The organism is Pandoraea capi, assembly GCF_902459735.1.
GTDB classification, from domain to species: Bacteria; Pseudomonadota; Gammaproteobacteria; order Burkholderiales; family Burkholderiaceae; genus Pandoraea; species Pandoraea capi.
Genome location: NZ_CABPRV010000014.1, coordinates 1 through 115,343, shown reverse-complemented (window position 1 = coordinate 115,343; position 115,343 = coordinate 1). Strand labels below are relative to the sequence as shown.

The window sequence follows — 115,343 nt, the reverse complement described above, 5'->3', positions numbered from 1 at the left end:
ATCGGTGGCGATGATATGCAGCACTTCTCCGCTCTGCATTTCGGCCAGCGCCTTCTTCGCACGCAGAATCGGCAGCGGACAATTCAGGCCGCTCGCGTCAACTTCTTTCTGAAATTCCATGCTCATGTCCCTCTCTTCGGTCTCGTTCGAATCATTTGCCGGGTTCGCCGTGCAAACCGCGATTCTACCGTAGTCGTCGTGCGAGTCCGCACGCGCGTTGCGAATCCCACCTATCGAGCATCACTCTGCGATCGACAGGCGCGCGGAATCGACGTATTCGATGGGCAAATTGCGTCGACGCAGCCATTCGGCCACCGCGTGCCCGGTGCCGGCTCGCCACGGACGCACCTGATGCGGCGCCACCAGCCGAAATTCTGCGAGTTCCTCCGAGAGGCGAATATCGCCGTCGCACACAGCGTGATAGGCGATGATCAGCTCGTTCTTGCGCATGAACTCGTAGACGCCGAGCAGCGAAATCACATCGGCTTCCAGGTTCGTTTCTTCCTTGATCTCACGGCGAATACCGTCTTCCGGCGTTTCGTCACGCTCGAGAAAACCGGTAATGAGTGCGAACATACCCTCGGTCCATGCCGCGTTGCGCGCCAGCAGGATTTGTCCGCGATATTCGACGAGTCCCGCCACCACCGGCAGCGGATTATCCCAGTGGACGAAACCGCATGCGTTGTCAGGGCAGGCGCGGCGAATACGCCCGGCCACGTCACGTGAATCAAGGGCTGAGGCACAGCGGGGACAAAAGATGAGTTCGTTCATGATCGTTCTTCAGCGAATTCGAATATCTTAAATGAACTCATGACGCGCTGCACATTCGGTGAATTCCGAGACGTCTTCGGACCAAGCCCACAAATGTCGTGGCGTATAATCGGCGAACGTCTTTCAATTTTCGTCCACGGCCCGTGTCCGATATTCCGCCGAACGCCTCCTCTTCCGACGCTACTCCGGATTCCCCGTCTTCGCCATCTTCGCCGTCTTCGTCAGCCCCCGCGCCTGCGGCCTCGCTGTCGACCCGACTGACCCAACGCGGTGTGCGACGCTCCCGCCGGCTCTGGCACAACTACGGCGTATTCTGGCTCGGCGCGGTCCTCGTCGGACTCGTCTCCGTGGCGTACGCCAAACTGGTGGATTTCGGCTTCGAGCTCTTCCAGCGCATGCTCGCGCATGGCTTCTGGCTACCGCTGATCGTCACACCGCTTGGCGCAGCGCTGGCAATCTGGCTCACGCAAACGTTCTTCAGGGGCTCTGAGGGCAGCGGAATTCCGCAGGTAATTGCCACGCTTCAGGACTCGCGACTGTCGAAGTCGCTGCTGACGCTGCGCATCATGTTCGGCAAGATGGCGGTCTCGTTTCTCGGCATCCTTTGCGGCTTCACCATCGGACGCGAAGGTCCGACGGTACAGATCGGCGCCTCGCTCATGTACGCCATGCGTCGCGGCTATCGACGCAGCAGCGTTCACATCGAACGCCAACTGACGCTCGCCGGGGCGGCCGCCGGTCTGGCAGCGGCGTTCAATACACCGCTCGCGGGTGTCGTTTTTGCCATCGAGGAGCTGAGCCGCAGTTTCGTTGCACGCAACAGCGGCACGCTCATCACGGCAATCATCTTCTCCGGCGTCGTGGCGCTCGGCCTGCAAGGCAACTATCTGTACTTCGGCCAGATCAAGGCGATCAGCGACTTTCAGTGGACGCTGATCCCCGTGCTCATCGTGGCGAGTCTGCTCACCGGCGTAGCTGGAGGTGTATTCGGCTGGTTGATGCTCAACGTACCTCGCTGGATGCCCAGGGCACTGGTCGACATGCGCCGCGCGCACCCGGTGCGCTTCGCATTGGTTTGCGGCCTTGCCATTGCGGTAATCGGCGTCGCCTCGGGCGGCACGACATTCGGCAGCGGTTATGCCGAAGCCCGTGGTCTGCTGGAATCGCACACCGCGCTCTCGCCGTTATACGCCGTGCTGAAATTCGCCGCGCTGTGTGTGTCGTACCTGTCGGGGATTCCGGGCGGCATTTTCGCGCCGTCGCTGGCGATCGGTGCAGGCCTGGGCAACGTCATGGCGCACATGACGTCGGTGGTGCCGCTACCAGCCATGGCTGCGCTGTGCATGGTCGGCTATCTGGCCGCCGTCACGCAATCGCCGATTACGTCGTTCGTGATCGTCATGGAGATGATCGATGGCCATCAGATGGTGATTCCGCTCATGGCCGTTGCGCTACTGTCGACACAAGTCTCGCGGACCATTGCCCCGTCGTTCTACCACACGCTGGCGCACCGCTTTCTGACGCCGACCGTACCGGCGCCGCGACAGGCCTGAGCGGGCATCACCGCCGGCGTGCCATCCGATGTCGGCAGCCGGAAGTGAGAGTGACGCTTTACCCCTTCGTGCTCAATGCGCGAATATCCGCGGCCAGACGCTCGACCGTGTCGACACGCGTATCCCATGCGCACATGAAGCGGCAGCCGCCGGCGCCGATGAACGTGTAAAAGCGCCAGCCCTTGGCCCGCAGCGCCTCGATCACATGCGCCGGGAGTTCGGCGAACACGCCGTTAGCCTGCGTCTCAAACATGATCGACACGCCGGGGATATTGCGAATACGGCTCGCGAGCAACTGTGCCATATCGTTCGCGTGGCGCGCATGGCGCAGCCACGTATCGTTCTCCAGCATGCCGAGCCACGGCGCGGAAATGAAGCGCATCTTCGACGCCAACTGGCCCGCCTGCTTCACACGGTAAGCAAAATCCTCGGCCAGCGCCCGGTTGAAGAAGACGACGGCCTCGCCTACCGGCAGGCCGTTCTTCGTGCCGCCAAAGCACAGCACGTCGACCCCGGCGCGCCAGGTAACGTCGCCAGGATGACAGCCCAGGGTCGCCACCGCGTTGGCAAAACGCGCGCCGTCCATGTGCACGCGCAGATTGCGACGCTTCGCCACCGCCGCAATCGCCTTGATCTCATCGACGCTGTAGACCGTACCGACTTCGGTTGCCTGCGTGAGCGTGACGACCTTCGGTTTCGGAAAGTGGATGTCCGAACGGCGATTGATGACGGACTCGACGGCGTCCGGCGTAAGCTTGCCATTGTTCTCCCGCCCGCGTGCGGTCAGCAGCTTCGCGCCGTTGGAGAAGAATTCCGGACCACCGCATTCGTCTGTTTCGACGTGCGCCAGTTCGTGGCAAATGACGGAGTGATACGACTGCGACAACGACGCCAGTGCGAGCGAATTTGCCGCCGTGCCATTGAAAACGAAGAAGACCTCGCAGTCCGTGTCGAACAGTTGACGAATGCCGTCGCACACGCGCTGCGTCCAGGTATCGTCGCCGTAAGAGACCTCGTGACCGCTGGCGTTCGCTTCGACCAGATATCGCATGGCCTCCGGGCATATCCCGGCGTAATTGTCCGAGGCGAAGTGCTGAGGCGTTTGCGACGCGCCGTCATTGGGTGCGGTGACGGCTGCGGCGTTGATGTTCGGTACGGACGGGGACGGGGCTTGCGACATGACGACCTCTTCAAAACGACGGGGGACTCCACACGAGCCCCCGCCTCAGACTTTCCGGCAACCCGTGCCGGCCTAACCGAATTCAGCGGACGGTAGACGACCGCCCCGCTCAGCGCGGATCCGACCAGAGCGTGCCGCCCGTAGACCAGTTCTCCGGCTTGACGTCGGTAATGATGATGTCGACGGACTCCGGCGTGCAACCGATCGTCTCGACCGCCGCTTGCGTGACAGCTTTGACGAATGCGCGTTTTTGCTCGACGGTACGCCCCTCGAACATCTCGACGTGAAACGTTGGCATTGCGATCTATCTCCTTATATCGTTCTTGGAATCGGGCTTCGGCCACGCCGCGCTCTGCGCGTCCTGCACTCCCTGCGCGCCCTCCCTTCGATGTGAGTCGCAGCGGTGCCGCACGTTTCGGATATCCGCCCCGGCAGCGGATGCGTCAATCGCGAAACGAGGCATCTATTCTATCGAGTTTGCGCAGCAGTGCGGGCCACTCCAGCACGCCCTCGATCGCACCACCGTCTTCCAGTTGAATCGCCGTCTTGTCCTGTACCGCAGGGCTGGGCAGGTTCGGCGCAGCGCCGCCGGCGAGCGCCTGTAACTGGATCTCGCACGCCTTGATGAGCGTTGCCATCAGCACGAACGCTTCGGCCACGGTGCGACCGAGCGTCAGGGTGCCATGATTGCGCAGCAACATGGCCGGGTGCGGACCCAGCGAGGTCGTGAGCCGCTCGCCCTCGGACGGCGAGAACGCCAGCCCTTCGTAATCGTGATAGCCGATGCGCTCGTGAAAACGCAGCGCATGTTGCGAGATCGGCAGCAGACCATGCGGCTGGATCGACACGGCAATGCCCGCCGTATTGTGCAGATGCATGACGCACACCGCATCCGGGCGGGCGGCGTGCACTGCCCCGTGCAGCGCGAACCCAGTCACGTTGACCGGGTGCTCGCTCTCGCCCACGATCTCGCCGTTCATGGTGATCTTCACGAGATTCGACGCACTCACCTCATCGAAAGCGAGCCCAAACGGGTTGATGAGAAAGTGTCCGGGTTCGCCAGGCACCATCGCCGAAATGTGGGTGTAAATCAGGTCGTCCCAGCTGTTCAGTGCAACGAGGCGATAGCAGGCGGCGAGATCGACGCGCATCCGGCGTTCCTCGTCGCTCATCACGGTGGCGGCCTTTCGGCCGGCCTTCAGGGTAAAAGACATACGCAATTCTCTGGAAAGGTCCATGAGCCGATATCACGAACACGGCTTGCGAGCGATGTCAGGGCGATGGGTCCGGCCCGCTCACCTGCGCGTCTCGCGCGTTGCCGGTTCGACGCAGATCCCGACGCAGCTCGCCCGCGCCGGCTCGATTCAGGGCGCACGTTCGAGCGACCGACGCCAGTCCCACACGAAGCCGACCGCGCCGAGCACCAGCACGCCGCTGGCGCACAGCAGCGCCGTTGTGAAACCGCCTGTCGCGGCCACGAGCGGCGCGGCGACCAGCGGACCGACGATCTGCCCGATACCGTAGGATGCCGTCACGAGTCCGATCAGGCCATTGGCATTGTCCCCACGCAAACGACGGCACTCGCGAACCGCATACACGGTAATCGCCGTGAACGGCAGTCCCACGAGCACGCTGCCAACGGCGAAGCCCGCGACATTCGGAAACACGATGCCGATACCGACACCCAGCCCCTGCATGACGTAACACACCGCCAGCAACAGACGGTTATCCCATGTGAGCGGCGCGCGTGCTCCGATGATGGCACCCGGAATCACCATGAGCCCGAGCAGCGGAAAGAACAGATCGGGCCACGGCGAGCCCGGCAACGCCTGACGCGCGATCACCGGCAGAAAGGTCGCGGTGATGATGTAACCGAACCCGGCGAAGCTGTACAGGATCGTGACGGAAATCACGCTCTCGCCACTGCCGTGGTTGATGGCGGGCGCAGGCGCTGATTTTCCGGCGTCGGCCGACTTGGCCGCATCCGACATGTTCGGCGCATCGGCAACGAACGTCCGCCAGATGAGCGCGAGCAACAGCAGCGCGAGAGCACCACAGAGCAACCAGCCGCCGCGCGCAGGCCACCCAAGCGCTTCGTTCAGGCTTGCGAGCAGGCCCGTCACCACGATGCCGGCACCCGGGCCCGCGAACATCACGCCGCCCAGACTCGGCATGCGCAATTCCGCCAGCTTGCGAAAACCCCAGCCCGCCGAGAACACCATTGCCCATGCGCTCATCACGCCCGCCAGCGTACGCACGACCGCCCATACGGCAAACGATTCGAGCAGTCCCATCGCCAGCGTCAGCGCGACGGTCGCGGCCAGCGCGAAACGGATGATGAGCGTCGGCGTGAAATGCAACCACATACACGAAAGGGCACCGACGAAATACCCGGCATAGTTAAGCGACGCGAGCCAGCTACCGTGCTGAATGTCGGTGAGGTGCTCGTGCAGCATGAGCGGCAACATCGGCGTGAAGGCGAAGCGGCCAATGCCCATGGCCACCGACAACGCAAGCATGCACGACAAGGCAATGCGCCACGCCGCCCGCTCTGGTGTGGGTTGGGGCAACGTCGAGGAAACCGGATCGGAACTGGCGAGTGTGGCTGACATGGCGATGGCTGGCCCGCAGGCGAATGAGAACAAACGAGAGCGAACGTCTGCCGCGCGAATGCTTCGTTGGATGTTTTCTGCATTTCTTCGTACGCGCGCAACGTATTGAATACTTTACATGCAAACCATTGCCGGATGCGATGGTTCCCCTGCGCACCGCAGGGCATTGCCACGCGCTGCACGCAACATTGATGTCCGGCACGCGCACATCATTTCCGGAAACGAAACTGTACTGCCCGCCTGTCAGGCCACCTGACGCCGACGCGGCCATCGTAGCGCGTCAACATCTCGCTGCAGACCGGAAGCGAGACACGACTTGCGGGCACAAAACGCAAAACGCGCACCGAAGTGCGCGTTTTGCTTGTTCCTGCCCGATCGGTCCGGTGGGGCGACCTAACGTTTCACGGCCGCCTCATCGAATCACGATCGAGGCACGATCGAATCACCAACGAACGATCACAGCTTGCCGGCCACCCAGCCCTGCACGCCGGCGAGCGCCTGCGGCAGTTGCGACGGGTCGGTACCGCCCGCCTGCGCCATGTCCGGACGACCACCGCCCTTGCCGCCGACTTGCTGGGCAACGAAGTTAACCAGTTCGCCTGCCTTGACCTTGGACGTCGCATCGGCCGTCACACCCGCGATCAGCGTGACCTTGCCGCCTTCGACCGCCGCCAGCACGATCGCCGCGCTCTTGAGCTTGTCCTTGAGCTTGTCCATCGTCTCGCGGAGCGTCTTGGCGTCGGCGCCTTCGAGTTGCGCGGCCAGCACCTTCAGACCGCTCACGTCGACGGCTTTCTCGACCAGTTCGTCGCCCTGGCTCGATGCCAGCTTCGACTTGAGCGCCGCCAGTTCCTTCTCCAGCGACTTCACCTGCTCCTGCACCTGCGCGATACGCGGGCTCAGTTCGGCCGGTTGCGTCTTGAGTGCCGCGGCAGCTTCGTTGACCTGATCGTCGAGCTTCTGGACGAAGCGCACCGAGTTGTCGCCGGTGATCGCTTCCACGCGACGGATACCGGCGGCCACGCCACCTTCCATCACGATCTTGAACAGACCGATGTCGCCCGTGCGCGTGACGTGCGTACCGCCGCACAGTTCGCGCGACGAACCGATGTCGAGCACGCGGACTTCATCGCCGTACTTCTCACCGAACAGGGCCATGGCACCGCCCTTCACGGCATCGTCGAACGACATCAGCGCAGCTTGGGTCGGCGCGTTGGCCAGCACTTCGGCGTTCACGATATCTTCCACGCGACGAATCTCGTCGGCGCTCATCGCGGCGTTGTGTGCGAAGTCGAAACGCGTCTTGTCGGCGTCGACCAGCGAGCCCTTCTGCTGCACGTGAGCACCGAGCACTTCGCGCAAGGCCTTGTGCATCAGGTGAGTGGCCGAGTGGTTACGCACGGTACGTGCGCGACGCACGGCATCGACCTGCGCCGTCACCGCCTCGCCCACCTTCAGTTCGCCCGATTCCAGCGTGCCGTAGTGACCGAAGACGTCAGCCTGAATCTTCTGCGTGTCCGACACACAGAAACGTGCGCCGCCCGCAACGATCAGCCCCTGATCGCCCACCTGACCGCCCGACTCGGCGTAGAACGGCGTGGTGCCGAGCACCACGATGCCCTGCTGGCCGGCGGACAGCTTGCCCACGCTCGTGCCATCGACGTAGAGCGCCGTGACCTTCGCGCCTTCGAGCGCCAGCTTGTCGTAGCCTTCGAAGCGCGTCTTGTCGCCAGTGTATTCGAGGGCGGTCGCCATCTTGAACTTACCGGCTGCACGGGCCTGCTCGCGCTGACGCGCCATCGCGGCGTCAAAGCCGGCTTCGTCGACCGTGATGCTGCGCTCGCGGCAAACATCTGCCGTCAGATCGAGCGGGAAGCCATACGTATCGTGCAGCTTGAACGCGAGTTCGCCGTCGAGCGTGGTCACGCCGCGCTTGGCCAGATCGGCCAGTGCGCCTTCGAGAATTTCCATGCCGTTCTCGATGGTTTCGCCGAAGCGCTCTTCTTCCTGCTTGAGCACGTCCGTCACGCGCTGCTGCGCCTGCGCCAGTTCCGGATAGGCCACGCCCATCTCGGCCACCAGATCCGGTACGAGCTTGTAGAAGAACGGCTTCTTGCAGCCGAGCTTGTAACCGTGACGGATCGCGCGGCGGATGATACGGCGCAGCACGTAACCGCGGCCTTCATTGCCCGGGATCACGCCGTCGACGATCAGGAACGAGCACGCACGGATGTGATCGGCAATCACCTTGAGCGAGTTCGCGGCGAGATCGGTCACACCCGTCTCACGGCCGGCGGCCTTGATCAGGTGCTGGAACAGGTCGATCTCGTAGTTGCTGTGAACGTGTTGCAGCACGGCCGCAATACGCTCCAGTCCCATGCCGGTATCAACGCACGGCTTGGGCAGCGGCGTCATATTGCCCTGCTCGTCGCGGTTGAACTGCATGAACACGAGGTTCCAGATTTCGATGTAGCGGTCGCCGTCTTCTTCAGGCGATCCCGGCGGTCCACCCCACACGTCAGCGCCGTGGTCGAAGAAGATTTCCGAGCACGGGCCGCAGGGGCCGGTGTCGGCCATCTGCCAGAAGTTGTCCGAGGCGTAGCGCGCCCCCTTGTTGTCGCCGATACGGATGATGCGCTCGGTCGGCACGCCGACTTCCTTCGCCCAGATGTCGTAGGCCTCGTCGTCTTCCTGATAGACGGTGACCCAGAGCTTGTCCTTCGGCAGCTTGTAGACGGTCGTCAGCAGTTCCCACGCGTACTGAATGGCTTCGCGCTTGAAGTAGTCGCCGAACGAGAAATTGCCCAGCATTTCGAAGAACGTGTGGTGACGGGCCGTGTAGCCGACGTTCTCGAGGTCGTTGTGCTTGCCGCCGGCGCGCACGCTGCGCTGTGCCGTGGTCGCGCGCGTGTACGGGCGCGATTCCAGTCCAAGGAAGACGTCCTTGAACTGCACCATGCCGGAGTTCGTGAACAGCAGCGTGGGGTCATTGGACGGCACGAGGCTCGACGAGCGCACGATGGTGTGCCCCTTCGACTCGAAGAAGTTTAGGAATTTTTCCCGAATGTCTGCGACTTTCATAGGGTGCGTGGGAGCGTGGGGACCGGGCGAGCTAAGCCTGGCGGGGTATTTTGCAAACTTTTGATTATACGGGAAATCGATCTTTCCACGGCGTTGTGCCGCCAACCGCAGTGCGAAACGGTGCTGGTCATGCGCAAACCGACGGACGTAGACTCTCGCCCACAAGTTCCGCAATGCAAAACGATGTTCCGAATTTTGGCGCGAACCGTCCGTCAAACGACAAGAATCAAGGAGAGAGCGAACGATGGGTGCGCTGAGTCATATCCGGGTACTGGACCTCTCAAGGGTGCTGGCCGGACCGTGGGCGACGCAGAATCTGGCCGATCTGGGCGCAGACGTCATCAAGGTCGAGCGCCCCGGCGCCGGCGACGATACCCGTCGCTGGGGCCCGCCCTACCAACGCGACGCCGAAGGCCGCGACACGACAGAGGCCGCGTACTACCTCGCGGCCAACCGCAACAAGCGCTCCCTTACGCTGGACATTTCCCGCCCCGAAGGTCAGGCCATCGTGCGTTCGCTCGCGGCGCAAAGCGACGTCGTCGTCGAGAACTACAAGGTCGGTCAACTGGCGAAGTACGGTCTCGATTACGCCTCGCTCAAGGCCGTCAAACCCGATCTCGTCTACTGCTCCGTCACTGGCTTCGGCCAGACCGGCCCGCACGCGTCGCGCGCCGGTTACGACTTCATCGTGCAGGGCATTGGCGGCTTCATGAGCATTACCGGCGAGCGCGACGGGCTGCCCGGTGGCGGCCCGCAGAAGGCCGGGGTCGCTATCGCCGACCTCATGACCGGCATGTATGCCACCATCGCCATCATGGCCGCCCTCACCCATCGCGACCGCACGGGCGTGGGCCAGTACATCGACATGGCGCTGCTCGATACGCAGGTCGCGATGCTCGCGAACATGAACACCAACTATCTCGCCAGCGAGAAGGCGCCGGTGCGCTGGAGCAATGCGCATCCGAACATCGTTCCGTATCAGACGTTTCAGACGGGCGATGACGGCTGGATCATCGTCGCCGTGGGCAACGACGGGCAGTTCCGCAAATTTGTGGAAGCGGGCGGCGAGCCAGCGCTGGCCGACGACGAACGCTTCGCTACCAACCCGTCGCGCGTGCGCCATCGCGAGGTGCTCGTGCCGATCCTTGCGCAAATGGTGCGCAAGTTCGGCAAGGACGAATGGATCGACAGGCTGGAAGTCGCAAGCGTGCCGTGCGGGCCGATCAACACGCTGCCGGAAGTCTTCGCACACCCGCAAGTGCTCGCGCGCGAGATGGCGATCGAGTTGCCGCATCCGTCCGGGGGTGTCGCGCGTCTGGTGGCCAGTCCCATGAAGATGAGCGAGACGCCGCCGGTGGCCCACCGCGCGCCGCCGACGCTCGGTCAGCACAGCGACGACATTCTGCGCGAGCGCCTGGGGCTGGACGACACGCAGATCGCCGGGCTGCGCGAGAGCGGCATCGTCTGACACGCAACGCTCACTCAATGATGGATGGCAGAAGCACTGAAGCGCGCGCCGCATTCGGGTGGATGCGCGTAGGTACGGGCCTTCGCCCGAACCGTTTTTGCTATACTCTTGCCCTCGCGTCGAACTTGGGTGCGCCAACGCGTTCCTACCTGCGCAATCGATGCCACTGTCGCCCGACTTGCCGTAGCAAAACAGTAGCAATGGCGATGTGAAATAGCAGGTTATAAGGTGTTCCGAAGTGATACGTTAGGGGTATCACAATCGCCCGGAAAGCCTCATAAACAAAGCGGCACCTCTGATTGCAGAGGGTGTCGCGCCACTGGATAGCATCCAGTCTCTCCCTGTAGTTCAATGGATAGAACAAGTGCCTCCTAAGCGCTAGATGCAGGTTCGATTCCTGCCGGGGGGACCAAAAGACGGTATCGCAGAGACGTCACCTCACTGCATCCCCAAACGAAAACGCCCCGCACAGCGATCGCTGCCGGGGCTTTTTGTTTGCTGTTCGTTTCCGTTCGACACGACGCTCGCCTGTCGCCTCATCTCAGCGCCGCCATACGTCCAACCGGCAACCACGTTCCAGTGCCCTGCTTCAAAGTCCATTCGCGAGCGATTAGAAAATCGATTAATGGTTTCTACCTAATCCACACCTAATCCCAATGAAAGCACCCACCTAATCCATTCGTAATCCCCACTAAATTTGATAGGGTCTACGCAATTTACGCCCGTGCTAGCATGCGGCGCGGAATGTTCTTACGGAGCATTTCAGCATAGGAGTCCTACCCTAAATGACTTTCACTCCTGCTTTTTTGGACTCCTGGCATTCGGCGGCGTCACCGACTTGGCCGAAACCCAGGCTTCATGCGGGTGCGGCAGCGCCGCCCTTTCCAGAACAACATTCTAAAGAACTAGGAAAATGGCACACCATCTCGTAAAAATATCCGGTCTGCTGCTTGCGGCCGGCATCATGGCGGGTTGCTCGACCATGAACCAGGGGAGCAGCAGCGCCAAGACGGCAGCCACCGGTTCGGCCGGCGGCGCAAACTCCGAAAACGCCAACTCCACGCTCGAGAAGTGCGATCGCCCGCTGGGTACGATCGCCGTCATCGAAGACACGTCCGCCCCGTGGTACGGTGTGCTGACCGGCCAGTACAAGCTCGGCTCGACCGTGCCGGTGCTCAAGCTCCTCGTCCAGCAATCGAACTGCTTCGTCGTGGTCGATCGCGGTCGCGGCATGAACACCATCATGGGCGAACGCTCGCTCCAGGAATCCGGCGAACTGCGCGGCAAGTCGAACTTCGGCAAGGGCAAGATGGTCGCCGCCGACTACGCGATCAGCCCGTCGATCACGTTCACGAATAACAACGCCGGCGGTGCCGGCGCCAGCCTCGCCGGCCTCCTGCCGGGCGGCATCGGTTCGGCCATCGGCGCACTCGCCGGCAGCATGAACTCGAAGGAAGCCAGCACCCTGCTGACCGTCATCGACAACCGCTCCAGCGTGCAGATCGCCGCCGCAGAAGGCAGCGCCTCGGCCATGGACTTCGGCGCGCTCGGTCGCATCGTCGGCAGCTCGGCCGGCGGCTCGCTCGGCGGTTACTCGAACACCGCCGAAGGCAAGGTCATCGTGGCGGCGTTCACCGACTCGTACAACAACGTCGTGCGCGCCGTGAAGAACTACAAGCAGCAAACCGTCGCCGGCGGCCTCGGCACGGGCGGCCAGTTGACCGTTCAGGACGACGACGCTCCGGCCCCCGCCAAGAAGGTCGTCCGCAAGAAGAAGAAGTAAATCGACGTTACCCGCACTTTCCCCCTCAAACCCGGCTTTTTTGCCGATGTTTGAGGGGCGAATCCGATCTCGGCAGATCGCCCCCCCCCCCCGTCAGACAGCATCGCCTCGCCAGACCTCCCGGGATGACCACCCGACGGCCGGCCTGATCCCCTCGCCCGATCTGCTTCAAATATCAAATATTTTGCCGTCCGGCAAACGAATCGACCCCGTGGGCAAAGACCCCGGCACAGCCGCACCCCGCGACGCCCCTATCATTCACTTCGTGCCTTCCCCCAGCATTCTCCGGCCGTAACGTTGCCGCGCGCCTGTCGTCCGGTGCCGCGATCCCCGACATTTTCTGTTCCCTTCTCGATGCCAGGATTCGTATGACGAAGCCTTCGCAGCGCGCAGTCCCGACAATCGATGCCAGCGACGCCCCTGCCGCCAAGGACATCGCCCATGCCTGGGCCCAGATCGGCGCCGCACTCAGCCCTCACCCTGATTGCCCCCTACCGAATTGGACCGGTGGCGGCGACACGCTGCATCAACATCTGCTCGTCATCGGCACCGGGCACGATACCGAGATGGTCAGCCAACTGCGCCATCTGGAAACCGCCGCCGCCCGGTTCGGCAAGATCGGCTTCGTGGGGCCGCCCGATGCGCGCCGGCTCGTCGAATGGTCGATGGGGGATCGGGTTGTCGTACTCTCGCGCATGCCGCGCGACGTGTCGGACTGGGATCTTCGCTGCCCGCTTGCCACGCTCGCCAGAACGCTCGGGCCACAAGCCGCCCATGCCCACGCGGGACGCCCGTTTCTGCGCGTGGCAAGTACCGCAGCCCGCCATTGGCGTGACCGGCTCGCCGCAGCGGCGCAGCATGGTTTCTGTGTGGGTTTTGCCGGACTGGAAGCCTTCGCGGACAACACATGGATGGATTCGATGGGAAACGCCTCGCGACTGATGTCGCTAGCCCCATTGCTGCGCGTGCCCGGCGTATCGTGGATACCGCTGGGGCAGCCCGAAGATGAAGCGTTTGTTGCAATTCCGTCTGAATCCGTCGACTGGATCGACTGGCGCGCCGATTGCGACGACCTCGCCGACGCGGCGTCGCTCATCGACAATCTCGATCTGGTGATCTCGCTGAATGCGGTGCACGCCCATCTGGCCGAAGGCCTAGGCGTCCCCGTCTGGCGTCTGGGTGCTGCCCGGTCGGCTGCGTCGCATCATGATGATCGGCACGGCACCCACTTCGGCAACGACGATCGCTTCTCACCTGACGACCTCCGCCACTACCAATTGCCACCCGCCGCCGACGACTGGCCCGGGGCGGTAGACGCCGCCGCCACAGCACTGCTCGCCATGGCAACGGAGTTTGAAGGCTGGACACGCTGATCGCCCCGTCAACATCTGCACAGCGCCGGCGTTGAAAGGGCGCACGCGTGCCTCTCAGCGGAAGCGGGTCCTAGCAGGGCTTGCAGCCGCACCGGACACGTCCGCGATCGCCGCGCCAACACAGACAGCGCGGCGCGGCGTTGGCAGACTCACGCCGCCCAGCGATCGCCCACTTGCGCCGTTTTGACCCAGGTCATGAACGCCGAGGCCTCGGGCGTATCCGCCGGTGCCGACCAGCTCGCGTAATCCGCCTCGACGAACGGACGATACGGGCCGTGCTTGACCTCGAAGATCACCGCGCCCGGATCGAGCGACAGCACGGTGTGGTGAGTGCCAAGCGGCGTTTCGACCACGCTCGTGTCTTCTCCCAACACCAGGCGCCCCACAACGACACCCGCCGCATCGAACGTCAATACGACGAATCGTCCGCGCAACGCCGTGAGCAACTCCCACGTGTGGTGATGCAGATGCGGGCGAATATAGGTCTCAGGTTCCATGGCAATCGCCAGACGCTGAATCGAATCGTCCAGCGATTCGTGCAGGTTCTGGTTCATACGGGCACGGGGCGATTGCGCAGCTTGCCCGGTCAACGCGTCGAGCGCGGCAAAGGTCAACGTTTTCATGGGGTTATTGTGATGTGAGGGGGGATGCGTCAGACAGACGGCAGGCCACGAGTGTAGCAAATCGCCCCGCGCCGTCTGCCCATAAAAAAACCCGCCAGCTGGCGGGTTTTTCGACTTCGCACTGCATTGCGCCAATACGGCGCAACCGGTGCTTAGTACATCTTCTTCTTCAGGGTCTGGCTGCGCAGACGCTTACGCAGACGGGCCACGGCAGCCGCCTTCTTGCGCTTGCGTTCAGCCGTCGGCTTTTCGTAAGCAGCGCGTGCCTTGACTTCCTTGATCAGGCCCGTGCCGTCGATGGCGCGACGGAAACGACGCAGTGCGACTTCAACGGGTTCACCGTCTTTGATAACGATCTTGGTCATGCAATATCTCGAATAGTAATCCGGCCCCATAAGAGCCGTAAATTTGATTTACCGCGCAAAGACACCATTCCCCGCCCTGCCGGAGACATCCCCCAGGCCAGGCGCGACGAACGGACTTGCTACGGACTGCACTACACCACATCCGGCGGGACCGCGACTCACCTCCTCTGCGATCTCCCGATTGGCTTTCGACCCCCAGCTCGCTATCTGCGAACCCGGTATCGCGCCTTCCAGACTGGCTGAACGGTTGATTGATGGCGAAGCGGCGCGCTCATCGTTCGTCAGTGAGCCCCGCTTCCCGCAATGCCCATATTTTGGACAAGGTCGTGATTATACACAGAAAGGACGTCAAATGCACACGATTTGCTACCCCTTCATGGGAAACGGGCCCTGCCAGCACATGACAGAGCCCGTTCCGGGCAAAGAGGACGTCAGGCGCCCTCCCCGCCAATCAAGCCGAAATCGCGAGATTCCGCCTGAAAAGCCGCTTAGAACTTGTGACGCACGCCAGCGATCACGGCGATCTGCGATTGCGCGCCGGTGCCCGTCGGGCCACCAACGTTGTCGATCGCGGCAACGACTGCGTCACCCGTAGCACGCTGGTACACGCCGTTCAGGTACGTTTCGGTGCGCTTGCTGAATGCGTAGGTCGTGCCGGCGTTGATCTGGAACCAGCGCGGCTTCGTGCCCTTCGAGATGCCCGACAGTGCCGTTGCACCGCCCACGCTGCCATCGCTGTAGATGAACGCCAGGCCGCCCACCAGATTCGGAGCGATCTGGTACTTGCCGTTCAATTCGAACGTGTTCACGCGGATCGACGACTGGTTGACGTACTTCACCTTGGCATAGCTGTACACGAAACCGATCGTGGCCGCCTGGATCTGGTACGAGACACCTGCCGCAGCGATGTCGTGCTTGTCCACGGCGCTCGTGTAGAAGATGTCCGTAGCGCTGGAGTAGTCGTTCGACACGGCACCGGAACCGTTAGCCGTACCCGGGCTCGACAGGTGCATGTAGCCGAGGGCTGCGGTCAGCGGACCATTCGCGTACGAAGCGCCGAGGCTGAAGGCGTTGTTGTGCGAGAAGCCCGTGCCGTTGCCGGTGTTCGGCTCGTTGCTGAAGCCGTACAAGGCGCCGAACGAGAAGCCGCTGTAGTTCGCGCTCGTGTACTTGACCGAGTTGTTCACGCGGAACGAGTTGTACAGGTTGTCGATGTCGCCGATGTGCGCGCCGTATTGCGTCGCCCACTGCTTGGCGGACGTGAGCGGGCTCACGAAGTCCACCACGGAGTCGTACTGACGACCGATCGTGACGGTACCGGCTTGTGCGCTTTGCAGACCCACGTATGCCTGACGACCGAACATGCGGCTGTTTTGCAGCATCGTGCCGTTCATCAGGTTAAAGCCGTTTTCCAACACGAAGACAGCCTTCAGACCGCCACCCAGGTCTTCCGAGCCCTTCAGGCCCCAACGGTTGCCCTGACCAATGCCGCTCACGGCCTGGAAGTTGTGTGCACCCTTGGCGTTCAGACCGCTGGCGACGTTATTGACGTAGGCAACGCCGGCATCGATCACGCCGTACAGCGTCACGTTGGTCGTCGAGCTTTGCGCCATTGCCGGCGCAGCAACGGCGAAGCTGGCTGCCGCCAGCGCCGTGAATTGGAAGCGCTTCATCTTTATCCTCTTTGATAGTGGTCTTATATTTGTGGCCTGCCACGCAGGCGTCTCCTGCCGATACCGGCCGCCTCGTTCCGTGTGACGACGATGCTGCAACCGCATATGCAATGGAGTACTCACCAAATGACGAGCGGTGCTTTCCCTATTCAGGAATAGCACCGCCGGTCACTTGCAAGCGGGTGCATTCTGACACGTTAGCGTCACACGTCGCACGTCAGTGGTGCATTTGCAACACATGAAATATCCGGCATATGCGACGCGCGGCATCGATGATTCGGTGCCCTTGATAATGTCCATCACCGGCTCGCAATATGCGGTGCGACTTCGCATCGATGACCGCGCGCCTGTCTCCATGGCAAATATCAACGACGCAATGAAAAACGGCGCATCGCCGGATGGCGTGCGCCGTTTCAGGTATCGCAAATGTCGGAACCGTGATCTTCGATCGGTATTACGTGACGGTCAATTCTTGAGCGGCGAGACACTCACGCCGACGTTGCGCGCTGACGTGAGGTCGCGGCGACACGTGTCACGGGCTTGCGTGCGCGCGCCGGTGACTTGACCGGCGCGGCGCCGTTGACGGCTTTCGCCGGCACGACAGGTTTCGGTGCCTTCACTGCCTTTGTCGGCATGGCGACCTGGTTGTCCTTCTCGCCCTTCCCAGCCTTGGCCACCTTCACGACCTTGGCAGGCTTTGCCGCTTTTTCCGCCTTCGGCGCTTTGGCTGCATCAACCGACTTGACGGTCTTGACGGCCTTGCCCTCCGACTTCTCCGCCTTCACACCTTTCACCGCTTTCGCGCCCTTCGCAGGCTTCTCGTTCTTCACACCGACAGCCCCCGCCGTCGGCTTCGCGGCGGTCTTCGGCGCGGCCTTCGCAGCAGCCAGTTCGAGATCGATGGTGTGCTTCAGACCCGCGATCACCGGCGCGGCGAGATCGTCCGCATAATGATCGAACCAGCGCTTGGCTTGCAGCAGCTTCTTTCCACCGAGACGTCGCTTGTGGTCGTCGTCGCTGGCGATCACCTTGGCGGAGAGCCGCGCACGCCCCTTCGAAAGGCGTTCCAGAACGGTAATGATGGTGAACCCGCGATGCGACGTCTTCTGCTCGGCAGACATACTGGCCTCCTGATGTACCTGCCCCCTGGCAGGCCCGGATTAGGTCGAAGCCACGATCGGAATCCTCGTGGATGCGATCGATCCTACCACGCCGCAATGAACGTGCCAGCACGTGTGCGACGTCCAGCAGACTCAGTGTGTTGCCGACGCCACGTCAGGTGGTTTGGGCGGCTCAGGCGCCTGCGCGAAATACTGAACACTGGCCGGAATCGCAAACCGGATGTCCTGCGCCAGAAACGCGCGCATGAGTGCGAGGTTGATGTCCTGCTGCAAATCCATATAGAGGTTGTAATCCGGACTGAGCACGAAGTAGACGACCTCGAAGTCGAGCGAACTCGCGCCGAACTGCTTGAAGTGCGCGCGATCGAAGCGCGTTTTGCCCGACGCCTGCACGACCTCCTTCACCAGCGCAGGCACCATCGCGAGCTTGTCGGGCACCGTGTGATAACTCACGCTGAACGTGAACACGATACGTCGCTCGGACATGCGCTTGTAGTTGTGCAGCGTGTTCTTGAGCAATTCGGTATTGCCGCAGACGATTTCCTCGCCGCTCAGGCTACGAATGCGCGTGGTCTTGAGACCGATGCGCTCGATCGTCCCCGCCACGTCGCCGAAGACGATGAAATCGCCCACTTCAAAAGGCTTGTCCAGTCCGATCGCCAGCGACGCGAACAAGTCGCTGAGAACGTTCTGCACAGCGAGCGCTACGGCCACGCCGCCGATGCCGAGGCTGGCAACGAATGCCGTGATGTTCACACCGAAGTTCGCCAGCATCGCAAGCAGCAGTACGGCCCAGGCAAGCACACGCACCGTCCACGCCGTCATCGTGACGATCACCGGGTTATCCGGCACGGTGGCGCGATGCTGCAAGCGACGTGTCGACCACGCGCCGACCGCACGATTCACCCACAACGCGAGTTGCAGGCATAAGAGTACGGTCCAGCCATGCACGATGGCAGTGTCCCACTTGTCGCCGAGGTCGAGCATCTTCAGGCCGATGAGCAACGCTGCGACGAAGATCACGAAATGGCGCGTCGCCCCGAGTACCTCGGCGAACACGCTGGCGGCCGGCGATTGCAGGCGCCTCGACAGCGCGCCGAATCGTCCCAGCGCGAACCGCAACACGCCAGTCAGAATGCCGTAGCTCAACAACATGGTGACAGCCGCGAACAACCAGTCGGCCGGTGAAATGCCTTCGAATGCCTTAAGCGATGTGAGCGTACCGATTTGCAAGCGTGTCCTCCTTGCATAGGTGTGCGTATGGCGTGCATATGGCGCGCGCGTGCCCTCGTGCGCGCAGGTAAGCGGCGCGGGCGTACGTGGACGAGCGTCGATGAAAAGGTCGAAGCGATCGACAGAGCAAGGTACGTGCCGGGCGGAAGATCGGGCGACCGGACGACCGGGGCTCAGGTCGTTCTGATACGAGGCAGACACGTTGGTTCCGGGAAATAACCAACGCGTGGGAACGCGCACGCCGGGGGGGCAAAACGCTAGCCGACGTGCGCCTGGAGTGGCACAGACCGCTCAAAAGATTTTCAATCGATGAAAAGCATGTGAGTGCCCGTGCAAGACCGTCGACGCGATCAGTTCAGCCGTTGCCAGATCGAGATCGGCACATCGCCATTGGGACGCGGCACCACGCGATAGCTCAACTCATTGCCCTTGAGCTCGAAGTTGCGCTTCTGTTGCTCGCCCTCCCAATTCGGAAAAGAAGCGTTCTGAATGTGAAACGTCAGCGTGCCCTTCGCCTGATCGACGCTGATGGTGCCGATGTGCGTACTCGATCCCATCACGGCCGCCTTGTATTCCTCGGGCGTTCCCGTGGCTTTGTCTCCAGAGGCGAACCGAGGGCGCTCCGCCTTGAAAATCTGCAACGAGTAATGGCCCTGCGCATCGATCAGCAGAAATCCCTTGGGCGCGGCGCCGTAATCCCGACCGCGCGAACCGTCAGGATGCTGAACGTCGGCCGCGACCAGCGTCCACGTTCCCACGAACGAAGGATCGATGGCAGCGGCGTCTGCGCGCGGCGCGGCCGCCATCAACGTGCACGCCGATATCACGGCGACGAACATGCTGCGCTTGAAAATCGTCTGGCTACTCATACCGAAAATTTCTCCATGAACGCGTTCCATGACAGGTCGAAATGGCACGCAAAGAATGGCCTGATCGGTAGAGGCGGAGGTACGTGACGAGCGCCACCGAATCCATGACCCGCACCCATGATAGCCAGACGAACTGTGCAATGAATGCGATAATTCGGCATCGATCATTCGGAAAAACTGAACGATGCCGTTACCTAATCTCGATATGGACGCGCTCCGCACGTTTGTCGCAACCCAGCAGCTCGGCAGCCTGAATCGCGCCGCCGAGCGGATCGGCCGCTCGCAATCTGCGGTCAGTCAGCAGATGCGCAAGCTGGAGGAACAGGTCGGCCATCCGCTATTTCGCCGACAGGGGCGCGGGCTCGCGCTGACGGACGCTGGCGACATGATCCTTTCCTACGCGCACCGCATTCTCGATCTCAACGACGAAGCTGTGCTGGCCGTGCGCGGCGCGTCCATCGAGGGCGTCGTCCGCTTCGGCCTGCCGGGCGATTTTGCCGAAACGTGGCTCCCGGCAGCGCTCGGACGGTTCAAGAAAACGCATCCGGTGGTGCGCGTGGAAGTTGCCGTCGAGCGAAACGGCGTACTGCTCGAGCGACTGGATCGCGGCGAACTCGATCTCGTGCTCGTCATGGGCAACGAACACCGCCCCGATGCCGAACCGCTGGCGACACTGCCGATGACGTGGATCGGCCCCGCTGACACCGACACGCTCGTCCGCCCCGGCCACGCGTTGGACCTGGCCCTGTACAACCCGCCCTGTTTCTTCCGACGCGCCGGCATCGAAGCGCTCGATAACGCCAACATTTCGTGGCGACTGGCCTACACGACGGCCAGTCTGCAAAGCCTGTGGTCAGGCGTTGCCGCAGGTCTGGGCATCACCTTGCGAACCGGAGCGGGCATTCCCTCGTCGCTCAGACGGCTCGGTGCGCAGGAAGGCCTTCCCCCGCTACCGTCCGTGAAGCTGTGCCTGCACGGACGGCATCAGGACACCTCGCCCGCGCTGGCGCAACTCAAGCGGGTTGTGACGGAGTGTGCAAGCGAGCACCTGCTGTCGTGAATCCGGCGAGGCGCCCTGCCCATCAACCGGCACACGGTGTGGTGGCACATCAGTGTGTGATGGCCCCGGGGCAAAGCGATGCAAATGAGTGCGCCTTTCGGTCGGGGGCTGTTAATGGCTACCAAAAAAGTCCATTATTTCGAAATTGACTGAACCATTGACTGAACCAAATAGGAAGTGCATCGATGCGCCGAGCCGAACAGATAGAACTGGCACTGGCGCCGCGGGAAGATGGCGTCCCGTTGCAGCGATGGCTGTACGACGAACTACGCGCCGCAATCCTGACCGGCCGATTATTGCCAGGGGCACGCCTGCCGTCGTCGCGCGATCTTGCATCGCGTCTTGCTTTATCGCGTGGAACGGTGCTGGGGGTGTTTTCGCAACTTGCCGCAGAAGGCTATCTTGCGGGCACCGTCGGACGCGGCAGCTTCGTCGCGCCCGAACTGCCAGACCGGCGCATCAACAGCAATACACGGCCGTCGAGTCCCCGGAGCAACACGCGGGCACACGTCGACGGCCATCAAAACGGTGATGTCGAGGACACGTCGGCGCACACCATCCCGCTATCGTCCCGGGGCCGCCTGCTCTCGCGAAGCGCCTTTCAGATCACCGGTCGCGCGGATGCCGCTCGAGCCTTTCGCGCCAGCCAGCCCGATCTCGATGCATTTCCGTTCGCGCTATGGGCACGGCTCGCGGCCAAGCGTTCGCGGCGCACTCGACGCGATCTGCTCTGCGACGGCGAAGCACAGGGATATCGACCGCTACGAGAATCGATTGCCGGCTACGTGGGGATATCGCGGGGCATCGCATGCACGGCAGATAACGTGGTGGTGCTGGGTAGCGTGCAGCAGGCGATCGACCTGAGCGCGCGCCTGTTGCTCGATCCGGGCGACGCTGCGTGGATCGAGGACCCCGGCTATCCCGGTGCCCGCCTCGTACTTGAAGCGGCAGGTGCGCGCGTAGTCGGCGTACCTGTCGACATGGGCGGCATGGATATCGAGTGGGCGCGGCAGCATGCACCCGACGCGCGACTCGTCTACGTCACAGCAGGACGGCAGGCGCCGCTCGGACCACCGCTCGCGCTGGAACGGCGACTGTCGCTGCTCGAATGGGCTCGAGATCGGGACGCCATCGTCATCGAAGACGACTACGACAGCGAATATCGCTTCGAAGGCAACCCGCTCGCCGCCCTGAAAAGCCTCGATCACTACGGCCATGTGATCTACTGCGGGACATTCAGCAAATTGCTGTTTCCGGGGTTACGCATCGCATACGCCATCGTGCCGGACCGGTTGCTCGATTCATTCGTCGCAGCCTTGTCGCTGACGGCACGGCATGTCCCGCTCGACCCGCAATCCGTCCTCCATGAATTCATCGCCGAAGGTCATTTCGGACGCCACATTCGACGTATGCGATTGTTGTACGGCGAGCGCGCCGAAGCGTTGAGCAGCGCCGTCAACCGGCATTTGGCAGGCGCGCTGCATGTACCTCGGATCGTAGCGGGCCTCGATGCGCCGGCGTTCCTTGCCCCCGGTTCCGACGACACCGATGTGGCACGCCGCGCCGAATGCGCAGGCATAGAAACGCGGCCACTGTCGCGCTACGCGATCGAGCGGCAAGCGCCGCCCGGGTTGGTGCTGGGGTTTGCCGCCATCGACAGCGATGCCGTGGCATCCGGCGTGATCGCGCTTGCGCGCGTGCTCTGCCGCTAGGGAGATGCATCACCCGATACGCATCTAAATGGCTCTCAAAAGAAGCGGTAAATGGATCTTCTAAGCAGACCATTACGCTTCTATTCTGCGGTGCATCTCCCCCTCAGAGTTCGCCATGTCGACTATTGGATTTCCCCTGCGGTCCGCGCACGCCACGACGCGGTTTCGTCCCCTTTGGATAGTGCCGCCCGTCGCCGCCATGCTTTATCCGCTCCCGCTGATCGCCTTTCACCGCTTCATCGGCATGACGGAAGGCCCGCAGGCGCAGGGTGCCGTCTTGCCGTGGCTCGGCGCGACGGTTTCGTTGCTATTAGCCTTCGCCGTGCCCCTGATCGCGTTGATCAGCGCACTGTGGCTCGCCGCGATTCCCAACCCCACGCGTGCAGAGCTTTACGCACGGCGCACGGCATTTCTCGCGGTGGCGGCGCCGCCACTTTTCACGTTCACGGGCGTCGTGCTTTACATGGTGGGCAAACCCAGCCTGGACATCTGGCTGCTGGGCGTGATGTGGGCGGGACTCACCGTGCTGATTGCCACGAGCGACCGGACCGCACCGGTCATCGTGCCGAGCGCGAAATACAGCGCCGGGACACGAGTCGCTCACGGTATCGCCGCGGCATTGATACTCGTGACGTTCATGATCGGCCACATCGCCAACCATTTCGTCGGTCTGGTGGGCGCCGAGGCGCATGGCGTCGTGATGCACGTACTGCGTCACATTTACCGGGCGACGCTGGTCGAACCGTTGTTGCTCGCGGCGTTTGCCTTTCAAATCATGAGCGGCGCCGTCATGTCCTGGCGCTTCACGACGCGACCGACCGACCGCTTTCGCGCCTTCCAGATCGCTTCGGGTATCTATCTGATGTTCTTCATCATCAGTCACACCAACGCCGTTCTGGTGCTGGCGCGGGGCGTCGAGCACATTGATCCGGGCTGGGGGTTCGCCATCGGCGCACCGACCGGCCTCATCCACGACCCCTGGAACATTCGCCTATTGCCGCTCTACAGCATTGCCGTGTTCTTTTTGCTCTCGCATCTCGGGTCGGCCACGCGTGGCGTCATGCTCGCTCACCGGCAGCGCAAGGAAAGTGGCGATATGGTGATGGTCGTCGGCACGGTACTCGCCGCATGCGCCGCCACGGTCATCACACTGGCCATGTGCGGCCTGCGTGTGCACTTCGGCTGAAGCGAAACACGACGCCAGCAAATGTCGGCGGCACCGACGCGTGAACGTGTGTGCCGCCGGGTGCCCCACCGGTCAGACGGATGGGGCATGCCTCATGGCTTATCGGCTTGCGTTCGCTGCGTCGGACGCGGCCGCGAGCCATTCGCGGGCTTTTTCCCGGCGACGGCGCGCCAATCGAGCTTCGCCTTCGTCGCGGCGCTGCGGGTCGCCGACCAGATACGCGTGAATGTCGGCCACCGGGCGAATGAGGCCACGAGCGCCCCATTGACCTTCAGGGATTTCCGTCGGGAAAACCCAGACGCGCGGCGCAACGTCATCGAACGTCGTGTTCTCCGCCCGGGCGAAGGCTTCGGTGATTTCGTGGACGAGGCGTGCCCGCGACGCATCGGTGTACTGGCCCTCGGGCACACTCGGAATCACACGGTATCGCGGCAGCGCCGACAATTCGCCCGCACAATACACGGCTGCCGGACGGTGCAGATTCAGGACGGTAACGCCGCGGGCCACGGGGTCCTGCGGATCGTAACCTTCGGCGCGAATCAGAATTTCGGTCAGATCGTGGATGAGCCGCTTTTCGGCCTCGGGTGTCAGGGCATCCTGCGGAATGAGTGCATCGATCATTGGCATGGGGTAACGCTCCTTTTGCGGTGAAATCGGTCACCATTCTCGCGACACGGGTACACAAACGTAAGCGGCACAATGGCCTTCATAAGTGGGAAATCGGACACGATGACGACAACGATCCGGATCTGGGTGTACGACGGCATTCTGGCGTCCGGTGTCGCCGGGCCGATCGACGTCTTTCATGCCGCCAATCGCATCAGTGCGCGGGATAAAGGACACGACCGGCACAATCCGGCGCTGCCGTTCGCATGGCGCGTGGAGTCGCCTGACGGGCAACCTGTCAGGGCTGCCGCGGGCCAGACGATTGCCGTCGATGGGAAAATCGAGCCTGACGGGCGCGCGGATGCCATCCTGCTTACCGCGCCCTATCTTGCCGATATGGACGAGTTCATCGCCCGTCACGCAACCATGGCCGCGCTAACTGACGCGCTGCGGAGGCACCATCGCGCGGGCGCGATACTGGCCGCTTACTGCACAGCGAATTTTCTGCTGGCGGAAGCAGGATTGCTGGACGATCGGACAGTCGACCTGCGACGTGAGCAGGCAGCGGAATTCGCGCGTCGCTATCCTCGCTATTCTCGCCATCCGACCGTCGAGTTACGCGCACAGGAAATCGTGATGTCTCACGACGGGATTATGTCGAGCGCAGCCGTCACGTCGTACCTCAACCTCGCCGTGCGACTCGTCGGGGCACTCGCCAACGACACGCTCGCGAGTGCGACGGCAAAGGCCCTGTCCATCGACATGCATCGCACCTCGCGTGCGTCAACGTCATACGCATCACTATTACGCGAGCACGGCCATCCCGACCCGCTCGTCGCCCGTGCGCAAAAGCGCATGGAAACCAATCTCCGGCATCGTTTCCGACTGAGCGAACTGGCGGCATCGCTTGCTGTGAGCGAACGCACGTTGAACCGACGCTTCAAGCACGCTACCGGACAAGCGCCACTGGAATATCTTCAGAATCTGCGCATCGAATTCGCCAGGCGCATGCTTGAATCGAGACCGGTTGCCCTTGGCGAACTGAGTCAAAGCGTGGGCTATGAAGACGTCGGGACGTTTCGCGATCTGTTCAGGCGAAAGACGGGGTTGTCCCCCCGCGAGTACCAAATCAAATGTCAATCACGCGGCATCCGTCGCACCACCTCGACCTGAATCTGAACGGAGCGCAGCAAAGGAGGAGTGTTGTGTGCGGCGTCGATCATGAGCAGGCTACCAGGCATCGGCTTCGCTATGCCGAGGTATCCATCGTCTGCATCACGGTACGCAACGCGGCATGAGCACTGTCGAGTGGCCGCCGGTCGTCGTCGGCAAGCGCCAGTGCAGCCGCCATCCAGGGATGGGCGTAGACCACGACATCCGCCCCCGCATCGAAGGCATCGTTCGCAGCCGCAGCAACGAGCGCGTAGCATTCACGGGCATCGTCGGCACTGCCACTACTAAAAAGTGTCCAGGCACGCTCGACGAGGACGACATCGATCGACGTGGTCTTGTCGCTTGCGTATCGCTCGAAGAGCTTTCGGTTCGGCTCGATCGTGGATTCGACAGCGCACAACACCGTGATCTTTCCGCCGATGCGATTCGCCTCGACGGCCAACGCAACGTCGGCTCTCACGATCGGAACCGGTGGGTGCTCGATGCTATCGGCGGCTGCGCCAAGCGTTGCACACGTCAGAATGACCGCGTCGGCTTGCTCCGCCAGGGCCAGAAGACGGTGACACGCTTCCTCTTTTACGTCTGCCGGCATCGTGCCTGCGCGCTGCACCGCCTCGCGCAGGTAAGGCCGAAGTTCATGATGAAGATTTTCCTCTGAAAAACCGAGGCTCCTGGCCGTGTCGTCGAACAGGCGCTCGTTGCTCCCGATCGTGTGTAAAAAAGATATGCGCATTGCCTGCTCCTTCCTTGTCAGTCCGTCTGGCGCCTCGCGAGCGATGTCAGAAGCCCCGATAGCGGTATTTGCGTTGGAAAGATTGTTCAGGGTTGGCTATCGCCTAGCAAGGCAACGTCTTTTACCGGTATGTTTTATACCCCCCGAATTCCGGGACGCCGCCCGGCATTACCCCCGCACTACTTAGCGGAAACACGCTGTCGAACGACCGATGCGAGCAAGTCGACGAATTCGGCGCCGACCTCTGTCAGATGGCTGCGCTCGAAGAGCCGTAATTCAATTGCGGGCAGCTTGGGCAAACCACCGGCCCTGAGTGCCTGAATACCGCGCGGCACGCGGTGCGCCGTTCGCACCGATACCCCTTGCCCGAAACGCAGGGCAGCCCACACCCCGGGCAGGCTCGGCGTGGTCAGCGCGAGCCGCCATGCGCGTTGCTTGCCGTCGAGCGCGCGCATCGCCGCCTGACGGAACAGGCACGGATGATCGAACAGCACGAGCGGTACCGGTTGGCTGGCATCCGGCCATCCGCGCAACCGATGACTCGCGTACCAATACAGCGGCAACGTGGCGAGCAACGTGCCAGTGCGCGACTGCCCTGGCTCTGCGAACGCGATGGCCATATCGAGCTTGCCCACACGCACCTCTTCTTCGAGTGCGTAATTCCGGCCCGCCCGCACGTCGACATGTACGTCCGGACGAACCCGCGCGAACCGGGCCACGGCAATCGGCAGAATGTCTTCGCAGAAATCCTGGGGAAGCCCGATGCGAATCGATACGGTGGAGGCGCTTGCCCCCAGCGCCACCGCCGCTTCGTCGTGCAGCTCGATGATGCGGCGACCGTAATTCAGCAGCGTGTCGCCCGCTTCCGTGAGGACCAGCCGACGCCCCTGCCGCTCGAACAGCACCTGACCGGCCTGCTCCTCCAGACGCTTGAGCTGCATGCTCACGGCGGATTGGGACCGTCCAAATTGCACGGCCGCACGCGCGAAGCTGCCGAGATCGATCCCGGCCACCATCGTGCGCAATGCATCGACGTCAAATCGTGTCGTCATGAATTCATCCGTTTTTGTGAAGTATCACTTAAGATATTTTCGATATTAATAAGTATAGGATTCGAATATAGTCGACCGCAAAGTTTCCAGCCAATGAACCTGCGCACCGACAAAGGATGCAACCATGACCGACATGGCACCGATTGGATTTATCGGCCTCGGCACGATGGGCGAGCCGATGGCATTGAATCTTCGCCGTTCAGGCGCCCCGCTCGTCGTGTGGAACCGATCGCCTGAGAAGTGCGAGCGTCTGGCCGCCGCAGGCGCAGAGGTCGCGCCGGATGCGAACGCCGTGTTCGCCCGATGCACGACCGTCATGTTGATGCTCATGGACGGCAACGCCATCGACGCCGTGCTCGCACGCAACACACCGGCATTTGCCGCGCGCGTCCAGGGACACACCGTCGTGAACCTGTCGACGGTGGAACCGGAGTATTCGCAGGCGTTGGCCGACGACATCCGCGCTGTCGGCGGACGCTTCGTCGAAGCGCCCGTGTCGGGCTCGCGCATTCCGGCGGAAAAAGGCGAGCTTGTCGCCATGCTGTCGGGCGCGCCTGAAGACGTCGAAGCCATCAGCGGCCGGCTGGCCCCCATGTGCCGCCAGCACTTCACCTGCGGGCCGGTGCCCGGCGCCTTGCGCATGAAGCTGGCGGTCAATACGTTCCTGATTACGATGGTCACCGGTCTGGCCGAAGCGGCACGCTTCGCCGACGGACACGGACTGGACATGCGCCGCTTCGCCGAGATCCTTGATGCCGGTCCGATGTGCAGCGCCGTGTCGCGCGTCAAGATCGGCAAGTTGCGAGACAACGATCTGGCAAAACAGGCGAGCATCACCGACGTGTTGAAGAACAGCGATCTGGTGATGAATGCCGCCGGTCTGGCGGGCATCACCATGCCGCTCATGCAGGTCTGCCGTGACCTGTACGCGCAAACCGAGTCGATGGGCTTCGGCGAGCAGGACATGGTGGCTGTCGTCAAAGCCATCGAACGCGCGTCGCACACCGCTTGACGCAATACCGGAACGCATCCGACGAGATCAAGGCAATCCCATGATCGCGCGGTGCTGACGGGCGAGGACGCAAAAGGAGCGGAGGAGGAGACACCGTGCGAATTATCGACGTCAGGGAACTGACGATTCCGATATCCCGCTACGCCGACAGCACCATCGCGTCTGGCGGGTTGACGACCAGTCTGGTGGCGGTGACCACCGATGTCATGCGATCCGGTACGCCGGTCGTCGGTTACGGTTTCGCTTCCGTCGGACGCTTCGGCCAAGGGGGCCTGATCCGCGAGCGCTTCGCACCGCGCCTCATTGCGGCCGACACGCTGTCCGACGAGGCCGGCAACGAGTTGGACCCGCTGCGCGCGTGGTCGGTCATGATGCAGGGAGAAAAGCCGGGCGGGCATGGCGAGCGCTGCGTTGCCGTCGGCACGCTCGACATGGCGATCTGGGACGCGGCGGCCAAGATCGCCGACCAGCCGCTGTATCGGTACGTGTCGGAACGTCTGTCCCCGGCAGGTCTGTCCACGGCACTTCTGTCCCAATACGCACTGCCCCCGCGCGTTTCGGTCTATGCCGGTGGCGGATACCGCTATCCCAAAGACGATCTCCGCCGTCTGTCCGACGAGATTCGCTATTTCACCGACCTCGGTTTCACCCGCGCCAAGATCAAGGTGGGCACCGATCTCGATCAGGATCTGGCGCGCATCGATACCGCCGCCTCAAGGCTCGCAGGCCCATCGCATCTGGCCGTGGACGCGATGAACACCTACGACCTCGCCAACGCACTGCGTGCCGCACGCGCGTTCGCACCGCTTGGGTTAGCGTGGTTCGAGGACATCTGCGATCCGCTGGATTTCGAAACGCTGTCGCGCGTGGCGTCGATCTACAGGCATCCGATCGCCGCCGGTGAGGCGCTGTTCTCGCGCGCCGAGGCGCGGTTACTCGATCTGCATGGAGGCTTGCGGCGAACGCAGGACATCCTCCTGTTCGATCCCACGCATTGCTACGGGCTGACGCATTACTACGAGATGGTGATCGACATGATCGGGCGTGGCTGGCCTCGCACGGCCTTCTGGCCGCACGGGGGACACCTGTTCGGGCTGCATGTCGTGGCGGCTCTGCATCTCGGTGGGGCGGAACTTAATCCATCGGCCTTCGCGCCATTTCAGGCAATGCCTCACGAACTGAGCATCGAAGACGGCATGATCGATTTGCCGCAGGCCCCCGGCATCGGCTTCGAATTACAGGACGATACCCGCCGGGCGTTCCGGCAGTTGCTGGACTGACAGACGGGGATATGTCGTGAAGTGGGAAGCGACGCCCGCACATGCCTGTATCGCCGTCGGGTGCCTATTGGCGAACGTGCAACAACGCGTACGCTTCGTGCACGACGTCCATCACGCCGAAGCTCATGACAAGTCCCGCGTCGTCGAGCGCATCCAGATCCCACCATCGCGCTTCGAGTGCGTCGTCGCCGGCCACGGGTTCGCCTGCGACCCAATGGCAGAGTACGGCGATCAGCACGAAGTGATGGCGCAAAACGCCGCCCTCGCCCTTATCAAGCACATCGACCGCCGTGAACGTCTTCACCGCGTCGGCGGTGACCGACGTCTCTTCGAATATCTCGCGCGTCGCGGCTGCCATGATCGACTCGCCCCGGTCGATCTTGCCGCCGGGGAAGCCCCAATATCCGGCGTCCGGTTCGTTACGGCGCCTGACCAGCAGCACTCGCCCGTCTTTGAAAACCACACCGATCGTTGCCGCAACGGGGCCCACGTGTTGTGGTTTCGATGCTGCCGTGTCGATTGCCGACGTCATTACCCGCCTCTCTGAACAAAAAATGGGCCGACCACAACGATCATCGCGATCATCGCGATCACTGCGATCAAAGGTCACCGTACTGACGTCAAAGCTTACGCGCTCATGCCCGCACGGACAACACAACAGATCAACCCACGAGCCCTTGCGCGGCCAGTACAGGCGCACTCTCGGCCGCAATCCACTCGCGAAACGCTGCAATCGCGGGTTCGTCCGCCCGCTCGCGCCGATAGATCACGTAGTAGTCGCCTGCGCTGGCTACCCGTGCAGGCGAAGCGACGACCAGATCGCCGGACGCTAGCTGATCTTCGACCACGACGTCGGGCACGAGCGCCACGCCACGACCGTCGAGCGCCGCGCGCACCGACATGAAGAAGTGGCCGAAATGCAGATCGCGCGCCCCGGGCCGGTAGGCCACGCCCTGCGTGCCGAACCAGTCTTCCCAGGCATGCGCACGGGAATCGGTGTGGATGAGCGGCAGACGCTGTAGTGCGGGCGGATCGAGCATCGTCAGTTTGCCCAGCAACGCAGGTCGGCACACGGGGACCAACACGTCGGCGAAGAGCCGGTCGTTGCTGACGCCCTTCCACTCCACCGTCATGACCAGATCGACACGCGGCGCGCCTTTGCGACGACGTTGCGCCGGCGGTTTCCCCACGCGAATTGCAATGTCGATGCCGTCGCGCTCGAACGACACCGGGGCAATCGACGTATGCAGCCGAACCTCGACGTTTTGATGCAGTTGCGTGAACTTCGCGAGCCGTGGCATCAGCCAGGTCGAAGCCAACGTGGGCAGGATACTGACGACCAGACTGCGCTTGACGTCGCGCGGCGCCAGCTCACGCGAAGCCACCTCGATCGCGTTGAACGACTTCTCCACCGTGCGAAAGAGTCGTTGCCCGGCCTCCGTCAGTTCGATTTCACGCGTGAGCCGGTTGAACAGTCTTACGCCGTAATGGGCTTCCAGATTCTTGATATGCCGGCTCACGGCGCTTTGCGTCACGCAAAGCTCGTCGGCGGCCACCGTGAAGCTCAGATGCCGTGCGGCGCATTCGAAGGCACGCAACGACAGCAGATTGGGCAGATCTCGTCTCACGATGTCGAAGTATCAGGTCGTGTCATGCATGAGTCTAGCTCATGCGTCGAGGCGATCAAATTGTTTGTAGACGGAAATTTGGCGGCTAACGATGGATCCCGTGCAAAGCGCAATCACGCGCAAGCAGGAGGAGAGAATGACCATCAACGACCGCCCCCGGGCACTGCTCGATGCCCGTGGACTCGCAAAATCGTTCGGCGCGACGCAGGCGCTGCGTCAGGCGAACTTGCGCGTGCAATCGGGCGAAGTGCACGCGCTCATGGGCGAGAACGGCGCGGGCAAGAGCACGCTGGTCAAGATGCTCGTCGGCGCGCTCAAACCCGACGCAGGCGAGATCGTTTTGCAGGGACAGCGATGTGAATTTCACTCGGTGCGCGACGCCATCGCCGCCGGTGTCGTGCCGGTGTACCAGCACGCCACCGTGTTCCCGGAACTGACTGTCGAAGAAAACCTGCGGGCATTCGATATTGCTCGGGCACAGCCGTTCGGCCGCCGTACAGCCAGCGCGCACCGCGACGACCTGCTAAGGGTCGCGCACCGGATCGGCCTTCATGTCGACGCCCGTCAACCGGTCGCCAGTTTGTCGATGGCCGAGCGCCAGTTGCTCGAAATCGCGCGAGGCGTTGCCGCGCAATGCTGCGTTCTCATTCTTGACGAGCCGACCGCAGCCCTCAACGAGCATGAGACCGAACGCCTTTTCACCGCAGTGGCATCCCTTAAGGCCGAAGGACTCGGCATCGTCTTCATTAGTCACAAGCTCGGTGAGATCACCCGCATCTGCGACGTCGTGACTGTTCTGCGAGATGGCGAAACCGCGATCAATGCAGCGCCGATCCACACGTTGTCGCATCGTCAGATCGTCGAAGGCATGGTCGGCCCTGTGGCTGAGCGCGAACCCCGCGATCCGGGGTCGGTCGGTGCGCCCCGTCTGATCGTGCGGCAAGCGGCGTGCCAATCGCGGTTCTCCGATCTGACACTGAGCGTCGGCGCAGGCGAAGTGGTGGGTGTCGTGGGACTCATGGGCGCCGGCGCCATCGAAGTCGGAGAAGCGCTGGCCGGTGCGCGCCCGCTGTCCGACGGCGACATTTCGGTCGACGGTCATGCGCTGGCCGGTGCGTCGCGCATGCGATTCATGCAGCACGGCGTGGGTTTTGTACCCGCCGACCGCAGCGCCGAAGGCATTCTGCCCGGCCTGAGCTGCGCCACCAACGCAGCGGCTTCGACGTTCGGCGCGATCGCTCGCGCACGCGTGCTGACGGCGCGCATGGAGCGGCAGGCGTCGGCGTCGTGGTTCGAAGCGTTGCGTGTCAAACCCGCCGATGCCAGTTTGCCCATCGACGCATTAAGCGGCGGCAATCAGCAAAAGGTCATGCTGATTCGCAATCTGGTGCTTCCCGGCCTGTCGGTCCTCGTGGTGATCGAGCCGACTCGCGGTGTTGACGTCCACGCCCGCGCCGCGATCCACGACGCGCTGATCGACGCCTCGCGGCGCGGCATCGCCATTGTGATCGCATCGACGGACACCGATGAAGTGGTCACGCTTGCACATCGCATCGTCGTGATGCGCGCCGGCCGCCCGGCGGGTGAGCTACCACGCGGCACGCCATTGGAAGACGTCATCGCGCGCATTGCCGACACGTCGCCCGTGCCCTCGGCCCGTACTACCGAACAGGAGATGCACCATGCAGCGGTTTGAACGCGTGCCGCCGGCACTCTGGGTCGGACTGGCATTACTGGTGGTTTGCTGGGTCGCGGTGCCTCGCTTCGGCACCGTCAGCAATCTCGCGAACCTCTCGCGCGTGGCGTCGATTCTCCTGCTCGCTGCCTTGGGGCAAACGATCGTGATCATCGCGCGCGGCATCGATTTTTCGATCGGATCGGCCGTCGCACTGTTCAGCGTGACAGCGGTCATGACGGGCGCGCAGTACGGCACCGGTGGCGCTTTCGCGCTTGCAACGCTGGCCGTCCTCGGGCTCGGCCTCGTCAACGGCCTGTTGATCGGCGTGATGCAGGCCCCGCCCTTTCTGGTCACGCTGGGCTCGATGATCGCCGTGCACGGACTTTGCGGCGCAATGGTGGGTGGCATGCCGCTCGACGCGCCGGCTGACATCGACTTCTCCACGCTCGTGCAAACCACATGGCTAGGCATTTCCGCACCGGTATGGCTTGCGTTGGGAAGCTTCGCGGGGGTCAGCGTCATCTTGAGTTTTACCCGCTTCGGCCGCGAGTTGTTCTCCCTGGGCAGTAACGAAACCGCGGCGAAACTCGCGGGTATTCCGGTACGCCGTCGCGTCGTCGGCGCCTATCTGTTTAATGCCCTGCTGGTCGCGGCGGCGGGTGCGGTACTCACTTCACGGCTCGGCTCGGGTCAGCCGAATCTGTATCCGGGGCTACCGTTCGAAGCGATTGCCGCTTGCGCTGTCGGTGGCGTGCCGCTCGCCGGTGGCAAGGGCGGCGCACTGCACACGCTCATCGGCGTGCTGATCCTGACGATTGTCGTCAATGCGCTCGTGCTGCTGAATTTGCCGAGTCTCGTACAGAACATGCTGCTGGGCATCGTGATCGTGGGTGCGGTGCTGGCGCGTCAGACAGGAATGAACGGGCGACGCGTGCGCGCGGCCCGTGCGGGATGAGCGGAGAACCTATGGATAACCAGAAAACAATGAGCGGCATCACCATGAACCGGCGTACGCATCTGCCAGCCCCGCGACTGCCCGGCACGCTGAGCTTGCGCGAACTGTCCGGCGTAGGCGCACTGATGGTGCTGTGGGTCGTGTTCGCGGTCATGGCGCCCGGCTTCGCCAGTTGGGTCAACATGGGCAACGTGCTGTCGCAAAGCACCTTCTTGCTCGTGCTATCGGTGGGCCAGATGCTGGTGATCGTGACACGCGGCTTCGACATCTCCGTCGGTCCCGTCGCCATCCTCGCTTCCATCGTTGCCGCGCAGACGGCGTTACGGGTTGGCGATACCGCCGCCATCGGCGTTGCCATTGCCATCGGTCTGGCGTTCGGCGCGATCAACGGCTATCTCGTCGCGTACCGCCGCATCGAGCCCGTGATTGTCACGCTGGGCAGCGCACTCGTCGTGCGCGGTGTTGCCACCGCCGCCTCGGGCGGTGCCGACGCCCTGCTTCTGCCCCAGTCGAGCCACCTGCATTCACTCGCTTACCAGACGTGGCTCGGCGTGCCCGCGCTTACCGTGCTCGCCTTGCCGTTACTGCTGCTCGCCTGGTGGCTCGCCATGCGCACGCCGCTGGGTCGCTGGTTCTGCATGATCGGCAGCAATATGAGCGCCGCCGGACTGGTCGGTGTGCCGGTGCGCCGGGCAGGCATGGCGGCTTACGCCTTGTGCGGCGCGTTCGCCGGTGCGGCAGGGGTGCTGCTGCTCGCACGCAGCGGCTCCGCCGTGGCGGTGGACGGCAACGGCATGGAAATGCAGTCGATCGCCGCGTGCGTCATCGGGGGTATCTCCCTCATGGGCGGCCGGGCGCGCGTCTGGCAGGTTGCCGTCGGTGTGCTGTTCATTCAAGCCTTGCTCAACGGGCTGAATCTGATAGGCGCATCGCCCTTCATGTCGGAACTGGTGCTCGGACTCATCATCGTCGTATGCGGCGGGATGGATTTCCTGATGCAGCAACTTCGCCGCCTGCAACGTCATTCGGCGTCGTGACGCCCGTCTCAAACATTCAACCGCAATCTACGCACGATCCTGCCAAGGGGACCTCTCATGAAACTCAAGCACTCCATGTTCGCCGCCAGCCTCATGCTGGCTCTGTTGGGCACCGCGCATGCGCAGAAGGCCGTGACGATTGGCTACGCCACGCCCGACCTGTCGTCCTCGTTCTGGGTCTCGATGACTTACGGCGTCGAGGATGAAGCCAGGAAACTCGGTGTGAAACTCGTCAAGCTCAACGCGGGCGGTGACGCCAACGTCAGCACGCAGATTTCGCAAATTCAGGATCTCTCCGAGAGCAAGGTTGACGCGATGGTGGTCGGCGCAACCAACGGCGAAGCGGTGCGAGGCGCGGTCGAGCACGCCATCGGGGCAGGTATTCCCGTGGTCGGATTGTCGAGCCTGCCGGCCAGCACGAAACTGGCCTCCACCGTCGGCGCGAACCACTACGAGATGGGCCGCCTGCAAGCCCAGTGTCTGGGCGACGCCATGGCCGGCAAGGGCGAAGTGGCGATGATCTCGCAACAACAAGGGCAGTCGTGGGCGGACCAGCGTCGTCAGGGGTTTCTCGACACGTTGAAGGCGCGTTACCCCGGCATCAAGGTCGTCGCGGAGTCGCGTAATGCCGTGACCCGCAACGACGCCATCAATCTGGTCGACAACTGGCTGCAACGCTTCCCCGATCTGGGCGGGATCTACAACGCAGTCGACGATTCGGCCGCCGGCGCCCTCATCGCGGTGAAGGGGGCGCAGCGCCGTGGCCAGGTCAAGATCAGTGCGTCGAACCTCAGCCAGACGGCGCAGCAGATGATCAAGAGCGGCGATCTGGTCTGCACGTCCGCACAGCAGATCGTGACGCAAGGGCGCGAAGCCTTGCGGCAAGCCGTAGCGGCTGCCGCCCACAAGCCGGTGCAACGCGACGTGCAAGCCCCCTCGATCCTGATCAGTGCGCAGAATCTCACGACGGTCGACTTGTCGCTGCTCAGCGCACCGGCGTCCTACCGCCCGTAATGATGCGTAATGATGCGCAATGACATGCAACGCCCCGTCATGACGCGAACGCACACGCTGGCGCATACGACATTCTCATCTCACCGAATTGCAGAGGTTACCGATGCTTCCTTCGCATGACCGCTTTCGCTACTCCGGCATCGTCTCGCGCCCGGATTTCAACTGGCCGCAGAGCCGCCGACTGGCCGTCCACCTGTGTCTGAACCTTGAGCACTTTTCGTACAACACGGGACTGGGCATCTCATACTCGCCCGGCCTGCCGCACCCGAACACCTACAACTGGGGCTGGCGCGAATACGGCAACCGGGTCGGCGTGTGGCGCATCATCGAAATGTGTGACGCGCTGGGCATTCCCCTGTCCGTGCTGCTCAACGCCGAGTGCTACGACCATTGCCCGGAGGTCGTTGCAGCGTTGCGCGCACGCGGCGACGAAATACTCGGACACGGCCGCACGAACTCCGAGCATCAGAACGACTTCGACGAGGCTGGAGAGCGTCAGCTCATTCGCGACGTCACCGAAGCCATCGCGCAACACGAGGGCCGTGCACCGGCCGGCTGGCTGAGCCCCGGCGTCAATCCCAGCAACGTGACCCCTGACCTTCTGCAAGAAGCCGGGTATCGCTATCTGCTCGACTGGCCAATCGACGATCAGCCCGTCTGGGTCAACACGCGCGAAGGCCGCATCCTCAGCGTGCCCTACCCGCACGAGGTCAACGATATTCCCGCGATTGCCCTGCATCACGGCAGCGCCGCCGACTTTGCCGACATGATTATCGACAACTTCGACGAGATGCTTTCGCAGAGCGAGCAACAGTCCCTCGTCTTCGGCATCTCGATCCATGCGTTCCTGATCGGGCAGCCGTTCCGGCTTCGGCACTTCCGGCGGGCCCTCGAACACATCGTCCGGCATCGTGACCGTATCTGGCTGACGACGACCGGCGCCATTGCCGACCATTTCATCAGTCTCGACATGCCTTGAGGTCGTCGCGACCTGCGTGACATCCATACCAACATGAGAGGAGCACATATGCCTAACCTTAACGAGCTACGCGTGGGCATCGCCGGACTCGGCGCTGTCGGCAAAACCTTGGCTGCACGCCTCGACGAAGGGATATACGGCCTGAAGCTGGCGGCCATCGCGGTTCGCGATTCAGCCAAAGCAGCCGAGACCATCGACGCGCTGAAGCATCCGGTGCCGCTGGTCTCGCTCGGCGAACTGGCCGAGCATGCCGATATCGTGATCGAATGCGCCCCCGCGCATCTGGTCGGAGACATCGCCGAGCCGGTGCTGCGCGCCGGTAAGACGCTCATCGTACTGAGCTGCGGCGCCTTGCTCGATCGCATGGATCTGGTCGCCCTCGCGCGTGAGCACGGCGGCCAGATCATCGTGCCGACGGGCGCGCTGCTCGGCCTCGACGCGGTCACCGCCGCGGCAGAAGGCAAGATCCGTTCGGTGCGCATGATCACCCGAAAGCCCGTGCGCGGTCTGGTCGGCGCGCCATTTCTGGTCGACAACAACATCCGGATCGAAGACGTTACCGAGCCCATCCGCATCTTCTCGGGCAATGCACGTGAAGCCGCCAAGGGATTTCCAGCCAATCTGAACGTCGTCGTGGCGCTGGCATTGGCTGGCGTCGGCCCCGACGACACGCATCTCGAGATCTGGGCCGACCCCGCGCTCACCCGCAACACGCACACCATCGAGGTCGACTCAGACGCGGCGTCGTTCTCGATGAGCATTCAGAACATTCCGACCGAGAACCCCAAGACCGGCCGCATCACGGCACAAAGCGTGCTCGCCGCACTGCGCAAGGTCCGCAGCCCGCTGCGCGTGGGCACCTGAGCGCGGGTCGGCCGGTTATCGATATTACGAACAAGGAGCAGGCATGGATTTGGGCATAACAGGCAAGACCGCGCTGGTCATGTCGGCCGGTGGTGGACTGGGCGGTGCCATTGCACTTGCCCTCGCGCGTGAGGGCGCAAAGGTCGCGGTGTCGGATCGCAGCGAAGAAGCGCTGGGGCAAACCGTGGAGAAGATCCGCGCAGCAGGCGGGACGGCGAGCGGCTATGTCGCCGATCTGGGACAGATCGATAGTCTGGACAGCATGATTGAATCGGTGAAGCGGGAGCTGGGCGCCCCCGACATTCTCATCAACAACTCGGGCGGCCCGGCCCCCTCCGGCGCGGCCGGCGTGGCGGCGCAAACCTGGCGCTCGCAGTTCGAGGCGATGGTGCTCTCGCTCATGCACCTCACCGACCTCGTGCTGCCCGACATGCGTGCGAAGGGCTGGGGGCGAATCGTGACCAGCACGTCGTCTGGCGTGATCGCACCGATTGCCAACCTTGGCGTGTCGAACACCCTGCGCGCTGCGCTGCTCGGCTGGTCGAAAACGCTGGCCAACGAAGTCGCGGCGCATGGCGTATGCGTCAACGTGGTGCTGCCCGGACGTATCGGCACCGATCGGATTCGCGCACTCGATGAAGCACGCGCGACCCGGGAAGCGCGCCCAGTCGATGAGGTCGTCCGGCAAAGCATCGCCAGCATTCCGGTCGGCCGCTATGGCACGCCGGAAGAATACGCCGACACGGTCGCGTTCCTCGCCAGCGAGCGCGCTTCGTTCATCAATGGATCGGTCATTCGCGTCGACGGCGGAATGATCCCCAGCATCTGACATACGGAAACTCAAGGAGCAAGCAATGAACGCCAATCAAAAAATTCGTAGTCCTGAAGAAAAAGAAGCGATTCGCCAACGTTTTCTGATCGTCGATACCTCGAACGTCGCCGACGTGCTCGATGCCATGGGTCACCTCGATCAGGGCCTGGCAGCCGATTTCGCGCCGTACCCGGCCGACACCGGCAAGCTCGCCGGCTGGGCGTACACGATCCATGGGCACATGATGCCGTACCCGCAGGGCGGAGACGCCGATAAGATGCAGGCCTGTGCCGGCGTGTCGCCCGGCGAGGTCACCGTGTGGAGCGGCGACGGCGAAGGCATTTGCTACTTCGGCGAACTCATCGCCATTGGCATGAAAGAGCGCGGCAGCGTCGGCGCGCTGATCGACGGCGGCATTCGCGACGTGCGCTGGATCGGCGCTCAGGAGTACCCGTTGTACGCGCGATATCGCACGCCGGTGCAGTCCATCGGGCGATGGAAGGTGGATGGCTGGCAAACCCCCGTCAGCCTGCGTGGCGCCACTTCGCGATGGGTCGAAGTCCGACCGGGCGACTTCATTCTCGGCGACGAAGACGGCGTCATCGTGATCCCTTCCGCGTTAGTCGACGAAGTGCTGGTCGAAGCCGAGCGGCTCACGGACAAGGAAAGCCACATCCGCGCGGAATTGCAGCAGGGCCTGAGCCTTGCGGACGCGCTCGCGAAATACGGCCATGTCTGACATAGCCGTCGAAGTCGAAGCCCTGAGTCAGTCGATCGACGGGCTGCGTCATGCCTTGCGGGCCGGTCGACTGACGCCGGCCGATGTCGCCAATGCGTTTGCCGTCAGCGCCCGGCGCGTTGGCGACGCCACACATTGCTGGGTCGCACAAGGCGGCAGCCCACCTGCGGGCGCGCCTGCCGGTGACGTCACGAAACCGCTCGCGGGGGTGCCGTTCGGGCATAAGGACGTATTCACCGACGGCACGGCCCCGCCGCGTGCCGGATCGCAATTCGACGACTTCTGTACCGATTTGTCGCCGGCTCCGGCGCTCGCGGCGCTGTGGCAAGCCGGCGCAGTGGGGCTGGGCAAGCTGGCCCTCGACGAACTGAGCTACGGCGCCACCGGTCTTCACGCGGCAAACGGGCCGGTACGAAATCCGTGGAACACCGCAATGATCGCCGGCGGGTCGTCGAGCGGCGCAGCGGCGGCCGTCGCGGGGCGCGGCGTTATGTTCGCGCTCGGCGCGGACACGGGCGGGTCGGTGCGAATTCCAGCGGCCCTGTGCGGCGTCGTGGGTCTTAAACCGACGTTTGCGAGCATCGACGCCAGCGGCTCCGTGCCGCTATCCCGCTCGCAAGACACCATCGGCGTGATGGCGCGCCTTGCCGACGATTGTGCACGCGTATTCTCCGTCATTCGTCGTCCGGTCGGCGCGACGGGAAACGATATCGCTTCGGCTAGCGCGGCTACGCAGGCGTTCGTCGCGGCGCTTGCTGCGCTCGTAGACCCGGACAGTCCCGATAATGGCGCTGCTGCCCGGGATGACAACAAGAGGCACTCGCCCGACAGCGAAGTCCTGCCGTTGCAGGGGCGCCGCATCGCGCTCGCGCGCCATCCGTTTTTCGACATGCATGACGCAGGTCTGTCTGAATGTATGGTCGCCGCGTTGAACGTATTCGAGACATTGGGGGCTACGTTGCATCCGCTCGCGCTCGACGAGATCGAACATTGCGATGCGTACGCCGCCGCAACCACCTCGTTAGAAGCCCACGCGCTGCACCGCGAGCGTTTGCAACACTCACCGGAACGTCTCTCGCCAGCCACCCGCCTGCGGCTGAACTCAGCGGGGCGAGTCGACCCGGGCACCTATGCGCGAGCGATCGAAGCACGCATACCCTGCCTGCAAAGATTCGTCGCGCACGTCTTTACGTCACACGATCTGCTGATCTGTCCGTCGGTGACCGTGCGGGCACAGCCGATCGACGCGCTGTCGGATCAACCGCAGGCTGCCGTGGCGCTCACGACAGCCCTGCTTCGCTCGAACCGCGCCTTCAACTATCTCGGCGTACCGGCGTTGTCTCTGCCCATCGGTTTCGACGACACCGGCATGCCGGTGGGACTGCAACTGATCGGTCGCCCCGGATCCGAGTTTGCTTTATTGCGATATGCCAGCGCCTATCAGCGTGTCACGTCCTGGCACCTGAGTGAACCGGGACTGAACGCCAGGTAGCGCGGCGGTCCCGACACATGTTGCAAACACCCAATAATTCTAATAACGCCGAAGCCGATTAGTAGTCCAAATATATCTTTGATGTCACACGTAAGAGTAAAGGGGAAGTGAAATGAAGCGTGCGAAGTGGGCATTGGGACTGTTGACGTTGTCGACGGGTCTTTCATATGGGCAGTCGAATGTGACGCTTTACGGCGTTATCGACACCGGGATCAACTACGTGAGCAATAGTGGCGGCAAATCGCAGTGGTCGATGGTCGACGGCACGTTGTCGGGCATCTACGGCAGTCGTTGGGGGATCACGGGCAGTGAGGATCTCGGCGGCGGGCGCTCGATAGCCTTCAAGCTGGAGAATGGTTTCAATTCGGCAAACGGTCAGCTTTTTCAGGGCGGACGGCAGTTCGGGCGGCAGGCTTATATCGAACTGCGCGACCGCTCGCTCGGCTCGCTCGCTATCGGCCGCCAGTACGACGAGATCGTAGACTTCGTGCAGTCGACCACTTTCAATGGCAACTGGGGGCCGATGTTCGCGCATGCCAGCGACATCGACAACACAAGCGATTCGTACCGTGTGAATAATGCGATCAAATTCACCAGCGTCGACTACGGCGGCCTCTCATTCGGCGCCATGCTCGGGCTATCGAATTCGAATTCACCCGGCACGGCGACAGTAGGCACCTGGAGCGCCGGCACGCGCTATCGCATCGGCTCACTGCTGATTGCGGCCGGCTATTTGCAAGCGAAACATCCCGCAACGCTGTTCCCCGACGGCAACTTCCAGGCCAACACGAGCGGGGCTGCCATCGGTGCAGCAGGACCGTTCAGCTATGTCGGCAATCCGGCATCGTTGCAGGAGTGGGGGCTGGGCGCCACGTGGAATATCGACGCCGTCACGCTTGGCGCCAACTACACCCGCACGCTGTTCGGTCAGGCGAACGGTACAACGGCGACGGCGACGTTCACAAACTACGAAGTCTGGGCGAACTATCAGTTCGCGCCCTCCTGGACGGTAGGCGCCGAGTACACCTACACGGCCGGCAGCGTCGGCTACCTGGGGACATCGCCGGGCTATCAGCTCGTCGGCGTCGTGATCGACAAGAAGCTGTCCAAGCGCACCGAGCTGTACGCGATGTCGTCGTTCCAGCGAGCGAATGCCGATGCTGCTCACGCAGACATCTTCGAAGGCGCCATCGCCAGTGCCTCGTCCTCACGCAATCAAGCCGTGCTACGGGTAGGCATGGTGCATAAGTTCTGAGGCGCTGGCGCAATTCCCGGTCGATGCCCGTGAGGGCGGGTATCGACCGCATCACTCGCGGGTAGGCGACTAGATCGCCGAGCACGCGCCGACGACCAGATCACGCATCCACTTATGCGAAGCGCTGTTGTCGTTGCGGCGATGCCAGTAGATATCCCACGAGAAAGGTTCCGATGGAAACGGCAGCGGCCGGACCGCAATCGTCTCGGACGAGAAGCGCGCCGCGAGCTTGCCGGAGATGACCGCGATCAGATGGCTTTCTTGCAGAATCGGCGGAATCAGCAGCCAGTGCGGGACTTTCGCGACGACTTTTCTTGCGAATCCCTGATCGGCGAGCACATTGTCGACAAAGCGGATATCCGTCGGGCTCATCGCAACACGCAGATGCTCGGCTTCGAGAAAGCGCTTCATCGTCAGCCTGCCTGCGGCCAGCGGATGATCCGCGCGCATCACGCACACCATCTGATCCATGAACAACGGTTGCCGGCGAATGTTGGAGGCGTGCTGAAGCTGCATGCTCAGACCGAAGTCCAGCTCGTCGCTCTCCAGCCCCTTGATCGTGCGCTCCGGCGACATGTGCAGGATATCGAGCGTGACGCCGGGCGCCGATTCGGCGATGGCCGCGAGAATCTGCGGCAGCACCAGACATCCCACGAGATCCGACATGCGCGCCGTGAATTCGCGCTGCGTCGTGGCCGGGTCGAAGTTCACGTCGCTCGACATCAACCGCTCCGTCTGCCGGAGAATCTGCCGCACCGACTCCCCCAGTTCGATGGCGCGCGGCGTGGGCTCCATCGTGCCGCCGGAGCGAATGAACAGATCGTCGCGGAAGACATGACGAAGCCGTGCCAGTGCATTGCTCATGGCCGGTTGGCTCATCGGAATGCGCAACGCCGCGCGGGTCACGTGGCGCTCGCGCATGAGGGCGTCGAAGATCACGAGCAGGTTCAAATCGACAGCGCGCAAATTCATTTCAGATCCTCTCGATCAGGGGCTTTGCTTCATATCCTATATGAATGTTTGGATACTAAAAATCCATTTCATAAATAAATTAGGCCTCGATAGACTGCCCTGAGATTCGTGCAAAAGGAGACTGAAAATGGGCCTGCGTCCGTCCACCGACAACGCCCCGCATGACGATCACGGCCGCGCGACGCATGCGGCGGCGCGGCCACTTGAGGGCATTCGCATCATCGACCTGACGCGTGTGGTGTCCGGTCCATTCGCGACCATGCATCTGGGTGATCTGGGGGCAGATGTCGTCAAGATCGAAGAACCCGCGCACGGCGACGACAGCCGCGCTTTCGGGCCGCCATTCGTCGAAGGCGAGAGCGCGTATTTCCTGTCGGTCAATCGCAACAAGCGCAGTTGCGCCATCGATCTCAAGCACGAGGCCGGCCGCAAGCTGCTGCTCGATCTCGTGGAGAGCGCCGATGTCGTCATCGAGAACTTCCGTCCGGGCACGATGCAACGCCTCGGTCTCGATCTCGCGACGCTGCGCGAGCGCAACCCGCAACTTATCTACTGCGCCATCTCCGGCTTTGGTTCCCAAGGGCCGGACGCGCAGCGCCCCGGCTACGATCTGATCGTTCAGGGCGAGGCCGGGGTGATGGACATTACCGGCGAGCCGGGTGGCCAGCCGACCAAGGTCGGTACGTCCATTGCCGACATGATCGCGGGCCTGTTTGCGGTTCAGGGCATTCTCTCGGCACTTTACGAACGGGCGCAGACCGGCGTGGCACGCTGCGTGGAAATCTCCATGCTCGACGCCCTCGCCTCGCTGCTGACGTTCAACGCCGGCATTTACTTCGCGACGGGGCTGTCTCCCAGCCGCCGGGGGAACGAGCATCCGACCATCAGTCCCTACGAGACCTTTCAGGCATCGGACGGCTGGCTCAATCTGGGCGTGGCCAACGACAAGTTCTGGCGGCTGTTCTGCGACGTCACCGGTGCGAAGGCGCTGTTCGACGACGAGCGTTTCGTCACGGCGCCGCTGCGCGTGAAACATCGTCAGGCGCTCAAGCCGTTGGTGACCGACATTCTCCGTGGCAACACACGAAGCCATTGGGTCGACAAGCTCGGTGCGGCAGGCGTGCCTTGCGGCCTGATCCGCACCGTGGGCGAAGTCTGCGAAGCGCCGCAGCTCACGCAGCGCGGCATGATCGTCTCGATGCCGCATCCCGTCGCCGGCGAGGTGAAGAACATTACGTCGCCGGTGCGCCTCGACGACCAGCCGCTGAATCCGGTGCTCGCACCGCCCATGCTCGGGCAGCACACCCGTGAAATTCTCGGCGCGGTGCTCGGGCTGTCTGACGACGCGATCAACGCGTTGCACGCGCAGGGCACGGTGCGCGACCTTCCGACCCCGGCAACTCGGGACTAAATGGACAAGCCAATCGACGAAGCACAGGCACGAGATGCCTTCGAGGCCGCGCTGCGCAGCTATCACCAGGATTTCGACACCTTCTTCCTGCTCAAGCTGTATGGGATGCATGTCGCTTACGCCGATCAGACCTGCACCGTCACCATGACCGTGCGGGACTTCATGTTCAACCCGCAGGGCTCGCTGCACGGCGGTGTGAGCGCGACATTGCTCGATATCTCCATGGGACACCTGCTCAGGCGCGAGGTCGGCGCGGGCGCCACGCTGGCCATGAACATCCAGTACACGCGCGCGGTTCGCGAAGGGCAGATCACCGCCACCAGCCGTTTCAGCAGCAAGGGACGGCAGATCTGTTTCCTCCAGTCCGACGTCCGCGACGCCGACGGCAAGCTGCTGGCCAGCGCGACGTCGACCTGGAAGGTGCTTTAACGCGCAAACGATGTAGTGATGCCGACGTCAACGTCGAAGGAATGCACTTGCCATGACATCTGCCAATACGCCACGCCCCGCTTCCCGTGGGAATGCTGCGAACCTCGCTACTGCCCAGACGTTTCTTTTTGCGCCCGGCGACCGGCCGGAACGTTTCGAGAAAGCGCTGGGGTATGACGCCGACGTCGTCATCATCGACTGGGAAGCCTCGGTCATCGGGGCGAACAAGGCGCAGGCGCGTGAAAACACGGCAGCGTTCGTGCGCAACATCGACGGTCGACGCGTTGCCATCCGGCTCAACCCTTCGACCGGCGACGAGTTTCCGCATGATCTCGCGGCGCTCGTCCGCTTTCATAAGCGTATTGCGGGCGTATTCCTCACCATGGTCAACAGCGCCGATGACCTGATTGCCGCCGCGAATGCGTTACCGGCGTCGCTGCCTCGGGTCGGCATGATCGAAACGGCGCGCGGCATCCTCAACGTCGAATCGATCATCGACACCGGCAAGCTCTGCCGCGTGGCGTTCGGCAACATGGATTTCCAGACGGCACTGTCGTTGCCCCCGGATCAGGACGTCGGCCTCTTTTATCCGAGTGCACGAATGGTGCTGGCCTCCAGCGCCGCCGGGTTGCCCGCGCCGATTGCCGGCGCCACCGAGAACATCGCGGATCTGCAAGCCTTCGAGCGGTCAGCCAGGTTCGAACGCAATCTGGGCTTTCTGGGCAAGCTGTGCGTGCATCCGACGCAATTGCCGGTTGCACGCACCGTATTCTCCCCTTCCGCAGACGAAATCGCGTGGGCGCATCGCGTCATCGACGCCACCCAGCGCTCGCATGCCGTCATGATGGATGGCCACATGGTCGATCGCCCGGTCGTAGATCGCGCCAAAGCCATTCTGCGCCGGGCCAGCCACCTATAAACCTGCTGTCTCAGACCATCACGTCGGCGAGCGACTTCATGTCGTCGACCCAGATATCCGGCTGATGCGGCGTGCCGCCGAACGGACGCTTGCGACGGTCGATGAAGGCGCTGCGCATGCCCGCCGCCTTCGCCCCCAGACAGTCGAACGCGTGGTTGGCGACGAACAGCACCTCGTCCATACGCACGCCCATGATCTCGGCGGCCTTCGTGTACGTCGCCACATGCGGCTTGAACGAATTGGCTTCGGCAACCGAGATCACGTTATCGAACGGAATCTGGTGATACTGCTTCGCAGTCTCCAGCATGTCCCGATCCCCGTTGGAAAGCACGACGATCTTGTATTTCGTCTGGAGACGAGCCAGCGCCTCGGGTACGTCCGGGAACGGCTTGAGCTTCTCGATGTTGGACACCAGGTACTCGACCTCTTCGCGCGTGAAGGAAATCCCCGCACGTTCGAGCGTGTACGACACGGCACGATGGCCAATCTCGCGATACGGCGTGTGCGCCTTGTGCAGCAATGCATCGATCATCGAGTTCTCGAAATGGGTACGGCGCCACCACGTCACGAACGAGTTCGGGTTACCCGTCCACCCCTTGTCCCGCAGAAACGGCGTCGCAACTTGCGTCAGACCGCCTTGCATATCCACCACCGTGCCGTACTGGTCGAACATCACTACCTTGATGTCCTGCTTCAACTGTTCCACGTCTGCCATGTCATGGCCTCCTGTTGGGTTGGGCGTTGCGAATTCACCGTGAAGTCGCTACCCGACCAATCTAAACAATCGCAATTTATTTATGAAATGGATTGTTATCATCACACCATTGATATGGTGAATAATTAGTCGTCACCGTACATCTGATCGCGGGTCGGCTCCTTGATGAAGACCAGACCGATGACGCCGGAGATCGCCGCCACGACGACCGGGTACCAAAGACCGAAATAGATGTCGCCGCGTTGTGCGACGAGCGCGAAGCACACGGTCGGCAAAAGACCACCGAAATAGCCGTTACCGATGTGATAAGGCAGCGACATCGCCGAGTAGCGAATGCGTGTCGGGAACATTTCGACGAGGATGGCGGCGATCGGGCCCAGCGTCATGGCCCCGTAAGCCATCAGCACGATCAGCAGGACCAGAATCATGGGTTCGTTGACGGCCTCGGGGTCCGCATTCGTCGGGTATCCCGCGAGCGAGAGCGCCTGTCCGGTCGCCGCCCGGAACGCCTGCTCGGTGGCTTTGGCCTGCGCGGGCGGCAGGCCATGCAACGACGGTGCGGCAATTTCCACCGTCCCCACTCTGATGACGGTCTTCGCGCCCGCCGGGGCGGAGATCGTCGCGTAGCTCGCCGAGTTGGCGGACAACACACGTCTGGCGACGTCACAGGCGTTATCGAACGTCGCGGTGCCTGTCGGGTTGAACTGGAACGAGCAGTCCGCCGGATCGCTCACGATGACCACGGGCGACGTCTGCTGGGCACGGGCAAGCGCGGGGTTGGCGAAGTGCGTGAGTCCGTGGAAGATCGGAAAGAGTGTTGCGGCGGCCAGAAACAGGCCACAGAGAATGACCGGCTTGCGGCCGATGCGATCCGATAGCCTGCCGAAGACGATGTACAGCGGCGAACTGATCACCAGCGCCAGCCCCACAAGCAGATTGGTCGTACCGGTATCGAGCTTGAGCGTCTGCGTGAGAAAGAACATCGCGTAGAACAGCGCGGTAAACCACACGACGGCTTGCCCCGCGAGAAGGCCGAACAGCGCTTGCAGCACCAGTTTGAGATTGCGCCACTCACCGAACGCTTCAGTCAGCGGGGCGCGGGATGTGCGTCCTTCTGCCTTGATTTTCTGGAACGCGGGCGACTCGCGCATCGACACGCGCACGTAGACGGAGACGGCCAGCAGCACGCCTGATAGCAGGAACGGAATGCGCCAGCCCCAGACGTCGAACGACTTTCCCGTCAACGCCCGCACGGCGATGATGACGACCAGCGACAGCAGCAATCCGAGCGTCGACGTCGTCTGAATCCACGCCGTCCAGCCGCCGCGCCTGTCGCTGGGTGCGTGCTCGGCCACGTAAGTCGCCGCCGCGCCGTACTCGCCGCCGAGCGCCAGACCTTGCAACATGCGCAGCAGCACCAGAATGACGGGGGCCGCCACGCCCAGCGTCTGATAGCCGGGCAGTACGCCGACCAGCAGCGTGGAACACCCCATGATGACGATCGTGAGCAAGAACGTGTGTTTGCGCCCGACCAGATCGCCCAGCCGCCCGAAGATCAGCGCGCCGATCGGCCGGACGATGAAACCCGCCGCGAACGTCAGCAGCGCAAATACGAAGGCCGCCGTGTGATTCAGGCTACTGAAGAACTGCGTGGCAATGATGGCGGCCAGTGCGCCGTATAAAAAGAAGTCGTACCACTCGAACACCGCGCCCAGAGACGCGGCGAATATGATCTTTCTCTCGTCGGCATCGATCGCGCCCGGCGACGACGAGGCTATCTCGTTGTGCATCATGTCTCATCCATCTCCTCGTTACGCCGACGAGGGTGCCGGCGCTTCATCGGCTCCGACGCATCGACGCGCGTGCGGACGCCTGTCCAATCACGATATGTCGCGCGACTTTATTTTCAAAATCGATAATATGTATCGAAGTATTCGCTTTACGAATGATCGTTGAGTCACGGCATGCGCAGGCCATCGACTGCATGACGAAGGCCGCATGGCATGGCATGAGATGACGATGACGCGCAGGTGGGTCGTGCGATTGACAGTGACGTACCGCGCCGGTGACCGGCGCGGATCGGGTCGCGTGGGGCGAGCGATGTCAGTGATGTCGGCTATCGTGGCAGCCGGGTCGACAGGATGCCGCCGACGATCAGAAGCACGACGTTGCAGCTCAGGGCAAGCGCGAAGGCATTGGTATAGGCGGTGAGGTCACGCGCCGCCCCGAGCGCACTGTAAAAGACGCCCCCGATGATCGCGACGCCGAGCGCCGCGCCGATCTGGAATGTCGAGATCACCACGCCCGAAGCCAGACCTGCGTGACGCGGTTCGACGCCGCCGATCACGGCCTTGATGACCGACGGCATGACCAGGCCGTACCCCAGTCCGGCGACGAACAGTCCCGACTCGACCAGCGGCAGCCGGGCGGCCGTCACGGCCCAGATCACACTGCCGAAGCCGAGCACCTGCACGCCGAAGCCGAGCGTCAGTGCCCGCGAGCCGAGCCATCGCATGAAGCGCGCCGCAACGAAAGACGCTGCGAAGTAGCCAATGGCGAATGGCAACGTGCGCATGCCGGCATCGAGCGGTGTCAGTTTCAGACCGCCCTGCAAGTAGACCGAGAACGTCAGGTAGAACGACGACAGCATGTAGTAGAGCAATGCCATCGCCACGCCAACGGCCAGCCCCGGCTCGCGAAACAAGGCCAGATCCACGAGTGGCGCACCACCGCGCCGGGCCAATCGATGCTCGTATCGCACGAAGATCAGGAACGCGAACGGCGACGCCACCAGCATGGCGATGATCCACAACGGCCATCCCGCACCGCGTCCTTCGATCAACGGATAAACGAGCAAACCGAGCGCCGCCGACAGACGCATGACGCCGCCGATATCCAGACGTTGGGCATGATCCGCGCGCGAGTCGCCGAGGAATCGGAGACTTCCGAAAAACGCCGCCGCGCCGATGGGCACGTTGATGAGAAAGATCGCCTGCCAGGCGAGTCCCAGCGGATGTATCGTCACCAGCACCCCGCCCAGAATCTGACCAGCGATATTCGCCAGACCGAACACCGCACCGTAAAGTCCCAGCGCGGTGCCCTGTTCGCCCGCCGGGAACAGCACCCGGATGGAAGCCAGCACCTGCGGCGCCATGACGGTCGCCGTCAGTCCCTGAAGCATGCGTCCGGCAATCAGAACGCCCGGCGAACCGGCGACGCCGCACAACACGGAAGCCAGCGTGAACCCGGCCACGCCCGCCATGAACATGCGCTTGCGTCCCAGCCAGTCGCCGAGCCGCCCCCCTGTAATGAGAAACACGGCATAGGTGGCGGCATAAGCCGAGATAACGAACTGCGTGTCGCTCGCCGTCGCCCCCAGATCGCGGCTGATCTCGGGTAACGCGAGATTGACGACATTGAAATCGAGAATCGGAAGAAACGCTCCGGTCAGCAGAACAGGCAATGCGATCCAACGGTTCGGATCGCCGGCCGCCTCGGCGGCATCCGGCCCCCTCACGTTTTGCGCGTCAATGCTCATGGCCCCCTCCTGCCCGCGCACGACGAGGCAGCAGATCCCGTGCGCCCGGGCGTCCCGGCCGTCAATCCCGGCGGCAGGATTTGCGCCGATACGACCACCCCGGCGACTTCGGTTGGCGTCGCTTCAAGCGGATCTTTCGATGTCATGTCTTTCGTCCACATAAGAAGGTGGTGAAAGTATGTGGACTGTCAGTGATAACGTACAGATATGAATTAGTATTTCTAAGATAACCAATACGGATGATATGAATGACCACACTGGACATCGAATCGGTTAGCGCGTTTGTGCTGACGGCCGATCTCGGCAGTTTCACCAAAGCCGCGAGAGCGCTCGGGACGTCGCAAGCCGCGATCAGCGTCAAGATCAAGCGTCTGGAGGACCGTCTGGGTTATCGGTTGCTGGAACGCACACCGCGCAAAGTGCAACTGACCTCGCACGGCGCGACGTTTCTCCATCCGGCACGACATTTCGTTTCGGCGCACGAGATGGCAGTCAGAGGACTTTCAGTGGCAACGCAGCGGTTGACACTCGGCATCAGCGATCAGGTGGCGGGGCCCGGTCTACCGGCCTTGCTGGCAAACCTGAACGTCCATGCCCCGAATCTCGTCGTCGAAGTCCACATCGAAGCGTCACGCAACTTGATGGATGCTTTCGAACGGGGCGCCATGGATGCTGTCATCGTGCGCCGTGAAGACAACCGGCGCGGCGGAGAAAGACTGTTGAAAGAGCGGATGGGCTGGTTCGCCGCAGCGCACTGGTCGCACGATCCGACGCAGCCACTAAGACTGGCGGCCCTCGCGCCGAGCTGCGGTATCCGCAATGTGGCGACGCAAACGCTGGACGCGGCAAAAATCGCGTGGACCGAAGTCTTCCTCGGGGGTGGTCTGGGCGCCATCAGCGCCGCCGTGTCCGCCGGATTGGCTGTCGCGCCCATGCCTTACAGCGTGGCGCCGGTCGGAGCGCTCGACGTCGGGTCCTCATTGGGGTTGCCGACGCTGCCCGACTCGGAAGTGGTGCTGCACAGTGGCCTGAGCGATCAGACATCCCGTCGTGCGCTCGATACGCTGGCCGCATGGTGGCGCGGCGGGGCATCGCCACGATGACGCGGGCTCGTTGCGTGCTAGCCAGGTCAACCGGCCCGGGACGCCCGAAGCGCCATCTGCATGACGTCGCCCGCCGACTGAATGTGGGCTTTCGTCAGACGCTTGGCCGTGCGCCGATCACGCGCCAGCACAGCCTCCAATATCTCGACGTGCTCCGAGAACGACACGTCCTGATAGCGCTCCAGTTGCCACACCAACCGTAGATAGCGATCGGTCTTGCGCCAGATCGCTTCGAGCGTCTCCATCAAGTGGCGTCGGCCACTGGCCTGATAGATCGCCCGGTGAAACGCCCAGTTGTCGATCGACCAGGACTCGACGTCCGGCGCCATCTCGTCTTCCCGCAGAATCTCGCGCGCCGCAGCTTCGTCCTCCGGGCCGAATGCATCGATGGCGGCGTCGAGCGCCAGTAATTCCAGCGCCACCCGCATTTCTGTGAGTTCCGAGGCCTCGAACGTCGTCATCGCCGAAACGAACGCACCGCGATTCGGCACGATCGTCACGAACCCACTCGCCTGCAATTGCACGAACGCCTCCCGAACCGGGATATGGCTGGTGCCGAACTCCTTCGCGATCGCGTCCTGACGGAGTTGGGTCCCGGGCGCCCACCGTCCGTCCGCAATGCGTTCGCGCAACTGATCCGCCAACGATGTTAAAGACAGCTTGCCTTCTACTGATTTCTTCATTTTAATATATTAAATCATTCCAGGAGGTCGACATGACGGTATCACGGTTACAAAAAATACCCGGCATTGGCGTGGATCGAGTCGGTGACGCGGCAGACGCTTTGGGCGATCCGGACATTCTAAGGCTCGAGAATCTGGACACGGATCTTCGACCTCCCGCCGCTGCGCTGGCGCGCACGCACGAAGCGATCGACGACGATGCGGCCAATAGCTATCTCCCCTTCACCGGTCTGCGACCGCTCCGCGAAGCGGCCGCAGAGCGCGTGGGACATTCGGCAGGCACGGCTTACGACCCGGCCACAGAGTGTATCGTCTCGGCCGGTGGCCTCGCGGGCATCCTGAACGTCTTGCTATCGATCATCGAACCCGGCGACGAAGTCGTGCTGACCGATCCCACGTACGCCGGGCTGATCAACCGTGTCCATCTCAGTGGTGGCGTGCCGAAGTTCGCTCACCTGATCCCGAACCCGGACGGCTGGCGCCTCGATCTCGATAGCCTCGCCGCCGCTATCGGGCCACGCACGAAAGCGCTACTCATCATGTCGCCGTCGATGCCAAGCGGCTATGTCCCGACACGGGACGAGTGGCAGGCCATCGCCGACCATTGCAACGAGCGCGGCATCTGGCTCGTCTACGATGCCGCCATGGAACGCCTGTTGTTCGGCGGGCGCCGCGTCATTCACCCGGCATCGCTCGCGGGCATGCGAGAGCGCACGATCACGATCGGTGCGGTCTCGAAGGAGTACCGAATGATCGGCTGGCGCGTGGGCTGGATCGTCGGCCCCGAGTCGATCATGAACGACGTGCGCCTCGTCAGCTTGTCCAACGTGGTCTGTCAGGTCGGGATTGCGATGGACGGCGCCGCCGCCGCGCTCACCGCTGTGGACGACGGTGTAGATGCCGCCGTTGCCGAGTGGGAGCATCGCAGCGATTTCCTGATGGATGCGCTCTCCGATCTCCCCGTGATTCGTCCGCACGGCGGCTGGTCCATGCTGATCGACACCCGAAGTCTGGGCATCGAACCTGCCGACGCCTCGCGTCAACTGCTCGATCTCGGCAAAGTGGCAGCCACACCGATGACCGGTTGGGGGCCGCAGGCAGATCGCTACCTGCGCTTCGTCTTCGCCAACGAACCCGTGCGTCGCTTGCAAGACATTCGCGAGCGTGTGCGCCGCGCGTGGAAAATCTGAGCAGGGATTTGCACCACGCTACCCCGGGGCGCCGGCATCTCCGGGGAACATCGTCAGCACGCCCGTCTATATCAGGTTGTCCGTCAGAAAATCGACAAAAACCCGCAACTTGGGCGACGGATGTTTGCTGGCAGGCCACAGCACACGCAAGGTCGTGCTGTCGTTATTGAACGCGTCAAGGACGGGGACCAGTGCACCGGTCTCCACCTGATGCCGGATGGCGATATCGGGCAGACATGCGATACCGAGACCGGACACCGCAAAGACGAGTAGCGGTTCCAGCGTGTTGGCGATCATCGAATCCGGCAGATCCGGAAAGCACCTTTCCCCGAGTTCACCCAGCGGCCACACATCGACCTTTCCGCTGCTGGGGTAACGGTAGAGCAGGCATCGGTGATGCGACAAGTCCTCGGGAGACGTCGGCACGCCACGTGCCTTAAGATAATCCGGTGAACCCACCATGATGCGACGGTATGTGCCCAGCGTGCGCGCGGTGAGTCGGGAATCCTTCGGCACGCCAGTTCGGATGACCGCATCGAAACCCTCCTCGATCACGTCCACCAGACGATCCGTCACATCGATCTCCAGTTCGATGTCCGGATACTGCCGATTGAATTGCGCGACTTGCGGCATGAACAGCAGGCCGACCGAAGGCAAGCTGACACGCAGCTTGCCGCGCGGCAAACGTTGAGACTGCGCCAGTTCCTCTTGCGCCTGTTCCAGTTCTCCCAGAATACGCCGGCATCGCGCCAGAAAGGTGATGCCTTCGGGCGTCAGCGTGACGGTTCGCGTGGAGCGATGAAATAACCGGGTGCCGAGCTTGTCCTCAAGCCGGGCAATCGCCTTGCTGACGGCCGACGCCGAAATCCCGAGTTGCTGACCTACTGCGGTGAAACTGCGGGACTCGCCGACCCGCACGAAGATATCCAGAGCGCCAAGACTTTCCATATCGCTGCGTCATTGATGACGCGAGTGTCATAAGTATTGTTCACTTTAGCCTGTTTCTCTTCAACGCATGCACCCGCAGTATTGCCGCATCGCGCTCCATCGCGAGCCGCAACACATCACACGAAGGAAACCGCCTGATGAATCTTCCGAGCACATCCGCCCATCGCCCGAACGCCGATCACTTGCCCCTGGGGGGACTGCTCGCGCTCGCGATGGCCGCCTTCATTACCTTGCTGACGGAGATCGCGCCCGCGGGTCTGCTATCGTCCATTGCCGCAGGTTTGCGTGTCTCCGAAGCGTTGGCCGGGCAATTCATCACCGCCTATGCGGTCGGTGCGCTTCTCGCCGCAATCCCGGTCACGATGTTGACGCAAGGCATGCGCCGCCGGCCATTACTGCTCACCGCCCTCCTCGGATTCGCGGCGGTCAATCTGGTCACGGCACTCTCCGGCCACTACTTGCTCTCGCTGGCCGCGCGCTGGCTCGCAGGCGTGTTCGGCGGTGTCGTCTGGTCGCTTCTGGCGGGCTACGCGATTCGTATGTCACCCCCGCACCTGAGCGGACGCGCCATTGCGATCTCGGGCGCCGGCGCCATCGTCGCGCTGGTGCTGGGCGTGCCGCTCGGCGCCATGCTCGGGCGTTACCTCGGATGGCAGGGCACCTTCGGTCTGATGTCGGCACTGGCGCTGCTGCTCGCCGTCTGGGTGCTCGCTATCGTGCCCGACTTCCCCGGGCAACGCCGGGGCGAGCGTCTGTCCCTCATAGGCATATTGCTGCGTCCGGGTATCCGCGGCGTCCTCTTCGTGGTGTTCACGTTCGTGGCCGCTCACAACATCCTCTATATCTATGTCGAGCCACTGCTGCAAGCCTCGGGGCTGAGCGCGGATGTCGAGCGTGTCCTGCTCGTCTTCGGACTCGGGTCCATCGTCGGCCTGTGGTTCGTCGGCGCACAGGTCGACCGTCAGCTTCGGCGCCTCGCGGTAGCCAGTGTTCTCGTGTTCATTCTGGCCGTGCTGCTGGGCACGTGGCGCGCCAATCCACTGGCGGTGTATCTCAGCGTGGCGATCTGGGGACTTGCTGCCGGCGGCTTTGCCACGATCACCCAGACCGCCCTCTCACGACTGGCCGGCGAGTCGATGGATGTCGCGCAGTCCATGTACACGACGGGATGGAATACGGCGGTCGCAGCGGGCGGCGCCATCGGGGGCATGTTGCTGGCGCGGGTCGGTGCCGGCGGCTTCGCCTGGGCCTGCCTCGTCATGCTTGCCACCTCGCTCGTAGGCACCCTCCACTTCATGAATCGCGCATTGCGTCGGTAATACCGATACAGCGACGCATCAAACCGATTACCTCAGGTACCCGACGATGTCGATTTTTTGACAAAAACTGCCAATTACTCTTCATTCATTTTAAATTTAAAAAACCGAGTTCAATTCACCATTAACGCAATATCTTTTAAATCAAAAATCCCTCAAAAAATATTCAAGCTACCAAGAATTAAGCGTTTGTTTTACTGTGCAATACCCCATCAATACTGGCAACTTTCCCCGCTACGCAATTCAAACACATGTTTGAAATATGATGCAGAACAGATGCCATCAATTCTCTGGTAGCGCAGATTACAGGTATCGGGGATTACACTAACGCGTCGGAAAAACGGCCTATCATTTATTATAGGTTTTCACCCGGCCATCATAAAAGTCGGATAAGTTAGCGCACACAAAAAGCTGTCGAAGTTAAGAAAGTTTTCGGACTGTTTTTTCTAACAGAACAACAATTCCGAAACAAGAAAAACGCAGTTGAAGCTGTGTTTGCAATAGGGGTTAGGGCGCGATACGGGGGGAACCGGCCGCGGCCCGACGACATAAAGAAAAAACGCCCGACTCTCGCGGACCACAAGTTCAGCGTGAGCGTACGAATGGGCGTCAGGGCCGAGGCCTGGGGAAACGTAACGTGTTAGTGCTACCCAAAATAACGAGCGGAGAGCACCGCCCGGACAGATGCCGGTCGTCTCGCCGAGCGGCGACACCGTCATCGATACGGCAGACCGGACTGCCGATTCATCGCCTTCAGCGTAACCATTCGACTGGCCGAAGTCTCTGGCAATCGTCGCCGGTTCGTCTGCTATCAGGCATCTCCCGAATTGCCCGGGCCGGCGCGATTTTCGCGCAGCGGCCCGTGCTTGCGCGCGGCTGACGCACGCGCTCGTTCCACACCAAACTCCGGTCGCGCAGTCGCGCTTCCCGATATTGTCCGCGCGTTAGCCTGGGGCAGGCAGGCCGCTGCAAGGAGAGCATTGCCATGAAGATCATCAAACATTGGTTCGCGCGCGAGAAGCAAAGTGCCGATCGTCACGCGCCGCGTGTTGCGGCATCGCCGCTCTTGCTCGCCCTGGAGCCCCGTGTGGTGTACGACGCGTCGGTGGCTGCCGTTGCCGCCCAATCGCATACGCACGACCTCACACATGCCGCCGAGCGACATGGCGCGACTGAAGCGCAAGCGGATATGTCGGCACGCACGACAGGCAATGCCACGGTGAATGCCCCGCCCGATCGCAGCGCCTCGCGCGCGTCGCATGGCGGTCATGCCTCGCACTCGTCGAACGCCTCGGGCACGTCGAACACGTCGAACACGTCTGGCGATCCGACGTCTGCCAGCAACGACACGTCGAACACGCACAACACGGGCACGCCGAACACCACGCAGGAAAAGCTTCACACGAATGCTGCGCTGAACGACACCAGCGACGCCGGACAACTCACACAAACCCAGGTCGTGTTTATCGACCCGAGCGTGGCGAATTACCAGACGCTGATTTCCGGCTTCCCGACTGGCACGCAGTACGTCGTGCTCAATAGCGGTAGCGACGGCTTCGCCCAGATCGCTCAGTACTTGCAGACGCATCAGGGCATTAGCTCGATCGCGCTGATCTCGCACGGCGCCGACGGTGCGATCCAGGCAGGCTCGGCATGGCTGACGGCGTCGAGCCTGTCGACCTACACCGCGGATCTCGCGCAGATCGGTGCGGCAATGAAGCCGGGCGGCGACTTCCTGATTTACGGTTGCGATGTCGCGCAGTTGGCCGATGGGCAGGCGCTGGTACAGAAAATTGCCGGCATTACGCATCTGAACGTCGCCGCGTCGACCGACGCTACCGGTGCGACGTCCCTCGGCGGTAACTGGACGCTCGAATATCAGGCCGGCAAGGTCCATAGCGCGTTGAACGAGTCGGCGAGCGCCGAAGCGCAGTTCAACGAATTGCTTGGCGTGACCGTAGAAACCTACGATACAGCCGCAAACAACGACTTCCAGGCGCTCGGATCGGCGCAATTCACGCTCAACAATATCGTCTACACGTTCGATCAGGCCGCTAACACCTTCGCGTACAACGACAGTAACTCGCCGAACGGCCCGACCGACATTACCGATTCGTCGACCGATGGTGTGCTCGAGATCAATGCCGACGGCGGCTCGGCCATGAGCAACGTCACCATTTCGCTCGCTAACGGCCACACCTTTAACCTGCAAAGCTTCGATCTGAGTTCGTTCAACGGCGATCTCTACATTCAGGCGCACTACGCCAACGGCACGTCAAGCGGACTGATCCAGCTCGCCACGGCCGCCGTGGGCGGTTTCCCCGGCGCCACCGTGTCGAGTCAGCTCGGCAGCGCCTTCAACAACATCGTCTCGTTCTCGCTGATCGACCAGAACGACCCCGGCGCGTTCGAGCCGTCGCTCGACAACCTGACCTATCAGGACACCGGCCCTGCCGTCACCACCAGCAGCGGCAACGCCGTATGGAGCTCAGCAGATAACGGCGCCGGTACAGGCGGCGCCCCCGTGCCGGTCGATCCGGGCATCACGCTCAGCGACGGCGGATCAAGTACCGCGAAGACCGCGACCGTTCAGATCACGAACTTCGTGACCGGTGACGTACTCAACTTCACGGCACAGAACGGCATCACCAGTACCTACGATCCGACCACCGGCACGCTGACGCTCAGCACCGGCGCCGGCACCGCGAGCATCGCCGAATGGCAGGCCGCGCTCGAATCGGTGACGTTCTCAAGCTCGCTAACCTCGCCGAATCTCTCGACCACCACGCGCACCATCTCGTTCTCGTTCAACGACGGCACCTTCGTCAGCAACGTCGCCACGCGCAATATCGTGGTCACCGCGACCGATCAGACGCCGGTAGTGACCGAAGGCGGCGCGGCCAGCACCAATTACCTCGCGGGCTCGGCAGCGACTGCGGTCGACGCGAACGTCCACGTCAGCGATGCGGACAATTCCACGCTGGCGACCGGCACCGTCACCATCGCCAGCGGCTTCGTGACCGGCGATTCGCTCGGCTTCACCAACGACAACGCGACGCTGTACGGCGACATCCAGGCCAGCTTCAATCCGAGCACGCACGCGCTGTCGATGTTCTCGGGCAGTGGCACCGCGACGGCCGCGCAATGGCAAGCCGCGCTGGACGCCGTGACCTTCTCCGCAACCAGTGGCACGACGGGCGGCACACGCGACATCACTTTCTCGGTGAACGACGGCACCAAGGACAGCGCGGCATTGCATCACAGCGTGGTCGTGACGGTCGGCCCGAAGGTGGTCACCGACGGCGGCTCGGCCTCGTTCGTGACCGGCGACAACACCCCCTCGACGCCGGTGGTGGTCGACGCCGGCGTCACGATCTCGGACGGCACCAGCACCACGCTCGCGAGCGCCACGATCCAGATCACGAGCAATTTCCAGGTCAACCATGACCAACTGTCGCTCATCAATAACCCGGCGACGATGGGCGACATCACCGCCATCTACAACAGCAGCACCGGCCTGCTCACGCTGACCTCGCAGAGCGGCGCAGCCACGCTCGCGCAATGGCAGGCCGCGCTGCGCGCCGTCACCTTCACCAGCGACCTGGTCGTGCCGTCGAACGCGACGCGCGTGCTCACGTTCCGGATCAACGACGGCACCCTGATCAGCCCGGCGGCGACCCGCAACATCAGCGTGACCGACACCGACCAGACGCCGGTGATCGGCGGCGGCGGCCAAACCGCCAGCTTCGTGGCGGGCGACAACACCAACTCCACGCCGGTGGTGGTCGACAACACCATCACCGTGGCCGATGCCGACGGCGGCCCGCTGCACACGGCCACCGTCACGATCACCGGCAATTACCAGCCCACCGATTTCCTGACGTTCAGCAACGACAACACGGTGCTGTACGGCGACATCCGGGCGAGCATCTCGAACAACGTGCTCACGCTGATCTCGCCCACCGGCACCGCCACGCTCGCGCAATGGCAGGCGGCACTGCGCGCTGTCACGTACACGTCGACCGCCATCACGCCGTCAACCCTGCAACGCACTGTCACGTTCAGCATCAGTGACGGCGTCAAGACCAGCACCACCGTGACGGATACCGTCACCGTGACCGACACCGACCAGACGCCGCTCATCAGCGGCTCAAGCGGCACCGTCACGCTCACGCAGGGCGACAACACCAGTTCGACGCCGGTCACCGTGGACAGTGGCATCGTGGTATCCGATAGCGACAACGGCACGCTCACCTCGGCCACCGTCACCATCAGCAACTTGCAGGACTCCAGCGACGTGCTGCTGTTCGTCGGCAATCCGACGACGATGGGCAACATCAACGGCTCCTACTCGAACGGCGTGCTGACGCTGACCTCGCTGAACTCCACGGCTACGGTCGCCCAATGGCAGGCTGCGCTACGCTCGATCCAGTTCCAGAACTTCTCATCGGTGCCGGACACCACGCCGCGCGTCATTACCTTCGCGATCAGCGACGGCACCAAGACCAGCACCGCGTGGAGCCGCACCGTGGACGTGGCGCTGACCGACCAGACACCGCTGCTCGACACCAGCGGCGGCACGACCACCTTCACTTCGGCCGACAACGCGCCGTCCACGCCGGTGGCGATCGACACCGGCCTTATCCTCACCGACAGCGACAGCGCCACGATGGCGTCGGCCACCGTGCAGATCACGGGCAACTACGTGTCCGGCGAAGATGTGCTGTCGCTCGGCGGTTCGTTCGGCGACATCACCGCGAGCTTCGATGCCAGCAGCGGCAAGCTCACGCTGACCTCGGCCGGCGCGTCGACCACTGCGCAGTGGATCGCAGCGCTGCGCTCGGTCACCTACACCGATCTGGCCGCCGTGCCGAACGGCTCGACACGCACCATCTCGTTCGCCGTGAACGACGGCACCAAGACGAGCGTCACCGGAACGAAGTCGCTGAGCATCGTCGCGACGCACCAGACACCGGTCCTGACGACCGGATCGTCGACCAGTCAGGATTTCCTGCCGGGCAATTCGGCGACGACGATCGACGGCAGTCTCGCGTTGACCGACCTGAACATCGGCAGCCCGTCCGCATTGGTCTCGCTGACGATCACGGTGCAGATCACCTCGGGCTTCGAGCTCGGCGACGTGCTGTCTTTCAGCGGCCTGGGACAGATTCCGACCAACGGTATCAGCCCGAGCTACGACGCTTCCACCGGCACCCTGACGATCACCTCCACCGGCGGCACGCTCGCCCAGTGGCAGAGCCTGCTCGACAATCTGCAATTCCAGACCGGCAGCAGCGCGCCGCTCGGCACTCGCGCGATCTCGATCACGATTAGCGACGGCGTGAAGACCAGCGCCCCCGCGACGTACTCGATCGATGTCATCAGCTCGGCGCCTGCGCTGTCGACCACCAGCAGCGGCAGCGTCAGCTTCGTGGCCGGCGACAACGTGCCCTCGACGCCCGTCGCCATCGACGCGAACCTGTCGGTCGCCGACCCGCTCGGCAACGTGGTGGACACCGCGATCATCTCGATCTCGGGCAACCTCCATACCGGCGAGGACGTGCTCAACTTCACCAACGACGGCTCGACGATGGGTGACATCAGCGGCGTCTACAACACGCTGACCGGCGTGATGGTGCTGACGTCGTCGAGCGGCACGGCCACCCTCGCCCAATGGCAGTCCGCGCTGCGCTCGGTTGTCTATTCGGATACGGCCGTCACGCCGAACACCGCCACGCGCACCGTCGACATCACGCTCAGCGCGGGCGCGCAGACCAGCAACACGCTGGCGCGCACCATCACGGTGGCGAGCACCGACCAGACGCCGCTGATCTCGACCAGCAGCACCGGCAGCGTGCCGTTCGTCGCGGCCGACAACGATATCTCGACGCCAGTCGTCATCGACAGCGGCATCGCGCTACTGGATCTCGACAACACCACGCTGGCGTCGGCCACCGTGCAGATCGGCGCGGGCTTCCATGCGGGCGAAGACTTCCTGTCGTTCATCAACGACGGTCACACAATGGGCAACATCACCGCCAGCTTCGACGCCGCCACCGGCACGCTCACGCTGACGTCGGCCACCGCCAGCGCCACGCTCGCGCAGTGGCAGGCCGCACTGCGCTCGGTGACCTATACCGACGTGGCCGTCACGCCCAACACGACCACCCGCACCATCAGCTTCTCGGTCAGCGACGGCATCAAGTCCAGCACCGCGTATACACGCAACATCACGGTTGCCGACACCGACCAGACGCCGATCGCCTCGACCGTCAACACTGGCCCGGTATCGTTCGTTGCGGGAGACAACGCCATCGCCACTCCGGTAGCGATCGACAACGGCATCGTCATCTCGGATCTCGACAACGGCACGCTGGCCTCCGCAACGTTCCAGATCAGCAGCGGCTTCCAGCTCGGCGAAGACGTGCTGTTATTCGTCAACGACGGTACGATGGGCAACATCACCGCCACCTACGACGCCGTACATGGCCGGCTCACGCTGACCTCGGCCGGCGCGAGCGCCACGCTCGCGCAGTGGCAGGCCGCGCTGCAAGCCGTGACGTACACAGATACGGCCATCACGCCCGACACGACGACCCGCACCATCAGCTTCAGCATCAGCGACGGCACCAAGTCGAGCGCCACGCTCACGCGCAACATCACGGTCGCCGACAACGATCAGTCGCCTGTCGTGGGCTCCAGCAACACCGGTTCGGCGTCGTTCGTCGCCGCCGACAATGCGCCGTCGACGCCAGTTGTCGTCGACAACGGCATTACCCTGTCGGACCTCGACAGCGGCACCTTCGCGTCCGCCACGGTGCAGATCGGCAGCGGCTTCCACGCCGGCGAAGACGTGCTCTCCTTTATCAACGACGGCACGATGGGCAACATCATCGCCAGCTACGACCCCGCCACCGGTACGCTGACGCTGACCTCCGCCAATGCCAGCGCCACGATCACGCAGTGGCAAGCCGCGCTGAGCGCCGTGACCTATACGGATACGGCCGTCGCGCCCGATACGGCCACCCGCACCATCGGCTTCTCGGTCAGCGACGGCACCAAGTCGAGCGCCGTGTTCTCGCGCGATGTGACGATCACCGCGACCGACCAGACACCGATCCTCACGACCAGCAGCAACGGCTCAGTGCCGTTCACGGCCGGCGACAACGTCGCCTCGACGCCGGTGGCGATCGATGACGGCATCGTGGTCTCCGATCTGGATAACGGCACGCTGGCCTCGGCCACGTTCCAGATCGGCGCAGGCTTCCATGCGGGTGAAGACATCCTCGGCTTCATCAACGACGGCACGATGGGCAACATCGGCGCCAGCTACGACGCGGGCACCGGCACGCTCACGCTGACGTCAAACGGCGCCAGCGCCACGCTCGCACAGTGGCAGGCCGCGTTGCGCGCCGTGACCTACACCGACTCGGCCATCACGCCCGATACGTCGACCCGCACCATCAGCTTCGCGATCAACGACGGTACGAAGTCCAGCATCGCGTTGAGCCGCGACATCACGGTCGCGGATACCGATCAGACACCGCTCATTGGCTCCGTCAGCTCAGGATCGGTCTCGTTCGTCTCGGCGGACAACGGCAGCTCGACGCCGATCACGGTCGACAACGGCATCATTCTGTCAGACCGCGATAACGGCACGCTGGCCTCGGCCACCGTGCAGGTCGGCAGCGGCTTCCACGCCGGCGAGGACGTGCTCGGATTCACCAATGACGGGGTGACGATGGGCGACATCACCGCCAGCTACAACGCGGCCACCGGCACGCTCACCCTGACCTCCGCAGGTGCGAGCGCCACGCTGGCACAGTGGCAGGCCGCCCTGAGTTCCGTTACCTACATCGACACGGCGATCTCACCCGCCACGGCCACGCGCTCCATCGACTTTACGGTCAGCGACGGCACCAAGGGCAGCCCCGTCTACTCGCGCAACATCGCCATCACCGCGACCGATCAGACGCCGCTGCTCACCAGCAGCAGCAACGGCGCTGCACCGTTCGTGGCGGGCGACAACGTTGTCTCGACACCGGTGGTCGTCGATAACGGCATCGTCGTCTCGGATCTCGACAACGGTACGCTGGCCTCGGCAACGTTCCAGATCGGCAGCGGTTTCCACGCCGGCGAAGACGTGCTCGGCTTCGTCAACGACGGTGCGACGATGGGCAACATCGCCGCCAGTTACGATGCCGCCAACGGCACGCTCACGCTGACGTCGACCGGCGCGAGCGCTACGCTCGCCCAGTGGCAGGCGGCGTTGCGCTCGGTGACCTACACCGATACGGCGGTCTTGCCCGACACGGCGACACGCACCGTCAGCTTCTCGGTGAACGACGGCGCCAAGTCCAGTCTCGCGGTCACCCGCGATGTGAGCGTCACGGCAACGCACCAGACGCCGATAGTCGGCACGGACGGCTCGACCCTGAGCTACACGGCCGACGGTAAGGCGACGTCTAGCATCGCCATCGGTACGGGCATTACGCTGATCGACCGGAACGACACGCCACCGACGTCAGCGACGGTCTCGATCGGTTCGGGCTTCGATCCGGCGCATGACGTGCTGAGCTTTGCCGCCGGCGCGGCGACGGGTGATATCACAGCGACCTACGACGCCGCGCATGGCGTGATGACGCTCAGCTCGGCGAGCGGCACCGCGACGCTTGCTCAATGGCAGGCCGCCATCCAGGCCATTACGTATCGCGACACGCAGAACGAAAGCAAGAGCGGCGCCCGAACGCTGACCTTCGTGATCGGCGACGGCACCGCCAACAGCGCGCCAGTGTCACGCACACTGCAAATCAAGGCCGGCCAAAGCCCGGTGGGCGTGCCGATCCTGCCGCCGACGCCATCGAATCATTTCGACGTGCCCAACGTGCAGCCGCAGCCGATTGTCTTCGGGCAGAGCAATCCGCTGATCGTCCCGGACGTCAACGGCCACAGCGACGGGGTCTCGAATCCGATCATCGTGAACGGCGCCCTCGACACGCCCGCGCCATTCGGCGTCATTCCCCAGCGGACGACCTTTACATTCGCTGCGCACGGGGCAAGCGATGCGTCGCTCGGCGACACGCATGTGAGCGCGCTGGATTCCATCGTGCCGCCGGGTACGCACGATGTGCCAGCGCCCGCGATTGCACGCACGCTGCCCGCCGCCGATGTCAGTCCCGCACGTCAGCCGGGGCAGGCCTTCGTGCTCTCGATGGCGCCGTTGGTGCAGACCCCATCGTCCACACCCAGCGGCGACGCCGCCGACACGCAGGTGGCGATCACACTGGCCGACGGCGGACCGCTGCCGCAATGGCTGCATTACGACGTGGAGCACGACGTGCTCACGGGCACGCCGCCGGCAGGCTTGCGCTCCATGCAGGTGACGCTGCTCGTGCGCGACGCAGCCGGCAATCTGTCGCGTCGTGAGGTGACGCTGCACTTCGATGCACCCGCTCAGCGCGCACCGAATAATGCACCGCATGCACCGAACGCGCCGGCAACACCTGCCGCCCGACCGCACGCCGCGCTGCCGCCTGCGAAGGCATCGCTTGCCGCGCAGTTCGCCAACGCGCATGCCGCGCTCCACGTCGCGACAGCCCCCGGCGACTCGCACGCCGCGAAGGGAGGCCGCTCGTGATCCCAGCTTTCCAGACTCAACTCGCTCAACTTAAAAAGAGACCCGTCGAAGTGAAAAACAAGCCGATCAAGGGACGCCTGCCGCGCCCCGCCCTGCTCGCGGTTGCGCTCGCCATCGCAACGTTGTCCGGCTGCGCGATCAAGCCTGTGCCGTTCACCGATGCCGAACGCGCGGCAACGGCACAAGCCGACCGCACCACCATGTTTGCGGATCAGCAGCCGGTCACCGGTCCGATCACGCTTGACGAAGCGATGGCCCGCGCGATTCGCTACAACCTCGACCATCGTCTGAAGATGATGGAAGAGGCGCTCGCGCAACGTCAGCTCGACCTGTCGAACTTCGACCTGCTCCCGAAGCTGACGGCCGCCGCCGGCTACACGAACCGCAACCACGATCTGGCGTCGTCCTCCGAAGGTTTCTACACGCGTGAGCAATCGCTGGTGCCGTCGTTCTCGACCGACAAGAACGCGCGCACGGCCGATCTGAATCTGTCCTGGAACATTCTCGACTTCGGCGTGAGCTACTTCGAAGCGAAGGAACAGGCCGATCACCTGCTGGTGCTCGAACAGCGCCGCCGCAAGGTCGTGCAACTGATGATGCAGCAGGTGCGCGAAGCCTACTGGCAAGCCGTCGGTGCGCAGCGCCTGCGCGACCGTATCGGGCCGCTGCTCGCGGATGCGCAAAGCGCACTGGACGACTCGCGCGCCACGCAGGCGCAAGGCCTGCGCTCGCCGGTCGAAACGCTCAACTATCAGCGCTCGCTGCTCGACCTGATGCGTCAGCTCGAAGCGGTGCGCGATCAGTTGGAAGTCGCCAAGCCGCGTCTGGCCTCGCTCATGAACCTGGAGCCGGGTCGCGACTTCACGCTCGCCGCGACCGATGCGTTCCGCGTGCCGAACTTCGACATGGCCATGCCCGCCATGGAAGACATGGCCTTGCAGCGTCGCCCGGAACTCGTCGAAGCGAGCTACAACGAGCGGATCAGCGTCAACGAAACGCACAAGGCGATCGCCAAACTGTTGCCGGGCATCGAACTCAGTGTCGGCGCGCATTACGACAGCAACAGCTTCCTCGTATACAACGCGTGGCGCTCGGCCGGTATCAGCGTGAGCTGGAACCTGCTGAACCTGCTCAATGCGGGCAACATTCGCGGCACGGCGCAGGCGCAGCTCGACGTCGCGAAGATGCAGCGCATGGCGCTGAGCATGGCCGTGCTCACGCAGGTACACGTCGCGCGCAGCGAACTCGGCGCCAAGACGCGTCAGTTCGACCTGTTCAAGCGCCTCAATGACGTCGACCAGCAAATCCTCGAACAAACGCACAACGCCACGGTAACCAACGCGAAGGGCAAGCTTGAAGAAATCCGCGTGGCGACGGCGGCCATGATGTCCGAGCTGCGTCTCTATCAAAGCTACGGCGAACTCGAGAGCGCTTACGGTCAGATGCTGGCCACGCTGGGCCTCGATCCGGTGCCGGCCAAGCTCAACGGCAACGACATCGCGTCGCTGACCCAGTCGATCGGCGAGGAACAGAAGCGCTGGGACGATATCGCGGTGCATGGCGTTCAGGCCGCCGCACTCGCCCAGCCAGGCCCGACTATTGCCGCTGCAGCAGCCTTGCCGACGGGAGCCGTGCAGAAATGACGTGGTTCGTGAATCACCGGGCAGCGCTTGCCGTCACGCTGCTCGTCGCAATGCATGCCGCTTCGGCGGCATCTCCGCAGGCCGCACCGGTCGCGTACCCCCCGGCGCGATCGGTCCCCGGCCTCCCGGCCAGCAATGCGCCTGCCGCGCCGCCGGCGGCGTCGCCAGTCGCGCCCGCCACGGCGGGCGACAGCAACGATTCGCGCATCCGTATCCAGCTCGTCTCGCGCGATCAGGTGGACGTGTCGAGCGAGGTCGCCGCGAAGATCGCGTCGTTGCCGTTCCGCGACGGCGATGCCTTCCGTGCGGGCCAGACGCTCGTCACACTCGACTGTTCGCTCTTCAGCGCGCAGTTGCGCAAGGCGCAAGCCGATGCCGACGGCGCACGTGACCTGCTCGAGACGAACCGCAAGCTCCAGGCGCTGCGCTCCATCGGTGATCTGGAGGTTCAGCAGGCGCAGGCGAAGCAGAAGTCGACGGCGGCCGACGTCGCCTACATGCAGGCAACCGTGCGCAAGTGCTCGATCGCGGCCCCGTTCGACGGCCGTGTCTCGAAGCGCAGCGCCGCCCCGCAGCAGTTCGCGGAGCCGGGAAAGCCGCTGCTGACCATCGTCGACACCAGCCATCTCGAACTGAAGATGATCGTGCCGTCGAAATGGCTCGGCTGGCTCAGGACCGGTCATGCGCTCAGTGTGCAGGTCGATGAAGTGGGCAAGACGTATCCGGCCAAGGTCGTACGCATTGGCGCGCGTGTCGATCCCGTCACGCAGACCGTCGACGTGACGGCCGCCCTCAACGGCAGCGCGCCCGAGCTACTGCCGGGCATGAGCGGCTGGGCGACCTTCGCGCGGTGACGGCATGACGCAGACTCAAATGGCCGAAGACGCCCAGCAAATCCGGATCGATGGCCAGCAGCTCGCGCTGCTGTGGCAACTCTCGATCCGGGCGCGCGCGGCCACGAGCGAGACGACACTCGGCTTCACGATCGTCAACGAGACGCTGGCGCTCGTGCCCTTCCGGCAGGCGGCGTGGTGGCGGGGCGACACGCCGGGTCACGTGGCGGCCGTCTCCGGCCTGCCGCAAAGCGATCCGAACGCGCCGTACGTGCAATGGCTCGGGGCGCTGTGCAAGGTCCTCGCCAAAGGGTTGCCCGAGGTCCCGCCGAAGGAGGCCGCCGCGCACGTGGAAGGTCGCGACGCGGCGGTGCTGCCGGCACAGCCGAGAGTGCGTGTCTTCACGGCGGACGACGTCGCAGCAGAGGAACCACACATCGCGGCGGAATGGGCCGAGTGGTGGCCGGCCCACGGCGCCTGGCTGCCGCTGGCCTATCGCGGCGGACATCCGGCCGGGGGTATCGTCTTCGCGCGCGAGACGCCGTGGAGCGCCACCGATCTCGCCCTGCTGAGCGAACTCGGGCAAGTGTGGGCGCACGCGCTCGAAGCCTTCTCGCCGCGTGCGCGCTGGCTCGATCGCGCGCGCGCCGTGCTGCGTCCCGGCAAGTTGCAGCGCCGTGTGCTGATTGCCGTCGTCGCCATCTGCCTGATACCGATGCGCCTGACGGTGCTGGCGCCGGCGGAAGTCACGCCGAAAGATCCGTTCGTGGTGCGTGCGCCGCTCGACGGTGTCATCGACCATCTGTACGTGAAGCCGAATGAGCCGGTGAAGGCCGGCACCGCATTGCTCGGTCTGGACGCCACGACCTTGCAGTCGCGCTACGCGGTGGCCCGCACCAACTTCGATGCAGCGCAGGAAGAGTTCCGGCAGACGGCACAGCTTGCCGTGACCGACGACCGCACGCGTCTGGACATGGCGGAGCGACGCGGCAAGCTCGATCAGAGCCGCGCAGAGCTCGATTTCACGGCGCGGCAGCTCGCACGCGTGAGCGTCAACGCGACGCGCGCCGGCGTGGCCGTGTTCAGCGACCCGAACGAGTGGACCGGCAAGGCGGTGGCCGTCGGCGAGAAGATTCTGGTGCTGGCCGACCCCGCGCATGTCGAAGTCACGGCCTGGCTACCGGTCGCCGACAACATCGACGTGCAGCCCGGCGCGGTGCTCACGCTCTATCCCAAGAGTTCGCCGCTTACCAGCTACGACGCGCGGATCGACTCCATCGCGTGGCGCGCCGAACCGACGCCGGAGGGCGTGCTGGCGTATCGCGTGCGCGCGAGCTTCGATGTCGACGGGAAAAGCGCACAGCAGGCCCCGCTCGGTGCGATGGGCACAGCGCGGATTCGCGGTCCGTGGGTCCCCGCTATCTACTACGTGCTGCGCCGCCCGTTGACGCTCGCGCGTCAGTGGCTGGGCTGGTAATTCCTCGCGCCCTTCGATTCGACTCATGGTCCGACTTCCGCAGCTCCGTCAGGAGCTCACCCTGACTCCCGGGGCCGCCACGCCCGATGGCGCCCCGACATGGATGCTCCACGACCCGGCGGCAAACCGGTTTTTCCAGATCGGCTGGCTGGCGTTCGAGCTGCTTGCGCGCTGGCCGCTCGACGACGCGCACGCGATCGTCGAGGGTGTCAATCGTGAAACGACGCTCACCGCGACGCTCGCCGATTTCGAGGCGCTGGTGCGCATGCTGCGTCACCAGAATCTGCTGGTGTCGTCGAACGCCACCGACACGGCACGACTTGAACATCACGACGCCGCGCAGCAGACCTCGCGCGCGATGTGGCTGCTCAAGCACTATCTGATGATCCGGATTCCGCTCTGGCATCCGATGCCGTTCCTGCGCGCAGCCGAACGCTATGTGCGGTTCGCCTTTCGGCCGTTATCGTGGGTCGTCGTGGCGCTCGTCGCGCTGATCGGACTGATTCTGGTGTCGCGTCACTGGGACGAGTTCGTCCATACGTTCCATAACTACAGCGACTGGCGCGGCTTGATCGGCGTGGGGATTGCGCTCGGTTTCGCGAAGATCCTGCACGAGTTCGCGCATGCGTTCACGGCGCAGCGCTATGGCTGCCGCGTGCCCACCATGGGCATTGCGCTGCTCGTGATGCTCCCGGTGCTCTATACCGACACGACCGAAGCCTGGAAGGTGCCGGGACGTCGTGCGCGGCTCTGGATCGGCGCCGCAGGCATGTTGAGCGAAGTCGCGCTCGCCGCCTTCGCGACGCTGGCGTGGAGCCTGTTGCCTGATGGACCGCTGCGTGCCGGAGCGTTCATGCTCGCGACCACGACGTGGGTGGCGACGCTGGCGATCAACGCGAGTCCGTTCATGCGGTTCGACGGCTACTTCCTGCTCTCCGACTGGCTCGACATGCCGAACCTGCACGACCGCGCGTTCGCGTTGGGTCGCTGGTGGCTGCGCGAGCGGCTGTTCGGTTTCGGGGATCCCCAACCCGAGCCCTGCCCCGCCTCGCGGCGACGCTTCCTGATCGCGTTCTCGTTCGCCACCTGGCTTTACCGGCTGGTAGTGTTCATGTCGATCGCGCTGGTGGTGTACCACGCGTTCTTCAAGCTGCTCGGCATGTTGTTGTTCTGCGTCGAGTTCGGCTGGTTCATCATGCGCCCGGTGTGGCGCGAGGCGCAGGCGACGTGGCAGCGGCGCGACGAATTGCGCTGGTGTCGTGAAACGCGTCGCTCGGCAGTGCTGGCGGCGGTGCTCCTCAGTGTCCTCGTGCTGCCCTGGCATGCCGGGGTGAGCGCGCCGGCGGTGCTCGCGCCGCAGCGCGCGCAAGGGCTCTACACCGTTGCCCCGGGGTATGTCGCCGACACGCCACCCCCGGCGCGCGACGGCCAGCATGTGCGCGCAGGCGAGACGCTCGCGGTGCTGGTATCACCCGATCTGGAAGCACAGTTGGCCTCGGCAACGACAAACGAAGCGATGCTGCGATGGGAAGTCGAGCAACAGTCGTTCGACGACCGGCTGCAAAAGCAGGGCACGGCGCTCGCCCGCCGATGGGAGTCGGCCCGACAGACTGTTGCCGGATTACAGGCCCAGATCGCGCAACTGACCATCACCGCGCCCTTTGAGGGGACGGTACAGGCCAACGACGACGCACAGGCGGCTGGCACGTGGCTGCCACGCGGCGAACGGATCTACGACCTCATTGCGCCCGGCGGCGTAAAGGGGGATGCCTATGTCGGCGAGGACGACGTGGCGCGGTTGAAGGCCGGGCAATCGGCCACCTTCGTCGGAAGTCTGCTGGAGTTGGGGGCGCGTCATTGCACGATCGATGCGATCGACAAGGTCAACGTGGCAACGCTCGACGCGCCGTCGGTCGCCAGTCCCTATGGCGGCCCCATCCCCGCCGAGCAGAACGCGAAGACGCGCCAGTTGGTGCCTCTTACGGCGACGTGGCAAGTCCGGTTCGGGCAATGCAGCGGCGGCAACGGGCTCGGACGCGAGATCACCGGCACCGTTCACCTCGGCGCCGGGCGTCAGAGCTTCGCGGTAGAAGGGGCTCGCTTCGTCGCAGCGGTGTTGCAGCGGGAAGTCGGGTTCTGAGCTAACGGCCGGAATTCTGCGATTGCCTCGTGTCATCGCACCGCTGGACCGACTTTGCGACTTTTTCTGAATTCACATCATTCGAGGATTACGGAATGGTCCGCGTACACATCTCACAACCGACTGACCTGCCCAGACATATACCCGCTCTGGGCGTCTTCGTTGCGCGGATATCTGACGGTGGGCGCAGGCATCACGATGCGACTGAGCACACGATTCGACGTGTCGCTGAACTATGACGGCCTGATCAACACGACGCACGCCTCGGCGCAGCAAGGCAGTGTACGGGTCGCCTATCGGTTCTGAATCATCGAGGCCCGCCGATAAGTCAATGAGAGGCTACAGCCATTTTCACGACATCGGCTGAGCGACGCTTTTTCCATAATTCCCTTAGAATAGGCCATCTCGAATTTCCTGTGACCTGCCCGCCATGCATCGAGTCGGCTTCTTTGTTTGTCACGGTCATGACGCGCTTGATCTTGCCGGTCCCCTTTCGGCTTTCCATCAGGTAGCGACTGCTGCGGGCCACACCCCGTATGACCTTCACGTGATCTCGCAGACAGGGGGCCCCGTGATGGGCAACACGGGCCTGCCCATCGAGACAATGCCGGTCGGCCGACGTGCATTCGATACCGTCATTTTCGTGGGTGGCGATATCGATCCGATGCGAGAGCCGGGGAACGTTGCCGCGGCGAGGAAGTTGAATCGCAAGGCGTCGCGAGTCGCAAGCGTGTGTACCGGCGCATTCCTGCTCGCAGAAGCCGGATTGTTGAACGATCGGAAAGCGACAACGCACTGGCGATATGCCGGGCTGTTGCAGTCTCACTACCCGCGCATCAGCGTCGAGAGCGATAGTATTTTCATCGCCGACGGCCGCATCTGGACATCGGCAGGCATCGCCTCCGGCATCGACCTCGCCCTGGCGATGGTCGAAGAAGATATGGGTCCGGACATCGCGCGCGCCGTCTCGAGATTACTGGTCGTTCCGTATCGCCGGCCCGGCGGTCAGTCCCAATTTTCCGCCATGTCGCAGATGGAGCCTGAATCGGACCGCATTCGCATCGCCCTGAACTTTGCAAGAGAGCATCTGGCAGAAGCCCTGCCGGTCGAGCGGCTTGCACAGGCCGCAAGCTTGAGTTTGCGCCAGTTCGGGCGGGCGTTTCGCCGGGAAACCGGAGAAACCCCCGCCAAGGCGGTCGAGCGGCTGCGCGTCGAAGCGGCTCGGTTGCGTTTGCAAGACGGTAGCGAACCGATCGAACAGATCGCTCTGGCGGTGGGATTCATCGATCCGGACCGAATGCGCCGGGCCTTCATCAAGCTGTGCGGTCACCCGCCGCAATCGATTCGACGTGAGAGCAGACGCCTCGGTCTGCGCTGACCGGCCTGCCGGGCATCTGCCGTCATGTTCGAGCCAGGCCGATGATTCGAAATGGGCTGACTCGAAAAGCACACGAATTACCTTACCCCGACTCAGGGTGCCGATGCATTCCAGAGGTCTCGATGCAACTTCCAGACACCGCCCTGCTTCAGGAAGATGAGAATCTGCTTCCCTCGATATTTGAGTTTTCCACTCGGATCATGGATCTCAGCGTCCGAGACTTCCGTCACGACCTGATCGTTACCGTAGAACTCGTAATTGCTGAACGATACGGTATCGGGCGCCGAGCCGCCTGACGCCTTGGTGAAGTACTCGGTAATCGCGTCTGCACCTTTGATTCTGTCGCCGCCGGGCGGCAGAAGTGAGCCGTCTTTCGTATAAAGCTGGCCGATGGCCTGGTAGTCCCCTCTCGCATAGGCTTGTGCCCATCGCGCGTTCTCCACTTTGATTGCCGATTCGGTTTGCGGCTGGAGACGGCCGGCGTTTGTCTGCGCGGCGAATGTAGAAAGCGATAGGCTGGCGGCGAGAACCGCCACACAAAAACGAATCTGTCGCATCTTTTGATTTCCGATGTTGGATTGCATGGATAGGTGCTGCAAAAAACTCGGGCAGCGACTGCACAGCAATACGCGTTGCCCGCAAGGGTTTCAACGAACGCCAGGAATCCGTGCAAGCCCTCTGGACGCACCGGGCAATTCTTTGTCGACCATCGCAACGACCTCCGGCCTTGCGTCGCGAGGATGCCCGGAGTGGAACGGCGGTGCGGGATCGTATTCGATTGCCAGTTGGGTGAATTCGGCGGCTTGTTGTCCCCGCATCTTCGCGGCAACGCGAAGTGCGAAATCGATCCCGGCCGTCACACCCCCGCCACTCATGAAGCGACCGTTATCGTCCTCCACGAAACGATCGGGCACGCCGATCGCGCCATACTCGGCGAGCTTGTTGACGAAGGCCCAGTGACACGCACTTCGTTTGCCGTTGAGGACACCGGTTGCGGCAAGCACGAGCGATCCGTTGCAAACCGACGTCACGTGTTTGGCGCCGTCGGCCAGACGCCGGATCTGCGTCAGATAGTCCGGACGCATCGGCGCCGACAGATCGGACCCGCCGGGCACCAGAATCAGATCGGTCTTGTCGATGTCGGCCAGGCGTTCGGTGTTGCCGTAAACAACCCCGAACTCAAGCGTCACGTTGCCGCCTTTAAGACTTGCATAGCGCACGTTCGTATTCGGCAGCCGATGAAAAATCTCGCTCGGGCCGGCGAAATCGAGAAGCGTTCCTCCGTCGTAATTCACGATCAGAATGTTCAGCGGCTCGTTCGGGGCAAGTTCGCCTCTGCTACCCGCCTGCGCGAAAGCGGGGTTCGGGCGGCCAAGTAGCGCGCCGCCTCCTACGACGGCACCCAGCGCGGCGAGGCCGCCGAACTTGAGGGCGTCGCGACGGGAATGGCCGGCTTTGCCGAGTAGCTCCCCCTCAGTGATACTTTTGCTCTGGTCGGTCAAGATCATTTCTCCTTGCACTGCGGCCGTAACCAGGCGCACCTGGGGCGGGCCAACTAAAAGAACCGCCACGGCGCATGGTCTGGCGGACGATATCGGGATTGCGGGATTGCGGGATTGCGGGATTGCGGGATTGCTGGATTGCTGGACTGCGGGATTGGGAGATGCCGCGATGGCGAGTCGGCGCGCCGATGGCGCATGGACGTCGACATCGGGCAACGAAAACTCAGAGCTGCGAGGCTCCGCCATCGACGACCAACTCGGTGCCGACGACGTAGGAGGATTCGTCGCTGGCGAGATAAAGCGCCGCGTACGCGATGTCGTCGGCCTTGCCCATGTGTCCTACGGGAATGGTTTTCGCGAGTTCCACCTTGAGATTGCGGACATCCTCGTCGGCCATACCCCACTTGCCGATCAGAGGCGTTTCCATCGCGCCGGGTGCGATGGCGTTGAAGCGGATCCTGCGGTCGAGAAACTCGTAGGACCAGCTACGGGCAAGCGATCGCACAGCGGCCTTCGCTGCTGCGGTAAGCGAAATGCCATGCTTGCCGGTCTGGTCGACGAACGACGTATTGAGGATGAACGATGCACCATCGCGCAACACGGGCAGTACGGCCTGAAGCGTGAACACAACGCCTTTGACGTTGACGTCCATGATGTCGGCGTACAGGGTTTCGTCGATGTCGTCGACGGCGGAGGGGAAAGCCCACCCGGCATTGGCGAATACGACGTCCAGTGTGCCGAATGCCGCTTGCACCTGCGAGGCAATGGCTTGCATGTCCTTGAGCGAGCGAACATCGCCCTTGAGGACCAGTGCGTTCTCGCCAAGCTCGGCCATTACGCGTTCAAACACGGCTTCGTCGCGACCGGTGACCGCTACGCGGGCGCCTTCTGCGAGGAAGCGCTTCGCGGTGGCAAGACCGATGCCGCTCGTGCCGCCCGTGATCAATGCCGACTTGTTGGTAAGTCTCATCTTCATGTTCCTTTCTTTGCTCGTGATTGACCCAGTGAAGGACCCGGGACGTCGTCGCATTTGCGTCGTTCCGGCCTGATTCGGGAAAATTATGCGAGCCGACGAAGATGGCGCAAAGGTCTTATAACCCTTAAAAAACGTCACACAAAGGAACGCAAATGTGACGCCATCGGCACAACACTGGCGTCGTTGCTGGCGGGAGCTACGAGATCATCTTTGAAGGGGCTTGGCGCCGCGTAGGTGCGTCATGGTGACGCAGAGGCAGTCGATGCGCTCGCGCCTGCTGCGTCTCCTGCTTTCATGGAGGCGAGAGTCAAGTCTGCGCTCGCAAACGAAAAACGAAAAACGCCCAGATGGTCACGTCGGTGCTGATAAGTGCTTAGGTGCGCTTCGCGCACAGGCACCTCGTCGATCCCGAAAAATTACAAAACGGTAATCATCGGGTCACTTTCGGGTCAGAAGCCCAAGCGCAGAATGGGTTCACCCTTCGCAACATTGTCGAAGGCTGGCCGAACTGCCCCAGTTGCGGGTGCAGCGGCCTCCGACCCTCAAGGTGAATATCATGAAAGTACGCTTCTCCGCACTGCTGGTTTCCTGCGCAATCGCCGCACCGTTCTCCGCTTTCGCTCAATCGGCGACCGCCAACGACGCGCCGCTCACGCGCGCTCAGGTTCAGGCAGACCTCGTTCGTCTCGAAAAAGCGGGCTACCAACCGTTTGTCGGCGACAACGACTATCCCGCCAATATCCAGCGAGCCGAGGCAATCGTTACGAAACAGGACGCGCAGCCGGGTAACGGCCAGGTCACGAGCGCCGCAATCGAAACCGGCGCGGGTACCGGCATCAGCACCGGGAATCAACCGACAAACCCCGCCAACGGCCACTCGCTCTATGCGGGGAGCTGATGTCAGCGGTTTGACAGGTCATGACGTCGCCTCAGTAGGATTTCGGCAAGCCCAGTGCCTTCTCGGCAATGAAACACAAGATCAACTGCGGACTGACCGGGGCGAGGCGCGGAATCCATGCTTCGCGCATGTATCGCTCGACGTGGTATTCCTTCGCGAATCCCATGCCGCCGTGCGTGAGAATCGCGTTCTGGCAGGCATTGAAGCAAGCCTCACCAGCGAAATACTTGGCGGCATTCGCGTCGGCCGCACAGTTGCTTTTCGCGTCGTAGCGCGACGCCGCCTTGAGCACCAGCAGATTGGCGGCTTCCAGTTCGATCCACGAACGCGCGAGCGGATGCTGAATGCCCTGATTCTTGCCAATCGGCCGATCGAACACGACCCGCTCGTTCGCGTAGGTCGCCGCCCGCTGAAGAGCTGCGCGCCCCAACCCTACCGCTTCGGATGCGATCAGAATGCGCTCGGGGTTCATGCCGTGCAGGATGTATTCGAAGCCTGCGCCTTCCTCGCCGATCCGATCGCTCACCGGGATACGAAGCTCGTCGATGAACACCTCGTTCGAATCGACGCACTTGCGGCCCATCTTCTCGATCTCCCGCACCTGAATTCGCGTGCGATCGAGGTCGGTGTAGAAAAGCGACAACCCTTGCGTGCCTCGGGCTTCCTCGATCGGCGTGGTGCGGGCGAGCAGCAGAATCTTGTTCGCCACCTGTGCGGTAGAGATCCACACCTTCTGCCCGGACACGACATAGTGATCGCCGTCGCGCACGGCCCGCGTCTTGAGCTTGAGCGTATTCAGACCGGTGTTCGGCTCTGTGACCGCAAAGCAGGCCTTGTCCTTGCCGGCGATCAACGGCGGCAACCAGCGCTGCTTCTGCTCCTCGGTGCCGAATACGACGACCGGATGCAGACCGAAGATGTTCATATGCACGGCGGAAGCACCCGACAACCCCGCACCCGTCGCCGAGATCGTCTGCATCATCAATGCGGCTTCGGTGATCCCCAGCCCGGCGCCGCCATAAGCCTCCGGCATGGCGATGCCCAGCCAGCCCGCATCCGCCAACGCGCGATGAAAGTCGTCCGGGAAACCGCCTTCGCTGTCCTTGCGCAACCAGTAATCGGCATCGAACGGCGCGCACACGCGCTCAATGGCGTCGCAGATCTGTTGCTGCTCTTCCGTAAGGTCAAAATTCATGTCTGTTCCTGTTGTTCATTGACTGCCCGGGTGACCGGCGGGGTCAGCCCTTGCCCATCGCACCGGACACCTGAAGCGCCGCAATCTCGGCAGCGGTGTAACCCAGTTCCCCAAGGACTTCGGCCGAATGCTCCCCCAGCCCCGGCGCGGGAGAGGGTTCGGTGCAAGCGGTACGCGACCATGCCGTCGGATTGCCCGGCGTGCGCAATCGACCTTCGGTCGGATGCTCGACCTGTCGGATGAACCCCACGGCCGACAGATGCGGATCGTCGAGAAGATCGCGCGGCGAGTTCATCGGCATGTTGGGAATGTCGGCGGCGTCGAGCAGGACACGCCACTCGTTCGTGGTCCGCTCGCGCATGAGCCGGGCCACTTCCGCATAGACCTCGTCGATGTGCTGTGCGCGATTCGTGTGCGTCGAAAAACGTGCGTCGCTCTCGAAGCGCTCGCCCTCGCCGATCGCCGCGAAGAAGGCGCGCCACTGCTTGTCGTTGTAGATCAGCACGCAGAGGTGCCCGTCCTTCGTTTCGTAAGGCCTGCGGTGCTCGGTCAGCAGGCGCGCGTAGCCGGGGTCGCCGTTCGGCGGGTCGAAGCTGAGACCGCCGAGGTGATCGCCGAGCACGAACTGGGTCATGGCTTCGAACATCGGCACCACGACCGATTGCCCGATCCCGGAGCGCTCGCGCTCATAGAGCGCCGCCGTGATCGCATACACGGCGTGAAGCCCGGTCACGCGATCGGCGAGCGTCGTGGGCGCATAACGCGGTGTCTGCGCACCGGACTGGCTCATCAACCACGGCAAGCCCGACGCGCCCTGAATGAGGTCGTCATACGCCGCACGGGCCGCGTTCGGTCCGTCCTGCCCGAATCCGCAACAGGAGACGTGAATCAGCCGGGGGTTCGTTGCCTTCAGGGTGTCGTAGTCGAGTCCGAGACGCCCCAGCGCCTTGGGCCGGATGTTGGAGATCATCACATCGCAGCGCTCGACGAGCTTCGCCGCGACCTCACGGCCTGCCGGCACCTTGAGATCGAGCACCACACTGCGCTTTCCCTGATTGGCGTGCAGGAAGATATGCCCCATGCCCGCATGGTTCATCGGCCCGACGTGACGCATGTTGTCCCCCTCGGGAGACTCGACCTTGATCACGTCGGCCCCGAGTGCGGCCAGAATCTGCGTGGCAAACGGTCCCATGATCACCGACGTCAGATCGAGGATCCTGACGCCGGCAAGCGGCCCACCTCGCTCGGTGCTCATGAGCGCACCTTCAACGTCGCGCCTGGCGTTACGCACGTCCCTGACTTCATCTGCCTTCTCCATGACTTCGGTGTTCTCGCATCGCCGCCGACGTGCTTCTCGGCAGATCGATGCCTGATAGATCGAACGGGGACGACCCCGTCATAGTGGAAAGACCCCGAGAATCACGCATGCGATCGTCATCACGACCGATGTCGCGAAAAGGAACGGGATCGCGAATTTCTGGTGTTCGGCCAGGTCGATGCCGGCGAGACCGACGAGCAGGAACGTTGCCGGCGTCAAGGGACTGACAGGGAAACCGGTCGTCATCTGGCCGAGCAACGCGGCCTGCGCCACCTGGATCTGCGGCACACCCAGTCGCTCCGCAGCGCCGGCCACAACGGGCAGCACGCCGAGATAGAAGGAATCGGGGTCGAAGAGAAGACTGAGCGGCATCGAAATCAGGCCCATCACGAACGGAATGTGATGCGCCTGTCCGGCGGGAATCAAATGCACGGCTTCGCTTGCCATGGCATTCAGCATGCCGGTCCCGGACATGATCCCGGTGAAGGTGCCCGCCGCCAGCAGGACACTTGCCATCATCAGTGCGGCAGGCGCGTGAGCATCCACCCGGCGACGCTGCTCGTCGGCGTTGGCGTAGTTGATGAATAGCGCCACGACGGTTCCGAGCATGAACATCACGACCGGATCGACCTTGCCGGTGATCATCGTGCCCATCACGACCAGCGTCAGCACGAGATTCGGCCAGAATCGCCGGGGGCGGCGCAACGCCAGTTCCTGCTCGGACAGTTCGCGCGTGGGAACCACGAACGGCCGGCCATCGTGCACGAGCCCCAGCCGGCGTTCCTCGCGCTTGCCCAGCAGATAAGCGATCAAGAGCACGAACACCAGACCGACGCCCTGAACGAGCAGCAGCGGCGCGAAAATCTCGGCGGTCGGAATGTGCAGCGCGACCGACGCGCGAATCGTGACACCCGCCCAGGGCAGGAAATTCACACCGGCGCCCAGCGCGGCCATACAGACGAGCAAGCGCTTGTCCATGTTCAGGCGCTCGTACACCGGCAGCATCGCGGGAATCGTCACCAGGAAGCACACTGCGCCGGAGCCGTCGAGGTGAATGAGCAGCGCGAGTAACGCGGTGCCCATCAGAATGCGAGGGGGACGCGCACCGACGAGCCGAAGTATCCGGCTGATGATCGGATCGAGCATGCCTGCGTCGGTGAGCACGCCGAAGAAAATAATGGCGAAGATGAACATGCCCACCACGGGCGCGACGCTGGTAATGCCTTTGAGAATGAAGGTCGTGATTTGCAGGCCAAAACCACTGACCACCGCAGCGACGACCGGCACGGCAATGAGCGCGGCGAGCGGCGACATGCGTTTCGTCAGAATCAATGCCAATAGCGCCAGCACCGAAATGAGTCCGGTTAGTGCAAGCATTTGTCTCCCCCAGGGGGTTTATTGTGAAGATGGACCGGAATCACTCTTGCGGCGATTCGGCAACCGGAGACCGTCGCTGTCCCGGCGGCGTGTCTGGCGGCTTGAAAAGTGTGTGGGATTGGGTAAGATTCGTCCAATACATGTTTTGTCCACTTTGATACGAATTTCGTCTCACCATGATCCCCGGTCGCTTACTGACACAGTTCATTGCCGTCGCGGAAGAGCTGCACTTTGGGCGTGCCGCCGTGCGGCTGCACATGGCGCAGCCGCCACTGAGTCAGGCGATCAAGAATCTGGAGGAAGTGGTGGGGGTGCAGTTGCTCGCCCGCTCGAAGCATTCCGTGTCGCTCACGCCGGCGGGGGGGGCCTTTCTGGAGGAAGCGCGAGAACTTCTGGCGCATGGGCAGCGCGCCATCGACACGGCCCGCCGGGCCAGCGAGGGGCTTATCGGCAGGATTACCGTCGGCTTCATGGGGTCGGTGAGCTACGAGTTTCTGCCCCGCATACTGCGCGACTTTCGCACGAAGTTTCCTGCCATTCACGTCGATCTGCGCGAGCAGACTTCGGTTGAGCAAATCGAAAGCCTGCACGCGAGCAAGATTGATCTTGGCATCGTTCGCGTGCCGCTGAACAACGCCTCCGATCTGAATATGCGCATCGTCGAGGTGGAGCGGTTCATTGCCGTGCTGCCGAGAAACCACCGACTGGCGGCGGCCCGAACCTTGCGCCTCGAAGATCTGGCAGACGACTCGTTTATCGTCTTTCCGGCCAACAGAAGTCCGAGCCTGCACGCCAAGTTTCTGATGGCGTGCGACGAAGCCGGATTCAGCCCACGAATCGGCCACAATGCGTGGCAGATGGCCAGCATGGTGAGTCTTGTCGCCGCAGGCATGGGCGTTACGCTACTGCCCGCGCAGGTAAGAAACAGCCCACACAAGGGCGTGGTGTACAAGGAACTGGCGAACGACTCCGCGCACCTCCGGCTCGAAATCGCGGCCGCCTGGCGTCCCGACGATATCTCTGCCGGCGTTCACTCCCTGCTGTCGATTCTGGGTCAATCTGCGTCGAGTCCGGTTTGAAGCGACGCGATTGATCAGGCGTGAGTCAGCCCGCCGAATTCATGGATCAGAAAGTCGACTAACAGCCGAATCCGCGGAGGAACCGGATTGCCGGGTGCGAATACGACATACAGATCAATGCGCGGCATCGGATAAGACGGGAGCAAGCGGACCAGACGGCCGGCGGCGAGGTCCTCGCAGACGTCCCACTCCGCTTCGCAGGAGATCCCCTCTCCGGCCAGCGCCCATTCGCGCAACATCGCCCCATCGGCACTGCCCAGCGTGCCGCTTACGCTGACGTCCACAAAGCCACCTTGCTGCAGGAACCGCCATGGGCCGGGGACGCGATGGCGTCGGAACAGACGAAGGCAATTGTGGGCCCTCAGTTCTTCCGGGGTTGCCGGGCTGCCACGTTGCGTCAGGTACGACGGCGCCGCCACCAGCAGCATGTCAGACGTGGCGACTTTACGCGCGACCATGCCTTCATCGCGAGGTAAGCCGAAACGCAGCGCGACGTCGCAGCCATCAAGCATGTTCTCGATGCCGGCATCGGACAGGAACAGCGTGATTTCAAGGCCCGGATGCAGACGCGCGAATTGCGCCAGCAATGTCGATAGCTGACGACGCCCCAAATCGGATGGCGCACCAACGCGCAACAGTCCACGCGCTACCGTGCCTCGGGAAGAGACTTCTGACTCGACATCACGCACCGACTCCAGAATTGCTGCCGCACGCTCGTACAACAACTTTCCTTCGTCGGTGAGATGGAAACGTCGCGTGCTGCGATTCGCAAGACAAACCCCCAGGCGCGTCTCCAGTTGTCGCAAGCGTCGGCTGACCGCAGCAGGCGAGGAATGCAACGCCACTGCCGCGTGCGAAATGCCGCCGCTGTCGACAATCGCCTGAAAAAGCTCAAGTTCGGAAATCGAGTCCAAAACCGCCTCCTGCCGAGTGACCTGCCTCGGGCCAACGCTATTTTCACCGGAAAGGATGCTAGCACCGCACGCCCCATATTTCCACTAATCGGAATAAACCCATGCAGATTGATGGGTTTCGGCGAGATAACGAGCGATTCAAACTGAAGGCTCGATCCCGTCATTTCCGAATTCTGCAAATATGTCGTCTTCTCCCTCTCTTCAATCCGGTGCGTTGAAAACCGCTACCGCGCCTGCATCGCAAGGCGATGGGAAACAGGCGGGACTTCTCACCGGGCTCGGGCTGACCGCATGGCTGGAGTTCTACACCTTCGATGCCGTCAATCTCGTGCTGCCCGACATGGCGGGCTCGTTTGGCGTATCGCAGGACGAAGCCAGCTGGCTCTTGATTACCTTCAGCACATCGTTGTTTCTGGGGGTGGCCGTTTCCATCTGGCTCGCCCGCCACATCGGCTATTTGCGCTACATCCTGGGCAGTATCGTCGTGTTTGCGGTGGCGTCGCTGGGATGTGCGTTCGCCACCGATTTCGGCGCCATGCTGCTATGGCGTGCGGTGTCTGGATTTGCCGGTGCAGGTCTTGCGATGTGGTGGCGAGGTAGCGTCTATCTGCTGATTCCTCGCCCGCGACGCAGCGTCTCGATGATGCGCATCTCCATGATGATCTATCTGTCGACGGCACTCGGATTGCTAGTGAGCGGATATGTCACCGACCAATACACGTGGCGGCTGCTTTTCGTGCCGAATATCGTCGTCGCCGTGGCCGCCATCTGGCTGCTCACACGACACTTCCCGAAGGTTGTCCGTCCCACTGACATACGCTCCCGGGGAATCGACGTGCCCGGACTTCTCCTGCTCGGCGTAGCGCTCGTCTGTGCGCAAATCATGATGAGTCGGGGACAGGCGAAAGACTGGTTCGGCTCGTCGGAGATTCGGGGACTGGCATGGGCGGGAATGTCGGCACTCATCCTGTTCGTGGGATGGCAACGACATCATCGCAACGACAGGCGGCTGCATCGTCTTGATCTGCTTCGACACCGCGATGTCATGGCTTCCATTGTGCTCGGGGTGGTTGCCGGCATCATCGTGTCAGGCAGCACGTATGCGCTGCCGGAATTTCTGCGCACGGTTTATTCCCCCCGTCTCGATGCCACCCACACAGGACGTGTTCTCTGTGTCTATGCGCTGACGGCTGCGGCCATTCGGCCACTGGTCACACGATCGGTCGCCAAGTTCGGGCCACGAAAGGTGCTTGCCTTTGCGTTTGTGCTTCTGACGATATCCATGTCGCTGATGTCGCATCTGATCACGACCACCACGCCATATGAATATTTCGCGTTGCCGCTGATCCTGTATGCCTTCTGTCTTTCGCCAGTCCTGTCGGCACTCGCCAGCGGCACGGTGGCCCGATTGCCGCAAGAGGTACAGCTCGATGCGGTCGCGGTGTACATGACGTTCCGACAATTCGGGATGTCGCTGGGCGTGACCCTCGTGACCGTCGTACTGGCGTGGCGGGAGCAATTGCATTCGAGCCGGTTGTTCGACTTCCTTTACGCAACGTCTCTGCAAGTCGATGAATGGATGACATCCGCGACGGCGATGCTGATTCAGCGAGGGGTGTCGGAGATGCAGGCGCACACTATGGCGCAAGCACTATTGGCAGAAACAGCGATAAGGCAGGCGAGAACGCTCGCCTATGCCGACGCCTTCATGTTCATGGCGGCGGTCGGGCTGTTGGCGCTGTGCTTCGTTCCCTTGATGGCGCCTGCACAGGTCACGAAAAAGGCGCTCCATCAAACGACTAATGGATAAGCAATGAGTGAAACAAAACGGGTACTGGTCATCATGGGCAGCACGCGCGCAGGCCGAAACTGCCCGACCATCGCACGGTGGGTCGTCGATGTCGGCCAGTCGAGCACGGATTTTGCGTATGAGATCGTAGACCTCAGCGCGTGGCATCTTCCGCTTGACGACGAGCCGGGATTGCCCGCGAGCGGAGCGCCCTATGCGCAGCCGCACACACGCGCATGGAGTGAGAAAATTTCCGCCAGCGACGCCGTGATTTTCGTCACCCCCCAATACAACTGGGGCTATCCGGCCGCGCTGAAAAATGCGATCGACCACCTGTATGACGAATGGCGAGAGAAGCCGACGGCCATCGTGACATATGGCGGGCATGGCGGAACGAAGTGCGCCAGTCAACTGCGAGAGGTCGCTCAGGCGCTAAAGATGCGCGTTGTGGCGACGGCCCCGTCGATCACCCTGTCCGACGATGTGATCCGTCACGGCGGCACCTTGCATCCGGCAACAGATTTCGCAGACGTAGCTTCCAGCGTCGAACAAGCGATGATCGACCTGGCGAATCTGATGCAGTGAGCCGCCGCGGGAAATCCGATTAGACAAACGAAAAACGCCCCGATGGGGCGTTCCGTAACTACTTGTACTGCAAGGATTTTTTTGGTCGGAGCGATAGGATTCGAACCTACGACCCTCTGATCCCAAATCAGATGCGCTACCAGGCTGCGCTACGCTCCGACGAAAGAGGACGCATTTTAGAGGGTTCTTTGCGCCGCGTCAAATCGTCGCGCAGATTCCGAGCATTTTCCCGATATCGGCTGCACAATCATCGGGCGCCACTCGTCCTGCCGCCCCGCCGACGGTCACGCCGCCGCCACGAAAACCCGCCATAGTGGGAGGTTCACCATGTCAGAACCCGTGTCGATGAACCTGATTCTCTGGCGTCACGCCGATGCCGAAAACCTGCCCGCCGCCCTCGCCCTCAGCGCTCAGGCCGATCTCGCCCGCGAACTCACCGAACGTGGCCGCAAACAGGCCGAAAAGGCCGCGCAGTGGCTTCGCCCCCGTCTGCCCGACGACGCCGTCATTCTCTCCAGCCCCGCCATCCGCGCCGTCCAGACCGCCCAAGCCCTCACGCCCACCCCACGCATCGTGCGCGACCTCGCCCCCGGCGCCAACGCCGTCTCCCTGCTCGGCGCCATCGACTGGCCAGGCACCGCCCAGACCGTCGTGCTCGTCGGCCATCAACCCGCCCTGGGTCAACTCGCCGCCCTGCTGCTCAGCGGCCAGGAAGCGTACTGGACCGTCAAGAAAGGCGGCATCTGGTGGCTCGCCTCCCGCCGTCGCGAAGACGAGAGTCAGGTCGTGGTGCGCGCCGTCGTTAACCCCGATCTCATCTGACAAGATTTCACCACTGCACCAGCGCCCCCTAAAAACGTCGCAAAGCCCCGTCGTTCGGGCAATGTAAGGCGCCATATTAAGGAGTTGCCTCATGACAACGGGCGTTTTGTCATAGAATTGTCGCCTACCGTTCACGGAATCGACATTGATGCTTTTTAAAGTACGTCGCAACGCGACCGTCACAAAAAGGGCTTTTATGCGCGACCTGCCGAACCCCACCATGCCGCTCTCTTCGCTGACCCCCACGTCGCGGAGGCGTCTTCCTCGCCCTGAAACGCCTGTCAAACCGAATCTGGCTGTGGCGTGGGCACGCGACGAAAGCGAGCTTCGTGAAGCGCAACACCTGAGATATCAGGTCTTCGCCGAAGAAATGGGCGCGTCGGTCAAAGGTCCCGCAGGCCTCGACGTCGACGAATATGACCAATACTGCGACCACCTGATCGTGCGCGATCAGGATTCGCTCAAGGTCGTCGGCACCTATCGCGTATTGCCCCCGTCTCAAGCCAAGCGCCTCGGCCGTCTGTACTCCGAAGGAGAATTCGACCTCTCCCGCCTCGACCATCTCCGTCCGAAGATGCTCGAAACCGGCCGCTCGTGCGTGCACACCGACTACCGCAACGGCGCCGTCATCATGGCACTGTGGAGCGGTCTGGCCGAGTACATGCTGCGTAACGGCCTGGAAACCATGCTCGGTTGCGCCAGCGTGCCGATGGCCGACGGCGGTCACTATGCGGCCAGCCTCTATCGCAAGCTGCAAGACACCTCCATGGCGCCGTCCGAGTACCACGCCGTACCCCGCATCGCCCTGCCGGTGGACGAACTGCAATCGACACTCGACGTCGAGCCGCCCGCACTCGTCAAGGGCTACCTGCGCCTCGGCGCCCGCATCTGCGGCGCACCGGCCTGGGACCCCGACTTCAACACCGCAGACTTCCTCACGCTGTTCCGTCTGTCCGACATGAACCCGCGCTATGCGCGCCACTTCCTCGGACCCGACCTGGTAAGCAAGCTTCAACAAGCCTGACAGGCAACCATCCCCCCCAAAGTATTCAGTCCCGGGGTCAGACCAACAGGGACGAAAAAGCCCGGCAAATGCCGGGCTTTTTGTTTCGAACCACCGTCTTGCAGTAACGCTCGTCAGCGCCTCAGGCGTACACCACCTTGTAGCGCATGCCGATCTTCTCCCACTCCTGCGCCTCACGCTGCAAGCTGTAGTCGGTGAGCGGGTTGGCATCGATCCACTGACGGGGCACCGACACCTGAAAACCGTCGGCAAGGCGCTCGACGTCGATACTGTCGGGCAAGGCATCCGTGCGACGACGACAGAACAACACAGCGAGTCGCAGGCAGAACAGCAGTTGCCAGTCGACCTGCTGCGCCTGCGACGCCAGCTTGCCCAACTTGCCAACATGCCCCAGCAGCAACTCCGCGAGACGCGCCTGATCGGGACGCGAAAAGCCAGGCATATCGGCATTGCTGCCGATGTAGGCCGAGTGCTTGTGGTACGCGCTGTGTGAAATCGACAGCCCCATCTCGTGCAGCGACGAGGCCCAGTTGAGCAATGCCTCGCCTTCCTCGCGTCCGTCGCCCTGGGCGTCGTCCGACGATCCGCCAGCCGCCACGTCGACCGGCAATTGACGATACAACGAGATCGCCAGACGCCCGACCCGCTCGGCCTGCGCACGATCCACGCCGTAACGGCGCACGAACTGCTCTACCGTCACTGCCCGCATGTCCTGATGCTGCGTGCGGCCCAGCAGGTCGTACATCACGCCCAGACGCAGCGCGGCGTCTGTCGTCTCCATATGGTCGACTTCGAGTTCGTTGAAGACGGACAACATGATCGACAGACCACCCGGCAGCACCGGAATACGGTCCTGCTTGAGCCCGGCCAGCTTGAGACGGTTTGCGTTCTCCGCCTTGATCAGCGCGCGCTTGAGGCGTTCGAGCCCGCCGCGCGTGAGACCATGCACACCACCATCGTTAAAGCCGTTGGCTTCGAGCAGTTCGGCCAGCGCGCGCGCCGTGCCGGACGAGCCGATTGCCTGCGACCAGCCCGCTTCACGATACGTTGCCGAAATGATCTGAATTTCCCGACGCGCCGCCAGTTCGGCCTGCTTCATCGCGTACTCGTCGACATTGCCGCTGGGGAAGAACAGACGGCTGTGACTCACGCAGCCGATGTACAGGCTCTCCATGATCAACGGCTCGTAGTCCTGCCCAATGATGAATTCCGTCGAGCCGCCGCCGATGTCCACCACGAGACGATTGCCCGGGCACGTGGGCACCGAATGCGCCGCGCCCGCATAGATAAGACGCGCTTCTTCGCGTCCGGCAATCACCTCGATAGGAAAGCCCAGCGCGCGCTGCGCTTCACCGAGAAAGTCCTGTGCGTTCTTGGCGACACGCAATGTGTTCGTGGCGACCGCGCGCACCTGATCGGGATGGAAGCCGCGCAGGCGCTCGCCGAAGCGCTTGAGCACGTCCCAGCCGCGTTGCTGCGACGGATGATCGAGATACTTCTCAGCGTTCAGGCCAGCCGCCAGTCGAACCGGCTCGCGCAGCGCATCGACCTGATAAATCTGCGTGCCGGCGGACGTTTCTTCCACGCGGCCGATGATCAGGCGAAAACTGTTCGAGCCGAGATCGACGGCCGCTAACAAGGGCGATGGGGTACTCATGTGGGGGTGCGCCTGAGCGAAGAATGTCGAATTACCCGATGCATAACTTTAAAAGCATGACGAGCACTCGACAAATAAATGACGAATAAGTTACAAATCGAATATGACACGTCGTTGACAAATGTGAATGTCATATAACTGTAACAATACGGATGAAGAATTCACGCCAATCCCATGTCTTTCGCACGTTCAATATGAATTACCCGTTGCTCAACCGTGAGCTCGGCATTCTTGCGTTCAACGAACGCGTGCTTGCCCAGGCGGCCGATCCGGCCACGCCCTTGCTGGAGCGCCTGCGCTTCGTCTGTATCGTGAGTAGCAATCTGGATGAATTCTTCGAGATCCGCGTCGCCGGGCTGAAGGAGCAGATGCGCGAGAATCCGGGCATGCTCACGCCCGACGGCATGACTTTTCAGCAAGTTTACACGCAAGTCTGCGCACGGGCACAGGCACTCGTCGAAAAGCAGTATGCAATGTTCGACAGCCTCCTTCCCTTGATGGAAGCCGAAGGCATCGCCTTTCACCCGTCCGGCAGCTGGAACGACGCCCAGGTGGAATGGGCGCGCGACTATTTCATGCGCGAACTCGTGCCGGTGCTCACGCCCATCGGGCTGGACCCCGCGCACCCGTTCCCCCGCGTGCTCAACAAGAGCCTGAACTTCGCCGTCGAGCTCGAAGGTAAGGACGCTTTCGGCCGCGACGCCGAACTCGCCATCGTTCAGGCCCCCCGCGCCCTGCCCCGTCTGGTGCCGATGCCGCCGGCGCTCGCCCCGCTGCCCAACAGCTTCGTGCTGCTCAGCTCGCTCATGCTGCGCTTTTCGAGCGAACTGTTCCCCGGGCTCACCGCCAAGGGCTGTCATCAGTTCCGCGTCACGCGTAACAGCGATCTGTTCGTCGACGAGGACGAAATCACCAATCTGCGCACCGCGCTGCAAGGCGAACTCCCGGCGCGTCACCTCGGCGACGCCGTGCGCCTTGAAGTCGACGCCGGCGCCCCGGCACGCCTCGTGCGGCGCCTCCAGACGGAGTGCGGCCTGACCGACTCGGATTGCTATCGCGTCAAGGGCCCGGTCAATCTGGTGCGTCTGATGCCGCTGCCGGAAATGGTCGACCGCCCGGACCTGAAGTTCGTGCCGTTCGTGCCGGCGCTGCCCAAGCGCATGAGTGCGTCGCCTGCGATGTTCGATCTCATCGATCAGGGCGATCTGCTGCTGCATCATCCGTACGACAGCTTCCAGCCCGTACTCGAACTGCTGCTGCAAGCCGCGCGCGACCCCGATGTCGTCGCCATCAAACAGACCATCTACCGCACCGGCAACGAATCCGCGCTGATGGACGCGCTCATGGAAGCAGCACGCAACGGCAAGGAAGTCACCGTCGTGGTGGAACTGCTCGCGCGCTTCGACGAAGAGACGAACATCAACTGGGCCGCTCGTCTCGAAGCCGTCGGCGCACACGTCGTCTACGGCGTGGTCGGCCATAAATGCCACGCCAAGATGCTGCTCGTGGTGCGCCGCACCCGCCAGGGCAAGAAGACGCACCTCAAACGCTACGTCCACCTCGGCACGGGCAACTACCACCCGCGCACCGCGCGTCTGTACACGGACTTTGGCCTGATGACTGCCGACGAAGCGCTGTGCGCCGACGTGCATGTCGTCTTCCAGCAACTCACCGGCATTGGCCGTCAGACTCATCTGAACGGCCTCTGGCAGTCGCCGTTCACGATGCACTCGCACCTGCTCGAAGCGATTCGCCGTGAGACGGAAGCGGCGGCGGCCGGCAAGAAGGCCCGCATCATCGCGAAGATGAATGCGCTGCTCGAACCGACGATCATTGCCGAGCTTTACAAGGCGTCGCGCGCCGGCGTGAAGATCGATCTGATCGTGCGCGGCGTGTGCTCGTTGCGTGCGGGCGTGAAGGATATGTCCGAAAACATCACTGTGCGTTCGATCGTCGGACGCTTCCTTGAACACCATCGCATCTACTATTTCTATGCGAACGGTGACGAGCATGTGATGCTCTCGAGCGCCGACTGGATGGAACGCAACTTCTTCCGGCGGGTGGAGGTGGCGTTCCCGGTGCGCGACAAGCGCCTGAAAATGCGCGTAATTCGCGAGGGGCTGATGGTGCATCTGCGCGACAACACGCTGTCGTGGCTGATGCGCCCCGACGGCAACTACGTGCGTCGTAAGCCGGGCAAGACGCCCTACAACAGCCAGATGGTGCTGATGCAGGAGATCGCACAGCACGTGCAGACAGGCAATTGAACGAGTGCCTGTCATGGGCACTGGCGGCGCAACGAGTAAGGGAGCGGAGAGTAAACGCTCCCTTTTTTATTGCCCGTTGCGTCGCCCCGCCAGCCCTCACGCTCGACAAAAAAGGCGCTCGACCATCAGATCGAACGCCTTCTCTACGACTGGCTCTGCGGAATTTAGTCGTTCACCGACACTTGCGACGGCGTATCGACCGGCGCCCGATGCACCACCCGTGTGGGCGGGAAATGGATGGCGAACGTGCTGCCGCGCCCTTCCTCGCTCGTCACGCGCAAGTCCGCCTGGTGACGCGTGAGCACGTGCTTGACGATGGCCAGCCCCAGACCGGTGCCGCCCGTATCGCGCGAACGACTGCGATCGATGCGATAGAAACGTTCGGTCAGCCGCGGGATGTGCTCGGCCGGAATGCCAAGGCCGGAGTCGATCACGGCAAACCGCGCGCCGCCATCGCTCGTCGGCCCCCATTCGATGCGGATCTTGCCGCCCTGCGGCGTATAACGCACGGCGTTGCTCACGAGGTTGCTGAAGGCGCTGTGCAACTCGCCCTCTGCCCCGCGCAGATCGACGCCTTCGGCGCCCGTCACTTCGATCACGTGCTGCCCCTGCGAGAGCCCTTCCGCGTCGCCGCGCAGAGAGCGCATCTGCATGCCCATGTCGATCCGGTCGTCAGACGGCGGCTTGCCGCTGCCTTCGAGCTTCGCCAGCGTGAGCAGATCGTTCACGATGTTCTGCATGCGCCCGGCCTGCTGACGCATGATCTCGACATAGCGCTGGATCTCGTCTGGCGACAGCGGCAATTCGCCGACGGTTTCCAGAAAGCCTGACAGCACCGTGAGCGGCGTCTTGAGTTCATGTGAGACGTTGGCCACGAAATCGCGGCGCATCGCATCGGTACGCTCGAGATCGGTCACGTCCAGCGAGATGATCAGCTTGCGGTTATCGCCGTACGGGAACACCTGCATCGACAGCACGTTGTTGCGCTTCTCGCCCATGTGATGCATGAGCAGCGCCTCGTCGTAGCGTTCGGAGGACAGGTAGTGCACGAAGGCCGGTGTGCGCAGGAGATGGGTGATCTGTTGACGCAGATCGCGCTTGGCGTCGATGCCGAAATGCGTCTCGGCGATCGCGTTGCACCACTCGATCTGATTTTGTTCGTCGAGCATGATCACGCCGTTAGGCGATGCCTGGATCGCCTGAATGAAGCGTGCGTGCTGTTGTTCCACCTGCTTGACCTGGTTATGCCAGCGTTTGGCCAGCTTGTGCAGCCGGTAGTAGATTTCGCCCCACAGCCCGATGGCGCTCGGCACTTCGCCGTAGACCGGCGCCTCGAGCAGGCGCCATAAGCGCTGGGCGTGATACACGTTGAAGCAGAGCTGTATCACCAGCAGGACGATCGCGGTGACGTAGCCTGCGCTCGCGCCGAATATCCAGCCGATGGCCACCGAAATGACGGCTTGCAGGATCAGGAACGCCAGCGCACGGGCCCAGATGATATTCATAGACGATGCACAGAAATTTTGCCGCTCGTCACCCGGCGGGTGGGAGCGGCATTGGCTCGGCAGGTGTCGACTGGGCGCGACTCGTGGGAGTTCAGACCGACTTCGTCAGACGATAGCCGCTGCCGCGTACGGTCTCGATCATAGCATCGTGCCCCGCCGGCTTGAGCGCGGCGCGAAGACGCTTGATATGCACGTCCACCGTACGTTCTTCGACGAATACGTGATCGCCCCACACCTGATCGAGCAACTGCGAGCGGCTGTGCACGCGCTCCGGATGCGTCATGAAGAAGTGCAGCAGACGGAATTCCGTCGGGCCGAGATCGAGCTTGATGTCGCCGCTCGCCTGGTGGCTCGTCACGCGATGCGTGGCCGGGTCCAGCTTCAGGCCATTCACGCTCACCACATCCTCGGTCAGCTGCGGCGCACGACGGCGCAGCACCGCCTTGATACGCGCCATCAGTTCCTTCGGCGAGAACGGCTTGGTGACGTAGTCGTCAGCACCGATCTCCAGGCCCATCACCTTGTCCTGCTCCTCGCTGCGCGCGGTGAGCATGATGATCGGCACGTGCTTGGTGCGCTCGTTCGCGCGCAGCTCACGCGCGAACGTCACGCCCGACTTGCCCGGCAACATCCAGTCGAGCAGAACGAGATCCGGCAGGACGTCGCTGATCAACGTGAGCGCCTGCTCTGCGTTGTACGCCCGGATCGGATAGTGACCCGCGTGTTGCAGATTAACGGAGATCAGCTCGGAAATCGCCGGCTCGTCTTCCACGATCAGAATGCTGCTAGGCATCGGTTCCCTCTCAAACCTTCAGTAATGTCAGGCGTCTTTTGCCTTATCGGTCTTACTCGCCCTGCACTTTGCGCTGCAAGTCTTCGCGCGAAATGTGCCGGACGTCGGTGCCTTTGACAATGTAAATGATGAATTCGGCGATGTTCTTCGCATGATCGCCGATACGTTCGATGGCCTTGGCGATGAACAGGAAGTCGAGGCCTGCGGAGATGGTCCGCGGGTCTTCCATCATGTACGTCACCAATTTTCGCACGAAGCCGCGAAACTCATTGTCGATGGCCTTGTCGTCGCGCACGATCTCGGCGGCGGCCACGATATCCAGACGCGCAAACGCGTCGAGCGTGCGGCGCAGCAATTGTGCGGCCATATCGCCGGAGAGCTTGATTTCGGCGAAATTCACGCTCTGCGCGGCGCCGTCTTCCAGCAGGTGACGGGTACGCTTGGCGATCTTTTCGGCTTCGTCGCCGGCACGCTCGAGGTTCGTGATGGTCTTCGAGATCGAGAGCAGCAGACGCAGGTCGCGCGCGGTCGGCTGACGGCGGGCGATGATCTTGCTGCACTCTTCGTCGATCTCGACTTCCAACGTGTTCAGACGATGCTCGTTGGCGATCACTTCGTCGACCAGCGTGCGGTCGAACGTGTTCAGGCCCTGCATCGCCGTGACGATCTGGGACTCGACCACGCCACCCATTTCGAGGACGCGCGAGCAAACCTGATTCAGGTCGGAATCGAACTGGCTGGAAAGGTGTTTATCGTTCATGTCGCGGGTTTCCTCGTGGCATCAACCGAAACGGCCGGTGATGTAGTCTTCGGTCTCTTTACGGTCCGGCTTGATGAAGATCTTCTCGGTCTCGCCGAATTCGATCAGCTCGCCCAGGTACATGTAGGCGGTGAAGTCCGAGCAACGTGCGGCCTGCTGCATGTTGTGGGTCACGATCACCACCGTGTAATCGTCCTTGAGTTCAGCGATCAGCTCTTCGATACGGCCCGTGGAAATCGGGTCGAGCGCCGAGCACGGTTCGTCGAGCAGCAGGACTTCCGGACGAATCGCGATACCGCGTGCGATACACAGACGCTGCTGCTGACCGCCCGACAGGCCGTAGCCCGACTGTTGCAGCTTGTCCTTGACTTCGCTCCACAGCGCAGCCTTGGTCAGCGCCCACTCCACGCGGTCATCCATTTCCGAGCGCGAGAGCTTTTCGAACAGACGCACGCCGAAGGCGATGTTGTCGTAGATCGACATCGGGAACGGCGTCGGCTTCTGGAACACCATGCCGACCTTCGCGCGCAGCAGCGCGATGTCCTGCTTGGCGGTGAGCAGGTTCTCACCATCCATGTTGATCTCGCCCTCGGCGCGTTGCTCCGGATACAGGGCGTACATCTTGTTGAACGTGCGCAGCAGCGTCGACTTGCCGCAACCCGACGGGCCGATGAAGGCCGTCACCTTACGGTCGGGAATGCGCAGGTTGATGTTCTTGAGCGCGTGGTACTTGTCGTAGAAGAAGTTCAGGTTCTTGACTTCAATCTTCGAGGGCAGCTTGATTTCTTGAGTCGGGTTCGTCATGGTCTGTCTCAACCTTCAGGTATGCGTTTAACTTGGCGTTATGTCGCGCGGCGCCGTCTGGCGTTGCCTTCGCCTTTACTTCTTGGCAAACAGCGTGCGCGCCAGAATGTTCAGGAACAGCACCCCGAGGGTGATGATGAATACGCCCGCCCAGGCAAGCGACTGCCACTCGACAAACGGGCTCATGGCAAATTTGAAGATGGTGACCGGCAGGTTGGCCATCGGCTGGTTCAGGTTCAGCGACCAGAACTGGTTCGAGAGCGCCGTGAACAGCAGCGGTGCCGTCTCACCCGCGATACGCGCCACCGCCAGCAGCACGCCCGTTACGATCCCTGCAATGGACGCCTTCAACGTGATCTTCACGATGATTCGCCACTTCGGCGTGCCCAGCGCGAACGCCGCTTCACGCAGGTTGTTCGGCACCAGCTTGAGCATGTTCTCCGTGGTACGGATCACGATGGGGATCTGCAACAGCGCGAGCGAGATGATGCCGGCCCATGCCGAGAAGTGACCCATCTGCGCCACGACCAGCGCGTAGACGAACAGACCGATCACGATCGACGGCGCCGAGAGCAGAATGTCGTTGATGAATCGCGTGAGGCTCGCGAGCCACGACTTCTGACCGTACTCCGCCAGATACACACCGGCCAGAATACCCAGCGGCGTGCCGACCAGCGTGGCCACACCGACCATCACCAGACTGCCGGCGATGGCGTTGGCCAGACCGCCGCCTGCCGTGTTCGGCGGCGGGGTCATTTCGGTGAACAGCGACAGCGACAGGCCGCCGATGCCCAGCGAGAGCGTGGTGTAGAGAATCCACAGCAACCAGATCAGACCGAAAGCCATGGCCGCGAGCGACATGGCGATCGCGAACATGTTCTTGCGGCGGCGATACGCTTGCAGACGCACACGGGTAAAGGCGTCGGTGGGCTTCACGGCAGGCGTTTCCAATTCGAGCGCTTGTTGGGTCATCATTATTTACCTTCGCTTTTCTCGAGGCGCAGCAGCATGAGCTTGGACAGCGCCAGTACGACAAAGGTGATGAAGAACAGGATCAGGCCGAGTTCCATCAGGGCCGCCGTATGCAGGCCCGGACCGGCTTCGGCGAATTCGTTCGCGAGTGCCGAGGTGATGCTGTTACCCGGCGAATACAGCGAGATGTTGTCGAGCAGGTTCGTGTTACCGATCACGAACGTGACGGCCATCGTCTCGCCGAGGGCACGGCCGAGACCCAGCATGATGCCGCCGATGACGCCCGTCTTCGTGAAGGGCAACACCACGCGCCACATCACTTCCCAGGTCGTGCAGCCGATACCGTAGGCCGACTCCTTGAGCAGCACGGGCGTGACTTCGAACACGTCGCGCATGACCGAGGCGATGTAGGGAATGATCATGATCGCGAGGATCACGCCGGCGGGCAGGATACCGATGCCGAGCGGCGGGCCCTGGAACAGCGCGCCGATGATCGGCACGTTGCCGAGCAGCGCGCCCAGCGGCTTCTGGAAGTACTGGCTGAAGATCGGGGCGAAGACCAGCAGGCCCCACATCCCGTAGACGATACTCGGAATGGCGGCGAGCAGCTCGATGGCGGTGCCCAGCGGTCGGCGCAGCCACACGGGCGAGAGTTCAGTCAAAAACAGGGCGATGCCGAAGCTCACCGGCACCGCAATGATCAGGGCGATGACCGACGTGACGATCGTGCCGTAGATGGGCACGAGCGCGCCGAATTGTTCTGCGGGAGGATCCCATTCCTTCGTCCACAGAAAGGCGAAGCCAAACTTCTCGATCGACGGCAGCGCGCTGATGATCAACGACACGATAATGCCACCGAGCAACAGCAGTGTAATGAGGGCGGCGGCGCGGGTGAGCAGCGCGAAGAGCACGTCGCCAACGGAAGACGGAGCGCGCTGTGCGCCTGGTGTTGCGAGGGGGCTGGTGGCTTCTGCCATGATGTCGTCTCAGCGTGAGCGCGCCGCCAGCCGTTGCCAGATCATGCTTCGGGCTTCGGAACAGGCGGCGCGGGTGTTGCCGGTATCAAAGCGCCTGACAACGCGGCATCGCATTGCCAGGGGCCTCATTGCTGGGCGCTTTAGACGCCAGCCTTGGCGGCCGACTCGGCAACCTTCGCCTTCCAGCCAGCACGGATCTGCTTCAGGACATCTTCCGGCAGCGAGATGTAGTCGAGTTCTTGAGCCGTCTGGGCGCCGTTCTTGAACGACCAGTCGAAGAACTTGAGCACGTCGGCGCCTTGCGCTTCCTTGCCGGCGTCAGCCTTCTGATGCACCAGCACGAACGTGGCAGCCACGATCGGCCACGAATCGGCACCCTTCTCGTTCGTCAGGATCTGGTAGAACGTCTTCGACCATTCAGCCTTGCCAGCGGCAGCGGCAAACGTCTTGGCGGTCGGCTCGACGGTCTTGCCGTCGGCGTTCGTCAGCGCCGTGTACGTCAGCTTGTTCTGCTTGGCGTAAGCCGATTCCACGTAGCCGATAGCGCCCGGCAGACGTTGCACGAAGGCGGCGACGCCGTCGTTACCCTTGCCGCCCGTACCCGTCGGCCAGTTGACCGTGGTGCCTTCGCCAACCTTGCTCTTCCACTCGGCGTTGACCTTCGACAGGTAGTTCGTGAACACGAAGCTGGTGCCCGAACCGTCGGCGCGGCGAACCACGGCGATGTCGGTGTCCGGCAGCTTGGCCTTCGGGTTCAGCTTGGCGATGGCCGGGTCGTTCCACTTCTTGATCTTGCCCAGGTAGATGTCGCCCAGCACTTCGCCCGACAGGACGAGTTCGCCAGCCTTCACGCCTGGCACGTTGATCACCGGCACGATGCCGCCAACCACCGTCGGGAACTGGAACAGGCCTTGCTTGGCGAGTTCTTCATCGGTCAGCGGAGCGTCCGAGCCGGCGAAATCGACGGTCTTGGCCTGGATCTGCTTGATGCCGCCCGACGAACCGATGCCCTGGTAGTTGACCTTGTTCTGGGTCGACTTCTGATAGGCGTCAGCCCACTTGGTGTAGATCGGTGCGGCGAACGTGCTGCCAGCGCCCGTAATCTCGCCCGCAATCGCGCCAGCGGCGAACAGAACGCCAGCCAGGCCGGCAATCGCAGTCTTCATCAGCTTCATGGATCTCTCCGAGTTGGTGTGGTACAGCGTGTGGATGGCTCGAAGAATAGATTCCGAATGTGACAGTAATGTGTCATCTTCGAAAGCTCACAACCGGAATGTCATGGAGTCGCCTCGGAATCGTCATATTGCATGCGAGTTGCCGGACGAACCCGATTTTCGGAGAGATCCAGAGTTGGCGCGGGTTTCGGAGTGATCCTAATGAAATCAGGGCGTTGGCAACCCTCAATTTCGGCCTGTGGCAGCGATGTGACAGTGACGAAACGGTGTCGGAAATCCACCGACGAAGCTCAGGCGGTTGTCACAAATGTGAACGCCTGGCGATGCCAGTTACCATCGTGGGAGGGGTGTAGGCAGGTACGCTGGGAGGTGGGTGGCGACGTCTGGACAGACGTCGCCGGAGGGTAAAACGTGGGCGTATATCAGGCGCGCATTACGTCGGCATCACGCCGCCGCTTTGACGACGTTCGCCAGATGCTGTGCGAAGCCGGATGCCTGCGACTCGTCGCGCGCCTCCACCATCACACGCAGCACCGGCTCGGTGCCCGACGCGCGAATCAGCACGCGGCCGGCATCGCCGAGCTTGGCCTCGATGGCCTCGCGCTCGGCGCTCAAACGCTTATCGGCCTGCCAGTCGTAACCGGCCGGCGTGCGCACGTTGATCATGTGCTGCGGGAACAGGCGCACCCCCTCGAGCAGCTTCGCGAGCGGCTTGTTGTCCGCGCGGCGAATGGCGGCGAGCACCTGAAGGGCCGAGACGATACCGTCTCCCGTGGTGTGCTTGTCCAGACACAGAATGTGACCGGACCCCTCGGCACCGATCTGCCAGCCGTGCTTGTACAGTTGCTCCAGCACGTAACGGTCGCCGACCTTGGCGCGCACGAACGGCACGCCCAATCCCTTGAGCGCGACTTCGACCGCCATATTGGTCATCAGCGTGCCCACGGCGCCCGCTACGCCGCCATTGTCCAGACGGTCCTTGACCAGCAGATACAGCAGTTCGTCGCCGTTATAGAGACGGCCTGCGCCGTCTACGATCTGAAGGCGGTCGGCATCGCCGTCGAGTGCTACGCCGAGGTCGGCGTGGTTGGCCCGCACGGCGCGCATGAGTGCGTCCGGGGCGGTGGCGCCGCAGTCTTCGTTGATGTTGAAGCCGTTGGGCTGATTGCCGATGGCAATGACTTCCGCACCCAGCTCGTGGAAGACATGCGGCGCGATATGGTAGGCCGCGCCATTGGCGCAATCGACCACGATCTTCATGCCACGCAGGTCGAAGTCATTCGGGAACGTGCTCTTGCAGAACTCGACATAACGACCCGCAGCATCGTCCAGACGACGCGCCTTGCCGAGTTGCTCGGAACGCACGCAGGTCATCGGATTTTCAAGCTCGGCTTCGATCGCCAGTTCGGTCTGGTCCGGCAGCTTGTTACCGTCTGCCGAGAAGAATTTGATGCCGTTGTCGTGGTACGGATTGTGCGATGCGCTGATCACAACGCCTGCGGCCAGACGCAATGCCCGGGTCAGGTAAGCGACCGCCGGCGTCGGCATCGGCCCGGCCAGCATGGTGTCGACGCCTGCTGCCGCGAAACCGGCTTCCAGTGCGGCTTCGAGCATATAACCCGAGACACGCGTATCCTTGCCGATCAATACCGTGGGACGCCCCAGCGTCTGATTGCCTGCCAGCACTCGTCCGGCCGCGTATCCCAGCCGCAGCACGAATTCCGGCGTAATGGGGCTCTCGCCCACCGTTCCGCGAATCCCATCGGTCCCAAAATAGCGTCGTTTCATCGTTGCATCGTTCCCAGTTGAAGCGTCGCGCCAGTTGACGTTCCGTGCGCGCGCACCCATTTATGCGTTCTTTGTCGTGCTTTGTGTGCCTTGGTGCTGCCTTCGTCTGCCTTTAGACGAGCTAGCCGCAGTCGCCGCAGAGCCGTATTCACCGCCTGGACTGCCTTGATCGCCTTGATCGGCCGCGGACGCCTTATTCGGCGTCCCGCACGGCCTGCCAGACCTTGAGCGCATCGACCGTCTCGGCGACGTCGTGCACCCGTACGATGGCCGCACCGCGCTGAGCGGCGCAGATCGCAGCCGCCACACTGGCCACCTGGCGCTCCTGCGGCGTCTGGCGTCCCGTGATTTCGCCAAGCATGCGCTTTCGCGACATGCCAACGAGCAGCGGCAGCCCATCGCGCGACAGCACCCGCAGGTGTTTGAGCAAGGCGAGATTATGAGCGAGATTCTTGCCAAAGCCGAATCCCGGATCGAGATACAGACGCGACGGCGCAACACCTGCGGCGAGCAGCGCGTCTACACGACCATCGAGGAAGGCGGCGACTTCGGTGACGACGTCCGTATAGATCGGCGCGCGCTGCATCGTCTTCGGGTCGTTCAGCATGTGCATGATGCACAGGGCGGCGTCGCTCTCGCGCACGGCATCGATCGCGCCCGGCTGCTGGAAGCCCCAGATGTCGTTGATCATGTCGGCCCCGGCAGCCAGCACAGCGCGCATCACACCGGGCTTGTAGGTGTCGACGGAGAGCGGCACGCCGCACTCGCGCAACGCTTCGACGATGGGAACGACGCGCTCCAGTTCAGCATCCTCCGGCAGCGCTTCCGCGCCCGGGCGGGTCGATTCGCCGCCGATATCGAGAATGTCTGCGCCGTCGGCAATCAGTTGCTCGGCGTGGCGCAGCGCCTCGTCACGCGCAACGTACTTCCCGCCGTCGGAAAACGAGTCGGGCGTCACATTCAGGATGCCCATGACGTGTACCCGACGGGCATCCAGCGTAAAGCGGGGACCGAGCGCCCAGGTATCGGGCGGTGCGGCAACGCCGGCAGCGCCCGCCGGCAAGACGATGTCGTCTGCCGGTGCGGCGCCGGGGGCGGAAGGAGGAAGGGATTGCGACTGCTCGGTGGACATTCGAAAGCTCGTAGCTCAGTAAGACCCATATGGCGGCCCGAGCGGGCAAGCCGGTCCGGGCGCGACGCGTCCGCGGTGATGGACGCCTTTATGGCCGTAATGTTACCGGAATCGACTGTCACATCGACCACGGAAACACTCCGTAACACGGAAATTCACGGTCGTGAACGAGATGGATTGCAGGACCTGAGCGCCGACCTTGAGCGTCCCGGTCGCGCCTCATCGCCCTGGAGTCGGGCCAGAAAGCAAAAAGGCCGGCAAGATGCCGGCCTTTCTGGGTGGCAGCCTCTCGGCTGCCTTGGCGTCCGTCAGACGGTCGCCGGGGTATTGCTGGGCTTGAGCGGCGGATTGCCACCCGAAGCGCCACCGTTCGTCGGGCCACCTTTCGGCGGGCGCGGCGGACGGTCTTCCATGATGTCGCCGATTTGCTCGCCGTCGATCGTTTCCCATTCCATCAGGGCTTCGGTCATCGACTCGACCTTCGAGCGGTTGTCTTCCAGCAGCTTCTTGGCCAGCGCGTACTGTTCGTCAAGAATACGGCGAACTTCCGTGTCGACCTTCTGTTGCGTCGCTTCCGACACCGACTTGGACGACATGCGACCGAACATCGAATCCTGTTCCGTGTCGACGTAGACCATCGGGCCCAGTGCATCCGACATACCGTAGCGGGTCACCATGTCACGCGCCAGCTTGGTAGCACGCTCGAAGTCGTTCGACGCGCCCGTCGACATCTTGTTGATGAACACCTCTTCCGCTGCACGGCCGCCGAACAGAATGGCGATCTGCGTGAGCATCGTGTCGCGGTATTCCGAGTACTTGTCGTGCTCCGGCAACTGCATCGTCAGGCCAAGTGCCCAACCACGCGGGATGATCGTCACCTTGTGCACCGGATCGGCGCCCGGCAGCAGCATTGCCACCACCGCGTGACCCGACTCGTGGTAAGCCGTAGCACGGCGCTCTTCGTCGCGCATGACTGCCGACTTGCGCTCCGGACCCATGAATATCTTGTCCTTCGCGTCTTCGAAATCGAGCATTTCGACGATGCGCTTGTTACGGCGCGCGGCGAACAATGCGGCTTCGTTCACGAGGTTCGCCAGATCGGCACCGGACATACCCGGCGTGCCGCGGGCGATGACCGAAGCGTCGACGTCGTTGGCGATCGGCACCTTGCGCAGGTGCACCTTCAGGATCTGTTCGCGGCCGCGGATATCCGGCAGACCGACGTACACCTGACGGTCGAAACGACCCGGACGCAGCAGCGCCTTGTCGAGCACGTCCGAGCGGTTGGTCGCGGCAATCACGATCACGCCCGAGTTGGCTTCGAAGCCGTCCATCTCGACCAGCATCTGGTTGAGCGTCTGCTCGCGTTCGTCGTTACCGCCGCCCATACCGGCGCCACGATGACGGCCGACCGCGTCGATTTCGTCGATGAACACGATACACGGCGACTGCTTCTTCGCGTTTTCGAACATGTCGCGCACACGGGCAGCGCCCACGCCGACGAACATTTCCACGAAGTCCGAACCCGAGATGCTGAAGAACGGCACCTTGGCTTCACCGGCAATGGCACGTGCGAGCAAGGTCTTACCGGTTCCCGGCGGGCCGACGAGCAGCACGCCACGGGGGATACGGCCGCCCAGCTTCTGGAATTTCTGAGGGTCTTTCAGGAAGTCGACCAGTTCGCCGACTTCATACTTGGCTTCGTCGCAGCCCGCGACGTCGGCAAAGGTAACCGGATTGGCATTCTCATCGATGAGGCGCGCGCGGGATTTACCGAAGGAGAAGGCACCGCCCTTACCCCCGCCCTGCATCTGTCGCATCATGTAGAACCAGAAGCCGATGATCAGCAACGTGGGTCCGAGATAGTAGAGGGCGGACATGAGCACGTTCGGTTCGTCGTCGGCCTTACCCGAGACCTGAACGCCGTACTTCATGAGATCGCCGACCATCCAGATGTCGCCGGGCGACACGATGGTGTATTTCTGGCCGTCGCTGGGCGTCACCTGAAGGCTGCGCCCCTGCACCACCACGTTCTTGATCTTGCCGTTCTTGGCATCGTCCATGAACTGGGAGTACGTCACGCCCTCCTGGACGTGCGGCTTGTCGAACTGTTTAAAAACAGTAAACAAGACCAGCGCGATGACTAACCACACCGCCGCTTTGGAAAACATATTATTGTTCAAAGCGTTGCTCCTTCATGAAATCGCTTCGCGCCAGGAATTCATTCTAATCCACTCGCAGGCGCACCGCTATAGTGATTCTCTACCGCCACCATAGCGCCAGTGCGCTGGTTTGACGGGCATCAAGCCGGATTTTTCAAACCCCGACCCAGAATGAACGTTTCGGAAGATTTGTCCCGCGACGCCTTTGGCTTGCGCGGCGCCACGGTTTTGAACTGGTGTTTGAATTTTTCGACAATCTGGCTATAGCCACTGCCGTGAAAACATTTGACCAGTAACGCTCCCTCCGGTTTCAGGTGTCGCTGTGCAAAATCCAGCGCCAGATCGCATAAATGCTCGATCCGCGCCGCATCGGCCGACGCCACACCGGACAAGTTGGGGGCCATATCGGAAACTACAAGGTCGACTTTGCGCCCGGCCACAATTTCTTCGAGTTGCTCGAGAACGCTGTCCTCCCGGAAGTCGCCCTGGAGGAAGTGGACGTCGGCTATCGGATCCATCGGCAGGATATCCAGCGCGATGATCGTGCCGTCGATACCGCCGTCGACACGCTTGCCCGCCGCCAGCTTGTTACGGGCGTACTGGCTCCAGCTGCCGGGCGTCGAGCCCAGGTCGACGATCACCTGGCCGGGCTTGATGAGCCGGTCCTGCTCGTCGATCTCCTTGAGCTTATAGGCTGCGCGGGCCCGATAGCCCTCGCGCTGCGCCATTTTGACGTAGGGATCGTTGATGTGATCGTGCAACCACGCGTGGTTGAAACGGTTTTTTGCCATAATTCTTCAAAAACACTGCGAATTTGCAGGATAATACGCCCTTGCGCGCCCAAAATCCCTTAGTCGGCCGGCGGTCGCTTCCGACGCTCCGGCCCGGGTTTGCGGGCGCATCCTAACTCGTTTGTCTCGTCTGTCTTCTATGCCCGCTTTGACCCTCACCCCAGCGCAACGCGCTGACTTGCGCTCTGCCGCCCATGCGCTGAATCCCGTCGTTCTGATCGGCGCCGACGGCTTGACGCCGGCGGTGCTCAAGGAAATCGACGGCGCCCTGAAGGCCCACGAACTGATCAAGGTGCGTGTGTTCGGCGACGAACGCGACGCGCGCGTGGCCATTTACGAATCCATCTGCGACCAGTTGGGTGCAGCGCCGGTGCAACACATCGGCAAGCTGCTCGTTCTGTATCGCGAGACGCCGGACGAAAAGCCGATGCCGGTTCGCGGCAAGTCCGGCGGCACCGGCGCCACGGTCAAGGGACGCGCACCGCGCACCGTGACGGTCGTCAAAAGCAGCACCAATGCCGGACGTCGCCCGACCGTCAAGAAAGTGACGGTTGCCGGCAACGAACGCATGACTGCCGGTGGCATCGTCAAGCGCGCCAAGAAGCGCCAGACCAGCGTCAAGCGCCAGCGTAACGACTGAGCCAGCGTAACGTCGAAGCCTGGACGAAGCCTGTCTAACGGCTGCGTCGCGAGCGGCGGCGGATGTCACACCATCCGCCAGCGCTCAAGAAAACGCGCCCTGACATTGTCGGGCGCGTTTTTTATTGGGCGAAGTCACGACGCTGGCTAATCACCCGCCGCCGCTACCGCTACCCCGTGCGGCATTTAGCCGCGCACCGGCTGACGCCAGATCAGCGCAATGCCGAGCAGACTTTGCAGCAGATAGATCCCGCTGGAAATGCCGTGAAGCATACCGAAGCGCGCCGCATAAGCCGATTGGCCGATATCGACGCCCGATGCTTCCGCCTGTTCCCGCAGCGACGCCATGAACGGCTGCAAGCCGAACGAGCTGATCAGCACGCAGACCATCATCGCCACCGCCAGCCAGCGCAGCACGCGATAGCTGCGAGCGGCCGAGGCATCGGCCGAGCGCGAAATCAGCGCCGTCGCCAGCCACACCAGCAGCACGCCACACACCAGACTGATCCAGGCTTGCGTGTGAAACAACCGTCCCGCAACCGTGCCGGCAACCATGCGTGACTCCAGCACGGCGAACAGCGTGGGGGCGACGATGTAGCCGATCGCCCACTGACTTCCGCACCAGACGGTCGCAATCAGACGGAACAGTCGTTCCAGCCGGGGCGCACCGCCGGCAGACGTCCCTTCAGACGTAGCGGACATCGATGATCTCGTACTCGCGCACGCCGCTCGGGGCCTGCACTTCGGCCACATCGCCTGCGTACTTACCGATCAATGCACGGGCAATCGGCGAGCTCACCGAAATCTTGCCGTGCTCCAGGTCAGCTTCGTCGTCGCCGACGATCTGATACTGCACCGTGCCGCCGTTCTCGAGGTCTTCGAGTTCCACGGTTGCGGCAAAGACCACACGACCTTCGGCGTCGAGCGCCGACGGGTCGATGATCTGTGCTGCCGAGAGCTTCGACTCGAGATCGAGGATGCGACCTTCGATGAAACCCTGTTTTTCCTTCGCGGCGTCGTACTCCGCGTTTTCCGACAGATCGCCCTGCGCACGGGCTTCAGCAATCGCAGTGATCACGTTCGGACGTTCGACGGTCTTCAGGCGGTGCAGCTCGTCCTTGAGCAGCTCAGCGCCTCGCTTGGTCAGAGGAATGGTACTCATGCGCGTTGTTCCGAAAGACAAAAAAATTGCCGCAGCTAAGCCGCATTCGCACTTTTTGCGAACGCCGCTCGACCGCGGCTGTGACACCTATGTTGCGCTAGTGTAGCAGAGTTGCCGACGCTGCCAACCGGAGGACCGGCCGCGCGGCGCTGTGCCACAGACGAAGCGCATTTCATACATGCTTAAAGCATTTGGCGCACCCGCCGGAGATCAGTTCCCCGGCGGACGCGCCATGATTTTGCGTTTTCCCCCGGAGCCGCCGTAACAGCCGGCCGCTCCGGGCGTACCGCATCAATCTACCGTCGACTTCGTCAAATTACGCCGGCAGTTGAGCGTGCAGCCCCTGAAGGTCGTAGACCTCAAGGTTTTGCAGATACTTCAGGCCTTCCACGGCGGCACGGGCACCCGAGATCGTCGTGTAATACGTGACCTTATGCGCCTGCGCCGACATACGGATCGAGCGCGAATCGGCGATCGCCGTGCGGGTTTCGTCCACGGTGGTGAACACCAGCGCGATCTCGCCGTTCTTGATCATGTCGACAATGTGCGGACGGCCGTCCTTCACCTTATTGACCACGCGCACCGGGATACCGGCCGCTTCGATGGCAGCCGCCGTGCCACGCGTCGCAACGATCGGGTAACCCAGCGCGTGCAGCATGCGAGCCACTTCGACCGCGCGCGGCTTGTCGGCATCCTTCACCGTGAGCAGCACCGTGCCCGAAGCCGGCAGACGCGAACCGGCAGCCAGTTGCGACTTGAAGAGCGCTTCGCCGAACGTACGGCCCACACCCATCACTTCGCCCGTCGAACGCATTTCCGGTCCGAGCACCGGGTCGACGCCCGGGAACTTCACGAACGGGAACACGGCTTCCTTGACGCTGTAGTACGGCGGCACGACTTCACTGTCCACGCCTTGCGACGTGAGCGACTGGCCGGCCATCGCACGGGCGGCGATCTTGGCGAGCTGGCGCCCCGTAGCCTTCGAGACGTACGGCACCGTACGCGACGCACGCGGATTCACTTCCAGCACGTAGATCGTGTCGACGCCATTGCCCTGCTGAATCGCGAACTGCACGTTCATCAGACCGACCACGTTCAGCGCCTTGGCCATTTCGGCCGTCTGACGCTTGAGTTCGGCAATCGTCTCGGCCGACAGCGAGTACGGCGGCAGCGAGCAAGCCGAGTCGCCCGAGTGGACGCCTGCCTGTTCGATGTGCTCCATCACGCCGCCGATGTAGACGTCCTTGCCGTCAGAAATACAGTCGACGTCGCACTCGATGGCGTCGTCCAGGAAGCGGTCGAGCAGCACGGGGCTGTCGTGGCTCACCTTGACGGCTTCGCGCATGTAGCGCTCGAGATCACGCGGCTCGTGAACGATTTCCATCGCACGGCCACCCAGCACGTACGACGGACGCACCACCAGCGGGTAACCGATTTCGGAGGCCAGCTTCAGGGCTTCGTCTTCGGCGCGGGCCGTACGGTTAGGCGGCTGACGCAGACCGAGGTCCTGCAGCAGCTTCTGGAAACGCTCGCGGTCTTCTGCGGCGTCGATCATGTCCGGGCTCGTGCCGATGATGGGCACGCCGTTCGCTTCGAGGTCGAGCGCGAGCTTCAGCGGCGTCTGACCGCCGTATTGCACGATCACGCCAACCGGCTTTTCCAGGTCGACGATTTCAAGCACGTCTTCGAGCGTCACCGGCTCGAAGTACAGACGATCCGACGTGTCGTAGTCCGTCGAGACGGTTTCCGGGTTGCAGTTGACCATGATGGTCTCGTACCCGTCTTCACGCAGCGCCAACGCCGCATGCACGCAGCAGTAGTCGAACTCGATACCCTGACCGATACGGTTCGGGCCGCCGCCGAGCACCATGATCTTCTTCTTGTCGGTCGGCTGGGCTTCGCACTCTTCCTCGTAGGTCGAGTACATGTAAGCCGTGTTCGTCGAGAATTCGGCAGCGCAGGTATCTACGCGCTTGTAGACCGGGCGCACCTTCTGGGCGATACGTGCACGGCGCACGGCGGTCTGATCGGTACCGAGCAGCTTGGCCAGACGGCGATCCGAGAAGCCGCTTTGCTTGAGGAAGCGGAGTTCTTCGGTCGTCAGGCTCTCCAGCGTACGGCCGCCGAGCGCCTTTTCCTTCTTGACGATCGCTTCGAGCTGCGCGAGGAACCACGGATCGATGGCGGTCTCGGCGTACACCTCTTCCAGGCTCATGCCCAGACGGAACGCGTCGCCCACGTACCAGATACGATCCGGGCCCGGCTCGCCGATTTCGGCCACGATCTCGTCGCGGTCGGTCGACTTTTCGTCCAGACCGTCCACACCGACTTCAAGACCGCGCATGGCCTTCTGGAACGATTCCTGGAACGTGCGGCCCATGGCCATCACTTCACCGACCGACTTCATCTGCGTGGTCAGGCGTGCATCGGCTTCGCGGAACTTCTCGAAGGCGAAACGCGGCACCTTGGTCACGACGTAGTCGATGGTCGGTTCGAACGAGGCCGGCGTCGCGCCACCGGTGATTTCGTTACGCAGCTCGTCGAGCGTGTAGCCGACGGCCAGCTTGGCCGCGACCTTCGCGATCGGGAAGCCAGTAGCCTTCGAGGCCAGTGCCGACGAACGCGACACACGCGGGTTCATTTCGATGACAACCATACGGCCGTCCTTCGGATTGATCGAGAACTGAACGTTCGAGCCGCCCGTTTCCACACCGATTTCGCGCAGAACCGCGAGCGATGCGTTACGCAGCAGCTGGTATTCCTTGTCCGTGAGCGTCTGTGCGGGCGCCACGGTGATCGAGTCGCCCGTGTGCACGCCCATCGGGTCGAGGTTTTCGATCGAGCAGACGATGATGCAGTTATCGGCGCGGTCGCGCACGACTTCCATCTCGAATTCCTTCCAGCCGAGCAGCGACTCTTCGATGAGGAGTTCGCGCGTGGGCGAGAGGTCGAGACCGCGCTTGCAGATCTCTTCGAACTCTTCGCGGTTGTAGGCGATACCACCGCCCGAGCCGCCCAGCGTGAACGACGGGCGGATCACCATCGGGTAACCGCTGCCGCCGATATCGGCCATGATCTGCGCCTGCACGGCGAGCGCTTCTTCCATCGAGTGGGCGATACCCGACTTGGCCGAACCGAGACCGATCTTGGTCATCGCGTCCTTGAACTTCTGACGGTCTTCGGCCTTGTCGATGGCTTCCGGCGATGCGCCGATCAGCTCGACCTTGTACTTGTCGAGCACGCCGTGACGATGCAGGTCCAGCGCGCAGTTCAGCGCGGTCTGGCCGCCCATCGTCGGGAGAATGGCATCCGGGCGCTCCTTGGCGATGATGCGCTCGACGACTTCCCAGGTAATCGGTTCGATGTAGGTCACATCGGCCGTATCCGGGTCGGTCATGATCGTGGCAGGGTTGCTGTTGATCAGGATGACCTTGTAGCCTTCCTCGCGCAGCGCCTTGCAGGCCTGTGCGCCGGAATAGTCGAACTCGCATGCCTGACCGATGATGATCGGGCCGGCGCCGATGATGAGGATGCTCTTGATGTCTGTGCGCTTTGGCATAACGTTCTCAACAAAAATTTAACTCAGCGTCGCCGTCGCGAGCTTCACACCGAAGCCGACGAACAACGCGCCCACGCCGCCGGTTGCCCCGGCGCTCAACCGGCGACGTTGCCGGAAGTGCTCGGCCAGGCGGTAACCGGCCAGGATCAGCGTGCTCAGATACAGGAAACTGCACGTCTGCACGATCACGCCCAGCACCGCGAACGACACGGCGGGATAGGCGTAGCCCGGATCGACGAACTGGATGAAAAACGACACGCAGAACAGGATCGCTTTCGGATTCAACAGGCTGATGAACAACGCTCGTTTGAACGGGTGATCCGCATCGACGTGCTTCGGCGCCAGCGCCGCTGCCTCCGGATTGGCTCGCGCGGCGCGTGCGTTGGCGATGGCCCCGCGCAGCATGTTCAGACCCATCCAGCACAGATAGGCGGCGCCAAGGTACTTCACCACGAAGAACAGCGCCGGCTGCGCGTGCAGCAACGACGCCACACCGGCCGCCGACAGCGTCATGAGGATGGTGTCGCCGAGGAACACGCCGCATGCGCCTGCATACCCCTGACGAACACCGCGCTGTGCGGCAACGGCCAGCACGTAGAGCGAGTTCGGTCCCGGCAGCAGAATGACCACCACGACCCCGGCCAGATAGGTCCAGAGGTTGAGGATGCCGATGGAGTTTCCGAGCATGATGCGCGTTCCCTTACCTGTTTCCTGATCTCGTCGTGCGACGGCTTACGCCGGCTGCTTCGCGTCGACCATCGACTGCACGAAGCGGTCGAACAGATAGCCGATGTCGTGCGGGCCGGGCGACGCTTCCGGGTGACCCTGGAAGCAGAATGCCGGACGGTCCGTCAGTTCGAAGCCTTGCAACGTGCCGTCGAACAGCGAGACGTGCGAGACGCGTGCGTTTTCCGGCAGGCTGTTCGCGTCCACTGCGAAACCGTGGTTCTGCGACGTGATGACGACACGGCCCGTCGAGAGGTCCTTCACCGGGTGGTTGGCACCGTGGTGACCGGTCTTCATCTTGAGCGTCTTTGCGCCGACGGCCAGACCCATGATCTGGTGGCCGAGGCAGATGCCGAAGGTCGGAATGCGGCGTTCGAGGAAGGTCTTCGTCGCGGCGATGGCGTAATCGCACGGCTCGGGGTCGCCGGGGCCGTTCGAGAGGAACACGCCGTCCGGATTCAGGGCGAACACGTCGTCGGCCGAGCTTTGGGCGGGCAGCACCGTGACCTTGCAGCCGCGTTCGGCGAGCATGCGCAGGATGTTGCGCTTGACGCCGTAGTCGAGCGCGACCACGTGGAACTTCGGATCCTTCTGCTCACCGTAGCCTTCGCCCAGACGCCATTCCGTCTGCGTCCACGAGTAGGTTTCCGTGGTGGAGACGACCTTGGCGAGGTCCATGCCGGCGAGGCCGGGGAACGATTGCGCGAGCGCGATCGCCTTGGCTTCGTCGGCTTCTTCACCGGCGAGGATGCAGCCGTTCTGGGCGCCCTTGTCACGCAGGATTCGGGTCAGACGGCGCGTGTCGATGCCGGCGATGGCGACAACGCCTTCGTCCTTCAGGTACTGCGACAGCGTCTTGTCGGCGCGGAAATTCGAGTCGAGGATCGGCAGATCCTTGATGATCAGGCCGGCGGCATGGACTTTCGTGGCTTCGACGTCTTCACCGTTGACGCCCGTGTTGCCGATGTGCGGATACGTCAGCGTGACGATCTGGCGCGCATAGCTCGGGTCGGTGAGGATTTCCTGATAGCCGGTAATGGCCGTGTTGAAGACCACTTCACCGATGGTGTGACCGGCAGCGCCGATGGCGTACCCACGAAAGACCGTGCCGTCAGCGAGCGCGAGAATGGCGGGTGGGAATGACGGCAGCACGGGAAACTCCTGAAGGGTTCACCCCTGCTGCCAGCCCCATCGTCCGCTAGCGATGACATCAGCGCGGGCACCGGAATTGCGCGGAATATGCGCACAGCGGATGCTCGGGCGGCGGACGAGATGTCAGGCGGGTAGGCGCTAGGGTGAGGGTTAAATGACTAAAACCTTCAAAGTATAGCGCATTTCCGGTTCATCTCAAAGCTGAACGTGTGGAGCACCAGTACGCTCTGCGTTCTCCCGAAGGGGAAGCCCGCCGGCAGACGGATACGCAGAGGGGATAGGGAAGTGAATGCCCGCCCGCTGGGCCGCCAGCACGATATGGCGCTCCATCGCGGCACCTGCGGCGGCACCGTCGCGGCGGCGCAAGGCGTCGAGGATCTCCAGATGTTCATGATAGGTGGAAAGCACCAGCTCACGCTGATAGAACGGCAGGCGCTGGCTCTCCATCACGATTTCGGTGCTGCCGCGCAGAATGTCGGCGATCGCCGCGTTCCCGGCCAGACCCACGATGCGCAGGTGGAACGCGAAGTCGAGTTGGGCGGCGGCATCGACATCGCCCTCGACCAGCGCGGACCTCATCGACTCCACGTTATCCGTGAGCCACTCGATCTCGGTGGCGCTGGCGGCGAGCGCGGCGAGGCGGGTCGCGAAGCCTTCGAGCGCGTAGCGCAACTGATACGTATCGGCGAGCGAAATCTGATCGGCGAAGCGCCATGCCACGCCGATGTGCGCCGATGCGTCGTTCACATAGACGCCCTTGCCGGGCCGGATGGCGACCATGCCGAGGGCTTCGAGCGTCGACAGGGCTTCACGCAGCGAGGCGCGGCTGATTGCCAGTTCCTCAGCGAGCTGGCGTTGCGAGGGCAGCATCGCGCCGGCCGGATAGACCTGACGTTCGATGCGCTCGCGAATCGTGGCGACGGCGGCGTCGGTTACGGCATGCGCCGAGTGCTTCATGGGGCCTCACAGGGAATGCGGGTATGCGTATTGCGCATTGTACGACGCCAAATTTCTCCTCACGCGAAGCCGCCGTCATCCGCCGGGAAAGCCCTATACATGGGGCACCTGCCGAGGCCCATGGCCCTTCCCGCCAGGCCCGCCACGCCCGTCAGGCCGTCGCCCCCCTCCTTTGCCCACCTACTCCTTAAACCGCCCTCACCCGATGGGCATGATGCTCCGGATGATCGCCAAGCAGACGGCGTACCACGCCGTTGGTCCAGCCGAAGCCGTCCTGCAGCGGGTACTCCCCGCCCCCACCGCCGCTGGCGCTCATCGCGTCGCTGGTGTGAAGCGAGTACTTTTCCACCAGCTTGCTCTCGCGGGCGTAGAGCGAGCCGACGGTAGAAAGCCAGCGATGGGCGATGTCGTTTGCCAGACGGTTCTCGCCGTACTTGCGCAGGCCATGAATGGCGATCCACTGCAACGGCGCCCAGCCGTTGGGCGGATCCCATTGCTGAAGACTCGACGCCTCGGTCGTACGCAATCCACCGGCGGCCAGCAGGCGCGTCGCCATCGTGCTTGCCGAGCGATGCGCCTGCTCGGGCGACGCGAGCCCTACGAACAATGGTGCAGCCAGCGCCGCCGACACCTGCGCACGCGGCACGCCGAGCTTCCAGTCGTAATCGAGAAAAGCGCCCTCGGCATCGGACCAGAGGTGACGGGTCATGGCGTCCCGCCTGGCCTGTGCGCGCTTTGCAAACGCCTGCGCCCCGTCCGCATCGCCACCGGCTTCACAAAGCCGGGCGATGTGGCGCTCGGTGGCATAGAGAAAGCTGTTCAGATCGACGGGCAGAATGGCGGTCGTACGGATCGACGACAGGTCGCTCGCGTCCTTGAGCCATCGCGAGCTGAAGTCCCAGCCGGACGCCGCGCCCGCACGCAAATCCCGGTAGACCTCGCCCGCAGCACGGTGCGGCGCTTCGAGTGCCGTCGTCACGTCTTCCAGATACCCTTCCTCGCGCGGCGTATCGCGTTCATCCCAATAGCGATTGAGGAGCGCGCCGTCGGGCAATCGCACGAGATGACGGTGAGCCTCACCGGGTTTGAGAAACGCCTCGCCCTCCATCCAGTAGTCGTACTCACGACGCAAATGCGGCAAATAGCGCAGCGCGCGCGCCACGCCATGCGACTCGAAAAGCTCGACCATCAGCCCGTACATCGGCGGCTGCGAGCGGCTCAGGTAATAGGTGCGGTTACCGTTCGGAATATGGCCGTAGGTGTCGATCAGAAACGAGAAATTGTCGGCCATGCTCACGAGCAGATCATGGCGACCGCTACGGGCCAGTCCGAGCATCGTGAAGTACGAATCCCAGTAGTAGAGTTCGTGAAAACGTCCGCCGGGCACCACATAGGCGCGCGGAAGCGGCAACAGCGAGCTATCGGCCGGATGCGCCTCCGGCTGGCGCGTGAGCACGTCCCACAGCCCATCGATATGCTCGACGAGCCCTTGCGACGGGTCGGCCACGTAGTGACTTGGCGGCGTGCGCTCCAGCGTGAAATAAGACGCCACGAATCGCGACAGATCGAAGCCGGGTTTGCCGGCATCTTCACGATAGCGGCGCAGTATCTCCTCTGGAGCGAGCAGCGGCGCGCAATCCACGAACGTCTTGCTGTCGGGAAAGACGCGTTGCGACTGCACTGCGACGAACAGTTCGCGATACCGATCATCCGGGGTCATGACGTCGGCGGGCGCCGAGTGCGCGACGTCGGGCGTCATACCGCCGGAGGCAAGTGTGCGTTGCGCCGTGTCCGTCATGGTCATTGCTCCGCGTAGTTCCACAGCAGGCCGCCATCGACGAACAGCGTCGTTCCCGTCACATAGCTCGCTTCCGGCGACGCGAGAAACAGCACGGCGTTGGCAACTTCGCTGGGATCGGCGAGGCGGGCGAGCGGGATATTTGCGACGAGCGCATCGAGTTGGGCCTTGTTCGCCAGCAGTTGCTGATTGATCGGCGTACCTACGGCCCCGGGTGCGACGTTATTCACCGTAATGCCGAGCGGTGCGAGTTCGATGGCGAGATTACGCATCATCATCTTCATGCCGCCTTTGCTCGCGCAATAGCTCGTGAAATGGGGGAACGGCAACTCCTCGTGTACCGAACTGACGTTCACGATCCGGCCGCCGCGCTTCGTATCGCGCAGGTGTTGCACGAAAGCTTGCGTGAGAAAGAACGTCCCTTTCAGATTGACGTTCATGACCAGGTCGTAATCGGCCTCCGTCACATCGAGAAATGATGCCCGGCGCTCCACACCCGCGTTATTGACGAGCACATCGACGCGCCCCATTTGCGCGACCGCCTGCTCGACGACCGCGCGGTCATCAGCAACACGCCCGACATCTCCGGCGATGACACAACCGTCGCTGCCGGCGGACCGAACGGCGTCGAGCGTCTGTTCGGCCATTGCGTTATCGAGCCGGTCTTCCACCACGATGCGCGCCCCCTCCTGCGCGAGGCGGATGGCAATGGCACGTCCGATTCCTTGAGCACTGCCGGTGACAAGTACCACCGTGTCCTTCATTCGCATGACGCCTCCCTGATAAACAAGCATTGGCGGATTCGGGGGCCTTGCGCGGCGTCACAGCGTTCATTTCCGTGCGCAATTTGACGGTCATGCCGACGCACGCCACAAGGCACCCAATGCCAATGCGACCCCGGGCAGGAAAGCGAAGTTCACGCGAATTTCAGTGGATTCACCTAGTAAAACAAGGACTTCCGCACGAATCCTCTGAAGCTCGCGGCGCCTGACAAGGGATCTCGTCACCCTAGGGATTCCCCTCAAAAGACAAATCTTGACCGGACTATATTGGCTTTCTAATATTCCCCATAACACCACTGGTCAGACCGGTATGACTTGTCAGCATACATTGTCCGATACGGGTGTTGGCAACTGAATGCCGTTGCCTTGCAAGGTCGCAGTTCCGCCGTACCGCCGTACAGAATCAGCCCCCGAGAGCCGTCCATTCGATTTAGAGATCGCGAAATCCGAGAGAGTGATTTGCGCAGGCAGAGGAGACAAACCATGCCCAAGCTGTTTCGTTCGTTGTTTGGCCGAGTCGTCATTGCGTTGATAGTGGGTGTAGCGCTTGGCATTTGGTTTCCGCAGTTGGGAGAGTCATTGCGTCCGTTGGGCGATGGCTTTCTGAAGCTCATCAAGATGGTGATCGGCCCGATCGTCTTCTGTGTGGTCGTGAGCGGTATGGCCAGCGCGGGCGATCTGCGCAAAGTTGGCCGTGTGGGTATCAAGGCCATTCTTTACTTCGAGATCATCACCACCTTCGCGCTGGTGATCGGTGCCGTGCTGGCGTGGGTGACGCGTCCGGGTGCGGGCATGAACATCGACATCCGCAGTCTCGACGCCAGTTCGATGGCGGCTTATGCCGAAAACGCCAAGAGCCTGAAAGACACGGCTGGCTTCCTGCTGAAGATCATTCCCGACACCATTACCGATGCGTTCGCCAAGGGCGACATCCTGCAAATTCTCGTGTTTTCCGTCATGTTCGGATGCGCGTTGGCGGCGTTGGGTGAGCGGGGGCGGCCGGTAGCGCGTTTCATCGAAGACCTGAGTCACGTCTTCTTCCGCGTGATGGCGTTCATCATCCGGCTCGCACCGTTGGGCGTGCTGGGGGCTGTAGCATTCACCACGGGCAAATACGGTGCGTCGTCGCTCAAACAACTGGGCTTGCTGGTCCTCGTGTTCTATCTGAGCTGCTTCGTCTTCGTCACTGTCGTGCTGGGTGGCGTGTTGCGGCTTGCGGGCTTCAACATCTTCAAGTTCATCAAATACTTCCGCGAAGAATTGTCGATCGTGCTGGGTACGGCGTCGTCCGACGCCGTGTTGCCCGCGATCATGCGCAAGCTGGAGTGGATGGGGATCAAGAAATCGACAGTTGGCCTCGTCGTACCGACGGGCTACTCCTTCAACCTCGATGGATTCTCCATCTATCTGACGCTGGCGGTCATCTTCATTGCGCAGGCGACCAATACCCCGTTGTCCATGCACGACCTGATCTTGGTGGTGCTTGTCTCGCTGCTCACATCCAAGGGTGCGCACGGCATTCCGGGATCGGCCATCGTTATCCTCGCGGCGACGCTGGCGGCCATTCCGGCCATCCCCGTGATTGGTCTTGTGCTGATTCTGCCGGTCGACTGGTTCGTTGGGATCGCGCGAGCCATCACGAACCTGCTGGGTAACTGTGTGGCGACGCTCGTTGTGGCCGCGTGGGAAAAAGACGTCGACTTTGCCCGAGCGCACAAAGTGCTCAACGGTGTACTGCCGTACGAACCGGTCTCGACTTCCGACGACAGCATCGAAGGCGCGGCCCCTGCCAATGCGGCACTGACGCGCTGAATCGCAAAACAGAGAGGATCACGAGAGAAATCGTGATCCTCGTGGCACAAACAAGCCTTTCCAGCCGACGCCGCGTATGACGGCGTCGGCGCCTTTATCTGGAGTCAAACGCAACATGGCCCTCGCCCCGCAAGACCCGAACGCACCGGAATTCGTGCGCCGTTACGTCAACCTGGCAGATCCGCGTCTGG

General features: G+C 62.7%; 92 protein-coding genes, 2 tRNA genes and 2 pseudogenes (1 of these 96 running past the window's edge). 44 read left to right on the top strand and 52 right to left on the bottom strand.

All coding sequences use genetic code 11. The features are described from left to right. Together PCA20602_RS23280 and PCA20602_RS23275 are read right to left on the bottom strand one after the other, a co-directional pair. Positions 1-120, bottom strand: partial view of a sulfurtransferase TusA family protein gene (locus PCA20602_RS23280; protein ID WP_069344249.1) — the 5' portion only. The gene continues 108 nt to the left of window position 1, outside the view; the window shows 120 of its 228 coding nt (coding positions 1-120); it begins with the start codon at positions 118-120; the stop codon falls past the left edge of the window. A 120-nt stretch (positions 121-240) separates the two neighbouring features. Next, on the bottom strand, positions 241-771 hold the full coding sequence (locus tag PCA20602_RS23275; RefSeq protein WP_150723217.1) for an NUDIX domain-containing protein: 531 nt from the start codon (positions 769-771) through the stop codon (positions 241-243). Between the two features lie 245 nt (positions 772-1,016). On the opposite strand from PCA20602_RS23275, the pseudogene PCA20602_RS23270 reads away from it, so the two are divergent. After that, positions 1,017-2,321 (top strand): annotated as a pseudogene (locus PCA20602_RS23270) (chloride channel protein); the annotation flags it as partial. Positions 2,322-2,382: 61 nt separating this feature from the next. Here PCA20602_RS23270 and PCA20602_RS23265 read toward each other — a convergent pair. The 5 genes from PCA20602_RS23265 to alaS all read right to left on the bottom strand — a co-directional run bounded on the left by PCA20602_RS23265 (position 2,383) and on the right by alaS (position 9,197). Further along, positions 2,383-3,504, bottom strand: coding sequence for a threonine aldolase family protein (locus PCA20602_RS23265; protein ID WP_150723216.1), 1,122 nt, complete (start codon positions 3,502-3,504; stop codon positions 2,383-2,385). 109 nt (positions 3,505-3,613) lie between these two features. Next, positions 3,614-3,802, bottom strand: a complete 189-nt coding sequence (locus tag PCA20602_RS23260; protein WP_069344166.1) for a 4-oxalocrotonate tautomerase — start codon at positions 3,800-3,802, stop codon at positions 3,614-3,616. Between the two features lie 145 nt (positions 3,803-3,947). Then, positions 3,948-4,718 carry a class II aldolase/adducin family protein gene (locus PCA20602_RS23255; RefSeq protein WP_150723215.1) on the bottom strand — a complete coding sequence of 257 codons (771 nt, stop codon included), beginning with the start codon at positions 4,716-4,718 and terminating at the stop codon, positions 3,948-3,950. Positions 4,719-4,868: 150 nt separating this feature from the next. Continuing rightward, positions 4,869-6,116, bottom strand: coding sequence for a YbfB/YjiJ family MFS transporter (locus PCA20602_RS23250; protein ID WP_150723214.1), 1,248 nt, complete (start codon positions 6,114-6,116; stop codon positions 4,869-4,871). Positions 6,117-6,572: 456 nt separating this feature from the next. Continuing rightward, on the bottom strand, positions 6,573-9,197 hold the full coding sequence (gene alaS, locus PCA20602_RS23245) for an alanine--tRNA ligase (RefSeq protein ID WP_150723213.1): 2,625 nt from the start codon (positions 9,195-9,197) through the stop codon (positions 6,573-6,575). 244 nt (positions 9,198-9,441) lie between these two features. On the opposite strand from alaS, the gene PCA20602_RS23240 reads away from it, so the two are divergent. The 4 genes from PCA20602_RS23240 to PCA20602_RS23225 all read left to right on the top strand — a co-directional run bounded on the left by PCA20602_RS23240 (position 9,442) and on the right by PCA20602_RS23225 (position 13,821). Continuing rightward, a complete protein-coding gene (locus PCA20602_RS23240) occupies positions 9,442-10,665 on the top strand; it encodes a CaiB/BaiF CoA transferase family protein (protein ID WP_150723212.1) in 1,224 nt (407 codons plus the stop codon). A gap of 337 nt (positions 10,666-11,002) precedes the next feature. Further along, positions 11,003-11,077: transfer RNA gene (locus PCA20602_RS23235), tRNA-Arg, on the top strand. A gap of 501 nt (positions 11,078-11,578) precedes the next feature. Further along, on the top strand, positions 11,579-12,448 hold the full coding sequence (locus PCA20602_RS25765) for a CsgG/HfaB family protein (protein ID WP_174981505.1): 870 nt from the start codon (positions 11,579-11,581) through the stop codon (positions 12,446-12,448). Between the two features lie 368 nt (positions 12,449-12,816). After that, the gene (locus PCA20602_RS23225) at positions 12,817-13,821 is read left to right on the top strand and encodes a hypothetical protein (RefSeq protein WP_150723211.1); all 1,005 of its coding nucleotides are present in this window, start codon (positions 12,817-12,819) and stop codon (positions 13,819-13,821) included. A gap of 149 nt (positions 13,822-13,970) precedes the next feature. On the opposite strand, the gene PCA20602_RS23220 is transcribed toward PCA20602_RS23225, so the two are convergent. The 6 genes from PCA20602_RS23220 to PCA20602_RS23195 all read right to left on the bottom strand — a co-directional run bounded on the left by PCA20602_RS23220 (position 13,971) and on the right by PCA20602_RS23195 (position 19,705). Then, a complete protein-coding gene (locus PCA20602_RS23220) occupies positions 13,971-14,444 on the bottom strand; it encodes a WbuC family cupin fold metalloprotein (RefSeq protein WP_150723210.1) in 474 nt (157 codons plus the stop codon). A 152-nt stretch (positions 14,445-14,596) separates the two neighbouring features. Continuing rightward, positions 14,597-14,809, bottom strand: coding sequence for a 30S ribosomal protein S21 (gene rpsU / locus PCA20602_RS23215; protein WP_010806331.1), 213 nt, complete (start codon positions 14,807-14,809; stop codon positions 14,597-14,599). A 488-nt stretch (positions 14,810-15,297) separates the two neighbouring features. Next, on the bottom strand, positions 15,298-16,482 hold the full coding sequence (locus PCA20602_RS23210; RefSeq protein ID WP_150723209.1) for a porin: 1,185 nt from the start codon (positions 16,480-16,482) through the stop codon (positions 15,298-15,300). A 488-nt stretch (positions 16,483-16,970) separates the two neighbouring features. Beyond that, the gene (locus PCA20602_RS23205; protein ID WP_150723208.1) at positions 16,971-17,603 is read right to left on the bottom strand and encodes a hypothetical protein; all 633 of its coding nucleotides are present in this window, start codon (positions 17,601-17,603) and stop codon (positions 16,971-16,973) included. A gap of 132 nt (positions 17,604-17,735) precedes the next feature. After that, entirely contained in the window at positions 17,736-18,836 is a 1,101-nt protein-coding gene (locus PCA20602_RS23200) for a mechanosensitive ion channel family protein (RefSeq protein WP_246182305.1), read from the bottom strand. Between the two features lie 350 nt (positions 18,837-19,186). Beyond that, entirely contained in the window at positions 19,187-19,705 is a 519-nt protein-coding gene (locus tag PCA20602_RS23195; RefSeq protein WP_150723207.1) for a lipocalin-like domain-containing protein, read from the bottom strand. Between the two features lie 184 nt (positions 19,706-19,889). Here PCA20602_RS23195 and PCA20602_RS23190 point away from each other — a divergent pair, with 184 nt between their 5' ends. The 3 genes from PCA20602_RS23190 to PCA20602_RS23180 all read left to right on the top strand — a co-directional run bounded on the left by PCA20602_RS23190 (position 19,890) and on the right by PCA20602_RS23180 (position 23,663). Next, on the top strand, positions 19,890-20,765 hold the full coding sequence (locus tag PCA20602_RS23190) for a LysR substrate-binding domain-containing protein (RefSeq protein ID WP_150723206.1): 876 nt from the start codon (positions 19,890-19,892) through the stop codon (positions 20,763-20,765). Positions 20,766-20,950: 185 nt separating this feature from the next. Beyond that, complete coding sequence (pdxR, locus tag PCA20602_RS23185) at positions 20,951-22,477, top strand: MocR-like pyridoxine biosynthesis transcription factor PdxR (RefSeq protein ID WP_150723205.1); 1,527 nt, start codon at positions 20,951-20,953, stop codon at positions 22,475-22,477. A 199-nt stretch (positions 22,478-22,676) separates the two neighbouring features. Further along, a complete protein-coding gene (locus PCA20602_RS23180) occupies positions 22,677-23,663 on the top strand; it encodes a hypothetical protein (RefSeq protein WP_150723204.1) in 987 nt (328 codons plus the stop codon). Between the two features lie 99 nt (positions 23,664-23,762). Here PCA20602_RS23180 and PCA20602_RS23175 read toward each other — a convergent pair whose 3' ends face one another. Next, positions 23,763-24,290 carry a tautomerase family protein gene (locus tag PCA20602_RS23175; protein ID WP_150723203.1) on the bottom strand — a complete coding sequence of 176 codons (528 nt, stop codon included), beginning with the start codon at positions 24,288-24,290 and terminating at the stop codon, positions 23,763-23,765. Positions 24,291-24,392: 102 nt separating this feature from the next. On the opposite strand from PCA20602_RS23175, the gene PCA20602_RS23170 reads away from it, so the two are divergent. Beyond that, complete coding sequence (locus PCA20602_RS23170; RefSeq protein ID WP_150723202.1) at positions 24,393-25,442, top strand: GlxA family transcriptional regulator; 1,050 nt, start codon at positions 24,393-24,395, stop codon at positions 25,440-25,442. Between the two features lie 121 nt (positions 25,443-25,563). Beyond that, positions 25,564-26,100: a hypothetical protein gene (locus PCA20602_RS25760; RefSeq protein WP_174981502.1), complete on the top strand. Its 537-nt coding sequence runs from the start codon at positions 25,564-25,566 to the stop codon at positions 26,098-26,100. Positions 26,101-26,354: 254 nt separating this feature from the next. Here PCA20602_RS25760 and PCA20602_RS23160 read toward each other — a convergent pair whose 3' ends face one another. Beyond that, positions 26,355-27,227, bottom strand: coding sequence for a LysR family transcriptional regulator (locus PCA20602_RS23160; RefSeq protein WP_150723200.1), 873 nt, complete (start codon positions 27,225-27,227; stop codon positions 26,355-26,357). Between the two features lie 124 nt (positions 27,228-27,351). Between PCA20602_RS23160 and PCA20602_RS23155 the strand changes: the two genes are divergently transcribed. Both PCA20602_RS23155 and PCA20602_RS23150 read left to right on the top strand, forming a co-directional pair. Further along, entirely contained in the window at positions 27,352-28,239 is an 888-nt protein-coding gene (locus PCA20602_RS23155) for an NAD(P)-dependent oxidoreductase (RefSeq protein ID WP_150723199.1), read from the top strand. 95 nt (positions 28,240-28,334) lie between these two features. Beyond that, entirely contained in the window at positions 28,335-29,519 is a 1,185-nt protein-coding gene (locus PCA20602_RS23150) for an enolase C-terminal domain-like protein (RefSeq protein ID WP_150723198.1), read from the top strand. A gap of 64 nt (positions 29,520-29,583) precedes the next feature. Here PCA20602_RS23150 and PCA20602_RS23145 read toward each other — a convergent pair whose 3' ends face one another. Then, the gene (locus tag PCA20602_RS23145; protein ID WP_150723197.1) at positions 29,584-30,051 is read right to left on the bottom strand and encodes an NUDIX hydrolase; all 468 of its coding nucleotides are present in this window, start codon (positions 30,049-30,051) and stop codon (positions 29,584-29,586) included. Positions 30,052-30,181: 130 nt separating this feature from the next. Beyond that, positions 30,182-31,147 carry a LysR substrate-binding domain-containing protein gene (locus tag PCA20602_RS23140; protein WP_150723196.1) on the bottom strand — a complete coding sequence of 322 codons (966 nt, stop codon included), beginning with the start codon at positions 31,145-31,147 and terminating at the stop codon, positions 30,182-30,184. A 136-nt stretch (positions 31,148-31,283) separates the two neighbouring features. Between PCA20602_RS23140 and PCA20602_RS23135 the strand changes: the two genes are divergently transcribed. From PCA20602_RS23135 to PCA20602_RS23090, 10 genes are all read left to right on the top strand, one after another. Next, complete coding sequence (locus PCA20602_RS23135; RefSeq protein ID WP_174981499.1) at positions 31,284-32,843, top strand: sugar ABC transporter ATP-binding protein; 1,560 nt, start codon at positions 31,284-31,286, stop codon at positions 32,841-32,843. Continuing rightward, positions 32,830-33,780: an ABC transporter permease gene (locus tag PCA20602_RS23130; RefSeq protein WP_150723194.1), complete on the top strand. Its 951-nt coding sequence runs from the start codon at positions 32,830-32,832 to the stop codon at positions 33,778-33,780. The genes PCA20602_RS23135 and PCA20602_RS23130 overlap by 14 nt, the downstream gene beginning before the upstream one ends. An 11-nt stretch (positions 33,781-33,791) precedes the next feature. Further along, positions 33,792-34,817, top strand: a complete 1,026-nt coding sequence (locus tag PCA20602_RS23125) for an ABC transporter permease (protein WP_174981496.1) — start codon at positions 33,792-33,794, stop codon at positions 34,815-34,817. Positions 34,818-34,874: 57 nt separating this feature from the next. Further along, positions 34,875-35,831, top strand: coding sequence for a TMAO reductase system protein TorT (locus PCA20602_RS23120; protein WP_246182304.1), 957 nt, complete (start codon positions 34,875-34,877; stop codon positions 35,829-35,831). A 103-nt stretch (positions 35,832-35,934) separates the two neighbouring features. Then, positions 35,935-36,810, top strand: a complete 876-nt coding sequence (locus PCA20602_RS23115) for a polysaccharide deacetylase family protein (protein ID WP_150723191.1) — start codon at positions 35,935-35,937, stop codon at positions 36,808-36,810. Between the two features lie 48 nt (positions 36,811-36,858). Beyond that, on the top strand, positions 36,859-37,674 hold the full coding sequence (locus tag PCA20602_RS23110) for an aspartate dehydrogenase (protein WP_150723190.1): 816 nt from the start codon (positions 36,859-36,861) through the stop codon (positions 37,672-37,674). Between the two features lie 43 nt (positions 37,675-37,717). Next, positions 37,718-38,503, top strand: a complete 786-nt coding sequence (locus PCA20602_RS23105) for an SDR family oxidoreductase (protein WP_150723189.1) — start codon at positions 37,718-37,720, stop codon at positions 38,501-38,503. Between the two features lie 25 nt (positions 38,504-38,528). Beyond that, a complete protein-coding gene (locus PCA20602_RS23100; RefSeq protein ID WP_150723188.1) occupies positions 38,529-39,224 on the top strand; it encodes an RraA family protein in 696 nt (231 codons plus the stop codon). Further along, on the top strand, positions 39,217-40,716 hold the full coding sequence (locus PCA20602_RS23095) for an amidase (protein ID WP_150723187.1): 1,500 nt from the start codon (positions 39,217-39,219) through the stop codon (positions 40,714-40,716). Before PCA20602_RS23100 ends, PCA20602_RS23095 begins: the two co-directional genes overlap by 8 nt. Before the next feature lie 112 nt (positions 40,717-40,828). Beyond that, entirely contained in the window at positions 40,829-41,971 is a 1,143-nt protein-coding gene (locus tag PCA20602_RS23090) for a porin (protein WP_150723186.1), read from the top strand. A 69-nt stretch (positions 41,972-42,040) separates the two neighbouring features. On the opposite strand, the gene PCA20602_RS23085 is transcribed toward PCA20602_RS23090, so the two are convergent. Continuing rightward, positions 42,041-42,943: a LysR family transcriptional regulator gene (locus tag PCA20602_RS23085; protein ID WP_150723185.1), complete on the bottom strand. Its 903-nt coding sequence runs from the start codon at positions 42,941-42,943 to the stop codon at positions 42,041-42,043. A 127-nt stretch (positions 42,944-43,070) separates the two neighbouring features. Between PCA20602_RS23085 and PCA20602_RS23080 the strand changes: the two genes are divergently transcribed. Genes PCA20602_RS23080 through PCA20602_RS23070 form a run of 3 tightly spaced genes read left to right on the top strand, consistent with a single transcriptional unit; the run spans position 43,071 to position 45,702 of the window. Continuing rightward, complete coding sequence (locus PCA20602_RS23080; protein WP_150723184.1) at positions 43,071-44,354, top strand: CaiB/BaiF CoA transferase family protein; 1,284 nt, start codon at positions 43,071-43,073, stop codon at positions 44,352-44,354. Next, positions 44,355-44,783, top strand: coding sequence for a PaaI family thioesterase (locus PCA20602_RS23075; protein ID WP_246182303.1), 429 nt, complete (start codon positions 44,355-44,357; stop codon positions 44,781-44,783). Positions 44,784-44,835: 52 nt separating this feature from the next. Further along, positions 44,836-45,702, top strand: a complete 867-nt coding sequence (locus PCA20602_RS23070; RefSeq protein ID WP_150723183.1) for an HpcH/HpaI aldolase/citrate lyase family protein — start codon at positions 44,836-44,838, stop codon at positions 45,700-45,702. Between the two features lie 10 nt (positions 45,703-45,712). Here the strand turns inward: PCA20602_RS23070 and PCA20602_RS23065 are convergent, their stop codons facing one another. The 3 genes from PCA20602_RS23065 to PCA20602_RS23055 form a co-directional block, all read right to left on the bottom strand. Further along, complete coding sequence (locus tag PCA20602_RS23065) at positions 45,713-46,417, bottom strand: haloacid dehalogenase type II (protein ID WP_069344136.1); 705 nt, start codon at positions 46,415-46,417, stop codon at positions 45,713-45,715. Positions 46,418-46,542: 125 nt separating this feature from the next. Continuing rightward, on the bottom strand, positions 46,543-48,207 hold the full coding sequence (locus PCA20602_RS23060) for an MFS transporter (protein ID WP_150723245.1): 1,665 nt from the start codon (positions 48,205-48,207) through the stop codon (positions 46,543-46,545). Between the two features lie 326 nt (positions 48,208-48,533). Next, positions 48,534-49,955, bottom strand: coding sequence for an MFS transporter (locus tag PCA20602_RS23055; RefSeq protein ID WP_150723182.1), 1,422 nt, complete (start codon positions 49,953-49,955; stop codon positions 48,534-48,536). A 248-nt stretch (positions 49,956-50,203) separates the two neighbouring features. Here PCA20602_RS23055 and PCA20602_RS23050 point away from each other — a divergent pair, with 248 nt between their 5' ends. Continuing rightward, positions 50,204-51,058 (top strand): LysR family transcriptional regulator, encoded by an 855-nt coding sequence (locus PCA20602_RS23050; protein WP_150723181.1) that lies wholly within the window; start codon positions 50,204-50,206, stop codon positions 51,056-51,058. 26 nt (positions 51,059-51,084) lie between these two features. Here the strand turns inward: PCA20602_RS23050 and PCA20602_RS23045 are convergent, their stop codons facing one another. Next, a complete protein-coding gene (locus PCA20602_RS23045; RefSeq protein ID WP_150723180.1) occupies positions 51,085-51,741 on the bottom strand; it encodes a GntR family transcriptional regulator in 657 nt (218 codons plus the stop codon). A 32-nt stretch (positions 51,742-51,773) separates the two neighbouring features. Between PCA20602_RS23045 and PCA20602_RS23040 the strand changes: the two genes are divergently transcribed. After that, a complete protein-coding gene (locus tag PCA20602_RS23040) occupies positions 51,774-52,931 on the top strand; it encodes a pyridoxal phosphate-dependent aminotransferase (RefSeq protein ID WP_150723179.1) in 1,158 nt (385 codons plus the stop codon). A 66-nt stretch (positions 52,932-52,997) separates the two neighbouring features. Here PCA20602_RS23040 and PCA20602_RS23035 read toward each other — a convergent pair whose 3' ends face one another. Then, entirely contained in the window at positions 52,998-53,879 is an 882-nt protein-coding gene (locus PCA20602_RS23035; RefSeq protein ID WP_150723178.1) for a LysR family transcriptional regulator, read from the bottom strand. 137 nt (positions 53,880-54,016) lie between these two features. Here PCA20602_RS23035 and PCA20602_RS23030 point away from each other — a divergent pair, with 137 nt between their 5' ends. From PCA20602_RS23030 to PCA20602_RS22995, 8 genes are all read left to right on the top strand, one after another. After that, positions 54,017-55,198 carry an MFS transporter gene (locus PCA20602_RS23030; protein WP_150723177.1) on the top strand — a complete coding sequence of 394 codons (1,182 nt, stop codon included), beginning with the start codon at positions 54,017-54,019 and terminating at the stop codon, positions 55,196-55,198. Between the two features lie 982 nt (positions 55,199-56,180). Further along, entirely contained in the window at positions 56,181-64,832 is an 8,652-nt protein-coding gene (locus PCA20602_RS23025) for a DUF4347 domain-containing protein (protein ID WP_150723176.1), read from the top strand. A gap of 200 nt (positions 64,833-65,032) precedes the next feature. Next, the gene (locus PCA20602_RS23020; protein ID WP_425495707.1) at positions 65,033-66,475 is read left to right on the top strand and encodes a TolC family protein; all 1,443 of its coding nucleotides are present in this window, start codon (positions 65,033-65,035) and stop codon (positions 66,473-66,475) included. Next, positions 66,472-67,329: an efflux RND transporter periplasmic adaptor subunit gene (locus PCA20602_RS23015; protein ID WP_150723174.1), complete on the top strand. Its 858-nt coding sequence runs from the start codon at positions 66,472-66,474 to the stop codon at positions 67,327-67,329. The genes PCA20602_RS23020 and PCA20602_RS23015 overlap by 4 nt, the downstream gene beginning before the upstream one ends. A gap of 4 nt (positions 67,330-67,333) precedes the next feature. Then, entirely contained in the window at positions 67,334-68,785 is a 1,452-nt protein-coding gene (locus PCA20602_RS23010) for an efflux RND transporter periplasmic adaptor subunit (RefSeq protein ID WP_150723173.1), read from the top strand. A gap of 25 nt (positions 68,786-68,810) precedes the next feature. After that, positions 68,811-70,925, top strand: coding sequence for an HlyD family efflux transporter periplasmic adaptor subunit (locus tag PCA20602_RS23005; RefSeq protein WP_150723172.1), 2,115 nt, complete (start codon positions 68,811-68,813; stop codon positions 70,923-70,925). A gap of 162 nt (positions 70,926-71,087) precedes the next feature. Continuing rightward, on the top strand, positions 71,088-71,231 hold the full coding sequence (locus PCA20602_RS23000) for an autotransporter outer membrane beta-barrel domain-containing protein (RefSeq protein ID WP_150723171.1): 144 nt from the start codon (positions 71,088-71,090) through the stop codon (positions 71,229-71,231). Positions 71,232-71,355: 124 nt separating this feature from the next. Then, positions 71,356-72,303, top strand: coding sequence for a GlxA family transcriptional regulator (locus PCA20602_RS22995; RefSeq protein ID WP_150723170.1), 948 nt, complete (start codon positions 71,356-71,358; stop codon positions 72,301-72,303). 92 nt (positions 72,304-72,395) lie between these two features. Here PCA20602_RS22995 and PCA20602_RS22990 read toward each other — a convergent pair whose 3' ends face one another. From PCA20602_RS22990 to PCA20602_RS22980, 3 genes are all read right to left on the bottom strand, one after another. Continuing rightward, entirely contained in the window at positions 72,396-72,860 is a 465-nt protein-coding gene (locus PCA20602_RS22990; protein WP_150723244.1) for a YybH family protein, read from the bottom strand. Positions 72,861-72,950: 90 nt separating this feature from the next. After that, on the bottom strand, positions 72,951-73,811 hold the full coding sequence (locus PCA20602_RS22985) for a DJ-1/PfpI family protein (RefSeq protein ID WP_150723243.1): 861 nt from the start codon (positions 73,809-73,811) through the stop codon (positions 72,951-72,953). A gap of 217 nt (positions 73,812-74,028) precedes the next feature. Next, entirely contained in the window at positions 74,029-74,775 is a 747-nt protein-coding gene (locus PCA20602_RS22980; RefSeq protein ID WP_150723169.1) for an SDR family oxidoreductase, read from the bottom strand. A gap of 562 nt (positions 74,776-75,337) precedes the next feature. Between PCA20602_RS22980 and PCA20602_RS22975 the strand changes: the two genes are divergently transcribed. Continuing rightward, entirely contained in the window at positions 75,338-75,679 is a 342-nt protein-coding gene (locus tag PCA20602_RS22975; RefSeq protein ID WP_150723168.1) for a DUF4148 domain-containing protein, read from the top strand. 31 nt (positions 75,680-75,710) lie between these two features. Here the strand turns inward: PCA20602_RS22975 and PCA20602_RS22970 are convergent, their stop codons facing one another. From PCA20602_RS22970 to PCA20602_RS22960, 3 genes are all read right to left on the bottom strand, one after another. Next, positions 75,711-76,874, bottom strand: coding sequence for an acyl-CoA dehydrogenase family protein (locus tag PCA20602_RS22970; RefSeq protein WP_150723167.1), 1,164 nt, complete (start codon positions 76,872-76,874; stop codon positions 75,711-75,713). Positions 76,875-76,917: 43 nt separating this feature from the next. Beyond that, positions 76,918-78,129, bottom strand: a complete 1,212-nt coding sequence (locus tag PCA20602_RS22965; protein ID WP_150723242.1) for a CaiB/BaiF CoA transferase family protein — start codon at positions 78,127-78,129, stop codon at positions 76,918-76,920. Between the two features lie 141 nt (positions 78,130-78,270). Then, positions 78,271-79,569: a CitMHS family transporter gene (locus PCA20602_RS22960; protein ID WP_150723166.1), complete on the bottom strand. Its 1,299-nt coding sequence runs from the start codon at positions 79,567-79,569 to the stop codon at positions 78,271-78,273. 176 nt (positions 79,570-79,745) lie between these two features. On the opposite strand from PCA20602_RS22960, the gene PCA20602_RS22955 reads away from it, so the two are divergent. Continuing rightward, on the top strand, positions 79,746-80,648 hold the full coding sequence (locus PCA20602_RS22955) for a LysR family transcriptional regulator (protein ID WP_150723165.1): 903 nt from the start codon (positions 79,746-79,748) through the stop codon (positions 80,646-80,648). A gap of 14 nt (positions 80,649-80,662) precedes the next feature. Here PCA20602_RS22955 and PCA20602_RS22950 read toward each other — a convergent pair whose 3' ends face one another. Continuing rightward, on the bottom strand, positions 80,663-81,370 hold the full coding sequence (locus PCA20602_RS22950) for a substrate binding domain-containing protein (RefSeq protein WP_246182308.1): 708 nt from the start codon (positions 81,368-81,370) through the stop codon (positions 80,663-80,665). Between the two features lie 15 nt (positions 81,371-81,385). Beyond that, positions 81,386-81,562: pseudogene (locus PCA20602_RS26240) on the bottom strand (helix-turn-helix domain-containing protein); the annotation flags it as partial. 181 nt (positions 81,563-81,743) lie between these two features. On the opposite strand from PCA20602_RS26240, the gene PCA20602_RS22945 reads away from it, so the two are divergent. Together PCA20602_RS22945 and PCA20602_RS22940 are read left to right on the top strand one after the other, a co-directional pair. Beyond that, the gene (locus PCA20602_RS22945; RefSeq protein WP_150723163.1) at positions 81,744-83,372 is read left to right on the top strand and encodes an MFS transporter; all 1,629 of its coding nucleotides are present in this window, start codon (positions 81,744-81,746) and stop codon (positions 83,370-83,372) included. Between the two features lie 3 nt (positions 83,373-83,375). After that, the gene (locus PCA20602_RS22940; protein ID WP_150723162.1) at positions 83,376-83,936 is read left to right on the top strand and encodes an NADPH-dependent FMN reductase; all 561 of its coding nucleotides are present in this window, start codon (positions 83,376-83,378) and stop codon (positions 83,934-83,936) included. An 82-nt stretch (positions 83,937-84,018) separates the two neighbouring features. On the opposite strand, the gene PCA20602_RS22935 is transcribed toward PCA20602_RS22940, so the two are convergent. Beyond that, a tRNA-Pro gene (locus PCA20602_RS22935) sits at positions 84,019-84,095 on the bottom strand. A gap of 186 nt (positions 84,096-84,281) precedes the next feature. Here PCA20602_RS22935 and PCA20602_RS22930 point away from each other — a divergent pair. Beyond that, positions 84,282-84,758, top strand: coding sequence for a SixA phosphatase family protein (locus PCA20602_RS22930; RefSeq protein WP_150723241.1), 477 nt, complete (start codon positions 84,282-84,284; stop codon positions 84,756-84,758). Between the two features lie 196 nt (positions 84,759-84,954). After that, on the top strand, positions 84,955-85,782 hold the full coding sequence (locus PCA20602_RS22925) for a GNAT family N-acetyltransferase (RefSeq protein ID WP_069344107.1): 828 nt from the start codon (positions 84,955-84,957) through the stop codon (positions 85,780-85,782). 121 nt (positions 85,783-85,903) lie between these two features. On the opposite strand, the gene ppx is transcribed toward PCA20602_RS22925, so the two are convergent. Further along, entirely contained in the window at positions 85,904-87,439 is a 1,536-nt protein-coding gene (ppx, locus tag PCA20602_RS22920) for an exopolyphosphatase (RefSeq protein ID WP_150723161.1), read from the bottom strand. A 152-nt stretch (positions 87,440-87,591) separates the two neighbouring features. Here ppx and ppk1 point away from each other — a divergent pair, with 152 nt between their 5' ends. After that, positions 87,592-89,706 carry a polyphosphate kinase 1 gene (ppk1, locus tag PCA20602_RS22915; protein WP_150723160.1) on the top strand — a complete coding sequence of 705 codons (2,115 nt, stop codon included), beginning with the start codon at positions 87,592-87,594 and terminating at the stop codon, positions 89,704-89,706. Between the two features lie 164 nt (positions 89,707-89,870). Here the strand turns inward: ppk1 and phoR are convergent, their stop codons facing one another. The 11 genes from phoR to PCA20602_RS22860 form a co-directional block, all read right to left on the bottom strand. Continuing rightward, entirely contained in the window at positions 89,871-91,211 is a 1,341-nt protein-coding gene (phoR, locus tag PCA20602_RS22910; RefSeq protein WP_150723159.1) for a phosphate regulon sensor histidine kinase PhoR, read from the bottom strand. A gap of 91 nt (positions 91,212-91,302) precedes the next feature. Further along, positions 91,303-92,004: a phosphate regulon transcriptional regulator PhoB gene (phoB, locus tag PCA20602_RS22905; protein ID WP_150723158.1), complete on the bottom strand. Its 702-nt coding sequence runs from the start codon at positions 92,002-92,004 to the stop codon at positions 91,303-91,305. 52 nt (positions 92,005-92,056) lie between these two features. Beyond that, on the bottom strand, positions 92,057-92,764 hold the full coding sequence (gene phoU, locus PCA20602_RS22900) for a phosphate signaling complex protein PhoU (protein WP_069344103.1): 708 nt from the start codon (positions 92,762-92,764) through the stop codon (positions 92,057-92,059). A 21-nt stretch (positions 92,765-92,785) separates the two neighbouring features. Next, on the bottom strand, positions 92,786-93,568 hold the full coding sequence (pstB, locus tag PCA20602_RS22895) for a phosphate ABC transporter ATP-binding protein PstB (protein WP_039397158.1): 783 nt from the start codon (positions 93,566-93,568) through the stop codon (positions 92,786-92,788). Positions 93,569-93,643: 75 nt separating this feature from the next. Beyond that, positions 93,644-94,540, bottom strand: coding sequence for a phosphate ABC transporter permease PstA (gene pstA, locus PCA20602_RS22890; RefSeq protein ID WP_150723240.1), 897 nt, complete (start codon positions 94,538-94,540; stop codon positions 93,644-93,646). A gap of 2 nt (positions 94,541-94,542) precedes the next feature. Beyond that, positions 94,543-95,517, bottom strand: a complete 975-nt coding sequence (pstC, locus tag PCA20602_RS22885) for a phosphate ABC transporter permease PstC (protein WP_150723157.1) — start codon at positions 95,515-95,517, stop codon at positions 94,543-94,545. 140 nt (positions 95,518-95,657) lie between these two features. Beyond that, complete coding sequence (gene pstS / locus PCA20602_RS22880) at positions 95,658-96,692, bottom strand: phosphate ABC transporter substrate-binding protein PstS (protein WP_150723156.1); 1,035 nt, start codon at positions 96,690-96,692, stop codon at positions 95,658-95,660. A 444-nt stretch (positions 96,693-97,136) separates the two neighbouring features. Beyond that, on the bottom strand, positions 97,137-98,480 hold the full coding sequence (glmM, locus tag PCA20602_RS22875; protein ID WP_150723155.1) for a phosphoglucosamine mutase: 1,344 nt from the start codon (positions 98,478-98,480) through the stop codon (positions 97,137-97,139). A 193-nt stretch (positions 98,481-98,673) separates the two neighbouring features. Continuing rightward, the gene (gene folP, locus PCA20602_RS22870; protein WP_246182307.1) at positions 98,674-99,453 is read right to left on the bottom strand and encodes a dihydropteroate synthase; all 780 of its coding nucleotides are present in this window, start codon (positions 99,451-99,453) and stop codon (positions 98,674-98,676) included. A 467-nt stretch (positions 99,454-99,920) separates the two neighbouring features. After that, positions 99,921-101,795 (bottom strand): ATP-dependent zinc metalloprotease FtsH, encoded by a 1,875-nt coding sequence (gene ftsH / locus PCA20602_RS22865; RefSeq protein WP_069344101.1) that lies wholly within the window; start codon positions 101,793-101,795, stop codon positions 99,921-99,923. 119 nt (positions 101,796-101,914) lie between these two features. Beyond that, complete coding sequence (locus tag PCA20602_RS22860) at positions 101,915-102,565, bottom strand: RlmE family RNA methyltransferase (RefSeq protein WP_069344100.1); 651 nt, start codon at positions 102,563-102,565, stop codon at positions 101,915-101,917. A gap of 139 nt (positions 102,566-102,704) precedes the next feature. On the opposite strand from PCA20602_RS22860, the gene yhbY reads away from it, so the two are divergent. Further along, positions 102,705-103,205 (top strand): ribosome assembly RNA-binding protein YhbY, encoded by a 501-nt coding sequence (yhbY, locus tag PCA20602_RS22855; protein ID WP_150723154.1) that lies wholly within the window; start codon positions 102,705-102,707, stop codon positions 103,203-103,205. Between the two features lie 185 nt (positions 103,206-103,390). Here the strand turns inward: yhbY and PCA20602_RS22850 are convergent, their stop codons facing one another. The 8 genes from PCA20602_RS22850 to PCA20602_RS22815 form a co-directional block, all read right to left on the bottom strand. Next, complete coding sequence (locus tag PCA20602_RS22850) at positions 103,391-103,906, bottom strand: DUF4149 domain-containing protein (RefSeq protein WP_150723153.1); 516 nt, start codon at positions 103,904-103,906, stop codon at positions 103,391-103,393. Next, positions 103,890-104,366, bottom strand: a complete 477-nt coding sequence (gene greA / locus PCA20602_RS22845) for a transcription elongation factor GreA (protein ID WP_069344097.1) — start codon at positions 104,364-104,366, stop codon at positions 103,890-103,892. Before greA ends, PCA20602_RS22850 begins: the two co-directional genes overlap by 17 nt. Before the next feature lie 316 nt (positions 104,367-104,682). Continuing rightward, on the bottom strand, positions 104,683-107,925 hold the full coding sequence (carB, locus tag PCA20602_RS22840) for a carbamoyl-phosphate synthase large subunit (RefSeq protein ID WP_150723152.1): 3,243 nt from the start codon (positions 107,923-107,925) through the stop codon (positions 104,683-104,685). 18 nt (positions 107,926-107,943) lie between these two features. Continuing rightward, positions 107,944-108,612, bottom strand: coding sequence for a leucine efflux protein LeuE (gene leuE / locus PCA20602_RS22835; protein WP_069344095.1), 669 nt, complete (start codon positions 108,610-108,612; stop codon positions 107,944-107,946). Positions 108,613-108,657: 45 nt separating this feature from the next. Next, positions 108,658-109,803, bottom strand: a complete 1,146-nt coding sequence (carA, locus tag PCA20602_RS22830) for a glutamine-hydrolyzing carbamoyl-phosphate synthase small subunit (RefSeq protein WP_150723151.1) — start codon at positions 109,801-109,803, stop codon at positions 108,658-108,660. Between the two features lie 195 nt (positions 109,804-109,998). Further along, positions 109,999-110,760, bottom strand: a complete 762-nt coding sequence (locus PCA20602_RS22825; protein WP_150723150.1) for a FadR/GntR family transcriptional regulator — start codon at positions 110,758-110,760, stop codon at positions 109,999-110,001. 187 nt (positions 110,761-110,947) lie between these two features. After that, positions 110,948-112,564, bottom strand: a complete 1,617-nt coding sequence (gene treF / locus PCA20602_RS22820) for an alpha,alpha-trehalase TreF (protein ID WP_150723149.1) — start codon at positions 112,562-112,564, stop codon at positions 110,948-110,950. After that, the gene (locus tag PCA20602_RS22815; RefSeq protein ID WP_150723148.1) at positions 112,561-113,328 is read right to left on the bottom strand and encodes an SDR family NAD(P)-dependent oxidoreductase; all 768 of its coding nucleotides are present in this window, start codon (positions 113,326-113,328) and stop codon (positions 112,561-112,563) included. The genes treF and PCA20602_RS22815 overlap by 4 nt, the downstream gene beginning before the upstream one ends. Before the next feature lie 495 nt (positions 113,329-113,823). On the opposite strand from PCA20602_RS22815, the gene PCA20602_RS22810 reads away from it, so the two are divergent. Beyond that, the gene (locus tag PCA20602_RS22810; protein ID WP_150723147.1) at positions 113,824-115,152 is read left to right on the top strand and encodes a C4-dicarboxylate transporter DctA; all 1,329 of its coding nucleotides are present in this window, start codon (positions 113,824-113,826) and stop codon (positions 115,150-115,152) included. The last annotated feature ends 191 nt before the right edge of the window (positions 115,153-115,343 follow it).

Bases quoted from the DNA above. Each gene is read 5' to 3' on its own strand.
- PCA20602_RS23275 (WP_150723217.1), bottom strand. From the start codon at position 771: ATGAACGAACTCATCTTTTGTCCCCGCTGTGCCTCAGCCCTTGATTCA.
- PCA20602_RS23265 (WP_150723216.1), bottom strand. From the start codon at position 3,504: ATGTCGCAAGCCCCGTCCCCGTCCGTACCGAACATCAACGCCGCAGCC.
- PCA20602_RS23260 (WP_069344166.1), bottom strand. From the start codon at position 3,802: ATGCCAACGTTTCACGTCGAGATGTTCGAGGGGCGTACCGTCGAGCAA.
- PCA20602_RS23255 (WP_150723215.1), bottom strand. From the start codon at position 4,718: ATGTCTTTTACCCTGAAGGCCGGCCGAAAGGCCGCCACCGTGATGAGC.
- PCA20602_RS23250 (WP_150723214.1), bottom strand. From the start codon at position 6,116: ATGTCAGCCACACTCGCCAGTTCCGATCCGGTTTCCTCGACGTTGCCC.
- alaS (WP_150723213.1), bottom strand. From the start codon at position 9,197: ATGAAAGTCGCAGACATTCGGGAAAAATTCCTAAACTTCTTCGAGTCG.
- PCA20602_RS23240 (WP_150723212.1), top strand. From the start codon at position 9,442: ATGGGTGCGCTGAGTCATATCCGGGTACTGGACCTCTCAAGGGTGCTG.
- PCA20602_RS25765 (WP_174981505.1), top strand. From the start codon at position 11,579: ATGGCACACCATCTCGTAAAAATATCCGGTCTGCTGCTTGCGGCCGGC.
- PCA20602_RS23225 (WP_150723211.1), top strand. From the start codon at position 12,817: ATGACGAAGCCTTCGCAGCGCGCAGTCCCGACAATCGATGCCAGCGAC.
- PCA20602_RS23220 (WP_150723210.1), bottom strand. From the start codon at position 14,444: ATGAAAACGTTGACCTTTGCCGCGCTCGACGCGTTGACCGGGCAAGCT.
- rpsU (WP_010806331.1), bottom strand. From the start codon at position 14,809: ATGACCAAGATCGTTATCAAAGACGGTGAACCCGTTGAAGTCGCACTG.
- PCA20602_RS23210 (WP_150723209.1), bottom strand. From the start codon at position 16,482: ATGAAGCGCTTCCAATTCACGGCGCTGGCGGCAGCCAGCTTCGCCGTT.
- PCA20602_RS23205 (WP_150723208.1), bottom strand. From the start codon at position 17,603: ATGTCTGCCGAGCAGAAGACGTCGCATCGCGGGTTCACCATCATTACC.
- PCA20602_RS23195 (WP_150723207.1), bottom strand. From the start codon at position 19,705: ATGAGTAGCCAGACGATTTTCAAGCGCAGCATGTTCGTCGCCGTGATA.
- PCA20602_RS23190 (WP_150723206.1), top strand. From the start codon at position 19,890: ATGCCGTTACCTAATCTCGATATGGACGCGCTCCGCACGTTTGTCGCA.
- pdxR (WP_150723205.1), top strand. From the start codon at position 20,951: ATGCGCCGAGCCGAACAGATAGAACTGGCACTGGCGCCGCGGGAAGAT.
- PCA20602_RS23180 (WP_150723204.1), top strand. From the start codon at position 22,677: ATGCTTTATCCGCTCCCGCTGATCGCCTTTCACCGCTTCATCGGCATG.
- PCA20602_RS23175 (WP_150723203.1), bottom strand. From the start codon at position 24,290: ATGCCAATGATCGATGCACTCATTCCGCAGGATGCCCTGACACCCGAG.
- PCA20602_RS23170 (WP_150723202.1), top strand. From the start codon at position 24,393: ATGACGACAACGATCCGGATCTGGGTGTACGACGGCATTCTGGCGTCC.
- PCA20602_RS25760 (WP_174981502.1), top strand. From the start codon at position 25,564: ATGAGCACTGTCGAGTGGCCGCCGGTCGTCGTCGGCAAGCGCCAGTGC.
- PCA20602_RS23160 (WP_150723200.1), bottom strand. From the start codon at position 27,227: ATGACGACACGATTTGACGTCGATGCATTGCGCACGATGGTGGCCGGG.
- PCA20602_RS23155 (WP_150723199.1), top strand. From the start codon at position 27,352: ATGACCGACATGGCACCGATTGGATTTATCGGCCTCGGCACGATGGGC.
- PCA20602_RS23145 (WP_150723197.1), bottom strand. From the start codon at position 30,051: ATGACGTCGGCAATCGACACGGCAGCATCGAAACCACAACACGTGGGC.
- PCA20602_RS23135 (WP_174981499.1), top strand. From the start codon at position 31,284: ATGACCATCAACGACCGCCCCCGGGCACTGCTCGATGCCCGTGGACTC.
- PCA20602_RS23130 (WP_150723194.1), top strand. From the start codon at position 32,830: ATGCAGCGGTTTGAACGCGTGCCGCCGGCACTCTGGGTCGGACTGGCA.
- PCA20602_RS23125 (WP_174981496.1), top strand. From the start codon at position 33,792: ATGGATAACCAGAAAACAATGAGCGGCATCACCATGAACCGGCGTACG.
- PCA20602_RS23120 (WP_246182304.1), top strand. From the start codon at position 34,875: ATGAAACTCAAGCACTCCATGTTCGCCGCCAGCCTCATGCTGGCTCTG.
- PCA20602_RS23115 (WP_150723191.1), top strand. From the start codon at position 35,935: ATGCTTCCTTCGCATGACCGCTTTCGCTACTCCGGCATCGTCTCGCGC.
- PCA20602_RS23110 (WP_150723190.1), top strand. From the start codon at position 36,859: ATGCCTAACCTTAACGAGCTACGCGTGGGCATCGCCGGACTCGGCGCT.
- PCA20602_RS23105 (WP_150723189.1), top strand. From the start codon at position 37,718: ATGGATTTGGGCATAACAGGCAAGACCGCGCTGGTCATGTCGGCCGGT.
- PCA20602_RS23100 (WP_150723188.1), top strand. From the start codon at position 38,529: ATGAACGCCAATCAAAAAATTCGTAGTCCTGAAGAAAAAGAAGCGATT.
- PCA20602_RS23095 (WP_150723187.1), top strand. From the start codon at position 39,217: ATGTCTGACATAGCCGTCGAAGTCGAAGCCCTGAGTCAGTCGATCGAC.
- PCA20602_RS23090 (WP_150723186.1), top strand. From the start codon at position 40,829: ATGAAGCGTGCGAAGTGGGCATTGGGACTGTTGACGTTGTCGACGGGT.
- PCA20602_RS23085 (WP_150723185.1), bottom strand. From the start codon at position 42,943: ATGAATTTGCGCGCTGTCGATTTGAACCTGCTCGTGATCTTCGACGCC.
- PCA20602_RS23080 (WP_150723184.1), top strand. From the start codon at position 43,071: ATGGGCCTGCGTCCGTCCACCGACAACGCCCCGCATGACGATCACGGC.
- PCA20602_RS23075 (WP_246182303.1), top strand. From the start codon at position 44,355: ATGGACAAGCCAATCGACGAAGCACAGGCACGAGATGCCTTCGAGGCC.
- PCA20602_RS23070 (WP_150723183.1), top strand. From the start codon at position 44,836: ATGACATCTGCCAATACGCCACGCCCCGCTTCCCGTGGGAATGCTGCG.
- PCA20602_RS23065 (WP_069344136.1), bottom strand. From the start codon at position 46,417: ATGGCAGACGTGGAACAGTTGAAGCAGGACATCAAGGTAGTGATGTTC.
- PCA20602_RS23060 (WP_150723245.1), bottom strand. From the start codon at position 48,207: ATGCACAACGAGATAGCCTCGTCGTCGCCGGGCGCGATCGATGCCGAC.
- PCA20602_RS23055 (WP_150723182.1), bottom strand. From the start codon at position 49,955: ATGAGCATTGACGCGCAAAACGTGAGGGGGCCGGATGCCGCCGAGGCG.
- PCA20602_RS23050 (WP_150723181.1), top strand. From the start codon at position 50,204: ATGACCACACTGGACATCGAATCGGTTAGCGCGTTTGTGCTGACGGCC.
- PCA20602_RS23045 (WP_150723180.1), bottom strand. From the start codon at position 51,741: ATGAAGAAATCAGTAGAAGGCAAGCTGTCTTTAACATCGTTGGCGGAT.
- PCA20602_RS23040 (WP_150723179.1), top strand. From the start codon at position 51,774: ATGACGGTATCACGGTTACAAAAAATACCCGGCATTGGCGTGGATCGA.
- PCA20602_RS23035 (WP_150723178.1), bottom strand. From the start codon at position 53,879: ATGGAAAGTCTTGGCGCTCTGGATATCTTCGTGCGGGTCGGCGAGTCC.
- PCA20602_RS23030 (WP_150723177.1), top strand. From the start codon at position 54,017: ATGAATCTTCCGAGCACATCCGCCCATCGCCCGAACGCCGATCACTTG.
- PCA20602_RS23025 (WP_150723176.1), top strand. From the start codon at position 56,181: ATGAAGATCATCAAACATTGGTTCGCGCGCGAGAAGCAAAGTGCCGAT.
- PCA20602_RS23020 (WP_425495707.1), top strand. From the start codon at position 65,033: ATGTTTGCGGATCAGCAGCCGGTCACCGGTCCGATCACGCTTGACGAA.
- PCA20602_RS23015 (WP_150723174.1), top strand. From the start codon at position 66,472: ATGACGTGGTTCGTGAATCACCGGGCAGCGCTTGCCGTCACGCTGCTC.
- PCA20602_RS23010 (WP_150723173.1), top strand. From the start codon at position 67,334: ATGACGCAGACTCAAATGGCCGAAGACGCCCAGCAAATCCGGATCGAT.
- PCA20602_RS23005 (WP_150723172.1), top strand. From the start codon at position 68,811: ATGGTCCGACTTCCGCAGCTCCGTCAGGAGCTCACCCTGACTCCCGGG.
- PCA20602_RS22995 (WP_150723170.1), top strand. From the start codon at position 71,356: ATGCATCGAGTCGGCTTCTTTGTTTGTCACGGTCATGACGCGCTTGAT.
- PCA20602_RS22990 (WP_150723244.1), bottom strand. From the start codon at position 72,860: ATGCGACAGATTCGTTTTTGTGTGGCGGTTCTCGCCGCCAGCCTATCG.
- PCA20602_RS22985 (WP_150723243.1), bottom strand. From the start codon at position 73,811: ATGATCTTGACCGACCAGAGCAAAAGTATCACTGAGGGGGAGCTACTC.
- PCA20602_RS22980 (WP_150723169.1), bottom strand. From the start codon at position 74,775: ATGAGACTTACCAACAAGTCGGCATTGATCACGGGCGGCACGAGCGGC.
- PCA20602_RS22975 (WP_150723168.1), top strand. From the start codon at position 75,338: ATGAAAGTACGCTTCTCCGCACTGCTGGTTTCCTGCGCAATCGCCGCA.
- PCA20602_RS22970 (WP_150723167.1), bottom strand. From the start codon at position 76,874: ATGAATTTTGACCTTACGGAAGAGCAGCAACAGATCTGCGACGCCATT.
- PCA20602_RS22965 (WP_150723242.1), bottom strand. From the start codon at position 78,129: ATGAGCACCGAGCGAGGTGGGCCGCTTGCCGGCGTCAGGATCCTCGAT.
- PCA20602_RS22960 (WP_150723166.1), bottom strand. From the start codon at position 79,569: ATGCTTGCACTAACCGGACTCATTTCGGTGCTGGCGCTATTGGCATTG.
- PCA20602_RS22955 (WP_150723165.1), top strand. From the start codon at position 79,746: ATGATCCCCGGTCGCTTACTGACACAGTTCATTGCCGTCGCGGAAGAG.
- PCA20602_RS22945 (WP_150723163.1), top strand. From the start codon at position 81,744: ATGTCGTCTTCTCCCTCTCTTCAATCCGGTGCGTTGAAAACCGCTACC.
- PCA20602_RS22940 (WP_150723162.1), top strand. From the start codon at position 83,376: ATGAGTGAAACAAAACGGGTACTGGTCATCATGGGCAGCACGCGCGCA.
- PCA20602_RS22930 (WP_150723241.1), top strand. From the start codon at position 84,282: ATGAACCTGATTCTCTGGCGTCACGCCGATGCCGAAAACCTGCCCGCC.
- PCA20602_RS22925 (WP_069344107.1), top strand. From the start codon at position 84,955: ATGCGCGACCTGCCGAACCCCACCATGCCGCTCTCTTCGCTGACCCCC.
- ppx (WP_150723161.1), bottom strand. From the start codon at position 87,439: ATGAGTACCCCATCGCCCTTGTTAGCGGCCGTCGATCTCGGCTCGAAC.
- ppk1 (WP_150723160.1), top strand. From the start codon at position 87,592: ATGAAGAATTCACGCCAATCCCATGTCTTTCGCACGTTCAATATGAAT.
- phoR (WP_150723159.1), bottom strand. From the start codon at position 91,211: ATGAATATCATCTGGGCCCGTGCGCTGGCGTTCCTGATCCTGCAAGCC.
- phoB (WP_150723158.1), bottom strand. From the start codon at position 92,004: ATGCCTAGCAGCATTCTGATCGTGGAAGACGAGCCGGCGATTTCCGAG.
- phoU (WP_069344103.1), bottom strand. From the start codon at position 92,764: ATGAACGATAAACACCTTTCCAGCCAGTTCGATTCCGACCTGAATCAG.
- pstB (WP_039397158.1), bottom strand. From the start codon at position 93,568: ATGACGAACCCGACTCAAGAAATCAAGCTGCCCTCGAAGATTGAAGTC.
- pstA (WP_150723240.1), bottom strand. From the start codon at position 94,540: ATGACCCAACAAGCGCTCGAATTGGAAACGCCTGCCGTGAAGCCCACC.
- pstC (WP_150723157.1), bottom strand. From the start codon at position 95,517: ATGGCAGAAGCCACCAGCCCCCTCGCAACACCAGGCGCACAGCGCGCT.
- pstS (WP_150723156.1), bottom strand. From the start codon at position 96,692: ATGAAGCTGATGAAGACTGCGATTGCCGGCCTGGCTGGCGTTCTGTTC.
- glmM (WP_150723155.1), bottom strand. From the start codon at position 98,480: ATGAAACGACGCTATTTTGGGACCGATGGGATTCGCGGAACGGTGGGC.
- folP (WP_246182307.1), bottom strand. From the start codon at position 99,453: ATGGGCATCCTGAATGTGACGCCCGACTCGTTTTCCGACGGCGGGAAG.
- PCA20602_RS22860 (WP_069344100.1), bottom strand. From the start codon at position 102,565: ATGGCAAAAAACCGTTTCAACCACGCGTGGTTGCACGATCACATCAAC.
- yhbY (WP_150723154.1), top strand. From the start codon at position 102,705: ATGCCCGCTTTGACCCTCACCCCAGCGCAACGCGCTGACTTGCGCTCT.
- PCA20602_RS22850 (WP_150723153.1), bottom strand. From the start codon at position 103,906: ATGTCCGCTACGTCTGAAGGGACGTCTGCCGGCGGTGCGCCCCGGCTG.
- greA (WP_069344097.1), bottom strand. From the start codon at position 104,366: ATGAGTACCATTCCTCTGACCAAGCGAGGCGCTGAGCTGCTCAAGGAC.
- carB (WP_150723152.1), bottom strand. From the start codon at position 107,925: ATGCCAAAGCGCACAGACATCAAGAGCATCCTCATCATCGGCGCCGGC.
- leuE (WP_069344095.1), bottom strand. From the start codon at position 108,612: ATGCTCGGAAACTCCATCGGCATCCTCAACCTCTGGACCTATCTGGCC.
- PCA20602_RS22825 (WP_150723150.1), bottom strand. From the start codon at position 110,760: ATGAAGCACTCGGCGCATGCCGTAACCGACGCCGCCGTCGCCACGATT.
- treF (WP_150723149.1), bottom strand. From the start codon at position 112,564: ATGACCATGACGGACACGGCGCAACGCACACTTGCCTCCGGCGGTATG.
- PCA20602_RS22815 (WP_150723148.1), bottom strand. From the start codon at position 113,328: ATGCGAATGAAGGACACGGTGGTACTTGTCACCGGCAGTGCTCAAGGA.
- PCA20602_RS22810 (WP_150723147.1), top strand. From the start codon at position 113,824: ATGCCCAAGCTGTTTCGTTCGTTGTTTGGCCGAGTCGTCATTGCGTTG.